This is a genomic window from Gordonia polyisoprenivorans NBRC 16320 = JCM 10675, assembly GCF_000241325.1.
GTDB lineage: Bacteria > Actinomycetota > Actinomycetes > Mycobacteriales > Mycobacteriaceae > Gordonia > Gordonia polyisoprenivorans.
On the sequence record NZ_BAEI01000031.1, the window covers coordinates 518,357 to 607,336 of the forward strand.

The 88,980-nt window shown below is 67.8% G+C and carries 71 protein-coding genes and 2 pseudogenes (1 of these 73 running past the window's edge); 37 read left to right on the forward strand and 36 right to left on the reverse strand.

Features of this window, described 5'->3' with window-relative positions; translation table 11 throughout:
- The 7 genes from GOPIP_RS09660 to GOPIP_RS09690 all read right to left on the reverse strand — a co-directional run.
- Positions 1-1,246, reverse strand: partial view of a non-ribosomal peptide synthetase gene (locus GOPIP_RS09660; protein ID WP_006369465.1) — the beginning only. It extends 10,196 nt beyond the left edge of the window; only the first 1,246 of its 11,442 coding nucleotides appear in the window; it begins with the start codon at positions 1,244-1,246; its stop codon lies beyond the left edge, outside the window.
- Between the two features lie 157 nt (positions 1,247-1,403).
- Entirely contained in the window at positions 1,404-2,753 is a 1,350-nt protein-coding gene (locus GOPIP_RS09665) for a lysine N(6)-hydroxylase/L-ornithine N(5)-oxygenase family protein (protein ID WP_006369466.1), read from the reverse strand.
- A 30-nt stretch (positions 2,754-2,783) separates the two neighbouring features.
- Positions 2,784-4,433, reverse strand: coding sequence for an ABC transporter transmembrane domain-containing protein (locus GOPIP_RS09670; protein WP_006369467.1), 1,650 nt, complete (start codon positions 4,431-4,433; stop codon positions 2,784-2,786).
- The gene (locus GOPIP_RS09675) at positions 4,430-6,262 is read right to left on the reverse strand and encodes an ABC transporter ATP-binding protein (RefSeq protein ID WP_006369468.1); all 1,833 of its coding nucleotides are present in this window, start codon (positions 6,260-6,262) and stop codon (positions 4,430-4,432) included. Before GOPIP_RS09675 ends, GOPIP_RS09670 begins: the two co-directional genes overlap by 4 nt.
- A complete protein-coding gene (locus tag GOPIP_RS09680) occupies positions 6,259-7,107 on the reverse strand; it encodes an ABC transporter ATP-binding protein (RefSeq protein WP_006369469.1) in 849 nt (282 codons plus the stop codon). Before GOPIP_RS09680 ends, GOPIP_RS09675 begins: the two co-directional genes overlap by 4 nt.
- Positions 7,104-8,162 carry a FecCD family ABC transporter permease gene (locus GOPIP_RS09685; RefSeq protein ID WP_006369470.1) on the reverse strand — a complete coding sequence of 353 codons (1,059 nt, stop codon included), beginning with the start codon at positions 8,160-8,162 and terminating at the stop codon, positions 7,104-7,106. Before GOPIP_RS09685 ends, GOPIP_RS09680 begins: the two co-directional genes overlap by 4 nt.
- Positions 8,159-9,169: a FecCD family ABC transporter permease gene (locus GOPIP_RS09690; RefSeq protein WP_006369471.1), complete on the reverse strand. Its 1,011-nt coding sequence runs from the start codon at positions 9,167-9,169 to the stop codon at positions 8,159-8,161. Before GOPIP_RS09690 ends, GOPIP_RS09685 begins: the two co-directional genes overlap by 4 nt.
- Before the next feature lie 227 nt (positions 9,170-9,396).
- On the opposite strand from GOPIP_RS09690, the gene fgd reads away from it, so the two are divergent.
- Positions 9,397-10,419 (forward strand): glucose-6-phosphate dehydrogenase (coenzyme-F420), encoded by a 1,023-nt coding sequence (gene fgd, locus GOPIP_RS09695; RefSeq protein ID WP_006369472.1) that lies wholly within the window; start codon positions 9,397-9,399, stop codon positions 10,417-10,419.
- 15 nt (positions 10,420-10,434) lie between these two features.
- On the opposite strand, the gene GOPIP_RS09700 is transcribed toward fgd, so the two are convergent.
- Positions 10,435-11,388: a LysR family transcriptional regulator gene (locus GOPIP_RS09700; protein WP_244421131.1), complete on the reverse strand. Its 954-nt coding sequence runs from the start codon at positions 11,386-11,388 to the stop codon at positions 10,435-10,437.
- A 75-nt stretch (positions 11,389-11,463) separates the two neighbouring features.
- Between GOPIP_RS09700 and GOPIP_RS09705 the strand changes: the two genes are divergently transcribed.
- On the forward strand, positions 11,464-12,459 hold the full coding sequence (locus GOPIP_RS09705) for a DMT family transporter (protein WP_006369474.1): 996 nt from the start codon (positions 11,464-11,466) through the stop codon (positions 12,457-12,459).
- On the opposite strand, the gene GOPIP_RS09710 is transcribed toward GOPIP_RS09705, so the two are convergent.
- Positions 12,397-13,002: a GNAT family N-acetyltransferase gene (locus GOPIP_RS09710; protein ID WP_006369475.1), complete on the reverse strand. Its 606-nt coding sequence runs from the start codon at positions 13,000-13,002 to the stop codon at positions 12,397-12,399. The two genes, GOPIP_RS09705 and GOPIP_RS09710, sit on opposite strands and share 63 nt — an antisense overlap.
- 29 nt (positions 13,003-13,031) lie before the next feature.
- Between GOPIP_RS09710 and GOPIP_RS09715 the strand changes: the two genes are divergently transcribed.
- The 5 genes from GOPIP_RS09715 to GOPIP_RS09735 are packed head-to-tail and all read left to right on the forward strand — an operon-like array spanning position 13,032 to position 19,184.
- Positions 13,032-13,622 carry a TetR/AcrR family transcriptional regulator gene (locus tag GOPIP_RS09715; protein ID WP_014358677.1) on the forward strand — a complete coding sequence of 197 codons (591 nt, stop codon included), beginning with the start codon at positions 13,032-13,034 and terminating at the stop codon, positions 13,620-13,622.
- 29 nt (positions 13,623-13,651) lie between these two features.
- Positions 13,652-15,826 (forward strand): phosphate acetyltransferase, encoded by a 2,175-nt coding sequence (gene pta / locus GOPIP_RS09720; protein ID WP_006369477.1) that lies wholly within the window; start codon positions 13,652-13,654, stop codon positions 15,824-15,826.
- Positions 15,823-17,034, forward strand: coding sequence for an acetate kinase (locus GOPIP_RS09725; RefSeq protein ID WP_006369478.1), 1,212 nt, complete (start codon positions 15,823-15,825; stop codon positions 17,032-17,034). Before pta ends, GOPIP_RS09725 begins: the two co-directional genes overlap by 4 nt.
- A 54-nt stretch (positions 17,035-17,088) precedes the next feature.
- Entirely contained in the window at positions 17,089-17,691 is a 603-nt protein-coding gene (locus GOPIP_RS09730; protein WP_006369479.1) for a TetR/AcrR family transcriptional regulator, read from the forward strand.
- Positions 17,688-19,184, forward strand: a complete 1,497-nt coding sequence (locus tag GOPIP_RS09735) for a flavin-containing monooxygenase (protein WP_006369480.1) — start codon at positions 17,688-17,690, stop codon at positions 19,182-19,184. The genes GOPIP_RS09730 and GOPIP_RS09735 overlap by 4 nt, the downstream gene beginning before the upstream one ends.
- Before the next feature lie 509 nt (positions 19,185-19,693).
- Here GOPIP_RS09735 and GOPIP_RS09740 read toward each other — a convergent pair.
- The 4 genes from GOPIP_RS09740 to GOPIP_RS09755 all read right to left on the reverse strand — a co-directional run bounded on the left by GOPIP_RS09740 (position 19,694) and on the right by GOPIP_RS09755 (position 26,366).
- Positions 19,694-20,983 carry an HNH endonuclease signature motif containing protein gene (locus tag GOPIP_RS09740; RefSeq protein WP_006369481.1) on the reverse strand — a complete coding sequence of 430 codons (1,290 nt, stop codon included), beginning with the start codon at positions 20,981-20,983 and terminating at the stop codon, positions 19,694-19,696.
- A 428-nt stretch (positions 20,984-21,411) separates the two neighbouring features.
- The gene (locus GOPIP_RS09745) at positions 21,412-23,919 is read right to left on the reverse strand and encodes a tetratricopeptide repeat protein (RefSeq protein ID WP_006369482.1); all 2,508 of its coding nucleotides are present in this window, start codon (positions 23,917-23,919) and stop codon (positions 21,412-21,414) included.
- A gap of 6 nt (positions 23,920-23,925) precedes the next feature.
- A complete protein-coding gene (locus tag GOPIP_RS09750) occupies positions 23,926-24,924 on the reverse strand; it encodes a glutamate ABC transporter substrate-binding protein (protein WP_006369483.1) in 999 nt (332 codons plus the stop codon).
- Positions 24,921-26,366, reverse strand: a complete 1,446-nt coding sequence (locus tag GOPIP_RS09755; RefSeq protein ID WP_006369484.1) for a GlnX family signal transduction membrane protein — start codon at positions 26,364-26,366, stop codon at positions 24,921-24,923. The genes GOPIP_RS09750 and GOPIP_RS09755 overlap by 4 nt, the downstream gene beginning before the upstream one ends.
- A gap of 262 nt (positions 26,367-26,628) precedes the next feature.
- On the opposite strand from GOPIP_RS09755, the gene GOPIP_RS09760 reads away from it, so the two are divergent.
- A complete protein-coding gene (locus tag GOPIP_RS09760; protein WP_014358686.1) occupies positions 26,629-27,111 on the forward strand; it encodes an NUDIX hydrolase in 483 nt (160 codons plus the stop codon).
- A 15-nt stretch (positions 27,112-27,126) separates the two neighbouring features.
- Here GOPIP_RS09760 and GOPIP_RS09765 read toward each other — a convergent pair whose 3' ends face one another.
- Positions 27,127-27,495 (reverse strand): hypothetical protein, encoded by a 369-nt coding sequence (locus GOPIP_RS09765; protein WP_006369486.1) that lies wholly within the window; start codon positions 27,493-27,495, stop codon positions 27,127-27,129.
- A gap of 329 nt (positions 27,496-27,824) precedes the next feature.
- Positions 27,825-28,526: a thiamine phosphate synthase gene (gene thiE / locus GOPIP_RS09770; RefSeq protein WP_006369487.1), complete on the reverse strand. Its 702-nt coding sequence runs from the start codon at positions 28,524-28,526 to the stop codon at positions 27,825-27,827.
- Positions 28,527-28,703: 177 nt separating this feature from the next.
- Between thiE and GOPIP_RS09775 the strand changes: the two genes are divergently transcribed.
- The 6 genes from GOPIP_RS09775 (at position 28,704) to GOPIP_RS09800 (ending at position 35,469) form a co-directional block, all read left to right on the forward strand.
- Positions 28,704-29,816, forward strand: a complete 1,113-nt coding sequence (locus GOPIP_RS09775; RefSeq protein WP_006369488.1) for an FAD-dependent oxidoreductase — start codon at positions 28,704-28,706, stop codon at positions 29,814-29,816.
- A complete protein-coding gene (gene thiS, locus GOPIP_RS09780; RefSeq protein WP_006369489.1) occupies positions 29,813-30,010 on the forward strand; it encodes a sulfur carrier protein ThiS in 198 nt (65 codons plus the stop codon). The genes GOPIP_RS09775 and thiS overlap by 4 nt, the downstream gene beginning before the upstream one ends.
- A 10-nt stretch (positions 30,011-30,020) precedes the next feature.
- Complete coding sequence (locus GOPIP_RS09785) at positions 30,021-30,800, forward strand: thiazole synthase (RefSeq protein ID WP_006369490.1); 780 nt, start codon at positions 30,021-30,023, stop codon at positions 30,798-30,800.
- Between the two features lie 93 nt (positions 30,801-30,893).
- Entirely contained in the window at positions 30,894-32,027 is a 1,134-nt protein-coding gene (locus GOPIP_RS09790) for an ABC transporter ATP-binding protein (protein ID WP_035727577.1), read from the forward strand.
- Positions 32,024-32,803, forward strand: coding sequence for a DUF2705 family protein (locus GOPIP_RS09795; RefSeq protein WP_006369492.1), 780 nt, complete (start codon positions 32,024-32,026; stop codon positions 32,801-32,803). The genes GOPIP_RS09790 and GOPIP_RS09795 overlap by 4 nt, the downstream gene beginning before the upstream one ends.
- A 65-nt stretch (positions 32,804-32,868) precedes the next feature.
- On the forward strand, positions 32,869-35,469 hold the full coding sequence (locus tag GOPIP_RS09800) for a helix-turn-helix transcriptional regulator (RefSeq protein WP_006369493.1): 2,601 nt from the start codon (positions 32,869-32,871) through the stop codon (positions 35,467-35,469).
- A gap of 110 nt (positions 35,470-35,579) precedes the next feature.
- Here the strand turns inward: GOPIP_RS09800 and GOPIP_RS09805 are convergent, their stop codons facing one another.
- From GOPIP_RS09805 to GOPIP_RS09820, 4 genes are all read right to left on the reverse strand, one after another.
- Entirely contained in the window at positions 35,580-37,208 is a 1,629-nt protein-coding gene (locus GOPIP_RS09805; RefSeq protein ID WP_006369494.1) for an HNH endonuclease signature motif containing protein, read from the reverse strand.
- A gap of 361 nt (positions 37,209-37,569) precedes the next feature.
- Positions 37,570-38,025 (reverse strand): nuclear transport factor 2 family protein, encoded by a 456-nt coding sequence (locus GOPIP_RS09810; protein WP_006369495.1) that lies wholly within the window; start codon positions 38,023-38,025, stop codon positions 37,570-37,572.
- Positions 38,026-38,079: 54 nt separating this feature from the next.
- On the reverse strand, positions 38,080-38,952 hold the full coding sequence (locus GOPIP_RS09815; RefSeq protein WP_006369496.1) for an SCO6745 family protein: 873 nt from the start codon (positions 38,950-38,952) through the stop codon (positions 38,080-38,082).
- 52 nt (positions 38,953-39,004) lie between these two features.
- Positions 39,005-40,123, reverse strand: coding sequence for a DMT family transporter (locus tag GOPIP_RS09820; protein WP_006369497.1), 1,119 nt, complete (start codon positions 40,121-40,123; stop codon positions 39,005-39,007).
- Positions 40,124-40,377: 254 nt separating this feature from the next.
- Between GOPIP_RS09820 and GOPIP_RS09825 the strand changes: the two genes are divergently transcribed.
- Together GOPIP_RS09825 and GOPIP_RS09830 are read left to right on the forward strand one after the other, a co-directional pair.
- On the forward strand, positions 40,378-41,541 hold the full coding sequence (locus GOPIP_RS09825) for an ATP-grasp domain-containing protein (RefSeq protein WP_035727580.1): 1,164 nt from the start codon (positions 40,378-40,380) through the stop codon (positions 41,539-41,541).
- Positions 41,542-41,611: 70 nt separating this feature from the next.
- Positions 41,612-43,018 carry an amidohydrolase family protein gene (locus tag GOPIP_RS09830; protein WP_006369499.1) on the forward strand — a complete coding sequence of 469 codons (1,407 nt, stop codon included), beginning with the start codon at positions 41,612-41,614 and terminating at the stop codon, positions 43,016-43,018.
- 32 nt (positions 43,019-43,050) lie between these two features.
- Here GOPIP_RS09830 and GOPIP_RS29035 read toward each other — a convergent pair whose 3' ends face one another.
- From GOPIP_RS29035 to GOPIP_RS09840, 3 genes are all read right to left on the reverse strand, one after another.
- On the reverse strand, positions 43,051-43,215 hold the full coding sequence (locus GOPIP_RS29035; protein ID WP_006369500.1) for a hypothetical protein: 165 nt from the start codon (positions 43,213-43,215) through the stop codon (positions 43,051-43,053).
- A 381-nt stretch (positions 43,216-43,596) separates the two neighbouring features.
- Complete coding sequence (gene leuA, locus GOPIP_RS09835) at positions 43,597-45,447, reverse strand: 2-isopropylmalate synthase (RefSeq protein ID WP_026920375.1); 1,851 nt, start codon at positions 45,445-45,447, stop codon at positions 43,597-43,599.
- Positions 45,448-45,643: 196 nt separating this feature from the next.
- Complete coding sequence (locus GOPIP_RS09840; protein WP_006369502.1) at positions 45,644-47,266, reverse strand: FUSC family protein; 1,623 nt, start codon at positions 47,264-47,266, stop codon at positions 45,644-45,646.
- A gap of 158 nt (positions 47,267-47,424) precedes the next feature.
- On the opposite strand from GOPIP_RS09840, the gene GOPIP_RS29040 reads away from it, so the two are divergent.
- Positions 47,425-47,586 (forward strand): hypothetical protein, encoded by a 162-nt coding sequence (locus GOPIP_RS29040; RefSeq protein ID WP_155828416.1) that lies wholly within the window; start codon positions 47,425-47,427, stop codon positions 47,584-47,586.
- 308 nt (positions 47,587-47,894) lie between these two features.
- Positions 47,895-49,169 (forward strand): annotated as a pseudogene (locus GOPIP_RS09845) (HNH endonuclease).
- 425 nt (positions 49,170-49,594) lie between these two features.
- Here the strand turns inward: GOPIP_RS09845 and GOPIP_RS09850 are convergent.
- The 3 genes from GOPIP_RS09850 to GOPIP_RS09860 are packed head-to-tail and all read right to left on the reverse strand — an operon-like array spanning position 49,595 to position 53,732.
- Entirely contained in the window at positions 49,595-50,872 is a 1,278-nt protein-coding gene (locus GOPIP_RS09850; protein ID WP_006369505.1) for a hypothetical protein, read from the reverse strand.
- Positions 50,872-52,269, reverse strand: coding sequence for a condensation domain-containing protein (locus GOPIP_RS09855; RefSeq protein WP_006369506.1), 1,398 nt, complete (start codon positions 52,267-52,269; stop codon positions 50,872-50,874). Before GOPIP_RS09855 ends, GOPIP_RS09850 begins: the two co-directional genes overlap by 1 nt.
- Positions 52,266-53,732: a condensation domain-containing protein gene (locus GOPIP_RS09860; RefSeq protein WP_006369507.1), complete on the reverse strand. Its 1,467-nt coding sequence runs from the start codon at positions 53,730-53,732 to the stop codon at positions 52,266-52,268. Before GOPIP_RS09860 ends, GOPIP_RS09855 begins: the two co-directional genes overlap by 4 nt.
- A 620-nt stretch (positions 53,733-54,352) precedes the next feature.
- Between GOPIP_RS09860 and GOPIP_RS09865 the strand changes: the two genes are divergently transcribed.
- The 3 genes from GOPIP_RS09865 (at position 54,353) to GOPIP_RS09875 (ending at position 58,103) form a co-directional block, all read left to right on the forward strand.
- Entirely contained in the window at positions 54,353-55,324 is a 972-nt protein-coding gene (locus GOPIP_RS09865; RefSeq protein ID WP_006369508.1) for a glycosyltransferase family 2 protein, read from the forward strand.
- Positions 55,325-55,398: 74 nt separating this feature from the next.
- Positions 55,399-56,706 (forward strand): hypothetical protein, encoded by a 1,308-nt coding sequence (locus GOPIP_RS09870; RefSeq protein ID WP_240524093.1) that lies wholly within the window; start codon positions 55,399-55,401, stop codon positions 56,704-56,706.
- Between the two features lie 23 nt (positions 56,707-56,729).
- The gene (locus GOPIP_RS09875) at positions 56,730-58,103 is read left to right on the forward strand and encodes a glycosyltransferase (RefSeq protein WP_006369510.1); all 1,374 of its coding nucleotides are present in this window, start codon (positions 56,730-56,732) and stop codon (positions 58,101-58,103) included.
- Between the two features lie 17 nt (positions 58,104-58,120).
- On the opposite strand, the gene GOPIP_RS09880 is transcribed toward GOPIP_RS09875, so the two are convergent.
- From GOPIP_RS09880 to GOPIP_RS09905, 6 genes are all read right to left on the reverse strand, one after another.
- A complete protein-coding gene (locus GOPIP_RS09880; RefSeq protein WP_006369511.1) occupies positions 58,121-59,440 on the reverse strand; it encodes a hypothetical protein in 1,320 nt (439 codons plus the stop codon).
- A 1-nt stretch (position 59,441) separates the two neighbouring features.
- On the reverse strand, positions 59,442-60,290 hold the full coding sequence (locus tag GOPIP_RS09885; protein WP_006369512.1) for an ABC transporter permease: 849 nt from the start codon (positions 60,288-60,290) through the stop codon (positions 59,442-59,444).
- Complete coding sequence (locus GOPIP_RS09890) at positions 60,287-61,270, reverse strand: ATP-binding cassette domain-containing protein (RefSeq protein ID WP_050955247.1); 984 nt, start codon at positions 61,268-61,270, stop codon at positions 60,287-60,289. Before GOPIP_RS09890 ends, GOPIP_RS09885 begins: the two co-directional genes overlap by 4 nt.
- A 48-nt stretch (positions 61,271-61,318) precedes the next feature.
- Entirely contained in the window at positions 61,319-64,378 is a 3,060-nt protein-coding gene (locus GOPIP_RS09895; protein ID WP_006369514.1) for an AfsR/SARP family transcriptional regulator, read from the reverse strand.
- A 15-nt stretch (positions 64,379-64,393) separates the two neighbouring features.
- On the reverse strand, positions 64,394-64,966 hold the full coding sequence (locus tag GOPIP_RS09900; RefSeq protein WP_006369515.1) for a nitroreductase family protein: 573 nt from the start codon (positions 64,964-64,966) through the stop codon (positions 64,394-64,396).
- A 151-nt stretch (positions 64,967-65,117) separates the two neighbouring features.
- The gene (locus tag GOPIP_RS09905; RefSeq protein ID WP_006369516.1) at positions 65,118-65,879 is read right to left on the reverse strand and encodes a PaaX family transcriptional regulator C-terminal domain-containing protein; all 762 of its coding nucleotides are present in this window, start codon (positions 65,877-65,879) and stop codon (positions 65,118-65,120) included.
- 94 nt (positions 65,880-65,973) lie between these two features.
- On the opposite strand from GOPIP_RS09905, the gene GOPIP_RS09910 reads away from it, so the two are divergent.
- Positions 65,974-67,629: an acyl-CoA dehydrogenase family protein gene (locus GOPIP_RS09910; RefSeq protein ID WP_006369517.1), complete on the forward strand. Its 1,656-nt coding sequence runs from the start codon at positions 65,974-65,976 to the stop codon at positions 67,627-67,629.
- Here the strand turns inward: GOPIP_RS09910 and GOPIP_RS09915 are convergent.
- On the reverse strand, positions 67,616-69,136 hold the full coding sequence (locus GOPIP_RS09915; RefSeq protein WP_006369518.1) for an MFS transporter: 1,521 nt from the start codon (positions 69,134-69,136) through the stop codon (positions 67,616-67,618). The two genes, GOPIP_RS09910 and GOPIP_RS09915, sit on opposite strands and share 14 nt — an antisense overlap.
- A gap of 129 nt (positions 69,137-69,265) precedes the next feature.
- Here GOPIP_RS09915 and GOPIP_RS09920 point away from each other — a divergent pair, with 129 nt between their 5' ends.
- On the forward strand, positions 69,266-70,024 hold the full coding sequence (locus GOPIP_RS09920; protein WP_006369519.1) for a TetR/AcrR family transcriptional regulator: 759 nt from the start codon (positions 69,266-69,268) through the stop codon (positions 70,022-70,024).
- 11 nt (positions 70,025-70,035) lie between these two features.
- Here GOPIP_RS09920 and GOPIP_RS09925 read toward each other — a convergent pair whose 3' ends face one another.
- Positions 70,036-71,328, reverse strand: a complete 1,293-nt coding sequence (locus GOPIP_RS09925; protein ID WP_006369520.1) for a putative hexosyltransferase — start codon at positions 71,326-71,328, stop codon at positions 70,036-70,038.
- Positions 71,329-71,484: 156 nt separating this feature from the next.
- On the opposite strand from GOPIP_RS09925, the gene GOPIP_RS09930 reads away from it, so the two are divergent.
- The 3 genes from GOPIP_RS09930 to GOPIP_RS09940 are packed head-to-tail and all read left to right on the forward strand — an operon-like array spanning position 71,485 to position 74,892.
- Positions 71,485-72,750: an aspartate kinase gene (locus GOPIP_RS09930; RefSeq protein WP_006369521.1), complete on the forward strand. Its 1,266-nt coding sequence runs from the start codon at positions 71,485-71,487 to the stop codon at positions 72,748-72,750.
- A gap of 36 nt (positions 72,751-72,786) precedes the next feature.
- Positions 72,787-73,815, forward strand: coding sequence for an aspartate-semialdehyde dehydrogenase (locus GOPIP_RS09935; RefSeq protein ID WP_006369522.1), 1,029 nt, complete (start codon positions 72,787-72,789; stop codon positions 73,813-73,815).
- A 48-nt stretch (positions 73,816-73,863) separates the two neighbouring features.
- Entirely contained in the window at positions 73,864-74,892 is a 1,029-nt protein-coding gene (locus tag GOPIP_RS09940; protein WP_006369523.1) for a fused (3R)-hydroxyacyl-ACP dehydratase subunits HadA/HadB, read from the forward strand.
- A gap of 73 nt (positions 74,893-74,965) precedes the next feature.
- Here GOPIP_RS09940 and GOPIP_RS09945 read toward each other — a convergent pair whose 3' ends face one another.
- A complete protein-coding gene (locus GOPIP_RS09945; RefSeq protein WP_006369524.1) occupies positions 74,966-75,673 on the reverse strand; it encodes a FadR/GntR family transcriptional regulator in 708 nt (235 codons plus the stop codon).
- A 154-nt stretch (positions 75,674-75,827) separates the two neighbouring features.
- Between GOPIP_RS09945 and GOPIP_RS09950 the strand changes: the two genes are divergently transcribed.
- The 5 genes from GOPIP_RS09950 (at position 75,828) to GOPIP_RS09970 (ending at position 81,322) form a co-directional block, all read left to right on the forward strand.
- The gene (locus GOPIP_RS09950) at positions 75,828-76,343 is read left to right on the forward strand and encodes a gluconokinase (protein ID WP_006369525.1); all 516 of its coding nucleotides are present in this window, start codon (positions 75,828-75,830) and stop codon (positions 76,341-76,343) included.
- Positions 76,340-77,794 carry a GntP family permease gene (locus GOPIP_RS09955; RefSeq protein WP_006369526.1) on the forward strand — a complete coding sequence of 485 codons (1,455 nt, stop codon included), beginning with the start codon at positions 76,340-76,342 and terminating at the stop codon, positions 77,792-77,794. Before GOPIP_RS09950 ends, GOPIP_RS09955 begins: the two co-directional genes overlap by 4 nt.
- Positions 77,795-77,845: 51 nt before the next feature.
- Positions 77,846-79,129, forward strand: coding sequence for a lipase family protein (locus tag GOPIP_RS09960; protein WP_170320187.1), 1,284 nt, complete (start codon positions 77,846-77,848; stop codon positions 79,127-79,129).
- Position 79,130: 1 nt separating this feature from the next.
- The gene (locus GOPIP_RS09965; RefSeq protein ID WP_006369528.1) at positions 79,131-80,567 is read left to right on the forward strand and encodes a hypothetical protein; all 1,437 of its coding nucleotides are present in this window, start codon (positions 79,131-79,133) and stop codon (positions 80,565-80,567) included.
- A gap of 98 nt (positions 80,568-80,665) precedes the next feature.
- Positions 80,666-81,322, forward strand: coding sequence for a hypothetical protein (locus GOPIP_RS09970; protein ID WP_006369529.1), 657 nt, complete (start codon positions 80,666-80,668; stop codon positions 81,320-81,322).
- A gap of 27 nt (positions 81,323-81,349) precedes the next feature.
- Here GOPIP_RS09970 and GOPIP_RS09975 read toward each other — a convergent pair whose 3' ends face one another.
- Both GOPIP_RS09975 and GOPIP_RS09980 read right to left on the reverse strand, forming a co-directional pair.
- Positions 81,350-82,678 carry an amidohydrolase family protein gene (locus GOPIP_RS09975; protein WP_006369530.1) on the reverse strand — a complete coding sequence of 443 codons (1,329 nt, stop codon included), beginning with the start codon at positions 82,676-82,678 and terminating at the stop codon, positions 81,350-81,352.
- Positions 82,675-83,736 carry an isopenicillin N synthase family dioxygenase gene (locus GOPIP_RS09980; protein WP_006369531.1) on the reverse strand — a complete coding sequence of 354 codons (1,062 nt, stop codon included), beginning with the start codon at positions 83,734-83,736 and terminating at the stop codon, positions 82,675-82,677. The genes GOPIP_RS09975 and GOPIP_RS09980 overlap by 4 nt, the downstream gene beginning before the upstream one ends.
- A 254-nt stretch (positions 83,737-83,990) precedes the next feature.
- Here GOPIP_RS09980 and GOPIP_RS09985 point away from each other — a divergent pair, with 254 nt between their 5' ends.
- The 6 genes and pseudogenes from GOPIP_RS09985 to GOPIP_RS10010 all read left to right on the forward strand — a co-directional run bounded on the left by GOPIP_RS09985 (position 83,991) and on the right by GOPIP_RS10010 (position 88,874).
- Positions 83,991-84,458, forward strand: coding sequence for a Fur family transcriptional regulator (locus GOPIP_RS09985; RefSeq protein WP_006369532.1), 468 nt, complete (start codon positions 83,991-83,993; stop codon positions 84,456-84,458).
- A 155-nt stretch (positions 84,459-84,613) separates the two neighbouring features.
- Positions 84,614-85,045: an organic hydroperoxide resistance protein gene (locus GOPIP_RS09990; RefSeq protein WP_006369533.1), complete on the forward strand. Its 432-nt coding sequence runs from the start codon at positions 84,614-84,616 to the stop codon at positions 85,043-85,045.
- Between the two features lie 75 nt (positions 85,046-85,120).
- Complete coding sequence (locus tag GOPIP_RS09995; RefSeq protein WP_006369534.1) at positions 85,121-85,603, forward strand: Dps family protein; 483 nt, start codon at positions 85,121-85,123, stop codon at positions 85,601-85,603.
- Positions 85,604-85,787: 184 nt separating this feature from the next.
- A complete protein-coding gene (locus tag GOPIP_RS10000) occupies positions 85,788-86,366 on the forward strand; it encodes a histidine kinase (protein WP_244421132.1) in 579 nt (192 codons plus the stop codon).
- A 1,040-nt stretch (positions 86,367-87,406) separates the two neighbouring features.
- Positions 87,407-87,745: pseudogene (locus tag GOPIP_RS29870) on the forward strand (helix-turn-helix domain-containing protein); the annotation flags it as partial.
- 160 nt (positions 87,746-87,905) lie between these two features.
- Positions 87,906-88,874 (forward strand): helix-turn-helix domain-containing protein, encoded by a 969-nt coding sequence (locus tag GOPIP_RS10010; RefSeq protein ID WP_006369537.1) that lies wholly within the window; start codon positions 87,906-87,908, stop codon positions 88,872-88,874.
- Positions 88,875-88,980 lie beyond the last annotated feature (106 nt).

The following is an 88,980-nucleotide window of genomic DNA, read 5'->3' on the forward strand; positions in this document are numbered from 1 at the left end:
CGAGCAGATACTGTGGATCGCGTTCACCACCGGCGTGGGCGACCACCACCCGGCCACCGCTGATCAACGGCAGCAGGATCTCGTTGATGGAGATGTCGAAAGCCAACGGCGCCTTGAACAATGCGGCATCGGTCGGGCCGAACCCGAGGATCTCATCGCGTTGCCAGAGCAGTCGTTCGACGATGGCCTCACGCCGGATCATGGCGCCCTTGGGTTTTCCGGTCGATCCCGAGGTGAACACGACATAGGCGAGCCCGGCTCCGCGCATCGGTCGCGTGGCGGGATCGACCTCCTGATCGGGTAGTTCTGCGTCGCAGTCGAATTCGATGATCGCCGGGTCATCCGCGCCGTCGTGGGGCGAGTCCGCGCCGCGACGGGTGACGAGCACCCGTACCTGCGCGCGCCCGATGACGTCGCGCCGGCGGGCATCGGGCCACTCGGGGTCGACCGGCACGAACGCACCACCGGTCATCAGCGCGGCCACGATGGCCACCACCATGTCGGCCCCACGATCCATCGCGATCCCGACGAGCGCCTCGTCACCGATACCGCGGTCCTCGAGTTCATCGGCCAGAGAGGCTGCGCGGAGCCATAGTTCGCGATACGACAATCGATGCCGGTCGTCGATCACGGCAAGCGCATCCGGTGTGGCCCGCACGTGGTCGGCGATCAGTTCCACCACATCCGGTCGCCGCCGCGGGGCATCGGTGTCATTCCATCGACGCTGGCGCCGCAGACGCTGCTCGGCGGTGTCGGGCCGGACGGAGTCCAGGCGACGATCGGGGTGGGTGACGAGATCGCCGACGAGGTCGGTGAGGTCGTCGGGTGAGACCGGCGCGTCGGTGCTCACGCCGAGCCCGTCGCCGTCGAGGCGGGTGCTGACCCGCACCGACCCCACCTCGGCGACGACGGCGGTGTCCTCGGACTTCTCCGTGCGGTTTCGCAGCGCAGCAACAGTATCCAGCCCGCCGGCCACGTCGACCAGGCCGACCTCGCCGGGGGAGCTCGATCCGAATAGTGGTGTCGTGCTGATCTCGGTGGTCGTGCGGCCACCGTCGACGACGCGCAGCGATACGGCCGGGGCCGGTGAACCGTCGACGGCGCTGCTGCGCGCGGCCCACCAGGCGGTGGCCAGTGCGATGGTGGCCGCGGTGGACCCCACTCCCACGTCACCGAGGCGCGAGCGCATTTCCTGTAGAGCTGTCGGGGCGATGGTGGTGAGGACATTCGAACCGAGCGAACTCATCGTCAACCTCTCTGTGGAGCCGGCGGCATGCGAGTGACACGTTCATGCGCTGCCGGCTGATCGGCCCGTGGTGGTGACGGACACAGTGGTATCGGACCCTGTGGAATCGGACCCTGTGATGTCGGGGGTGATAGCGAGTCGGGGTGGTGGGGTGAGGTCACATGCCCGAGTGGGAGCGATGCGGCCCACTCCGTCCCGACGCCGCCAACTCCGCTTCGGCCGGTTCCGGCTGGGCCAGTTCGGAAATGATGGCCGAGCGCAGTTCGCCGGCCCGGATGGCGATGTTGGAGAGCAGGGTGGCCCCGAGGCCGTGGGTGCCCTGGGTGGCCCCCTGGACGAAGAGTCCGGCGATGCGGGTGCCGTCGACCACCGCCTGATGGTCGCGGCCGACGACGCACGTGTCACCGATGGCACTGATGCCGTCGACCCCGGGTGAGGTGAATCCGGTGGCGCAGACGACGGCGTCGACGGTGACGGTGTCGCGGGTGCGATGAATGCGGTCGAACAACTCCACCTGCACGCGTCCCTGATCGGTGAGCGCGGCCCCGGTCACCGCGGTCGATCGTCGCAGGCGCAGACGGCTCTGGCCGGTCACCGATTCGCGGTAGTGGTGATCATGCAGGGTGGTGAGCAATTGCGGCTCGACACACGAGTAATTGGTGTAGCGGTGCCGGTTGAGCAGGTCGGCGCGGACATCCTCGGACGCGGCGTAGAAATCGTCCACCGCGGAGGGATCGAACACCTGGTTGGCGAAGGGGCTGTCGTCGGCGGGGGCGAAGCCGTAACCGTGGAATGTGGAGGTGACGCCTGCGCCTCGGGTGTAGAGAAAGTCGATGGCCTCGGCGGCCGATTGCCCACCGCCGACGACCAGGAACTCCGATCCGGCGATGTCGCTCGGCAGCGCGTCGAGATGGTCGAGGAAGCGGTGGTTGTGGAACACCCGGCCGCTCTCGGTCAGCTCGGGGCGATCAGCCCACTCCGGCAACCGTTCTCGTAGACCGAGTGCGACGACGACGGTACGCGTGAAGTACGTCTCGACCGATCCGTCGTCCAGCGTCGTCACCACGCGAAAGCGTGCTCCCGCCGAGGCGTCGTCGTCATGCGGATCGATCTGCTCGATCCCGATCACGTTGCGGCCGTAGCGGACATCGGCGGCGACGTTGTCGGCGGCCCAGGACAGGTAGTCGGCGAATTCGATCCTCTCGGGGGTGAAGGTCTGCCGGTTGATGAAGCCGGTCAGCCTGTCCTTCTCCACCAGATAGTTGACGAAGGTGAATCGGCTGCGTGGATTGCGTTGGGTGACAAGGTCCTTGAGGAAGGAGATCTGCATGTTGGTCCCGGGTAGGAGCATGCCGGGGTGCCAGCCGAACGTGTGGCGACGTTCGAGGAACACCGTGTCGAGCGGTGGAGAGTTCTGGTCTGCGTCGTCGTATTCGCTCATGGCGATCGCGAGCCCGAGGTTTCCCGGGCCGAACCCCACGCCCACCACGTCGCGAGTTGTGGTCATCGGCTTCACTATCACACACCTCTGATTTGGTTAGCCTAGCCTTTGTTTGTCCCCCAAAGATACGACATTGTCGGCCAACCGGAGAAACGCGGGACTCGCGGCGAGGACGAGAGTGGTCTTTCCCCGCCGGCGTCGGCGGACCGTGTCGGCGGTGATTGCCGAGGTCACCGCGTCGACCGCGGAGGTCGGGTCCACCAGCACCAGGATGTCCGGATTCGCATGCAGCGCACGGGCCAGTGCCACCCGCTGGCGTTGTCCGCCGGAGAGGTTGCCCCCGCGGTCGGCGACCGGATGATCGAGGAGCGCGGCGGCGTCGTCGACCAACTCGTCGAGACCCAACTCGGTGAGGATGTCCGCCGGCTCCGAACCGGGCTCGTAGTGCGTCCCGTCGGGGTGGACGACCGCGCCCAGGCGCCCGCCGAAGATCGCCGGGTGCCGCGCATCGGCGAGCACCACCCGCCGGAGGCCGGCCGCGTCGAGATCACCGATCTCGGTGCCGCGCACCGAGATCGACGGTGCCTCGGGGGGCGCGTCGGGACCCGCGGCAAGAGCGGTGGCCACCCGTGCTGCTTGGTCGGTGGTGCAGTCGACCGCCACCAGGGCGCCTGCGGTCACGGCGATCTCGGTGGTGTCCACCTGCACGAGGAGGTCGGGATGCGTACTCCGGTGGACCGTGCCCGACGGCGCCGGGGTGGTCACCGGGGCACCGCCTTCGCCGGTGCGCCCGGATCCCAGCAGTACCACCCGGCGGGCCGAACCCCGTGCCAGCGCGGCGAATCGAGGCATCCGGCTGAGCTGGCCGAGGGGTTCGGCGATGAATTGGCTGAGTCCGACCACCGCGACCAGATCGCCGATGGAGATGTCACCGGAGAATGCGCGGACGCCGGCCAGCGTGCCGACCACGCCGACGAGAAGGGCTGCGGCGCCGGCGGAGATGCCCTCGTACACGCCGGAGATCCGGGCCAGGCGTTCGGCATGGCTGCGCGTGGTGGCCGACAGTGTGCGGTAGCGGTCGTATGCCGGGCCGCGTCCGGCGAAGCCGCTCAGCGGCCGCAGTCCGCGCAACAGATCGGCCACCGCGCCGGTCGCCCGGGCGATGAGCTCCTGTTGCTCCTCGGTACGGTGGGTGACCTTGCGCGACAACAGGTTCAGTGCGGCCAGCAACAACACCGTACTGACCAGGGCGACGCTGCCCAGCAGCGGATCGATCACCGTCAGCACCACGGCACCGGCCAGCACGCCGACCGCCGAGGAGATGGTCACCGGGATCACCTCGATGATGTCGGAGGCCTGCGCGGTGTCCTCGGCGATCACCGTGACGTACTCGTCTCGCGACAATGGCGAATCGTTGTCGCGCGCGGTGATCACCTTGGCGGACAACATCGCCCGCAGGTGGCGCACGTGTCCGGCATTGGCCCGCTGCAGCCCGCGATAGGCGGTGCGCCACGACACCGACACACACGTGATGACCGCGCCGAGAGCCGCGATCGAGATCACCGGTGCCCACCAGCTACCCGAGGTCATCGCTCGATCGATGATGACGCCGAGGAGCACCGGCACCGCCGCCTCGGCGGCCTGGTACACGCACAGCAGTACCGAGCCCACCGCCACCGCGCCGCGATTGCGTCGGACGGCGTCGCGCAGCAGGGCCGCCGCGGCACGGTCGGGTGTCCGGCTCATCGGGCGCCGTCCTCTCGAGTCCCGTCGTGCTCGGTGGCGCTCGACCACACGCGCCACAGCGCGGCGTACCGGCCGTCGGCGTCGAGGAGTTCTCGGTGGGTGCCGTATTCCACCACCCGGCCGCCGTCGATGACGGCGACGGCATCGGCCGCCGCCGACTGGCTGAGGCGGTGGGCGACGATCAACGCGGTACGTCCGCGGGTGACGGCCGCCGCCGCGGCCTCGAGCCGCGCCGCGCCGCGCGAACCGGCCTCTGCGGTCGACTCGTCGAGAACCACCACCGGCGTGTCCCGCAACAGCAGCCGTGCCAGCGCGATCTGCTGGGCGCGCATCGGGTCGAGCGCGAGGCCGCCGGAGCCGATACGGGTGTCGAGGGCCTCGTCGAGTTCGCGGACCCAGTGATCGGCGCCCACCTCGGCCAGCGCCGACCACAACTGCTCGTCGTCGGCGTCCGGGCGTGCCAGACGCAGATCGTCGGCGAGGGTCCCGGCGAACACATGGGTCTCCTGCGTCGCCACGCTCGTGAACGCGCGGATCCGGTCCTCGCCGAGACCGGAGATCGGTACATCGTTGTAGCGGATCGCATCCGGTGGCGCGCCGATCGGGGTGAGCACCCCGGCGGTCAGCGAGGCGATGGTCGTCTTGCCGGCACCGGAGGCGCCGACCAGCGCGAGACTCGTGCCGGCCGGGATCGTCAGATCGACGTCGTCGACCGCCGGGGCGCCGCTTGCGTGATAGTGGTGGCGCAGCCCGCGCACCACGATCTCCACCGGCCCCGGCTCGGCGGGCGGCAGATGCGGCCGGGTTCCCGGAGCGAGGGTGTCGATCACCCCGACGACCCGGGTCATCGCCGCCCCCGACCGTTGAGCCTCGTCGAAGAAGGTCAGGATGGCGCCGATCGGATTGAAGAGCCGATGAAAGAGCAGGGTGGCCGCGGCCACCTGGCCGAGGCTGACGTCACCGGCGCGCAGCAGCAGCCATCCGACGACGATGATCAGTGAGAGACCGACGAATTCGGCACGGTTCTCGCGCGAGACGAACCGTTCGAGTACCCCGAACACCGAGACGGAGATGTCGCGTACCGAGCGGGCCGAGGAGTCGATCCGGTCGCGGGTGGCGGTCTCGAGACCATAGGCACGGACCGTCGTCAGCCCGTCGATACCTCCGACGAGGCGGTCGATGTGATCGGCCTCGGCGGTGCGGAGCTGGCGATACTTCGGTGAGGACCGGGGCAGATACCAGCGCATGGCCGCGACATAGGCCGGTGCGGCGCCCAGACCGGCCAGCGCCAACCGCCAGTCGAGGGAGAACAAGCCCGCCACCGAGACGACGATGAGCACCGACGAGCTGAAGATCGCGGGGATCGCGGTGCGCGAGCCCGCGACGAGAACCGCGATGTCGGCGCCGACCCGCGACAGCGCATCCCCGTGTCCGGCCCGTTCGATCCGGGTGACCGGCAGGCACAGCACCGCGGCCACCACCCGCTCGCGCATGGTGGCCAGCAGGCGTGCGATCAGGGTGGCGAGCAACGTTTCCGACAGTGCGGTGAACACGGCGGTCACCACCGCGGCGATCACCACCGCGATCGCGACGCCGACGAGGATTCCGCGGTCGTTGCCCGCCCGGACCGCGTCGACGATCGAGCCGAGCGCGAGCACCGCGACCAGCGAGGCACCTGCTCCGATGACCGAGGTGAGCACCACCCCGATACTCAGCGGCAGATGCCGACGCAGCTCGGCGCCGAGGTAGGCGAGCACCTCACGCGGCGTCGCGATCGGCAGCAGCGTGGATGCGTCGGGCTCGTGGTGCTCCGGCGACGGCTGCGTCATACGGCGCGGCCCCGTGATTCTGTGCGGCCTCCCGGCACGACGTCGGTACACCGCTCGCCGACGGGCACCACCAGCGGCCGCGACGACACCGGATCGGCGATGACGCGGCTACGCAGACCGAACACCTCCCAGAGCATTTCTTCGGTGATCACGTCCTGCGGTGCGCCCTGGGTGATCACCGCGCCGTCGCGCATCACCACCAACTCGTCGCTGTAGCGGCAGGCCAGCGCCAGATCGTGCAGCACCATCACCACCGTCCGCCGCTGTTCGGTGTGCAGGACGTCGATGAGGTCGAGGACCTCGAGGCTGCGGGACAGATCCAGGAAGGTGGTCGGCTCGTCGAGGAGCAGTGTGTCGGTCTGTTGCGCGAGCACCATTGCGATCCACACCCGCTGCCGCTGTCCGCCGGAGAGCGAATCGACGGTGCGGTCGGCGAGATCGGCCACGCCGGTCTGGGCGAGAGCCGCATGCACCACATCGCCGTCGCCCGCCGACCACTGGCGCAGCCAACTCTGGTGGGGATGGCGGCCGAGGGCGACGAGGTCGGCCACCAGGATTCCCTCCGGCGCGATCGGACTCTGCGGCAGCACCGCCATCGCGGTGGCGAGTTCCCGCGTGGACAGATCGCCGAGCGCCCGCCCGTTGATCTCCACCCGTCCCGACGAGATGGGGATCAGCCTCGAAAGTGCTTTGAGCAGTGTCGATTTGCCGCAGCCGTTGGGGCCGATGATGCAGGTCAGCCGTCCACGGGGGATGGTCAGGTCCAGGTCGGTGATCACCGGCGTGCCGCGGTAGCCGACGCTGATGCCGCGGGCGGCCAGTGCCTCGGTGGGGGGCGCACTCATACGGTCACCTTTCGATTCACGCGGATGAGGAGGACGAGCAGGAACGGCGCACCGAGAGCGGAGGTCACGATGCCGACCGGAGCCGATCCCAGGGCGTAACGCGCGAGGAGATCGGCGTAGAGAACGAGCGCGGCCGCGACCAGTGCGCTGCCGATCACCGGCGGGGTGGGGCTGCGGTAGAGGAGCCGGGCCAGTTGCGGTGCGGCCAGCGCGACGAAGGTGATGGGGCCGGCCGCGGCGACCGTCGCCGCGGTCATCACCACAGCCGGGATCCACAGCAACAACAGGGTGGTGCGGATCGGTACACCGAGCGCGCGGGAGACGGCGTCGCCGAGATGGGTGACCCGAAAATCGAACGCCGCCAACGCGATCAACGACATCCCGACACCGATGGTGATCCACAGCGGGACGACCTGTCCCCAGGTACGGGCCTCCAGTGAGCCGGTCAGCCACGACACGACGTCGGCGGCCTGCGCCAGACGCGACTGCACCAGCATCAGCGAGATGACGGCGGTGGCCAGGGCATTGACCCCCACCCCGATGAGCACCAACCGCATCGATTCCAGGCCGCCCCGGTAGGCCAGCGCGGTGATGACGACGGACACCAGGATGCCGCCGAGGAACGCGGCCCCGAGTGTTCCGATGGTGACCCCGCCGATCACCAGGCCCGCGGGCAGTAGCACGAGCATGGTGACGGCGGCCGCCGAGGCGCCCATCGAGACGCCCAGCAAATCGGGGCTGGCCAACGGATTCCGGGCCAGTGACTGGGTGATCGCACCAGCCGCACCGAGCGCCACACCCACGCCGAGGCCGACCAGCACCCGCGGCATGCGCCAGTCGAGCACGGTCACCCGGTCGATGCGGTCGCCGCCGCCGACCACGACCTGCGCCACGTCGGCCAGCGGGATGAAATAGGGGCCCGACGCCAACTCGACGAGGGCGGCGATGACCACGATCGCCGCCAGCAGCAGCGTCAGCAGCACGCCTCGACGCTTGATACGCATGCGCGGTACCGGCCAGACGAGTTCGTCGGGGCGGGGGAGGGTGGCCGTCATGTCTGCACCATCCGGCGGCGACGCACCAGATAGATGTAGACCGGCACGCCGATGAACGCGAGGATCACCCCGACCTGGACCTCGGCGGGACGCATGACCACCCGGCCGATGACGTCGGCGACGAGCATCAACGCGGCGCCCGCGGGCATACACGCCACGAGTAGCCAGCGATGGTCGGGGCCGGTGAAATGCCGCACGATATGCGGGACCACCAGCCCGAGGAAGGCGATCGGTCCGGCTGCCGCGGTGCCCGCGGCGGCCAGCAGGGTCAGGGCGAGAAAGCATGCGCCGCGGATCATCCCGACCCGGACGCCGAGCGCGGTGGCCAGTTCCGGACCTGCGGCGAGCACGTTGAGCGACGGGCCGCATGCCAGGGCCACCACCACGCCGACGATCATCAGTGGCGCGACACCGGCGAGGATGCCGAGGTCGCGTTCCACCAGCGAGCCGGCACTCCAGAAGCGGTACTGGTTGAGGCTGGCCTGATCGTGCAGGATCACCGCTGTCGTCCCGGCGATGAAGAACGCCGAGCACGCCGCACCGGCGAGGATCAGTGACAGCGGGTTGGCGCCCCCGCCGCCGAGCGAGGCCACCCCGAAGACCAGTGCAGCGGCGATGATCGCGCCGGCGACGGCGAACCACACGTAGGCCGACACGCTCTGCAGGCCGAAGAGGAAGACCGCGAGCACGGAGAAGAATGCGGCGCCGCCGGAGATGCCGAGGACACCCGGGTCGCCGAGCGGATTGCCGGTCAGGCCCTGCACGAGCGCCCCGGACAGGGCTATCGCCGCACCGACCGCGATGGCCATCAGGGTGCGGGGAATTCGCTGATCCCACACGATGATCCCGATGTCGCCGCCATGGCCCCGACCCGCGGTCAGGGCGTCGATCACCTGGGCCGGATCGGTCCAGCGCGTGCCGATCCACAACGACAGCACCGCACCCACCAGCATCAGCACGACCGCGACCGACACGGTGAGCACGCGGCGTCGGGTTGCGGTCGTCATCGACGGGGATACTGTCGCCGTTGCCGTCATCGTCACCACCTCTCCCCGGATGCACCAGGTGCCGCGTTCGTCCGATCCGCAGCGAGTCTATATGGAGCCTTACCTAAGTCCCTGGCCGCCGGTGGCGGAGGCTGCACTGACAGACGATCGATTCCATGAGTAGGTTGGAGCCCGGAGTGATCGTTCGGTTCGGTAGCCGCCGATGTGGCCGGCAGTGAGGTGGAGGCATGGCACAGGAACTCAAGCTCGGTCTGAAGGCGTCGGCGGAGCAGTTCGATCCCCGCGAGTTGGTGGAGATCGCGGTCGCCGCCGAGGAACACGGGATGGATTCGGTCGCGGTGAGCGACCACTTCCAGCCGTGGCGCCACAACGGCGGGCACGCGCCGTTCTCGCTGGCGTGGATGGCCGCGGTCGGCGAACGCACCAAGCGGGTGCAGATCGGTACCTCGGTGATGACGCCGACGTTCCGTTACAACCCGGCGGTGATCGCCCAGGCGTTCGCGTCGATGGGGTGTATGTACCCGGGCCGCATCATGCTCGGCGTGGGCACCGGTGAGGCGCTCAACGAGTACGCGACGGGTTTCCAGGGGGAGTGGCCGGAGTTCAAGGAACGCTTCGCTCGACTGCGCGAGGCCATCGCCCTGATGCGTCAACTGTGGACCGGTGACCAGGTCGACTTCGACGGCGACTATTACCACACCCAGGGCGCGTACATGTATGACGTTCCCGAACAACCGATTCCGGTGTACGTGGCGGCCGGCGGCCCAGTCGTCGCGCGGTATGCCGGTCGGGCCGGCGACGGGTTCATCTGCACCTCCGGCAAGGGTGCCGAACTCTATACCGAGAAACTGATCCCGGCGGTCAAGGAGGGCGCGGAGAAGGCCGACCGCGACTTCACCACGATCGACCGGATGATCGAGATCAAGATCTCCTACGATCCCGATCCGCAACTGGCGCTGGAGAACTGCCGATTCTGGGCCCCGCTGTCGCTGACCGCGGAACAGAAGCACAGCGTCAACTCGTCGACGGAGATGGAGCGGTTGGCCGACGAACTGCCGATCGAGCAGGTAGCCAAGCGCTGGATCGTCGCCTCCGACCCCGACGAGGCCGTCGAGAAGGTCAAGTTCTACACCGACGCCGGCCTCAACCACCTGGTGTTCCACGCGCCCGGCCACGATCAGCGGCGGTTCCTGGCGAACTTCGAGAAGGATCTCGCGCCGCGATTGCGCAAACTGACTGTCGTGGACTAGGTTTCGTCGTCCGCGTCAGACTTCGGTGGGCGCCAATGACGACGGCTCCACCATCCCGTGCGTGCGCCGCACCTGCTCGTAGAGCAGGTTGATGACGCGCTGGGCCACCGGATTCTGCCGAGCCCGGTGATGGCGGCGCAACGCCAGTGCTCGCCGCGGGGTGGGTTCGGCGATCGCGACGGTGCGCACGCCCGCAGGAAGGTCGATCACCGCCAGTGCCGGCACCACGGTCAGCCCGACACCGGCGGCGACGAAGCGCATGGCGGTGCCGTAGTCGTGGGTCTCGACACGGAAGTTCGGGGTGAAACCTGCTGCGGTACAAGCTCTCAGCAAGCCCTCGCGACACGGTCCGCGTGCCACGTCGTTGTCGATCCAGGCGTCGTCGGCGAGTTCGCGCAGCGTCACCTGGTCGCGACCGGCGTACGCCGAGCCTTCGCCGACGACCACCAAATAGTCCTCGGTCACCAGAGGTACGGAGTCGAAGCCGGGAACCGGGGTGACGATCGGTGCTCGGCTCAGGGCGCTCTCCGGGCTCTCCACATAGATCTCGATGTCGGGTGCGCTCGCCTCGGGATCGGCCAGCTCGATCAGCCGCAGATCGAGTCGGGTGTCCGGGAACTCGCGGCCGATGGTGGCGATGATCTCCGGCATCCATGCCGCGCCCGCGGAGGCGAAGTAGGCCACGCGCAGGGTGCCGGCGTTGCCGTGTCGCAGATCGGCGACCAGGCCGTCGAGGCGCGAGAGGCCGTCGAAGACCACCGAGGACTCGGCGGCCAGCGTCGTGCCGGCATCGGTCGGGACGATTCCGCGCCCCACCCGCTCGATCAGCGCGAGTCCGGTCTCGCGCTGCAGCCCGGCGATGTGCTGACTGACCGCGGACGGGGTGTAACCGAGCGCCGCGGCGGCGCCGCCGATCGACCCCTCGGCGACCACGGCGCGGAAGATGCGGAGGCGGTGGGGATCGATCATGATCACGACCATACAGTCACACTGATGGGTCAGTGTAGAAATATGAAATTGTGCTGAAGTCTCCGATGGTCGACCATGGAGAACATGACCTTCGGATCGCGCACTCTGAATCTCCCGGCACTGGCCGCGCTGACCACGGTCACGCTGTGGGCGCTGTCGTTCATCGCGATCCGTTCGGCCGGGCACGCCTTCTCGCCCGGCGTGCTCGCGGTGGGACGCCTGGCCGTCGCGGTGGTCGCCCTCGCGGTGATCGTTGCCATCGCCGGCATGAAGGCGCGACGAGGGGTTCGCCGCTCGGCGTTCCGACCGCCGCGCGGTCGGGCGCTCGTGCTCGTGCTGGCCTACGGGGTGGCCTGGTTCGGCGTCTACAGTGTGGTGCTCAACTGGGCCGAACGCCACATCGACGCCGGAACCGCCTCGTTGCTGGTCAACTTCGCCCCGATCCTCGTCGCGGTCTTCGCGGGACTCTTTCTCGGCGAAGGGTTCTCGACCCAACTGAGCGTCGGGATCGCGATCGCCTTCGCCGGCGTCGTGCTCATCACGTTCGGCGGCGGGGGAGCGCACGCCGACTGGCTCGGCGTCGGGCTGGGTCTGCTCGCCGCGGTCCTCTACGCCACCGGCGTGCTGTTGCAGAAGGTCGCGCTGGCCACCGTCGACGCCCTGACCGCAACCTTCTGGGGCGCGGTCGCCGGCCTTGTCGTCACCCTGCCGTTCGTGCCCGCCGCGATCGGTGAGGTCGCCTCGGCCTCGGCCGCCGACCTCGCCTGGATGGTGTTCCTCGGCGTCGGGCCCACCGCGATCGCCTTCACCACCTGGGCGTACGCCCTCTCGCGCACCGACGCCGGCGCGATGGCCGCGACCACCCTCGTCGTTCCGGCCCTGGTCATCGTCCTGTCGTGGCTGCTGCTCTCGGAGATCCCGACACCACTGCGCATCGTCGGCGGGGTGCTGTGCCTGCTCGGGGTGGCGCTGACCCGCGGCCTCATCAAGATCCCCGGCGGTCGGCGATCAGTCGTCGGTGGGCGCCCGATCGTCGAGCGTGAGCTGGAGGAATGCGAGGTCAAGCCATGACCCGAACTTCGTCCCGACCTCGGTGAGCAACCCCACCCGGGAGAAACCGAGCCGCTCGTGCAGCCGGATCGATCCGGTGTTGGCGGCGTCGATACCCGCGACGATCACATGCACCCGATTCTCGCGGGCCCGGGTGATCAGTGCATCCATCAGCAGGCTGCCGATTCCGCGCCCCTGCTGTCCCTCGCGGACGTAGACCGAGTGCTCCACGGTGTGGCGGTAGCCGTCGTGCGGGCGGTACGGACCGTAGGTCGCGTAGCCCAGGACATGTGCTGCCGGATCATCGGCGGAGTCCGCGACATCATCCTCCACTGCGACCAGCACGGGGAAACCGGCGGCCTGCCGCCCGGCGAGCCACTCGCGGCGGTTGTCGGCGTCGACGAGCTGATCGTTCCAGATCGCGGTGGTGTGCTCGACGGCGTGGTTGTAGATGACGGTGATGCCGTCGACGTCGCCGGATTCGGCGTCGCGGATGTGCATGGCAGCCCCCGATGGTCGGTAGGTGTGGACGAGCCGATTCTCACCGACGCGGGCGCTCCACATCGACGCGGGGTCTTCGATAAGTTCTTCAGGTGGACCGCGATCGGATGGTGGAGGTGGGAGTCGGGCTCGTGTCGCGTTTCGGCGCGAAGACACTGAGTCTGACCTCGGTGGCCCGGCACGCCGGGGTGGCGCGGGCGACCGCCTACCGCATGTTCGGTGGCCGTGACGCGCTGGTCGCCGCGATCGTCGACCGAGAGGTCGCCCAGCTGCGCGTGCAGTTGCGCGAGTGGGCGGCGACCGAACCCGATGCCGCCGGCAAGGTGCGCGCCCAGATCCGACACGTGCTGCCCTACATCCGCGAGCACGAGGCCTTGCAGTACGTGCTGCGCCACGAACCCGAGGAGATCGTGCGGGCGTTGATCAGCACCACCGACTCCGAGGGGCCTTCCCTGGTCGCACGGATCGTCGACGAGGCCCTACCCGACATGGCGCCGGAGATCGGTCAGCACCTGGTGCCCGACGCCCGTGGGGCAGCCGAATTCCTGGTGCGCATGATCTATTCGGTGATGCTCGTGCCCGACAGTTCGTTGTCCGACGAGCAGATCGCCGACCTGGTGGTGCGCGCGATCGTCAGTGATGCGCCCGACGATGCGCGGCCCACCGATCGGCCGGCCGACTGAGGCCGAGCAGAACCATTAGGGTTACGGCCATGGGTGCAGAGACGACCACCGCCACCGACGAGGATGGATCGAACGACCGGCCGGTGGTGTCGAGCCCGGAGGTGTCCACCCCGGCGGTGTCCACCAAGGTCTACATCGCCTCGGCCGAGGGCGACACCGGGAAGTCGACCGTCGCGCTCGGTGTGCTGTCGCTGCTGAGTGCGACCGGCGGCCGGGTGGGGGTGTTTCGGCCGATCTCGCGGGCCGGCGCGGGTGAACGCGACTACCTCGTCGAGATGCTCATCGAGCACGCCTCGGCCGACATCGACTATGACGACTGCATCGGCGTCACCTACGACCAGGTACACGCCGCACCCGACGGCGCGATCGCCGAGATCGTGGCCCGGTTCCACGCGGTGGAGGCGCGCTGCGATGCGGTGGTGATCATCGGCTCGGACTACACCGACGTCGGCAACCCGTCCGAACTCGCCTACAATGCGCGCGTCGCCGCCAATCTTGCGGCGCCGATCATCTTGGCGCTCAATGCTTCCGGGCGCACCCCGGTGGAAGTGCGGGAGACCGCCGAGCACCTGCTCGCCGATATCGCCGCCATCCACGCCACCACGGCCGCCGTGATCGCGAATCGGTGTGACCCCGAACAGATGTCGGCGGTGGCGGCCGAGCTGTCGAGGATCTCGGTGCCCACGTGGTGTCTGCCGGAGGAGCCGGTGCTGTTCGCCCCGACGATGGCCGAACTCAAGGACTCGCTGCGGGCGAGTCTGTACAGCGGCGACCCGGAGCTCCTCGATCGGGAGGCGCTCAAGGTCATGGTCGGCGGGATGACCGTCGAGCACATCCTGGAACGGCTGTCCGAGGGCACCGTGGTCATTGCCCCCGCCGACCGCTCGGACGTCCTGCTCGCTCTTGTCAATGCGAATGCGGCACAAGGATTTCCGCGGCTGTCGGGCATCATCCTCAACGGCGGGATGCGACCGCACCCGATGATCGACGCGCTCGTCGACGGTCTGCAGTCGACGCTGCCGATCATCATGTGCGAGCAGGGGACCTACGAGACCGCCCGCACCGCGGCCAATACCCGCGGCCGCGTCGCGGTCGGGTCGGCGCGCAAGATCGAGGCGGCACTGGGATTGATGGAGACCCACATCGATCCCGAGGCGATGATGAAGGTACTCAAGGTGCCGACCCCGGAGATCATGACGCCGCAGATGTTCGAGTACGGGCTGATCGTGCGGGCCCGCGCCGACCGTCGGTGCATCGTGCTGCCCGAGGGTGACGACGACCGAATCCTGCGCGCGGCAGGGCGATTGCTTCGTCGTGGGGTGGTGTCGCTGATCATCCTCGGCGACGAGGCGGCCGTACCGCGCCGCGCCCACGAACTCGGGGTGGATCTCGACGGTGTGCAGGTCATCGACCCCGCGACCTCACCGCTCACCGACGAGTTCGCGCACATCTACGCCGAGCTGCGCAAGAACAAGGGTGTCGACTTCGAGCAGGCGCAGGAACGAATGCGCGACGTGTCGTACTTCGGCACGATGCTGGTCTACACCGGGCGTGCCGACGGTATGGTCTCCGGCGCCGCCCACACCACCGCGCACACCATCCGGCCTGCATTCGAGGTGATCAAGACGACGCCGGGGGTCTCGACGGTCTCGAGCGTGTTCTTCATGTGTCTGGCCGACAAGGTGCTCGCCTATGGTGACTGCGCGATCGTACCCGACCCCACCGCCGAGCAGCTCGCCGATATCGCGATCTCCTCGGCGGCAACGGCTTCCGGGTTCGGCATCGAGCCGCGGGTGGCCATGCTCTCGTATTCGACGGGTAGTTCGGGAACCGGTGCCGATGTCGACAAGGTGCGCGTGGCCACCGATCTGGTCCGCGAACGCGCCCCACAGTTGTTGGTGGAAGGCCCGATTCAGTACGACGCCGCCGTCGAGCCGTCCGTGGCGGCGACGAAGATGCCGGACTCTTCGGTGGCCGGACGCGCGACGGTGCTCATCTTCCCCGATCTGAACACCGGTAACAACACCTACAAGGCCGTTCAGCGTAGCGCCGGGGCGGTCGCCATCGGGCCCGTGCTGCAAGGTATTCGGCGGCCGATCAACGATCTGTCCCGGGGTGCGCTGGTCGACGACATCGTCAACACCGTGGCGATCACCGCGATCCAGGCGCAGAACATGGCGGCAACGAGGCGGCGCGAGGCATGAGCGACCATGTCGCCGGGGCGGTCCTGGTCCTCAATGCGGGCTCGTCATCGCTGAAATACCAACTGGTACATCCCGATACCGAGGTCGTGGTGGCCGAGGGGATCGCCGAACGGATCGGCGACCACGACGGTTCGATCACCCACGAGCAGGACGGCGAGAAGACCACCGAGACCCTCGAACTCCCGGATCACCTCACCGCCATCCGGCGGGTGCGAGAGCTGTTCGCCTCGGGCGGTATCGATCTCGCGAGTGCGGGGCTCTCGGCGGTGGGACACCGGGTGGTACACGGCGGACGAACCTTCTACCACCCGACCCTCATCGACGACCACGTCATCGGCGAGATCCGCCGCATCTCCTCGCTGGCACCCCTGCACAATCCGGCGAATCTGACCGGGATCGAGGCGGCACGCGAAATGCTGCCCGACGTGCCGTCGGTCGCGGTCTTCGACACCGCCTTCTTCCACGGACTCCCCGAGGCGGCGGCGACCTACGCCATCGACCGCGGGGTGGCCAAGCTGCATGCCATCCGCCGCTACGGATTTCACGGGACCAGCCATCAGTACGTGTCCGAGCAGGTGCCGCCGCTTCTCGGCAAGGAACCGTCCGAGGTGCATCAGATCGTGCTACATCTCGGCAACGGTGCGTCGGCGTCGGCGATACGAGGAGGTGACCCCATCGACACCAGCATGGGGATGACGCCGCTCGAAGGGCTCGTGATGGGTACCCGCAGCGGCGACATCGATCCCGGCGTGGTGCTCCATCTGCATCGGGTCGTCAAACTCGACGCCGACCAGATCGATGCCCTCCTCAACAAGAACTCCGGTCTCAAGGGGCTCTGCGGCGAGAACGACTTCCGGTCGGTCACCGAGCGCATCGAACGCGGCGACGAGGCCGCGAAACTCGCCTACGACGTCTACATCCACCGGCTCCGCCGCTACATCGGTGCGTACATGCTCGATCTGGGTCGGGTCGACGCGATCACCTTCACCGCGGGTGTCGGGGAGAACGCTGCGGGTGTCCGCGCCGATGCGCTTGCCGGATTGGAGAACTACGGCATCGTCGTCGATCCCGACCGCAATGCGGAGCGGAGCAGGACAGCGCGACGGATCTCCACCGACGACAGTGCGGTCGCGGTGCTGGTGGTACCGACGAATGAGGAACTCGCGATCGCCCGGCAGGCGGCCGAGGTGGTCGGGGAACGCGCCTGAGTAAACTTACAAGCACTCTGGACTGTTTTTGATTTTGCGGCTACGATCGCCGCTATGGCTGATACCGAAGCCGCCTTCACAGGTGTCGATGCGCCCGCAACCATGCCGCGTACGCAGGCGCAACGGTCGGCGGCGACGCGGGAGAAGGTGCTCGACGCGACCGTCGCCTCGCTGATCGAGCGGGGATACGGGGCGACGACCACCCAGGAGGTCAACCGCCGAGCCGGGGTGTCGCGTGGGGCGCTGCTGCATCAGTTCCCCACGCGGGAGGCCCTTGTGGTCGCTGCGATCGGCCATCTCGTCGATCGACGCAAGGCCGAGATCATCGAACGCGCCGGCGGGGGTGCGGCGGATCTGACGCTGCTCCTCGAGGTGTTCGACGGGCCGCTCTTCTATGCCGCATTGGAATTGTGGGTGGCCGCCCGCACCGACCCGGTCCTGCGGGAAGCGCTGATCCCGGTGGAGGAGCGGATCGCCGGCGAACTCGTCACCACCGGCGTCGCGGTATTCGGCGGCCGGTATTCGACCGAACAGATCGAGCTGGCCGCCGAACTGGCACGCGGCCTGGCGATCTCACGTCTGTTGCGCGAGCCCGACGCCGACCGCGAGTTCGCGCGTCGGATGATCACCATGCTGATGGAGGCATTGAACCGATGAGCACGAACCCTGTGACGGAACCCGATGTTCTGATCGTCGGCGTCGGATTCGGTGGACTTGCCGCGCTGCATCGTCTGCGGACCGACCATCCGGATCTGGCGGTGCTGGCGGTCGAACGCGCCGAGAGCCCCGGTGGCGTGTGGCGCGACAACAGCTATCCGGGTGCCGCCTGCGACGTGCCCACCTCGTTGTACTCGTTGTCGTTCGCCGACAACCCGGACTGGTCTCACACCTACGGACGTGGATGGGAGATCAAGAACTACGCCGAGTCCGTCGCCGCCGAGTTCGTTGATCAGATCCGGTACGGATGCGAAGTGCTCTCTGCCACATGGGACTCCGACGAGCAGCGTTGGTGCGTCGAGACCTCCGAGGGTCCGATACGTTCCCGCTTTGTCATCGCGGCACCCGGTGCGTTGTCGGCGCCGACGATACCTGCGGTCCAGGGGCTCGACGCCTACGAAGGCACCGTCTTCCACACGGCTGCATGGAATCACGCACACGACCTGACGGGTAGGCGGGTTGCGGTGATCGGTAGCGGGGCGTCGGCGATCCAGGTGGTCCCCGAGATCGTCGACAAGGTAGCCGAACTCGTGGTGTTCCAGCGCACGCCCTCGTGGGTCATCCCGCGTCTGGACCGCACCATCGGACCGATGGAACGAGCTGTCTATCAACGATTCCCGAACGCGCACCGGGCCGCCCGGAAGTTCACGTGGCTCACCCACGAGTTCCATGTGTTCGCGATGGCGCACCACCAACGAGTCCTCCGCGCGTTTCGCGCGATCTCGCTCGCGCACCTGCGTCGGCAGGTCACCGATCCGGGGTTGCGCCGGCGACTCACGCCGGACTTCAGCATCGGTTGCAAGCGAATCCTGATCAGCAACAAGTGGTATCCGGCGCTGGCACATCCGCGCACCAGGGTGACCGGTGCTCTCTCCTCGCTGACGCCGACCGGTGCGGTGAGCGCCGACGGTACCGAATTCGACGTCGACACGGTGATCTTCGCAACGGGTTTCACCCCGACGAGTCCGCCGTTGGCCAAGGTCATCGTCGGGCGCGATGGTCGACGACTCGACGAGGTGTGGCACGGTTCGCCGAGTGCCTACCGCGGCGTCGAGGTCCCCGATTTCCCGAATCTCTTTCTGCTGTACGGACCCAACACCAACCTCGGTCACTCGTCGATCATCCTGATGCTCGAGGCCCAGGCCTACTACATCGGGCAAGCCCTGGCGCACCTGAAAGCCGTCGACGCCCCGACCGTCGAGGTCACCGAATCGGCATGTGACACCTACGTCGCCGATATCGACGCCCAGCTGAGTGGCACCGTCTGGAATTCCGGTGGTTGTGGCAGCTGGTATATCGACTCGACCGGCCGCAACTCGGTGATGTGGCCGACCTATACCGGCACCTACCGCCGCATGATGTCGCACTTCGATCCGGCCGATCACATCATCGGGGTGCCTGCCCCGGTCCGCGAACCTGTGGTTCGCTCCTGACGTCCTGTGGCCCGATTCCAGCACCGTAGCAGCCGGTCTCGAGGCTCGCCGCACGCGGCTCGCACCTCGACCATCGGGGAGAACCGTTCACCCTGGTGGCCGTTCCTCCCCGCGCGGGAATGCTCCAGCCCTTCCCATCCGGTGGTCGAGGTGCCGAGGAGCGCCAGCGACGAGCCTCGAGACCCGTTGCGCCGAAGGGCATCCGGGCCGTCGTGGTCCGATTCCAGCACCGTAGCAGTCGGTCTCGAGGCTCGCCGCACGCGGCTCACACCTCGACCATCGATCTGTGATGCTCCGCCCTTCCTGCCGATGGCCGTCCTGCCCCGATGGTCGAGGTGCCGAGGAGCGCCAGCGACGAGCCTCGAGACCCCTTGTGCCGAAAGGACTCCGGGCCACAGTCGGCACAACACCTCGACCATCGGGAAGGGACTTCTCTATGGAGTTCTCAAACAACAGATGCGGTCCCGGCCGGGCCGGGTGCGGGGAATCAGGTTGTGGGGCAGCGTAGGTCAGGCTGCGGTGTCGTCGAGCCGCATGGTCCGTCGGTGATACGACGGCACGGGTCGTCGTTTCGGATCGATGCTGGCGGGTGGGATCAACCAGGGGTGTCGGTCGAATCCCATGATGATGTCCCATCCGTGGTGGTGCACATCATCATGACAACTGCTGCAGAGTAGACAACCGTTGTCGAGGTCGGTGGGCCCACCATCGGCCCAATGCTCGAGGTGGTGTCCTTGGCAGCGTCCGGCGTGTGCACCGCATTTGATGCACCCGCGATCCCGCACCAGCAACGCTTTGCGTTGGCCGGGGGTGAAGAAGCGTTTCGCCTCGCCCACACTGAGCGGTACCCCGTTGGAATCGAGCATGATTTTCGTGATGGTGGTGTCACACGACAGCAGTTTGGCGGTGGCTTCGGTGATGGCACCCATGTTCTGCAAGTCGCCGCCGAGCGCGGGGTTGTCGGCTGACCAGGTCCACAACAGGCCGTTGGTGGGTTTCGCCGAGAACGTGGTGTCGGCCAAGCCTTGTGCCGCCAACTCCACGATCGTCTCGAACGCGGCAGCACAGATCTGTTCGGGCGTCCGCGGATCCGGGGAGCCATCCGGCTGAGGCTTAGGCGCCGCCAAGGTTTCCATCAAAGTCCTGGTTTTCTCGCCCGCGATGATGTCGAGGTTCGCCGAGATCTCCAACCGGCCGTCGTCGGTGATGCGGTCGGTGTAGGAGTTGATCGACTTGTCCTCCGCGGCCGGTAACCCACCGGGTGTTTCGGCCGCCAACTCGTTCCCCAACTGTCGCGCGTAGGTGATGATCTCGGCGGGAGTGAATCCGGCGAAGTAGTGCGACAACAGTTTCCGCAGGTATTCACAGCGTTGCACGGTGTCCATAGGTTCGGGGCAACGCGTGTCGATGTGCGCCAACCCGCGCACGATCGCATCCACATGTTCGGACGAGATGGACCCGTCCGCCGCGTGCGCCAACAACAGATCCACATCGGTGGTGGCCGAGATCCGCACATACCGACCTGCGACGGCCGGTGCGAAACCCATGCTGATCAACAACTCCCGCAAACGGGTGGTCTTGTGGTCGGCGACACCCAGCCGGTCCATCTCTCCGGTGAGGGTGGTGGCGTGATGATCGACCAGATTGCGGAGCAGCAGGACTTGTTTCATCGCACCGAAAGCCTGGGGCCCGGTCATGTCCGGATTCCATTGCAGGTCGCTGAGTTGGGTGACGATGTTGGCGAAGATCGCTTCGGCGTCAACGGTTTCCGCGTCGAGGACTGTAGTGGTGTCGATCATGGGCCCCTCCCCAGTGGCTGATCGGTGTGATGGCTCCAGTGTACATCGCCAGGGTGTTCGACGCAAGGGGCGGTTTGATCAATTCTGCTTGTGGACAACGTGTTTCGCCGTCAATTTTCTGTCGGTAGGGTGTGATAAGGGTGCGGTTTTCGTTTGCCACGCTTTCGATGTGGTTGGGAGGCTGGTTGTCTCGCCGGGTCTCGAGGCTCGCCGCACGCGGCTCGCACCTCGACCATCGGGGAAGAGGGATTCGCGACGGTCGGGTGGGGCGGGTTACTCGACCATCGGGGAGGAGGGTCTCGAGGCCCGGCGCCTGGGGCGCCGTGCACCTCGACCATCGGGGATGAAGGTCTCGAGGCCCGGCGCTTGGGGGCGCCGTGCACCTTGACCATCGAGAGGGAAGGAGTCGACCTTCTCGGGCGACGAGATCAGAAAAGGCTATCGGGCCGAACGTAATTGGCGAGATCGACGAGGAGGAAACGGTTGTCGCGGTTGTTGCGCATCTGCCGGGCGAGGGTGCGCAGTGAGCGCTCGGTACCGGCACGGAGTCCGCGCTCGGTGAAGGGAACGCCGAGCAGGGTGGCGGGATCACCGGCTTCGTCCTCGTGCTCCATGATCCACCCCATCGCGGTACCGAGAACGATCAATTGCAGGCGCGATTTCCGTGGCTCGGAGTCCGGCATCGCCTCCAGTCGTCGTGCCGCCTCCACGAGTTGACGCTTCTGTACGAGTTCGGGGGCGCGTCCGTGGACGAGGGCGAGGACGGCGGTGGCGCGAGCGGTGTTGTAGTGCCGACTGGTCGGCGGGACCTCGTCGAGCGGTTCGATGGCGGCGTCGAAATCGCCTCGGGCGACAGCCAGGCGTGCGAGACCGAAAGCGGCGGTGACGATGCTGTGGTCGGTCAACCACAGGTCGTGATAGAGCCGGTCGGCCACGTCGTACATCTCGGCGATGCGCGCATCCGGGGACTCCTCGGGCTCCTCTTCGCTCGGATGCTTCTCGTCGGTCAGCCAGCGACCGATGATCTCGGCGGTTCCCGCGGCGGCGAGTTTCGGGGCCACCTCACCTGGCATCGCCTGTAGCACCTCGGTGAATCGTTCGTGGGCGAGCTCGGGTTCGTCGTTCATGAGGGCGCAGATCCCCATGTACCAGTCCACTCGCCAGGACTCACCGTGCTGCGCGGTCACGTTCTGCAGCACCGACAGTGCGGTGTCGACGTCGTCGAGTTCGAGGTGTGCGCGGGCCTCGGCCAGATCGATCTCCAGCGACGGGTGCGCGTTGTTCGATCGTCGACCCAGTAGCGACGAGAATCCCTCGGCCCGTGCCGCATTGATGGAATCAAGGGTCTGTCGGGGATCGGACAACGCTGCCGAGTTGAGAAGTCCCGCAGCCGGGTCGGTGGGATTGACCAACGGCACGGGCAGGGCATGGGCGATGTCGACGGGGTCGTAGAACGCCGCGAGATCGGGATCGAAGAAGCCGTCCACCGGCGCCAGCATGAGATCGGTGCCGAAGGTGGAGCGCTGCGGGGTGAACACAGTCGACAGTGAGGGCCGCGGCACCCCGGTGTGTACCGCGACGGTCTCGCGGAGCACGTTGAGCATCTGGGTGGTCATCTCCTCGGCCGAGGAGAATCGCTCTGCCGGATCGGTGGCCGTGGCACGTTGCAGCAGAAGATAATACGACGGATTCTCGGCGAGGACCGGGGTGGTCTCCGGGTCGGGCAGCCCGTCGAGATATCGCCCCTTCTCCATCGGCATGTCGAGGGTGAGCACCGCCAGCGTGCGGCCGATGCTGTAGATGTCGGTGACCACCTGCGGCCCGGTCTGCACGATCTCCGGAGCCTGGAAACCCGGTGTGCCGTAGAGGTGCCCGTATCCGTTGATCGCCGACACCGCACCCAGATCGATGAGCTTGACCTCGTCGCTGGAGACCATCACGTTCTCCGGTTTGACGTCGTTGTACACCAGTCCCACCGAATGCAGATACCCGATCGCCGGTAGCACCTCGAGGATGTAGGCCATCGCCTGCTCGATCGGCATCACCCCATGCGTACCGCCGGAATCGGCTCCGGCGGAAGTGATCTGCTTGAGGGTCTGGCCACCGATGTACTCCATCACGATGTAACCGAAACGCTCGTCGTCGGCGGTGACGTGCTCGACGAAGTTGTAGATCTTGACGATGCCGGGATGATTCACCGATGCCAGGAACTGCCGCTCGGCCAAGGCGACCTGTTGCGCCTCCGAATCCGAGGAATTGAGAAGACCTTTGAGGACGACGGGTCGGTCGGACACGTTGCGGTCGATTGCCAGATAGATCCATCCCAGTCCGCCGTGTGCGATGGCGCCGGCGATCTCGTACTGGCCGGCGACCACGGTCCCCGGCGCCAGTCCGGGTACGAACGAATAGCGGGCACCACAGTGGGGGCAGGTGCCGGCGAGATCTCCGGCGCCCTCGCCGTCGTTGCGACCCACCGGACGCCCACATCGCCAGCAGGTGCGCTTGCCCTCGGGGATGACCGGAAAGTCCAGAACGGCGTCGGCGGGCTCGATGTCGACGACCTTCGGCAGTTCGACCAGCCCGGTACCGAGCCGCCGATCATGGACCTGCGGACGGCGTTTGGGTACCAGGCGCCGGGTGTGGCCCACCGAGGCCAGCGCCTCGGTGGGGATGACCGGCCCCGACCGCACGACGGGATCGGTGGAGCCCGTCACCGGGGAGGTGGTGGTGCGGCCACCCGACGAGGTCATGCCCGTGTCGACGAGCGCGGCGAGATCTGCCCGCTGGGTGCCGGGATCGAGATCGGTCGGATCGGCTCGCTGCGTACCCACGTCGAGGTCACCGAGATCAGCTCGCTGCGTACCGATATCGAGGTCGGCCGGGTCCACCCGTTGCGTGCCGACCTCGGCGTCGGTGCGGTCGTCGTGTTCGGTCATCGTCGCTCAGTCCCGATAAATCGCTTGTGGTGGACCGTAACCGGGGCCGATGTTGCTCAGCCACCGGTTGTAGATGGCGTACCAGCGACCGTCGGCCACGGCCTGCGCGAGCACGCCGTTGACGAAACGCACCATGTCGTCGTGCCCCTGGGGGAGCCCGATGCCGTAGTACTCCGAACCGAACCCCGGGCCCACCATCTGCACCCATGGATCCTGTGCGGCGAGGCCGGCGAGGATCGCGTCGTCGGTGGTGACGGCGTCGACCTGACCTTGCTGCAACATCACCAGACAGTCGGCCCAGGTGACGGTCGTGATCATCTTGGCACGTGGCTGCTCGGCCTGCATCCGTCCGATCGAGGTGGCCCCGCGGGCCGAACACACCCGCTTGTCGGCCAGCCCGTCGACATCGGTGATGCCGGAGTTGCGCAGCACCAGTATGCGTTGCGAGGCAATGTAATACGGGGTCGAGAAGCTGACCGACGCCAACCGGTCACAGGTGATCGACATGGTCTTGACCACCATGTCCACCGACCCGCTGCGCAGCGCGTCGATGCGATCGTTGGAGCTGAGCACCCGGAACTCGATGCGGTTGGGGTCGCCGAAGATCGCCTGCGACACCTCGCGCGCGAGGTCGACGTCGAAACCCTGCAGGTCGCCGCTGATCGGGTCACGGAAGCTGAACGGGTTGGAGCCGATGTCGGTGCCGACGATGAGTCGCCCGCGCGCCGCGATCGCCGCCATGGTGCTGCCCGGCGGCATCTGCTTGGGCTCCGGCATCGGATCGGGCGGTCGCAGGCTGGCCGTCGCGTTGCACGCGTCGGCGTCGGGGACCGGTTCGGTGGTCGTATCGGTTTCCGCGCCCGGCGGGGTCGGGGTGATGGCCTGCGCCGCGGGCGGTGGCGAGTCGGGTGCGGTGAAGGTGACGCAAGCGGTGGTGAGCAGGCCGCACGCGAGCAGCGCGGCCGCGACGACGCCACCGCGGCCGTGGACTACCCGGCGCCTCATCGGTACTCCCGAACCCGCGGCACCAGGCCGAGAGCCAATGCCACGGCGGCGAACACGGTCAACACCAGAATCCCCGACCCGGTGTATCCGATGACCCGCTGAGCGGTGTTGATGTCGTCGCGGAACGACGTCCGGGTGGTGGTGATGGCGTCGGTGAGCGATGAATCGACCGCGGCGTAACTGCTCGCGGTGCTCTGCGGGTCCGCGCCGATGGTGAGCGTTCGGGCCTGCGCGAAGTCGCCGCGCTCGATGGCCGCGCGCGTCTGCTGATCGGACTCGCGCCACTGATCGAGGGCGGTCGTGATGGACCGAACCTGGGTGGTGGTCAACGCGCCGGCGTCAGAACTCGTCTGACCACCGAGGTCGGCGAGGATCGTGCTGATACCGGCGGTGGCGCCGGAGAAGGTCTGATCGAGATCGGACTGATCGGTGCGCTGCACCAGCGACAAGGTCTCGGCCGAACGCGCCTGCTGGGTGAGGATGCGGGCCTCGGTCAGTTGCCGCAGCGGGTCGGCGCCGTCGGTCTTCGCCGAATTGGTGGCGGCCACCGACGCCAGCCCCGACACCAACAGCCAGACCAGTCCGCCGAGAATCGCGGTCAACGCGGCGACCACCCCGATGTTGAAGCGACGGCGGGTGCGTTTGGTGAGGAACCGCGAGGTACCGATCAGCGCGAGCGCGAGGACCAGCAACCCGAAATACACCCCGTAGGGCGGGATGGTCAGGGTGCGTTGGGGATCGGCGATGGCGTCGGATCGGCGCTCGTAGAGGCGCTGCGCCGCGGGCAGGATCTGATCGTGCATCACCGCCGACGCCTGCCCGAGATAGGCGCTGCCCACCGGGTTGCCGAGCCGGTTGTTGGTGCGCGCGGTCTCGATGAGTCCGCTGTAGACGGGGATCGTCGTCGCCAGGGTCTGCAGGTCGGCGTTGACCGCGCGATCGTCGTCGTCGGTGTCCTCGCCGGGCGCCCCCGAGGTGCCTGCGGCCTTCATCAATGACGCCGACGCGGTGGCCAGCGCATTCGAATAACGGCTACGCAGATCGGGGGACTCCAGGCCACCGGAGATGAACGCCGAGTTGGCCGAGGCGTCGGCGATCGACAGCGAACTGTAGAGCACCTGTGAGGCCTCGGCGAGCGGCTCGCCCTGGTCGATCATGTTCTTCAGCGCGTTGGTGCGATCCTGCAGCACGGTCGATCCGTACCAGCCCACGCCCAGGATGGCGAGTACGAGCACCACCCCGATCATCACCAGCTTCCCGGGGGTGGTGCCCGCGTAGTGGCGCATCGTGGCCAACGGTGATTGGGTTCGGTTGCGGCCCAGCGACATCAGCTCGCGGCGGTCGGCGAGAACCTGACGGATGGGTGGCGACGACGCGTTGGGCCGGATGGTCTTGCCCGCACGGGTGAGCACCGTCCGCACGGGAGATGCCTGGCCGGTCACCACACGATCCCTTCTGGCTCGTCGGTCGTTCGTGTCGTTGTCCTCGCCCCGGCATCCCCGTCCGAAGCGACGACGTGGCCCCCTCGGGTCTATCGCCTCTTCGGTGCCGGTCTGTTTCCACCCTAACCGCGCGCACGTGACCTCGGCCTCACCACGCGGTGGTGTTTCGGCGAACCTGGCCCTGGTGGCCCCACTCACATACGGTGGAGGTCGGCGGCGAATCCCGGAGAGCCCGGATCGTCGGTCGGCGTCAGGAGTCGCGGTGCGTGGAGACGGGGACGGCTGGGTCATCGACACCGATGGGTCACGGTATTGGGGTGTCAACGGGGCGGCCGGATTACTGCTGCGCACCCTGCAACCCGACGGCCGCACACTGATATTGCTGCAACATCGCGCGGTGTGGTCGCACCAGGGCGGCACGTGGGGACTGCCCGGTGGTGCGCGCGACTCGCACGAGAGTGCCATCGACACCGCGCTGCGCGAAGCGCAGGAAGAAGCAGGTCTCGACCCCGCCGACGTCGAGGTGGTCGCCGCGCTGGTCACCCACCGCGCCAAGGGCGGCTGGACTTATACGACCGTCATCGCCGACATCGACGAACCCGTGCGGACCATCGCGAACGGCGAATCGGCGGAACTGCGCTGGGTCGACGAGGCCGACGTCGACGAGTTGCCGCTGCATCCCGCGTTCGGTGAGGCCTGGCCCGGACTGCGGGACCGGATCGCCGCGCTCGATCCGCAGAACTGAACGGCGCCCGGTCGTCTACCGGGGTAGCAGCCGGTTGGCGCCGGCGATGAGGGCGTTGACGTTGGCTTCGTCGCCGGTCGCGCCGTCGCCGTAGGCCCAGCACTGCCGGTCGTCGCGCTCGCACAACAGGAATGCCGCGAACCCGCGATCGGTCGGGCGCTGGTGCAGCGAGACGATCGACACCGGGGCGCCGAGGTCGTGCAGGATCGAGGTCATCGCGCCGACCGGTCCGGTCGCGGTGGCCGACATCGACATGATGCGGTCGGCGTAGGCCATCGTCGCGCGGCATTCGATCATGTCGGCCGGTGCGGGGGTGATCGAGAGCGAGCCGAGCCGGATCGTGCCGGTATCGGCGTACATCTCGGTGAATTCCTGCCAGGTCATGCCGTCTGCCTCCTCACGGATACCTCGGGGGAGTCGCGTCGTGAGCGGGCCGCGGGAACGCGGATTCGCGCTGCCGGGCGACTCGGTACAGGAACAGGGTGCGGGAGAAAGGTGACGGCTGTGCATCGTGGATCATCGTTTCGGTCGAAGAGAAGATGACCGACGAGAACGCGCAACGACCCCGCAGCGGGGGGTCGGTCAGATCAGACCCCGCTGCGGCGGGTTACGAGCGCGATTCGTGTGCACATGATCGGGCCACTCTAACGCCGCAGCACACCCGCGGGCAAGGGAGATCCGGGTGTCCGCGGGCCCGACGCTGCCGAAGTGATCTACGCCAGACCGGCGCGCAACTGCGCGGCCGCGGCCGCGGGGTCGTCGGCGGCGGTGATCGCGCGCACCACCACCGCGCGACGGGCACCGGCGTCGCGGACCTCGGGCAGCCGCGCGGAGTCGATGCCGCCGATGGCGAACCACGGCTTGGATACACCTGCGACCTCGCGCACCAGACCGAGCCCGGGGGCTGCGCGCCCGGGTTTGGTCGGGGTCGGCCAGCACGGACCGACGCAGAAATAGTCGACGGCGTCGTCGGCGATCGCCGCGTGGGCCTGGTCGGGATCGTGGGTGGAGACCCCGACGATCACGTCGTCGCCGACGATCCGCCGCGCCTGCTCAGGCCGCAGATCACCCTGACCGAGATGCAGGACGTCGGCGCCGGCGAGCAGCGCGATGTCGGCGCGATCGTTGACCGACAGCAACGCCCCGTGTGCGTCGACGACGCCGCGCATCTCCGCCAGGATCGCCAACTCCTCACCGGCCTCGAGAGCCCCGAACTCCCGCTCACCGGGAGATCCCTTGTCGCGCAACTGGATGAGGTCGACACCACCGGCCAGGGCGGCGTCGACGAACTCCAGTAGATCTCCGCGTTCGCGTCGGGCGTCGGTGCACAGGTAGAGCCGCGCGGCACGCAGACGTGCCCGCCGTGGATCGTCGGTGGGGTCGCCGTCGCGCGCAATCCGGTTCTCTCGGGGCATGTCTCACAGGCTAGGGCACGGGCGTACCCGCACCCATCGCCGCGCTGTTAGGGTGGAGGACACGACACGGGAGTCCGGGGTACGCCGGGCTGAGAGTGCGGGACGCCCCCGCTGACCGTCACACCTGATCCGGATCATGCCGGCGAAGGAAGGACTGCAGAGCATGAGCACCCGAGCATGACCCCCGCCGACCGCACGGACACCGCGGGCGGCGCACGCCGCACCCTCGCCGTTGTCGGCGGCGGAATCATCGGGTTGACCTGCGCACTTGCCGCCGCCGATGCGGGCTGGCAGGTCACCGTCGTCGACGCCGGCCGAAACCGGCGCGCGGCGTGGGTGGCCGGCGGGATGCTGGGCTCCCTCGGCGAGGGCCACCCCGGTGAGGATGCGTTGCTCGCGATCTCCGAGCGGTCGGTCCGCCGATGGCCGGCGTTCATCGAGCGACTCGGCGACCCGCGGATCGCCACCGCCGCCGACTCGCTGTTCGTCGCGACGACCACCGCCGACGCGGCCTACCTGACCCAACTCGCCAACTTCGTGTGGTCGACCCGCCCGCACGCCGTGGATCGGCTCAGCCGCATCGACGCCGCCGGGGTCCGGGCACGGGAACGGGCGATCGGCGCGCGGGTGCGCGGCGGCTATCTCGCGACAGGCGAAGGGGCCGTGGACAATCGGCGACTCCTCGCCGCCCTCGAGTCCGCGTTGGTCGCCGCCGGTGGCCGCATCGGCACGGGCCGGGTGACCGATCTCGCCGACCTCGACGACGCCGATCAGATCCTGCTCGCGGCGGGCGCCGGGCTGGCCGATCTGTGGCCCGCAGCGCCGATCCATCTCGCCAAGGGTGAGGTGCTGCGGCTGCGCGCCGACCGCATGACGGTGCCACCTCCACGTCATGTGATCCGGGCGCGGGTCGACGGGCGCATGGTGTATCTGGTGCCCCGTCACGACGGAATCGTGGTTGGCGCAACCCAATACGAGGGTGACATCGAGGAGTGGCGCTCGGGCGAGCCGCTGCCGCAGGCCGTCGGCGTCGCCGAGTTGCTCGCCGACGCGATCGAGGTCTTCCCCGGTGCCCGCGATTATGCGCTCGTCGAGGCGACAGCGGGATTTCGGCCGTGTTCACCCGACGGATTGCCGATCATCGAGCGGCTCGACGAGCGGACCGTCGTCGCCGGCGGCCATGGGCGCAACGGAATCGTGTTGGCGCCGTACACCTCCGAGGTGTTCCTGGAGTTACTCGCCGACGACGGGGCGCTCGTCGGCGTGCGCGAGGAGAGGAGTACGACATGACGATCACGGTCAACGGTGCCGACAGCCCGCTTCGTCCGGGTGGTTCGGTGCGCGACCTGTTGACATCGATGGGTTTGCCGGACAAGGGGATCGCGGTGGCCGTCGACGGCACGGTGGTCCCGCGCAGCCGATGGGACACGGTCCTCGATGACGGTGCCACGGTGGAGGTCGTGACGGCGGTGCAAGGTGGTTAGTACCACGAAGGTGGCGCCGACCGACGGTTCACCGGACACCGATGTCCTGCGGATCGCCGACCGCGAGTTCACGTCCCGACTGATCATGGGTACGGGCGGGGCGAGCACCCTCGACGTGTTGTCACGTGCACTGGTGGCCTCCGGTACCGAGCTGACGACCGTCGCGATGCGGCGGGTCGACGCCGGTAGCACGACCGGCGTCCTGGATGTGTTGCGGCGCCTGGGGATCGCGCCCCTGCCGAACACCGCGGGCAGCCGCACCGCGGCCGAGGCGGTCCTGACCGCGCAACTGGCCCGAGAGGCGTTGGAGACGTCATGGGTGAAGCTCGAGGTGGTCGCCGACGACCGCACGCTGCTCCCCGACCCCGTCGAACTGCTCGACGGCGCAGCGCAGTTGGTCGACGACGGCTTCACGGCGCTCGCCTACACCAACGACGATCCGGTGCTCGCGGCGCGACTCGAGGATCTCGGGGTCGCCGCGGTGATGCCGCTGGGTTCGCCCATCGGCACCGGGCTGGGAATCCGCAATCCGCACAACATCGAGATGATCGTGTCGGCCGCCGGGGTACCGGTGGTCCTCGACGCGGGCATCGGTACGGCCAGTGACGCCGCGTTGGCAATGGAACTCGGTTGCGACGCAGTTCTTCTGGCGTCCGCGGTGACGCGAGCCGACGATCCCGAGCGGATGGCGGCGGCGATGCGGCACGCGGTCACGGCCGGGCGATTGGCCGCCACCGCGGGCCGGATTCCCCGTCGGCGATGGGCGCTGGCCTCCTCACCGGAGCTCTGACTTGCGCCGTTCGTCGGACGGGCCACTCGTCCGACGGTGCGGGGTCATTCGATGGCAGGCCTGTGGTAACGCACGGTGTGTAGTGTCGTCGGCATGCTGAGTGTCGAGAACCTCACCAAGGACTTCGGCAACGTCCGTGCCGTCGACAACCTGTCGTTCGAGGTCCGCCCCGGGGTCGTCACCGGCTTCCTCGGCCCGAACGGCGCCGGGAAGTCCACCACGATGCGGATGATGCTGGGACTGGACCGGCCGACGTCGGGCCGCGCCACCATCAACGGCAAGCCCTACCGCGAGCTCGACCATCCGCTGCGTCAGGTCGGCGCGCTGTTGGACGCGAAATGGGTGCACCCCAACCGAAGTGCGCGCTCGCACCTGCGGTGGCTGGCCGCGAGCAACGGGATCCCCGCAACGCGGGCCGACGAGGTGCTCGAGACCGTCGGCCTGACACAGGTGGCCCGCAAACGCGCCGGTGGCTTCTCGTTGGGTATGTCGCAGCGGCTCGGGCTGGCCGGCGCGCTGCTCGGTGATCCGCACACCCTGCTGTTCGACGAGCCGGTCAACGGGCTCGACCCGGAGGGCATCGTCTGGATTCGCAACTTCATGAAATCCCTGGCCGCCGAGGGTCGTACGGTCCTCGTGTCGAGTCACCTGCTCACCGAGATGGCACTGACCGCCGAGCGGTTGGTGGTGATCGGTCAGGGGAGATTGATCGCCGACAGCTCGGTGTCGGATTTCACCGCGTCGGCGCGCACGGTCGTGCGCGTCCGTACCCCGCAACCCGAACAGCTTCACTCCGCATTGGTCTCGGCCGGACTGTCGCCGCGCCCCGAGCAGGACCCGCAGGGGCGGCCGGTGCTCGCCCTCGACGACATCACCACCGACCAGGTCGGCGACGTCGCCGCGGCCGCGGGCGTCACCGTGCACGAACTCGTCGCGCAGACCGCCTCGCTGGAGGAGGCGTTCATGGCGATGACCGCCCACGCCGTGGAGTACCACGGCGGTAACGAGCATCCGGGCGCCGCCGTGCCGCCGCCTGCACCTGCGCCGGGTTTCGGTCCGGGCCCCGGCCAGGCGCCGGGTCAGCCGGGCCAGTGGGGGCCACCCGCACAATTCCCGCCCGGCCAGTACCCACCCGACCAGTACCCACCCGACCAGTACCCACCCGGGCAGTACCTACCGCCTGGTGGTCACCAGCAGCACGGTCCTCAGAACGGGGGACACCGATGATCGAGTTGTTGCGCGCCGAGCAGATCAAGCTCACCTCCATCCGCTCGCCCTACTGGTGCATGGGCCTTGTGGTGATCCTCAGCCTCGGCGTCACCGGACTGTTCGCGGGTCTGGCCAGCAATGTCAACGAGACCGCCGGGCCCGGCGCCGCCACATCGACCTCGGCCGGTGTCGACGGCTCCGCGCTGACCGTCGCCCTTCTCGGGCTCAACCAGTTCGCCGTCATCGTCCTGATGATCATGGCCGTCCTCGGGATCACCAGCGAATATCGGTTCTCGACAATCCGCGCGACATTTCTCGCGGTGCCCAAGCGGACCTCGGCGTTGCTGGCGAAGGCCACGGTGTACGTGTCGTTGACCTTCGTCACGATGCTGGTCCTCACCGTCATCTGTGTGGGCATCCTGGTCGCGGGCATCGGTGGCTTCGGCTTCGGCGACGCCACCGTCGTCCGGCAGATCTGGGGCGTCCCCGTCTACGCGGCGCTGTGTGTGCTGCTGTCGATGGGGGTCGGCGCGCTGGTGCGGCAGACGGCCGGCGCGATCTCGATCGTGCTGGTGTGGATGCTCGTCGTGGAGACCATCCTCGGCGCGGTGCCCAAGGTGAAGGACTGGATCGGGCCGTTCCTGCCGTTCGCCAACGGGTCCCGCTTCCTCTCCGGGGCCACCGCAGGCGATGACTATCACTGGAATTCCGGGGTCTCGCTGGTGTACTTCGCGGTGTGGGCGGTTGTGGTCTTCGTTGCCGGGGTGTGGTTGGCGAACCAGCGCGACGCGTGAGCCGCCCCCGTCGAACAGCTGAACCAGAGCTGCGTTTTAGCTGATAAAAGGACTAAAATACCCACATGGCGAACTGGCCTCTGGTCCAACGCGAGAAAGAATACCGAGCCATCTCCGCCGCCCTGCGGGACGAGACCGCGGTCTGCGGTGTGGTGTTGACCGGTGATTCCGGCGTCGGCAAGACAACGCTCGCGCGGCACGTCACGGCCGGGATCGGTGCGGGTGTGCGATGGGTTGCCGGGACCGAATCGGCCCGCTCGATCCCGCTCGGTGTCTTCGCCCACCTCGTCGGCCCGGCGACGTCGAGCGATCCGGTCACCTATCTCGCGGCGGCCCGTGAGTCGTTGCTCGCCGGCGGTAATGCGGTCATCGGCGTCGACGACGCGCATCTGCTCGACGAGCTCTCGGCCACGCTGCTCCATCAGCTCGCCATCGACCGCGCCGTGCACATCGTGGCGACCGTTCGCAGCGGCGAGTCCGTCCCGGACGCGGTGACGTCGCTGTGGAAGGACAACCACCTCCTGCGGATCACCTTGTCGCCGTTCACCAAAGAGCAGAGCGTGGAGTTGGTGGAGTCGGTTCTCGGTGGCCAGCTCGAGGAGCACTCGGCCGATCGTATGTGGGCGGCGTCGGGAGGCAACGCGCTGTTCCTGCGGCATCTCGTCGACGGCGCGCGCCAGGCGAACACCCTGCGTCAGGTCAACGGCGTGTGGCAGTTGCGCGGGCGCGCCGCGATCACCTCCGAACTCGCCTCACTGCTCGACGGGCGCATCGAACAGCTCGACGAGGCGGTGCTGACCGCGCTGAAGTATCTCAGCCTGTGCGAACCGTTGAACCTCGACGTGCTGGCCGAGGTCGCCGGCGAGGAGGCGGTCGAGCAGGCCGAGATCGACGGGCTCGTGCGCATCGAGCGGGAGGGCCGCGAACTCAATGTCGGCTTCCACCACCCACTGTTCGGCGAGGTGATCCGGCGCAGGCTCGGTTTCGCGTCGTCGCGGCGGTTGCGCGGGAATCTGGTGCGGGCGTTGCGTGAACGTCCGCTCGCGACCCCGTTGGACCGCATCCGGCTGGCCGAACTGGCACTGGAGAGCGACACCTCGGCGGTTGATCTGGGCCTGTTGTCGGCGGCCGCCGACGACGCGCTCAACCTCGCGCAGACACCGATGGGAGAACGTTTCGCGCGCGCGGCGATCGAGGAGGGCGGCGGCCCGGCCGAGGCCGAATTGCTCTCCCGGGCACTCATGTGGCAGGGCCATCCGCACGAGGCCGAGGACATTCTCGCCCACATCGACACCACCGGACTCGACGCGCCGCTGCGACTGCGGATCGGGCTGCAGCGCGTCGGCAACATGTTCTGGGTGATGAATCAGGCCGAGCGTGCCGAGGAGATCCTCGAGAAGGTGCGTGCCGAGGTCGACGACGAGAATCTGCTGCGCATCGTCGACGGCATCGCGTCGGCGTGCGCGCTGTTCGAGAACCGGATCGCCGACGCGATCGCACTGTCCGACGTTGCGCTGGAGTCCCCGGACGCCCTGCCGTGGGCGGTCGAGTGGGGAGTCTTCGGCGGGATGTTGTCGCGGGCATTGTCCGGTCGCGGTGATGAACTCGATCCGCTGGCCCGTCGCGCACGTGAGGCCGAACGCTACACCGACGGGCTGCTCCGGTATCCCGCAGGCATCGGTGAGATCCTCGGGCTGATCCTGTCCGGGCGACTCGACGCGGCCGGCGACGCGGTGCAGCGCTACGTCGCATTCGCCAACACCGCACAGTATTTGAGCTGGGCGATGTCGGGAATCCTGGTGTCGGCGGTCGAGTTGGCGCGCGGTGACTGTGCGTCGGTGGTGCGGCGTATCGAGCAGACCCTGGCGACCCTCGACGGCGACGAGTATTCGGCGTCGTGGAACTTCCCCGCGTATGTCTTTCTCGCCCAGGCGCTCAGTGCGTTGGGCGAGGCGACCCGCGCCGAGGAGGTGCTGGGTCGGGCACGCGCTCGGGACGGGTTGCACGTCGCGGTGTTCCGGCCGATGCTGTGGATCGCCGAGGCGTGGCAGGCCGCGGCCGCCGGCACCGTGTCCATCGGCATCGAACGTGCCTGGGCGGCAGCAGAATTGGCGGCCAAGACCGGGCAGCTCGCCGTGGAGGCGGAGGCGCTGCACACCGCGGTGCGTTTCGGGGATGCCAGCGCCGGCCCCCGCCTGGCCGAACTGGCCGAGCAGATCGACGGCCCGCTCGCGGGCCTCTACGCCCGCCACGCTGCGGCGTATGCTGCCGGCGACGGCATCGAACTCGATGTCTGCGCAGCCGATCTCGAGAAACTCGGCCGTCGGCTGTCGGCGGCCGATGTGGCCGCACAGGCCAGCGCCGTCCACGATCGTTCGGGTCGACGGTCGGCGACGGTGGCATCCTCGTCCATGGCCAACCGGCTGGCCGCCGCCTGCGGCGGACTGCGCACCCCGGCGCTCGTCGAGGCCGCCCAGCCGTTGCCGCTGACCACCCGCGAACGTGAGATCGCCAACCTCGTCGCCTCCGGCCTCTCCAACAAGCAGATCGCCGCACGGCTGACCGTCTCGGTACGCACCGTCGAGGGTCACATCTACCGAGCCTGCACCAAACTCGACGTCACCGATCGCGACGGCATCGCCGATCTCATCCTGCGCGAACGCTGACCATCGGGGGTGTACCGGACGTTGCTCGGTGGTCGAGGTGCGAGGCGCGTGCGCCGAGCCTCGAGACCCGGTGAGTCACAGCTGGTTCCATCCCACAGACAAAGAAGTCGTCACCGCGGGTAGGTGACAATCACCTGCCCACTCCGTCGGCTCCGCCACTCCACCCGCCGATCCAGAAAGAGCGTCGGCACCCACTCGGCGAGATGTTTGCGTTGATGATCGGCCCGACACAGCGGGATCAGATCACCGAGCACCGTCCACCCTCCGGCCTCGGGGTCGGTGTGGTTGAACGGCCGCCAATGATCGAGGTCGCACAGGTGTGAGGGCATACCGCAGTAGGGGTATCGGCACCAGGAGTCGTTGGCCAGCACCTCAGCGCGCAAGGTGGCGCTGGGTGCATAGGTCAATGCCCCAGGTGGTGGCACGGTGTGACCGCCGTGTCCAGTCGGATCCGCCGGCGGTGCCTGTGCGCGGTCGGAGATCTGCGGGATCAACGGTCCAGCCGTGCGCACGGATTCGGGATAATGGATGGTCTTCGCGACCTCGGACAGGGTGGCCGCGTAGTCGGGGTCGATCGGCCCGTACCCCTGCAACCGGGGCACGAGAATCCCGTCAGGGTCCTTCAACACCGTCAACACAGGTGCGCCGGGCACCACCAAAGCCCGCCCGAACGCCACCGGAACCTCATCCGGCCTCGGCTCATCCATGGGGTCGGGGATCTCGGGTTCGACGACCAGCTCCACCACATCGACAGGTTCCTGCGCCCGCGCATTGGAAGGGGCCGGCGCACTGGAAGGTTCGACATCCTCGACTTCAGGCGCATCCGCGTCAGCGGGTTCGGGCATCAGGTCGTCCCACTCTGCCGCGTCCTCGGCGTCAGAGGGTGTTTCGGCAGACCCGTTGCTGTCGGTGCCGCCACCTCGTTTCGGGCAATCATCTTGTCCGCATTCACAGTCGAGGTGCGCCCCCGGGACGCCGGTGATCTCACCAAGTGCGATCACCCGCAGCGACCCCACTCGACGCGGGTCCATGCGGCAGGTCCGTTCATCGATGAGCGCGTTGATCTGCGTTGTGAGAAACACCCCATAATGCGCGGGAACAACCGCACCCAGAGCGGAGTGCCCGGCAACGTCTGGGGTGATGGTCACGTTCCCCACCAGATCGGTGAGGGTGTCACGGTCCTCGATGACACTGTCGGGGTTCATCGAAATCAGTGCGGCGTCGAGTTGTTGCGACAGCACTGGGTCGGTGGTGGCGCGGGATCCGTAGTCCAGGACGATCTCTTCGAACGACATCTCCGATTCGTTACCGGACTCATCACCGGTGTCGGTGTCCGCGCCACGTTGGGCGGCGCGCGCCATGATCGAGGCCCGGTTGGTGGAGAGTTCCCCGTTCAGATAGGCGGCGCGGATGAGCGGGACCTTCTCCAACAGATCCGCCAGAGCAATCCAGTTGCCGGCCTTACTGCGAGAGATCTTGAACTGCAGAGACACTTCGGCGCGTGCGAGTTTGTCGGCGTGCTCGATCACCGAGCCCCACACCTCGACCTCGGACTGGCCCGCCAAACGCTCGCGATACACCCGCTCCGCCAGCGCGGCGGCAGCAAGCACCGTCCGGGCTTCGTATTTGCGGGACTCGCGTAGCAGGTCCGGGCCGGTCTCGGTGAGCTCATCGCGCGACATGGCTGTGATCGCGGCAGCGTCGGCATCCGGGTCGGTGAACGTCAACGTCGTCGACACCCGAAACCTCCCCTCCCACGATCGGACTTGATGAGAACAAGTGTACGAAGGGGTACCGACAAAACCGGTCCGACGATCGCCACACCGGAGAAATCTGTGGACAAGAATTTTCGCGCGCGTCGACTGGGGATCAATGTGGTTGCGATACTTGTCATCTCGCCGGGTCTCGAGGCTCGGCGCTAGCGCGCCGAGCACCTCGACCATCGGGGGAAGGGTCGACCATCGGTCAGGAAGCGGCCGTCGCCCGTTCCGATGGTCGAGGCCTCGGGACCCCTCTCGCCGGTGAGTATCCGGGCCACAGTGATCCGAAATCGGCAGCGGCAACAACGCTGCCCACTGTTACGTCGGAAAGACGCTGAGCTCACTCGCCGGTCCGGATTGCCGGCCCCACCTTCAGGGTGAAGCCGGGGATCGCGGCGAGTGGGACGTGGGCCTCATAGGTGCGGTCGTATCCGGTCGCGCAGATCCGCCAACCGTCTGCCGTGCGGCGGTAGGTGTCGTCGTAGAACGCGGCGCCGATGAGCATGAACTCGAAGTCGGGCACGATCACCCGATCCGACAGGTACCAGCGCCCATGCGCGATATCGCCGGACACCTCGATCTCCGGATGCGAGACGCGATGCTCGGTGATCACCCCGGGCCCCACCGACGTCCGCATGAAACCGACCAGTTCATCCCGAGCGGTGAAGCTCAGGGAGTCGCCGTACTCGCCGGTGACGTCGTCGGTCAGCGTGTCGGCGAAGGTGTCCCAGTCCTTGGTGTCGAGGGCACGGAGGTATCGGTACTTGAGCGCTTCGATGGCGGCGACGTCGTTCACCCTTCGAGGACTACCGCACCGTCATGGCCGACGACCCCGGAATCGCCGAGTTGATCAGCTTTTCCGGGCCGTCCCCGGCAGCACGCCGGCGTCGATGACCGCCTTGACGTACGGCCGGATCGCCTGCAGCGCGTCGTCGAGTTCGGGTCGGGCCCAGAACTGCTCACCGAGAGCATCGGTGGTGGCCTCGACGTCGTCGTAGAGCGCGGCACCTGCGGCGGTCAGTCGATGGCCGTCATCGGTGCGTTCGGCCAGACCACGTTCGACGAGCCGATCCACCGACGCCTCCCAGTCCTGCCCCGACCACCCGCGGGTGAGCAGCGTCATCTCCCGGCCCATCGACCGCCGGCGCACCGTCGGATCAGGAAGTGTGGCCTCATGGAAGACCGCGGCGTCGATGCCGTTGAGACCACTCACGACCAGTGCGGCAATGTGGTTGTCGCCGCGCCATTCTCGCAGTATCGCGACCGCGTGCCAGAGTCGGAGGTGCGCAGCGTTGGGAGCCGGCGACTCCGCCCACGCCGCGGCCAACGGACGACCTGTGTAGGGCAGCGTACGCCCGGCGTCGGCGAAGACATCGGCCAGACGAGCGATCTCCGGGTCGTCGGCGCGTTCGCCGAGGATGGTCCGCAATTGCTCGTCGAGCATCGTCCATCGCGCCTGCGACACCCGCTCGAGGCCGCACGCCACCGCCTTGGGCCAGCTCTTCGCGATCGAGGTGGGAGCAAAGTTGAAGAAGGCCGAGGTGACCACCGTCGGCGCGCACTCGCCGAGTGGTGCCCCGCGAGCACCGACATAGAACGCGTGCGGATTCAGGCCCGTGGCCTCCTGTGCGGCACCGAGACCGGGGTTGAAGTAGGCGAGGATGTGAAAGGGCTCGAGCGTCTCGTACGCGCGGCGCGCGTGCGAGATCTGGTCAGACGACATGCCTCACACGTTTGCCGCTGACCGGTCCGGGTGTCAAGACGAGGCCGCGAGTTCACTGCGCCCGATCGCGCCCGTTGCGGGTCGCCGGGCGATGTTCGTCGTCGCGCGGTATGCCGAGGTCGGCCTCGAGGTCTTCTTCGACGAGGGTGAAGTCGGCGTCGCAGAATTCGTTCTCGTTCGGGGACATCTCCAGACGCGCCTCGTCGTCGAACTCTTCTGCGCCGTAGTCCTCCTCGTCGAAATCCTCACGGCCGCGGCGCCATCCGCCCTTCATCGGTGGTGCCTCGCCGAAGTGGTCGGGATCACCGGATCCGTACCAGGCGACGAGAACGGCACCGACGACGGCGCCGATGAAGCCGACGACGGCCAGCCACCCCAGGCCGGGCTTGGCGGTGTCGCCGAGGAACAGCACTCCGACGAGACTCGGTCCCGCGGTCTCGCCGACCACGAGCACCGCGGTCACCCCGTTGACCGCCCCGAGCTGCAGGGCGACGGTTTGCACGAAGAACCCGCAGGCGCCGGCGACAGCGATGGTCCACGCGGCCGGGTCGAGCAGCAGAACCTTCAGGTCGAACGGGTGCACGCCGTCGAGGATGCGGACGGCGATCGCGATCACACCGAAGAGCAGACCGGCCATCGCGCCACCGACGATCGCGCCGTGGCGTCCGAGCCGGTACACACCGAGCAGTGCCAGAGCCGACAACAGGATCGTCGCCCCGAACAGACCCCAGTGGATGGTGTCGGCCTGGCCCTCGCCGGTGGTGTGTGAGGAGGAGAAGCCGAGCAGGCACAGCGAGAACACGACCAGCCAGATGGCGATCCAGTCGCGGGTGTGCAACGCGATGTTGAGCATGATCGTGCCGAGCAACGCCGTCACGACGAGATTCGCCGAGACGATGGTCTGCGACAGGAACAGCGGGAGGAACCGCGCGGCGACCGCACCGCCGGCGAATCCGACGATAACCATGACGGTGCCGAGGATGAAGGAGGGGTCGACGAGGGTCGACATGGTCGACTGCAGTGACGGGCCGCCCGCGGCATTGGTGCCGACGACGCCGTCCTCGCGTTCGGTCTGCGCGACCCGGCGCGCTCCGAGCGCTCGGAGCACCGTCGACATGCCGTAGGCAACGGCGGCCAGCGATGCCGAGATGACGCCGATCACGAACAGCATCGCCGCACCCCTTCCGCCCGACCGAACGTAGCCAACCTAACAATCCAGAGAATCCCAACGATGACCGCGGGTCCGCTATTCCATGTAATCCGCCTCCGCCCGCTCAATGCAATCGATTTGTACCCTTTGCCCGACTGTCGTCCCCTGGATCGGCGGCGTAGCGGTGTGAGGTGAGTATGCGGCAGGGGTCCGACAAACCACGGCGGCCCGGCAGCCGTCGCAGACGCCGGGGCGAGCACGCCTACACTCGCCCCGTGGCCTTCTCCGGTAAGCACATCCTGATGACCTTCGGCCGGTCCTTTCTCAGCCTGAACCTGGCGCGCCTGCTCGCGGCGGCCGGGCATCGGGTCACCACCGTCGACTCGATCCCGGTGGCGCTGACCCGGGTCTCGAAGGCCGTCGACTCGTTCCACCTTGTCCCGCCGCCCAAGTTCAAGCCGCAGGAATACTGCCGTGAACTGGCCAGGATCGTCGTCGACGAACACATCGACATGGTGATCCCGATCCACGAAGAGACCGACATCCTGTCGATGATGCGGGGACTGTTCCCACCTGACTGCGAGCTCTTCCTGTCCGATTTCGAACTCGAGAATCGGTTGCACAACAAGTACGACTTCCAGGAGATGCTCGTCGAGCACGGCATCGACACCCTGAAGTTCGCGCGGCTCGACGGTCCGGAGGACATCGACAAGCTCGATTTCACCGGCCCCTTCGCGGTCAAGAAGTGCTACTCGCGCGGCTCGCAGAAGGTGCACAAGGTGTATCCGGGCGATCGGATGGAGTGGCTCGATCACGATCCGAGCAATCCGTGGCTCGCGCAGGAGTGGCTGACCGGCGATCGCTACTGCACGTACTCGGTGGTGCGGGAGGGCAAGATCTTCGCGCACGCGACCTACCCCGTCGAGTACGCGATCGGTGGCAGCTCGTGCCTGTCCTTCGTCTCGGCGCAGCACCAGACGATCTTCGACTGGGTCGAGAAGTTCCTCGCCGACACCGATTTCACCGGGCAGGTCGGCTTCGACTTCATCGACCACCCGGAAAAGGGGCTGTACTGCATCGAATGCAATCCGCGTGCCACCAGCGGGATCATGATGTTCCGGCCGCACAATCGCGTCGATGAGGCGTTCTTCGGTGAGAACGACGAATTGATCGTCCCCGATGACGACGTGCACACCATGATCAAGGTCGGCATGACGATCTTCGGGTGGCGTGAGGATGCGCGGCAGGGACGAACCATGCGGCAGTACTTCCGGGACCTGCGCGGATTCGACGACGTCATCGGTGTGCGCGGAGACCGGCTGCCGGGTTACGCGCTTCCCGTCGCCTACCTCGGAATCGTGCGCAGCTGCCTGAAGTACCGGGTCGGCCTCGCGGAGGGCTTCATGCACGACCACGAGTGGGACGGGCACGTCATCTGAGGTCCGGCGGTATCCGACACCCGGCGGTGCTCGGCGCGCCGAATCGGCGGCGCTGTGTTTTTGTGTTCCGGTGACCATCCATCTCGGCCATCTGATCCACATCACCGGTGCCCCGACGCTGCAGGAGGCCCCCGCGGCGTTGGTCGACATCGCCGACGGCGCACTGGTGATCGACGACGCGACCGGCATCATCGTCTACAGCGGTCCGCGCGCCGGCCTGTCCGAGGACGCCGACGGCGTCACCGTCGACCATGGTGACGCCTACCTGATCCCGGGATTCGTCGACGCCCACATCCACTTCCCGCAGACCTATTCGCTCGACGCCTACGGGGGTGGGCAATTACTGGAGTGGTTGAGCACCTGCATCTTTCCCGCCGAGGCCCGGCTCGCCGACCCGAAGTTCGCACAGCGGATCGCCCGTGACTTCACCGCACGACGGATCGCCACCGGCACAACCGCGGCCATGGTGTTCGGGTCGGCGTTCGGCCACGCCCAGGACGCGTTGTTCACCGAGACCGCCCGGGTGGGGCTGCGACTGGTCAGTGGACGTGGAATCCAAACGGTCGGACCGGATTCCGCCGAGCCGCTGCTCACCTCCGAGGCCGACGCCATCGCCCTGACCCGCGCGGAGATCGAACGCTGGCATGGTGCCGATACCGGCGACCCGTCAACGTCGTTGTTGCACACCGCGATCGTGCCACGGTTCACGTTGTCGGTGACCACCCAGACGTTGCGGGCACTGGGCGAGTTGTATGCGGAGGTGGCCGATACCGGGGTGTATGTCCACACCCACCTCAACGAGAACAATCGGCCGGGCACCGGTGAGATCGATTCGGTGAAACAGCTTTTCGAGGTCGACACCTACCTCGACACCTACGACGGGAAGTTCCTGCCGGGCTCGGCGCACGGGGGAGAGAGTCTGCTGGGGCGTCGCACGATCCTGGCGCACGCCGTGCACTGCACCGACGCCGAACTGGATCGGATGGCGCAGACCGGGACGTCGATCGCGCACTGCCCGACCTCGCAGCTGTTCCTCGGATCGGGCACGATGCCGTGGCGCAGAACTGTCGGTTCCGGGGTGACCGTGGCGGCCGGAAGTGATTGCGGTGCAGGCGATGAGTGGCTGATCTCCCGCGTGCTCTCCGATGCGTTCAAGGTGCACATCTCCGAGCCGGGAGACGCGGGTGTGTCGATCCATCCGGCGCAGTTGTTGTTCACCGGAACGCTGGCCGGCGCGCGAGCTCTCGACGCCGAGGATCGGTTCGGCAACCTCGACGTCGGCAAGGAGGCCGACTTCCTGGTCATCGAGCCGTGGCGATGGCCGCCGCTGGAAGTGGTCCTTGCGAACGGGATTCGGGCCGACGACGCCGATCTGGCCCGCGAACAGGAGTTGTTCGCGTTGTTGATGGCGCTGCGTGAACCGGCGATCGCCGAGGTCTACGTCCGCGGCCAGCGGGTGAGCCCGGACGAGGGGTGAGCCCGGATAAGGGACCCCCGGCCGGTCGTGAATCAGCGGGCGGGAAGGGTGTCCGCGGGGACGGCGTCGTCGGAGTGCCCTGCAGATGGGGCGGTAACCCCGGACTGGGCGATGATGCCGACGAGTGCACCGATCCCCGCGGCGCAGGCCACGAGTACGAGCACTGCGGCGAGTGCGAGAAATTCCATGTTGGTCATGTGTTCCCATTGTCCGTGGCGAGGCCGTCACGTCCACTCACCAGCGCATAAGGTGTCCACACTCACCTGTCCGCCGCGGGTGTGATCTGGCGCGGATCGGCCCGTTTCGCTTCTCGGTATTCCAAGCTGAATGCGGCCGATCATGCCGAGTTCGTCGCCGCGATCGAGCGCGGGACGGTCTCGGCGATTGCCGAGTACTGAACTCGCACAGCGGCTCTCGTGAAGTATCTCCGCTGAGACACCGCACGGGCCGGACACGATTCGAGGGTCACTCGAGGTGTGTCCGGCCCGTGCGTTCACACGATGCGGCAGGGTTCACCCGCGCATCGGGCTGACTGTGATGCTCCGGCTGCAATACTCCGGCTCGGGTGTGCGCCGGTGTTACGGAGCCCAGGTCCGCGGTGCGGCGTCGGCGGTGTCGTCGGCAGGAGCGGTGACCCGATGGGCCCGGTTCACCGCGGACACCACGGCGCGCAACGAGGCGGTGGTGATGGACGAGGCGACGCCCACACCCCACACGGTCTCACCGTTGACCTGCGCCTCCACGTACGACGCGGCGTTGGCGTCGCCGCCGGCGGTCATCGCGTGCTCGCTGTAGTCGAGAACCCGGACGTCGAATCCGACCGTCGCCAGGGCGTCGACGAAGGCCGCGAGCGGACCGTTACCGGTTCCGCTGATCTCCTTCTCGACGCCGTCGACCTTCACGACTGCGGTGATGGTGTCGTCGCCGCCGTCGACCTCGGAGGCGTCCACACGCTGGCGCATCCGCTCGAGCGGACGCACCGGGTGCAGGTATTCGTCGGCGAAGACGTCCCACATCTCCTTCGGCGACACTTCTCCGCCCTCACCGTCGGTGAGTTTCTGGATCTCCCGGCTGAACTCGATCTGCAGGCGCCGCGGCAGGCTCATGCCGTGATCGGTCTTCATGATGTAGGCCACGCCGCCCTTGCCGGACTGGCTGTTCACGCGGATGACGGCCTCGTAGCTGCGTCCGACATCCTTGGGATCGATCGGCAGATACGGTACCGCCCAGGTGATGTCGTCGACGTCGGAGTCGTCGGCATCGGCGTCGACCTTCATCTGGTCGAGGCCCTTGTTGATCGCGTCCTGGTGGCTGCCGGAGAACGCGGTGTAGACCAGGTCGCCGCCGTACGGGTGACGTTCGGGGACATTGAGCTGGTTGCAGTATTCGACGGTGCGCCGGATCTCGTCGATGTCGGAGAAGCTGATCTGCGGATCGACGCCACGGCTGAACATATTCATGCCCAGCGTCACCAGGCAGACGTTGCCGGTGCGCTCACCGTTGCCGAACAAGCAGCCCTCGATACGGTCGGCGCCCGCCTGATAGCCCAATTCCGCTGCGGCGACCGCGGTTCCGCGGTCATTGTGCGGGTGCAGACTCAGGATGATCGAGTCGCGACGAGCCAGGTTGCGGCTCATCCACTCGATCGAGTCCGCATACACGTTGGGGGTGGCCATCTCCACGGTCGCCGGCAGGTTGATGATCATCGGCTTGTCCGGGGTGGGGGCGATGATCTCGGTGACCGCGTCGCACACCTCTTTGGCGTAACTCAGCTCGGTGCCGGTGTAGGACTCGGGGGAGTACTCGTAGCGCCAGTTGGTGTCGGGGTACTTCTTCTCCTCCTCGAGGACCCGGCGTGCGGCGTTGGTGGCGATCTCGGTGATCTTGCCCTTGTCGGCGCGGAACACCACGCGACGCTGCAGGACCGAGGTGGAGTTGTAGAAGTGGACGATCACGTTCGCCGCGCCGCGACACGCTTCGAAGGTCCGCTCGATCAGTTCGTCACGGCACTGGGTGAGGACCTGGATGGTGACGTCGTCGGGGATGGCGCCGTCCTCGATGATCTCGCGGACGAAGTCGAAGTCGGTCTGGCTCGCCGAGGGGAATCCGACCTCGATCTCCTTGTATCCCATCCGGACCAGCAGGTCGAACATGCGACGTTTGCGGGCGGGACTCATCGGGTCGATCAGCGCCTGGTTGCCGTCGCGCAGGTCCACCGCACACCACAGGGGTGCGCGGTCGATGACCTTGTCGGGCCAGGTGCGGTCGGGAACCGATACCGCCTCGACCTCGTCGGCGAAGGAGCGGTAACGGTGCACGGGCATCGCCGAACTGCGCTGCTTGTTCCAGACCGGCTGATCGGCGGGAATGGGTCCCGTGGGCTCGACGATACGACTCGCGCCCGAGGTGAAGGTGTCTGCTGCTGCCATCATTGGTCAATCTCCGAAAGTCAAAGAGGGAAGATGACCGGCGCATAAGAAGGCCCGCGACGGAGGGCCGGTCGATTCAGACCCCGCCGCGGCAACCGAGAAGGAGCGCGCGCTGCATGCGCTCGACAGTACTCCTGGTGGTCGCGACGGATCAACCACGGGGTGGCTCGCCCCTCGGTCGCCACCCGGCCGGGGCTTACGGTGCCGGGGGACCCAGGAGCAACCGGCGCTCGGTCAGCATCCCGACGAGCGTCGGGTCGAGCGATCGGCTCTGATCTGCACGCCAGCACCATGACAGTGTCTCGTATCCGACCTGACACACCGCCACGTGGTGGGCCCAGTGCTCGCGCGCCCATGGTGGTTCGTCGCCGGCCGCATCGGTCGCGGCCATCTCCGACTCGAGCAGGGTCCACTGCAGGTCTCGGCGGGCGATCAGCGATTCCGGTGCTCCGACGGGCACCATCGTGACCGTCTCCAACACGTGGTCGACGTCGACGAGTACGGCGTCATCGGCGCGGATGGCGCTGCGCCGATGCAGGTGGGCACCGACCAGCCACATCGAGGCGATCGCCAGAACCACGCCCACCAGGGTCTCCAGGAAACGATCGCGGACCGGGACGGTGATGTCGGCCGACGGGGTGCCCATGAGCATCGCCAGCGGCGTGATGAAGGTGACCGCCACCGCGTAGTTGCCGACGATCGTCAGCTCGATCAGCACATTGAGCACGGCGATGACGACGATGAGCGCGGGAACGCCGAGATCGAGCAGATGGAGGGCTGCGAAGACCGCAAGTCCGACGACGGTGCCGGCCAGCCGGTGAGCGCCGCGGATGACCCCGCGAATCCGATCGGGTCCCAACTGCAGGACGAGTACCGCGCCGAGGATCGCCCAGTCCGGCCGGGTGAGGCCGACGACGACCGAGATCGCGCCTGCACAGAACGCCGAGACGATCACCCGGCCGGTGGTGATCTGGGCGTGGCTGAACGGGGCCGTCGCCATGCGCAGGCGGTGAGCGACCGTCGGCCGACCCAGCGGCGGGGAGATCGCCAGCGGGTCGCGAGCGCCGTGCAGTCGATGCATCGACTGCCAGAGCTGTTGTGCCAAAGCGGTATTCGTCGCCGCTGCGTCGTGCAGCACGGTCCACGCATGCAGCGTCGACAGGGCGACGCCGTGCCGTCGGGCGCGATCGGCGCCACGATTGCCGTCCAGGTAGTCCTCCACCGCCGCCATCGCGGCAAGGGTCGCCGAGGTCTCCGGGCCGTGGGGACGCCACAGGCCGGGCGCCATCGCCACGATCAGGGAGCCGACGCCACCGGCGGTGGTGGCGACGACGAGCGGACCGAGATCGACGCCGTGGCGCGTCACCACGGACGCGACCGCCGCGGTGAGTATGAAGAAGAACGGACCGGGTGGTCCGAGGCGCAGCGCATTGACCCCGAAGGTGACCAGCGCTGCACCGCAGACCAGTAGTGCGACGATCACCAGATCCTCGGATGTTGATGCATCGGGTCCGGCCCACGCACCGAGCGCGCCGTATCCCGCGGACGCCGCCACCAGCAGGACTGCCGCGGTGAGCACCGCCCGCCACCGAACCCGGTAGGGGCGCTTTTCGCCGTACAGAGCCGCGAACCCGCCGAGGGCCGCGAGAAGTGCATCCCGCTCGAAACCCACGAGATACAGCGCCGCGGCGGGTATCGCGAATGCCAACCCGGCCCGCAGCGCCGCAGCCCATCGCCCGCGGATGTCGGGGACGGCGAAGAACGCGCGTCTGATCGACGGACGCGGGGGTGGCGCGGGGCGGGGGTCGGCGTGGGGCATCGCCGACTCACTCTAGAGCGCACGATCGCTGCGGTCACCGGCGATCAGCAGCACGAGGACAGCCGCCTCCCAACATCGGCTCATACGGTTGGCTCCAGTCGATCGCCGCTTCGAGTCGATCGCCGATGACATCAATCCCGAAGGAGTCGAGAGTCCCCATGCGTAAACACATCCGCCGCCCGGTGTTCCGTCGACTGTCCATAGGTGTGGTCGGTGTCGGCATCGTCACCGCCGCCGCATCCGGTGGCGTGGCCACGGCCGCGCCACCGGCCCCTGCTCCTGTCACCGCGCCGATCACTGCGCCTGTCGTTCAGAAGTAGAGCGCGGGTCGCGAGGCCTCTTCCGGTGGTCGAGCTACCCGCCCTACCCGATGGTCGTGACCCTTCCGATGGTCGAGGTGCACGGCGCCCCCAGGCGCCGGGCCTCGAGACCCGGTGAGACAACAAGCGTCCCAACCACATCGAGAGCACGACAGACGAAACCGCACCCCTTACCACATCCCACCGACAGAAAAGTCGAGCCGAAACACGTTGTCCACAAGCAGAATTGATCAAGAATACCCCTTGCATCGAACATGCTTTCGTGTAGACTGGAGCCATCACACCGATCAGCCACTGGGGAGGGGCTCATGATCGAATCCGCCGAAGCTCTTGACGCCGAGGCGATCTTCGCCGACATCGTCAGCCAACTCAGCGACCTGCAATGGAATCCGGACATGACCGGGCCACAGGCTTTCGGTGCGATGAAGCAAGTCCTGCTGCTCCGCAATCTGGTTGATCACCACGCCACCACCCTCACCGGTGAGATGGACCGGCTGGGCGTGGCCGATCACAAGACCACCCGACTGCGGGAGTTGTTGATCAGCATGGGTTTCGCACCGGCCGTCGCAGGTCGGTATGTGCGGATCTCGGCCACCACCGATGTGGATCTGTTGTTGGCGCACGCGGCGGATGGGTCCATCTCGTCCGAACACGTCGATGCCATCGTCCGCGGATTGGCGCACATCGACACCCGCTCCCCAGAACCCCTCGACACCGTGCAACGGTGTGAGTTCCTGCGGAAACTGCTGTCGCACTACTTCGCCGGTTTCACCCCCGCCGAGATCAATACCTACACGCGGCAGTTGGGCAACGAACTGGCGGCCGAAACGCCTGGCGGGTTGCCAGCTGCGGAGGACAAGACGATCAACTCCTACACCGACCGCATCACCGACGACGGCCGGTTGGAAATCTCGGCGAACCTCGACATCGTCGCCGGCGAGAAAACCAGAACTCTGATGGAAACCTTGTCGGCGCCCAAGCCCCAGCCCGACGGATCCCCGGATCCGCGAACACCCGAACAGATCTGTGCGGCCGCGTTCGAAACGATCGTGGAGTTGGCGGCACAAGGTTTGGCCGACACCACCTTCTCGGCGAAACCCACCAACGGACTGTTATGGACGTGGTCGGCGGACAACCCCGCGCTCGGCGGCGATTTACAGAACATGGGTGCCATCACCGAAGCCACCGCCAAGTAGTTGTCGTGTGACACCACCATCACCAAAATCATGCTCGACCCCAACGGGGTACCCCTCAGCGTCGGGGAAGCAAAACGCTTCTTCACCCCCGGACAACGGAAAGCCCTACTCGTGCGGGATCGCGGGTGCATCAAATGCGGAGCCCACGCCGGACGCTGCCAAGGACACCACCTCACCCACTGGAGCAAAGGCGGTCCCACCGACCTCGACAACGGCTGCCTACTCTGCACCAGCTGCCACGACGACGTCCACCACCACGGATGGGACATCATCATGGGATTCGACCGACACCCCTGGCTGATCCCACCCGCCAGCATCGACCCGAAACGACGACCGGTGCCGTCCTACCACCGCAGAACCATGCGACTCGACGACGCAGCAGCCTGACCCGAAGCGCCTCTACTACAGCCTGATTCCCCGCACCCGGCCCGGCCGGGACCGCATCTGTTGTTTGAGAACTCCATAGAGAATTCCCCACCCCCGATGGTCGAGGTGTCGTGCCCGTGGCCCGGAATCCCGTCGGCACAAGAGGTCTCGAGGCCCGGCGCCAGGGGCGCCGTGCACCTCGACCATCGGATGGGAACGGCCCGAGCATCATTGATCGACGGTCGAGGCGTGAGGCCCGTCGCTGGCGCTCCTCGGCACCTCGACCAACCTCGATCAGCGGGTGGGGAGGGCCATCGGGTGGGGAGGGTCTGAGTACCCGATCATCGGGCGGGAAAGCGTCAGCATCCTTCGACGGCGAGTTGTCTTCCCCCCGATGGTCGAGGTGCGAGCCGCGTGCGGCGAGCCTCGAGACCACCTGCGTTCGATCAGGGTGCGGGCAGGGCGACCGGTCGCGGCTCCCGCAGTCGGCCGTGAAGAGCGGTCAGCAGACGGGCGATGACGTCGTCGGCGACTGGGCGAGCTGGGTGGCGCACGCGCAATTCGAGACCGCTGTCGGAACGGGTGAACCAGAACTGTGCCGTGTCGGTCGACGTCACTGCCGAGATGTGTTGTGCGCCGGGAAGCGCAGGCCCGAACTTGCGATAGTCCAGGTACGACACCATGAAGATGTCCTCGGTGGGCAGATGCGGACGACACTGCGTCAGAACGTGATCGAGAGGTAGGCCGGCCAACTCCGAGGCGTGACGTAACCACGTGGTGGCACTGTTCGGGTCGCCGGCATTCACGACGACCGGGGCGTTGGACACCAGCCACCCGGCCGTGGAATGCCACCCGGATGTCCGAGGTCCCCGGGTGTGTATCGGTATCAGCGTCGCCAGGCGCTCCGGACCACCCACGTCGGCGACCGCGGCGGCCAGTGCCGACAGGATCGTCGCAAACGACGAATCCGGCAGCAAATCAGTGCATTCGGAGTCATCGAGCAACGGAACGACGACAGTTCGTTGTGGTGCGCGGCCGGCACCGAGGCACAGAGGAAACGCCGGAACGGCACCCTCGGTGAGAGCGAAGAAGTCGTGCCACACCTGCATGAGCCGCGTTGAGTCCGCGTCGTCGCAGCGGTTCGGTGACGACGCTGCGGCAGCGTCGGTCAGACAGCGATCGGCATAGCTGAGTGTCGGACGCCGCGGCGTCGTCGGGTCGATGTAGTACTCGCACAAGCGGCGGAGGACCAGGTCGATGGTGATCGCGTCGGCGTGCGCATGGTCGAACGCGCAGATCACCGTGTCGTCGAGGATTCCGAAGAAGACGCCGGGAACATCGCCGGCACGGCAACGCTGCGTGAGCAAGGACTCCACGAAACCGTGCCACACCCGCCCGACCACCCTGGGGCGGACCTGCAATTGCGTTGCGTCGAAAACGTCTTGCGTCGGGACCACCGATACGGTGAAAGACGCTCGGAGGGCATCATGTTCGCCGAGTAGGCGGGCCACCGCACCCGCGACCCTCGACGGATCGGGATGCGCGTCGGGGAGGGTGACCGTCCCGGCCAGCCATGCCCCGCGACCACTGCGCTGCGCCCGCAGATGATTGCCTTGATTGAAGCCGACGGGAAGCCCGCGGCGAGCGGGCGCGCCGACCCAGGTCACCGACAACTCGGTGAGGGTGCCGGTCAACTCGACCTGATCGATGGCGGTGACCCGCATCAGCCGACCTCCACGGTATCGGCCGCCACGGCGGCGGCGAGAATGTCTCGGAGCGTGCGAAACCAGCGGCTCACCGAGTCGGCGGCCACCGGGTTGTCGGGGCGCTGGGTGGTGATCCGGAGCCCGTCGTCATCGCGGGTGATCCACAACGACGCATTGCCGGTCCGGCCCTCGCCGGTGAAGACGAGGAGATCGGAGGTGGCCGGCGGTGCCGGAAACCACCGGAGATCCAGATAGGTCACCATCTGCGGGCTCGCCACGACGGCAGGGTCGATGGCACCTTCGGCGAGGAGAACACCCAACGCGGCATGGACCGGATCGTCGGCGGCCGTACGAGATCGGGCAAGTGCAGCGGCCGCGTCGTCGAGAACGTCCGCAAGCGTGTCGCCGGTCACCTCGAAGCCGAACGGTGTGAAATTGCAGAACCATCCCTGGGAGCCGGCGTACTCGTCGGCCCGCCTGGTGCTGACAACGGTTGCGGTTGCATACCATTCGGCGCCGGTCACTGCGCGCTGCGCGAGTCCGAGTGCCGCGTAGATCACCGCTGTCATCGAGGTGTGGTGCGCGGTCGCCAGCGCGGCGAGCCGGGCCGTCGTCTCACCGTCGGCGAGGTCATCGCCGTGGATGTACACGGGTTGCGGAATCACACCACAGGCGTCGGAGTCGAGGCCCAGAGGTAGTGGGAAGGCGGGGATCGTTCCGCCCGACCGTCCAAGAACCCGCCGCCATTCGGTCACACCCGGTGATAGCGGCGAGATCTGTGCTGCGCGAGCCGCTTCGGCGGCGACGTAGTCGAGAAAGCTGTCATGGGCATCGGTGACCAGCGGATTGTCGAGCGAACCACGGTAACGGGCGAGGATTTCGGCGATACCGAGAATCTGCGACGCACCATCACCGTAGGCGTGATCGATGCCGTAGTACAGATCGAACGATCCCGGACGCGCCACCGCACCGAACGCGCAGCCCGGCCACGAATCGAACACAGCCGCGTACGGAAGATGTTGTGCCAGAAGCTGATGCGGATCGATCTCGCCGAGTACTGACGCCGTGAACTCCACGTCCGCGACGTCGACGACGTAACGCGTGACCGCTGAGCCGTCGAGACGGAACGATGATCGCAGACCCTCGTGGGCACGGACGAACTCCGTCAGCGCCGTGGTCATTCGTTCGGTGTCGAGATCGTCGTGCACGGTGACGACGCTGCAGGTGAAACCGCGGTGCTCGCGACCGGCCTCGCGGTGCCGGAGCGTCGCGGAGATGTGGTCCTGCTGAAGGAAAGACGGACCCACCGGATGTGGCGGAGCGGCGGCCGCTGCAGCGAGCGACCTCTCCGACGGCGCCCAGCACACGACGTGACCGGCGGCGGGTGTCCACTCCCGAGCCGCGCCCAGTCTCATCGCCGCTCCGCTGAGCGCGTCGTCGACATGGTGCGCTCCGTCGGCGCGCCGGTGTCCAGCGCCAGTTCTCCGCGATCGGCGACCTCGAGCAGAACCGCCCGGAACTCGGCGAGCAAAGCGTGGATCGATGTCGTGGCGATCTCGTTGTTGGGGAAGCGAAGGGAGATGTTGATCCCTTCATGTGTGCGATTGATCCAGAGGTAGACCTCGTCGAGGTTGTGAATCCGGCTGCGTAGCGCTCGATCCCGATCACCCCAGGAGTCGGCACCGGGCACATGTCGGCCGTCGACGTAGGAGACCGCGAAGCGTGGCGCCTCGGTGATGCCGAGCAGTGACGCGATACGCGGATGCGGCGTGTGTGCGAGCGCTGCATGCCTACGCACCCCGCTGCTCACCGAAGTCAGGGCAGCACTGAAGGTTTCGGCGCCTTCGAGTGACAAATCGACCGGGACCAGACCGACGTACCAGCCGGCGGCGGCCAACGACTGCGGTTCGGTGCGCGTGTGCATCGGCATCACGAACCGGAACGACGAGTCGCCGGTGAGCCGTTGAATCGCGACCGCGAGTGCGGTGAACGCACCGCCGGACATCGACGCACCGTGATTCTTACAGGCCGCGGCGAAGCCCCTGGTCTCCTGCGCGGTCAGAAGCCACCGGGAAATGCTCGACTGCCATCCCGCGCCGTCGGCCACCGCCCCGGTGGGTTGCGTCGGCAACGGCAGGCGGGGCATCTGCAGCCGGCCATCGTCAGTGGTGAGGAAGCATCGCCACGCCTGCACGGCAGGGTGATCGGCGGTCATGGTTTCCGCGGCTTGGAATTCGCGCGCGCAGTGGTCGACGTACGAACCGCACGACGGCAGCGCCGGTGCCCGACCCTCGACGAGCGCCCGATGGATTTCACGGAACTCCGCGATGAGCAGCAGCTGGGTGTAGGCGTCCATCACCGAGTGATCGGCGGCGACGATGACGGTGACTCCTTTCGCCGCCTCGATCGGGCTGTCGGGCTCGATGGTGACAGCCACGACGTGCGGCCACCGCACGGCGCTCACCTCACGGGCGAAGAAGCGCTCGAGATGCCGGTCGACACCGACACCGGGCGGCGGGGCCTGCTGTACCCGCGCGGAGATCGTCACCGATTCGGCCACCGCAACCACCCGGGCGTGGGTGTCGCCGCGCCGGGTGACGGTGGTTCGGAACGCGTCGTGCCGAACGATCCATGCGCGCAGCACCGCGGCGAACACCGAGTGGTCGAAGTCGCCGGGTAACCGGAATGCGGTGCCGATCCACGATCCCAGACCGAGGTCGCCGGAGTCCGGCGCCGACTCCGAATTATAGAGGTGCGCAGTGTGATTGGGCGACAGCGGTCGATCGTCGGATTGCCAGCGGTCGGGTTCGACCGTCGGGATCCACTCGGTAATCCGGCCCGCAGGGACCGGATAGTCGGCGAGCTCTGTGTACTCCATGACATCCCCCGGGGTGACTAGACGGACGGACGGAAACGGCGTGCGCGCGGTCCCCGTTCCGTGCGTCAACGCCGTTGGGGAGAAAGGCTTCACATCTTCTGCAGCGGTGAACACGCGTCGACAGCACCCGTCCTCGGGCCGTCGGTGGCATGTGCCGACCGCCATCCCCAACCGCTGACGGTGACACAGGTATGACAGTAGGGCCGCCGCCGCGGGGTGACCAGTGGGGAGAGTGAGACATAGGTGACGTTTCGCCGGGCTTGCCGAATCCGTGGTTAGTGATGCAAAATAGCGGGCTTTCTCGTGATTCCTCACGGCGTACGGAATCCGGTGTGTCGTTGCTCCCCGATATCGACGCGACGGTCAACCGTGGTCGTTTCCATGCGAATTCGCTGATGTGACCCAGAACCCTCTGTATTGCCATGCTTCCGAACCTGACCTAAGCTCCGCTGGGAAGGACATCACGGGGGTCATGTTCGACGACGGTGGCGATGCTTGTGCTCGCCGATCAACGCTTTCCGGTGTGTTCTCCCGACGTTCATGCGATCCGGCACCGATGCCGGTGGTTCTGCCTCGCCGGCCGGCCATGACGCCGATCGGCTACAACACAAGGGATTACGGTGATCTCAGAGACGACCACCCGCGCGGTTCACGACGGCGCGCACGCCGACCATGCCCTGCCGACGCCGCGCGGTGACGGGCGGATTCTCTTGTCGGTGGTGATCCCGGTGTTCAACGAGGCGGACACCATCGGGACGTGTCTGGACCTGCTCATCGAGCAGATCGACGACATCGCCGAAATCGTTGTGGTCGACAATAATTCGACGGACGCCACGCGTGGGATCGTCGAGGAGCGAATGCTGCGGAGCCGTCGGATCCGGATTGTCGAGGAATCCACACAAGGTCTTGTGCACGCACGAAATGCCGGCATGGACAGCGCGACCGGTGACGTCATCGCCCGCATCGACGCCGACACCCGGATTCCGTCGGGGTGGGCTCAGACCATCGTGGAATTCTTCGAAGCGGATTCGCAGGGCCACTGGTCGGCGTTGTGCGGCCGGGGCGCCGCCTACGGGTTGCCGTTCGAGGGTTCGATGAGCCGGATCGTCCGGCTGCTCGGGCCCGCGGTACGGCGCCTGCGTCGCGACCGGACGACCGTGCCGGAATCATCCGAACCCCGGGAGATACCCGTCCTCTACGGATCGAACATGGTGGTCCGGCGCGAGGTGTGGCAGGTGATCCGTACCCGCGTGAGCATGCGCCGCGACATCTTCGAAGACGTCGACATGGGTCTGTGTGTGCAGGACATCAATGGGCGCAACGCATTTCTGGCATCGCTGACGGTGGGGGTGTCACCGCGGCGGATGGAAACCGGTGTGTCGGCCTTCGCCGAGTACATGAGTTTCCTGCCGCGGACGCTGCTCCTGCATCGCCGCTACGGGCTGGCTGCCGGTGCGGCGTTCGGCTATCTGCCGCCGGTCATCGTCGTCCATGCCGCGCGTCTGGTTCTGATCCGTGCCTATGACGCCGACGCCGGCACGTTCTCGGTACGCAACCTCCTGCGCACGACGACCGAGCGCGGCCTGCCATGACGGCGCCGGCCGCGACAACTCCCATTGCGACCGCGCCCACCATGTCGGGTCCTGCGGTGACACCGGTTCCGCGGGTGAGCGGGCCGGACGAGGCGTTCCTGCTCGCCGAGGAGAAACTCGGCTATGGCACATCCATCCAATACTGCTGGGTCCTCGACGACGACCCCGGAATCGGTGCCGTCGAACGGTTCGCCGAGCAGCTCAGTCATGGACTGCTCCATCGCAGTGTGGGGCCTCGCCGGGTGCCGGGAGCGCAACGTCGGTGGTTGCGGTCACCATCTGCGCCACAGGTGATTTCCGGCGCCCGTATCGATGATGCGGCCATCGGGGCGTGGGCCGACGAGGTCCTGCGGGCCGCCGATCTCCGGCCGTCTCGCGGACCGGCGTGGCGCCTGCACACCACCACCACGACGCGAGAGCGCCGCGTCGTGGTGCTCCTGGTCTCGCACCTCGTCGCCGACGGCGAGGCCATCATGCGCGCGATCGTGGCAGCCGCGGACGGCGAGGTCGCCGAGTTGCCGGCACCGCGCAGCGCCCGAGGGGCCCGGGCCATGCGCGCCGACCTGCGCGACAGCGCACGCCAGGTGCGGGCAGCAGGGCGGTCGGCCCGGGCGGCGGTGCGTTCGGCGCGGCAGAAACGTCGGTCGGCGGTCCCCGCGCCGACAGCGGGAAACAACTCGGCTGCACCGACCTACGATCCCTACCGCGCGAGCCTGGTCACCGTCGACATCGATCGTGACCGATGGCATAGGTGCGCGAAGGCTCACGGCGGGACCGGCAACACCTTGTACACCGCGGTCACCTGCGGCGTGGTGCACAGGTCGGGAGTCCCTGTCGGAGAACAGCTCCGCGTGAGCGTCGCGGTGAGCAAGCGTGGCGGGCCCGAGGACCAGCGCGCGAATGCCTCGGGCGGGGTGTGGCTCCGGATCGACCCTCGGCACCGTTGGCCCGGCGACCTGGGATACCTTCGGGCACTGAGTCGAGAAGCGTTCGCCGCCTATGCGACGTCGGGTACCGACGTTCCCGACGACCTGCAGGCGCTGGTCCGGGTGATGCCACGCCGTGTTCTGGGTGCCGCGCTGCGCAGTGTTCCGGCACCTGACGTCAGTGTGTCCAACCTCGGGGTGCTCGACGAGAAGGTCCGCGCGATCGGCGGTGTGCCGGCATCGTCGTTCCTGCTGCGGATGCTCGTGCGCGACCGCGCGGGCCGTGATCTGGTGGTACCGGGCCCGGGTCTGTCGACGTGGATCGTCGAGTACGGCGACCGCATCACCATGACGGTCGCCGGTTTCGTGCCCGAATACCACGGCGACAGTGCACAACTCGCGGCAGTGGTCGGTGACGAGTTGTCCGCCTGGGGTCTCCCGCACAGGTTCTGGTGACATCAGCGGTGATCCACACAACGATGCGTACCGGCGCGCCCGACGCCGCGCACCTGGTCTTCCTGCTCTACGGCAGCCGAGGCGACGTCCAACCGGGCCTGTGTCTCGCTCTGGAATCGGCACGCCGCGGACACCGTGTCACCGTGGCGGTTCCGCCCAATCTGGTGCCGTTGGCCACCGCGGCCGGGGTCGGGGAGGTGGTGCCGATCGGCGCCGACACCGATCGGCAATGGACCTCGGACGAGGCACTCGACGCCCAGCGATCGGCACATCCGTTGCGTCAGGCGAAGTTCGCGATCGACACCGCACGCGCGGGCATCGCGGCGTTCGACGACGCGATGATGACGACATTTCTGGGCGACGATCCCACGATCACCGGCGTCGACGCCCTCATCGCCGCACCGCTGTGTCAGGCCCGAGGGCTGGCCGTGGCCGAGCGACTCGGTGTGCCGCTGACGGTGCTGCGGTATGCGCCGATGTCGGAGAACGCCCTGATCGGGCCGATTCCCGGGGTCACCGACGGGTGGACTCCGCAGTGGACGCGCCGGGCGTGGCGAATTCACGATGGCGCGGTGTGGTCGGTGATGAGGCACGGCGAGAACCGCTTTCGACAACGAGCAGGACTACGCCCCGTTCGCACGTCGTGTGCGCAGCGCCTGAATCTCGCGCAGATCCCCCAGATCCAGGCCTACGATCCGGGCATCGTGCCCGGCCTCGCCGAACAATGGCGGACGGGACCGTCGATCAAACCGGTGGTCGGGTTCCTCGATCTGCCCTCCCATGCGCGTGCGACGCTCGACGAAACCTCCGGAGCCGATGCCGATCTGGTGCGGTGGCTCGACGCCGGGGAGCCGCCGTTGTTCGTGGGCTTCGGGTCGATGCCGATCGCCGATCCGGCGGCGACGCGCGCGATGATCGCCGCGGCCGCCCGGCGCCACGGCATGAGATGCGTATTCGCCGTTGGTGGTCGGTCGGGGGCGCAGGGTGTTTCCTCGGATTCCGGGGTGTCATCCGGCGCCGACGAATCGTCCGATAGCTACGACGTGGCCGCGGTGAATCATTCATGGCTGCTGCCGCGGTGTTCTGCAGTGGTGCATCACGGGGGCGCCGGAACCACCGCAGCCGGTCTGCGTGCCGGCATCCCGGCGATCGTGTACTCGTTCACCGCCGAACAGCCGTTCTGGGCCGGCCGGATCGCCGACCTCGGGCTGGGCACCGGGCGGCGCTTCACCCGGCTCACCGCCGAGACGATGTTCGACGACCTGACGGTTGCGCGCAGCGAGTCCGTCCGCACCGCCGCAGCCGCATTCGCGGCGACGATGATCATTTCGGATCGTGCGGTGCGCACCGCTGCCGACATCGTCGACGCGCGCCTGCTGCAGGGAGTTGCCGGATAACCGCGGTCTGCGGGCGGTCAGGCACCCCAGAGGGTGGCAGGCAACCGCCACCGCTCGAGTTCCTCGGCGACGAGACCGCTCAGTGTCGGCTCGTCGGGTACCCGTACGGGATCGAGAGCGGTCAGACACAGGGTGACCACACCGGCACTGCGCGACGACCAACCACTGATACCACCGTCCATGCGGCGCAACGCTTCCGTGGTGGCGCCCAGCGTCATCGATCGCATGGCGACGGGACCGGGTCGGCCGAAGCCGAGGCCGGCGAAGGCGCCGCCCAGTGTTCCGAGATTCGACGCGAGGCACAGCGGCGCCCGGGCATCGGTGGCCAGACGCCGAACTATGGTGTCGCCGAGCGGTTGCGCGATCCGCCCGAGGAGTTCGAGCGCACCCGGCGCGTCGGAGACCGCGGCGAACGCGGCCTTGCTCGCCGCACGGAGTGGGCGCAGATCGCGGCGTCGTGCGGCGCTCACCCGATAGAGTGCGGTGGCGCCGGTGGTGGCGTTCGCCCGACGATCACCGGGCGTTCGCGTCGAGACCGGTAGCCCGATCGGGATCTCGTCGCCGTCGGCAACTCGGCCGGTGGCTTCGAGGACGCCGATCACCAGCGCGGTGAACAGCGTGTTGGCGGTCCCGCCGACAGCGGTTGCAGCAGAGTCGAACTCGGACTCGTCGACGGTGACCACCACCGAAGGGCTCGGCGACGGAACACCCGGCTGTCCGATCGCGGGCACCGGCTCGACCGGCGGTGCCGGCGGACGGGTGAGGGTCGCGGGCCGCGACATCAAAAGCCTTCGGGCGGCGTCGGCGGCACACAGCAGGGTCCGGGCGCCCTCCCGAACCGTGTCACCGACGCCGGCCCGGGCGTCGGTCACGTCGAAGGTCTCACCGGCCACGGCCTCCTCGACGCCGGTGATCACCGCACCGCCGTCGGCGATGACGTGTGAATTCACCCACGACACCGCGGTTTCGCCGGTGTCGTCGACGTACACGGCGGTCAGCCGCCATGCCGGGCCCACCACGGCATCCACACCGACCTCGGCCTGCCGCCGGGCCCACGCCGGTATCTCGTGCGCCGCGATCGCCTTCTCGCAGAACCTGTGGGCACCGGCGGCTCGGGTGTGAATCCACCTGTCGCGCTGCGGAAACGGTGTCCGATCCACCAGTCGGGCCAGGCGCCCGCAGCTCAGCGTCCGGCCGAGCGCCGCGAACTCACCGGGGTCGATGCGGCCCGGCAGGCGCCAGATGGCCTGGTTGACAACGGGTACGCCGAGGGCATGTTCCATGCGGAGGAACAGGTCGTCGTCGACGGTGAGGCGTTCGGGTCGGTCCGGTGACACATCACGCCTGACGGAGATAGGCGCGCACGGTGATCGGTGCGACGACGACGATGATGGCGACCGCACCGATGAGTGTCCAGCCCACGTGCGCGGTGACCTGCCCGTCGTTGATCAGCGAGCGGAGCGAGGACACGAGATGTGAGATCGGATTGACGTCGGCGAGCGTGCGCATCCAGCTGGGCATCGTGGTCACCGGCACGAAGATGTTGGAGGTGAACGTGAGCGGCATGAGTACCAGCATCGACACCCCCTGTACTGCAGAGGCTTTCGACATGAGCACTCCCATCAGCGCGAAGATCCAGCTGATCGCGAAGGCCGCGAAGAGGGTCAGGATGATGCCGGCGATGGTGCCGAGCACACTCGACGGCCGGTACCCGAGGATCATGCCGACGCCGATCGACATGACCGCGGCGATGAGGTAGCGCACGACGTCGGCGATCAATGAGCCGGCGAGCGGGGCGATACGCGCGATGGGCAGGGAGATGAAGCGGTCGAAGACCCCGCGGTCCATGTCCTCACGCAGTTGCACGCCGGTGACCACCGACGCGGTGATCGCCACCGAGACCAGCACGCCCGGCACCAGCTGGGGCAGATAGGCATCCACGCTGCCGGCGATGGCGCCCCCGAAGATGTTGGCGAACATCACGGTGAAGACGATCGGGATGACGATCACGTCGAACAGTTGTTGCGGAGTGTGCTTGAGCCGCAACAGGCCTCGGCGCGCCATGGTGATGGTGTCCCGAATGGCCTTGCCGATACCGATGTGGTCGACGGGGGTGCCCAGGTGCAGTCCTGGGGTGGGGATTTCGGTGGCGGCGCTCAATTGGCCACCTCCGGTGGCGGCGCTCATGCGGCCACCTCCCTGGACGGTCCGGCGGTGAGGGAGAAGAACACGTCGTCGAGGCTGGGTCGTCGCACCGAGACCTCCCCGACACCGATGCCCGCGCCGTCGAGCGCAACGACCGCACGAGCCGCGGCAGACGGATCGGTGATCGCGGCGATGAGCTGTCCGTTCTCGGGGGTGGTGGTCACCGCCGTGTCGAGAGCGGTGCGCAGCACCTCGCGCGCCTCAGAGAGGTGTACCGGGTCGACGGTGATCTCCAAGGAGCGGTCGCCGACCCGATCCTTGAGGGTGTCGGCGTCTCCGGAGGCGATGACGCGGCCCTTGTCGATGACGACCAGGGAATCCGAGAGCTGGTCGGCCTCATCGAGATACTGCGTGGTGAGCAGGACGGTACTACCCTGCGCGACCAGGTCGCGGACACTGGACCAGACCTGGGTGCGGGTGGTCGGGTCGAGTCCGGTGGTCGGCTCGTCGAGGAACAGCAGTGCCGGGGTACGGATCATCGATGCCGCGAGATCGATCCGGCGCCGCATACCGCCGGAGAATCCGCTGACGGGACGCCGCGCGGCGGCACTGAGCCCGAACCGGTCGATGAGATCGGTGGCGCGCGTGCGTGCGGCCCGGCCGCTGTATCCCAGCAACCGCGCGAACAACTCGAGGTTCTCCGCGGCGGTGAGATCCTCGTCGACCGAGGCGTATTGGCCGGTGAGTGAGATGAGCGACCGCACCGCGGTGGCGTCGGCGGCCACATCCCGGCCGAAGATCGTCGCGCGTCCGGCGTCGGGGTGGATCAGGGTCGCGAGCATGCGCACGGTGGTCGTCTTGCCTGCGCCGTTGGGGCCCAGGACGCCCAGGATGGTTCCGCGGGGCACGGTGAACGACACGTCGTCGACCGCGACAACGCCACCGAAGGTCTTGCGCAGGTGGTCGGCGTGGATCGCGGTGTCGGGAAGCGTGTCGGCGTGGTGGGTGCTGTCGGCGAGCATGGTGTCGACCCTGCCCGACGCCGCTTTCATTTCGCTTTCACGCACCCCTCAGCGCAGGACGGTGAGCAGCGCGGTGCGCCGTGAGCGTGGGCCGTCGCCGAGATCGATGACGGAGAAGTCGCGCCGGTAGCGGGCGCCCCGAGCGGCAGCGGCGAGGGCATCGGAGGACACCCGGTCGGTGACGAGGGCCACCGCGGCCGCCGCGGCGCCCAAGGCCGGCAGATTGGTGGCCGGCGCTGCGGCCAAGTGCGACAACGAGACCCGCAGCGACTCGGCGGCCAGGCGTGCGGCGACGACCTCGCCGGTCCGCTGCAGGATCACCGCGCGCACACCGTGCAGATAGGCACAGTGGGCATCGGTGGGCGGCCCGACGATCTCGATGGCGCGTTCGGCGGATCGGCGGGCTCCCGACGGGTCGTCGGCGACCAGCAGATCGGCGAGCGCGGCGTGGGCGGTCGCGACGAACGCTTTCGGCGAGTCACCGGAATCGCGCAGACAGGTCTCGAGCAACTCGACCGCGACATCCGGTGCGGAGACCGACAAGGCGATCGCCTGATGAACCCGGGTGCGGGAACTCTCCTCCTGAAAGCCCAGGGCGGCATGGTCATCCGCGGCGCGAGCGAACAGCGTTGCGGCACCCGCACGGTCGCCGAGGAGCAGGTGGCCGCGGCCGAGACGGTGCCGTGCCGCGGCGGTCAACCACGGATGCCCGGCGCGTTCGGCGGCGACGACCGCCCGCAGCGCCGACCGCCGGGACATCGACGGCGCAGCAGCGAACTCGGCGACGTCGGAACGCGCGATCTCCGCGACGGCGGCCACCACCGGGTTCGGAGACCGCGATGCCCGCGCGAGGACGTGCGCGAGCCGTCGGGGCGAGCCGCTGACGGCCTCGACCAGCGGGGCGAGATGCTCGGGGGGCGCGTGCCGCCGAGCCGTCCGGCGCAATGCGGCACGGGCCCGGCCGGCTGCCCGATACCTGCCGAGGGCAATGAGATAGCCGGTGGCGCAGAGGAGTCCGGGAATCTCGGCCGAGTTGCCGCAGTCGGGGTTGCCGCAGTCGGGGTTGCCGCAGTCGGGGTTGCCGCAGCCGGGGTCGCCGCAGTCGGGGTCGCCGCAGCCCGCGACGGCTGCCTCGGCGAGGTCGCCGAGGTTCGGGTGTCCGCCGGTGCGCACCACCCGCCACAGGGTGATCGGCAGCAGCCGGGCGGGCGCCCCGGGGTCCGCCGGGTCGGGGTCGCCGACGGCGGAGTCGAGGATCGCGAGCACCGCGTCGGTGGTCTCGTCGAGCCGCGCGAAGGCCTTGATGATGTCGGTGCCCAACAGTGCTCCCGCGACGTCGGTCACGAGTCTGCTCGCCCAGTCGACCTTCTCGCGACGCAGTGCGGCCTCGCGCGCCGGATCGGCAGCGGTGCGGGCTCGCGCGAATTCCCGGACCGTCTCGGTGAGTCGATACCGGGTCGCCCCGTCGGGATGGTCGACCACGACGGCGAGCGAATGATTGCAGACCTCGGCCAGTGATCGCTCGGTCACCTCGGTGAACATCAGGGCGTCGTCGCGGCGGACATCACCGGGAAGCGAGGCGAGTACCTCCAGCGTGCGCTGTGCACTGTCGGGCAACAATTCCCAACTCGTCGAGACGATCTCGGACAAGGAGCGTCGGTGTCCGCCGCCGGTCGGGGTGAGGAGTTCGAAACGGGAATCGACACGATCGAGGAGGTCGCGCGGCGACAGGTGCCGCAACTGTGCGGCCGCGAGTTCGATGGCCAGCGGTGAACCGTCCAGGCGTGTGCACAGCTCGCCGAACACCGCGACGTCGGTCGGTATCCCCGGTCGTAGTGCGCGAATCCGCCGCTCGAACAGTGTGGCGCCACGCTCGGGTGTCAACGGCGATACCGTGAGGACCCTCTCATCGACCAGGCCGAGTCCGATGCGGCTGGTGGCCACGATGGTGAGATCGTTACGTCGGGAACGGATGTCGGTGATCAGATCGACAACGAAGTCAACCAGATGCTCGCAGCCGTCGAGCACGATCACCGCGCCGGCGGCGGCCAGGTGTGCCAGGGCGGCGCCGGCAATGCCGGCCGCGGACACCGAAGTAGCGGTTGGTGCAGCAGCGGTGGCCTGCTCGGGCAGCGCACCGCGGCCGAGCGCCGCCGCCACCGCCGCACGCACGTCATCGGGGGCACGCGCGGCGGACAGATCCACGAAGACATTCATCGGGGCATGGACGGCGATGTACTCAGTGATCAAACGCGTCTTGCCGATCCCGCCGGGACCCAGCACCGTCACCACCGACGACTCACGCAGCGCCACAGCCAACTGCGTCATCATCTCGGCATCGGCGAGGTACTCGTCGGAGGGGGGTGGGGGAGTCCGTGGCAGCGGTGCGTAGGTGAGCGCGGCGCTGTGGGCCGCCGCCAGTTCGGGTCCGGGGTCGGCGCCGAGCGATTCGGCGAGCCCGGCGACGATCCGGGCGTGGATCTGCAAGGCGGCGTTGGGGTCTCCGGCGGCAAGGAGGGCCCGCATGTGTACCGCGGCGAGATGCTCGTCGAGTGGTCGGCGCTCGCGCGCAGTCGCCAACTCGGTGGCCACGATCTGCGGTTCGGTGCGCAACCGGTGGCGCCAGTCGGCCTCCTGCAGTGCACGATATGCGCGTTCGGTGCGCGCGGCGAGCCGTTCGCGCAGTTCGCCGTCCGGGAGGTCGGTGCCCGGCTCGCCACGCCAATTCTGCAGCTCGGCAGCGTAGCCGGTGTCGGATGACTGTGTTGACCGTGAGAGAGCCTCGGCGAGGGTGAGATCGGACACCGGTCCGTCGACGACGAGGCGATATCCCGCCGCCGACCCGGCAATCGTCCCGGCGCCGAGAATCCCACGGAGACGCGAAATCTGGGTCTGGACCGCCCCGTTCGGGTTCTGGGGAGGCCGGTCCGGCCAGGCGTCGGCGACGAGCGCGTCGATGCCGACGGGTCGCGGGTGAGACAGGACGAGTGACACCAGCAGGCTGCGCGCCCGCCCCGAGGTGACCGGCGTCGGCTCGCCCGCGGTGGTGAACACGCAGACCGGCCCCAGGACACCGATCCGCGGGTGGGTCCGGGGTGCCTCGGTCACGATGTCAGGCCGGGGTCACTTGGCGGCGGTGAACGGCTCGCCCCACCTGCCGGCGAACGCGATCTCGCTCAGCGGCAACCGTTCTCGGGGTTGGCTGTCGCGGTCGGCGACGTCGGGGTCGAGTAGCGTGGGGTCGTCGGCGAGGCGGCCGAGCGCGAGTATCACCATCGGCCGCTTGTCGGCCGGGACGTCGAATGCCGCGCGTGCGGCGCTCGCGTCGAAGCCGGCCATGGGATGGGGGTTGATCCCCATCGAGACCGCCTGGATGCTCATCTGGGCCACCGCGAGACCCAGGTCGACGGCGCCGTAGTCGTGCAGCTTGGCGTCGTCGGCGGCGTCGCTGGTGCACAGCAGGATCAGGGCGCCGGCCGATGGCGCCCACCCCTTGTTGCCGCGATTGAGGGCGGCGGCCAGCTGCCCGAACGTTTCGTCGCCGCGGAGACCGACGACGAAGCGCACCGGCTGGATTCGCCCCCACGTCGGCGCCCACCGCCCGGCCTCGAGGATGTCGGTGATCTCTTCGGTGCTGATCGTGGCGTCGGGGTCGTATCCCCGCGCGCTCCAGCGTTCTTCGATGAGTTCGTGCACGCCGTCGAGACTACGTCGTCGTCTCGTGGCCGGCCGGCCGGCGAGCGCAGCGTGGCTGTCCTGCGCGGCGCACGAACTGGGCACTGTGGCCGAGGCCATCTCGGGCGAGCGCTGTGACCCGACCCGCCGGGGCTTTGCTCCGCGACACCGCTCAGCGCGGTTCGGTATCGGCGACCTGGTCCTCGCGGAGGTTCTCGCGCATGGTCGCGAGCCATGCGCGGTATTCGGCGTACACCGTGGTCAGCGCCTCGGCGGGCCAGCCTTCCGGGAGCAGCTCGTCGGGCAGCAGTGGGTCGGTCTGCAGGTGATGTACGGCGGCGACCATGATCCGGAACCGCCTCGGCTCGTCGGCCGCACCCCGGTCGGCGACATCGTCGAGAGCGTCGAGGAACGCGTGGCCCCGGCGCGACCAGGCGTCGAGATCCCACAACCGGTGGGTGAGTTCGGCGGAGCCCGACAGTGGGCGGGCCTCGAAGCAGGTCGACACCTCGAGGAGACGGGCCGAGAACGGTCGGTCCAGATTGGCGGGCCGGGTCCAGACGCCCTCGCGCAGTTGCGCAACCCGTTGGCGTGCCATTTCCGAGCGCAGGGCGACCCGGTCGGCGGCGTCGCGTCCGGTGGTGGTGACGACTGCCATCTCCCACAATCCGGTCCACGGCCGGCGTTCGGGGGGTTCGACGTCACGCTGGCGCTGTACGAGGCGCTCGGACAAGGTGTGGCCGGCATCGTCGCGGATGAGGTCACCGCCGGCCACCATGCGCGTCAGCGCCACCCGTGTCGTGGACTCCGCGATGCCGAAAAGCCGCATGGCGCCGACGATCTCGCGCACCGTCAGCGTCGGTGGGTGAGCACCGAGGAGCAGGCTCAGGATCGCCGAGCGCGCCGGAACGGGAGGCGCGAGCGGATCGGTCATCGCATCCGGACGTTACACCGCGCATCGCCTGCGCCGATGAATCGGCGCCATTACATCATTGCTTCAGTTGATCCATGTGTGTAATGCTCGGTGGATGGCCACCCACGAAGTGACGAATCAGGTTCCTCCGCTGCGCGATGCGAATCCGGCCCGGTCCCCGGTCGTCGCCGACGCCATGCGGTATCTCGGCCTGAGCGCCGACGACATCGGTGCAGTCGAAGCGCTCGGCGCACTGGCGGGCCGCGCGGAGACCCTCGCGCTCGGGGATCTGGCCGAACAGCATCCGCCCGTGTTGCAGGTGTTCGACCGCTACGGCCACCGGATCGACGAGGTCTCCTACGACCCCGCCTATCACCAACTCATGGACCACGCGATAGGTCATGGGCTGCACGCGGCGCCGTGGGCCGATCCGTCCCCGCACGCCCATCTGCGTCGAGCCGCGCAACTCAGCGCCTGGGGACAGGTCGACGCCGGGCACCTGTGTCCGGTCTCGATGACCTATGCCGTCGTCCCGGCGTTGCGGGCCGCACCCGAACTGGCCGCAACCTATGAACCACTGCTGAGTTCGCGCGTCTACGACCCAGGCCTGCGACCTCCGCGCGGCAAGCGTGGACTGATCGCGGGGATGTCGATGACCGAGAAGCAGGGCGGCTCCGACGTTCGGGCGAACACCACGACCGCGGTGCGCCACCGCGACGGTACCTATCGGATCACCGGACACAAGTGGTTCACCTCCGCGCCGATGTCGGATCTGTTCCTCGTGCTCGCGCAGGCCCCGGACGGACTGACCTGTTTTCTCGTCCCGCGGGTACTGCCCGACGGCACCCGCAATCCCTTTCTGCTGCAACGGCTCAAGGACAAGCTCGGCAATCACTCCAATGCCAGCAGCGAGGTGGAATACGACGACACCGTGGGCTGGCGGGTCGGGGATGAGGGTGCCGGGGTCAAGGTCATCGTCGAGATGGTCAACCTCACCCGCCTCGATTGTGTGCTGGGGACCGCGACGGCAATGCGCACGGGCGTCACACAGGCGGCCCACCATGCCGCACACCGCCGCGCATTCGGCACGACATTGGCCGATGCGCCCCTGATGCGCAACGTGCTGAGCGACCTCGCCGTCGAGGCCGAGGCGGCGACGACGGTGGCGTTGTGGCTGGCCGATCTGACCGATGTCGCGACCCGTGGTGATGAGCGCGCCGGCCTGCTCCGGCGAATCGCGTTGGCGGTCAGCAAGTATCACGTCTGCAAGCGCGGGCCCGTCCACGCCGCGGAGTCGTTGGAATGCCTGGGTGGCAACGGGTATGTGGAGGACTCGCGCATGCCCAGGTTGTTCCGGGAGTCGCCACTCCTGTCGATCTGGGAGGGCTCGGGCAACGTCGCCGCACTGGACGTGTTGCGGGCCATCGCCAGACAGCCGGAGACGCTCGGGGTGTTCCTCGACGAGGTGAAGCGGGCGGGTGGGGCCGACCGGCATCTGGACCGGGCCGTCGCCGATCTCGAATCGACCTTCGGCGCCCTCGATCCCGCCGACACCGATGCCCTGCAGTACCGTGCCCGTCGCATCGTCGGGGACATGGCGATGGTGCTGCAGGGTTCGCTGCTGGTGCGCTTCGGTCACCCGGCCGTTGCCGACGCCTTCACCGCGAGCCGACTCGGCGGTGAGCGGGGAGACGTCTTCGGCACACTCGCCGCAGGCGTCGACACCCGGTCGATCATCGAGCGGGCCACACCGAAGATCAGCTCCCGCTGATCGCGTCCTTCGGGTTCCGCATCACGACAGCGAGGACGACCGCGAGCACGGTGAGTGTGATCACTGCGGCAAGCGAGGCGGCGTGGACCCCGTCGACGAAGGCCGCGCGGGCGGCGTCGGCGAGGTCGGTGCCGTCGGCACCCATGCCGGTCGCCCGATGCAGGGTCTCGCCGAGGGTGTCGCCGAACCCGGCTCCCGAGCTGTGCTCGCGGAACACCAGCGTCGCCAGCGAGCCGAGCAGCGCAAGACCGAGCGCGGTGCCCAGCTCGAAGCTCGTCTCGGAGATGCCGGACGCCGCACCCGACCGTTCGGGCGGAACCGAACCGACGACGACGTCGGAGACCAGGCTGAATTGCACGCCGTAACCGATACCGGCGATCGACGTCGACACCAGATAGATCCACAGCGGGCTGTCGGTGGACAGCCACAGCAACCCGAGGTTGCCCAGCGCGGCGAGCACCACCGACCCGATGAACGCGGTGCGGGTACCCACCCACGCCGAGACCCGGCTGGCACCGATCGAGAAGACGGCGACGGCGATCGCCATCGGCAGACCGGCCAATGCCGCGGCCAGGACGTCATGACCCATCACCGATTGCAGGTACACGCCCGTCAGATACGACATGCCGCCCAACGCCATCATGCCCACGAGCGCGCAGGCGACCGCGGCACTGAAGGCGACGTTGCCGAACAGCTTGAGGTCGAGCAACGGGGCACGGGTACGACGTTGCTGCAGGAGGAACGCCGCGAACATGATCACGCCAAAGACACCGATCACCGCGACGACCGGGGTGACACCGTCGGCGGCCATGGTCTTGATCGAGTACACGATCGGCAGGATCGCCAGCAGTGACAACGCCACGCCGAGGAAGTCGAAGGGGTCGGTCGACGGCGCGCGGTACTCGGGAACCAGGCGCGGGGCGAGCACGAACAGCACGGCCAGTACCGGCACGTTGATGAGGAATACGACGCCCCACCAGAAGTGGTGCAGCAGAACGCCGCCCACCACCGGACCGATGGCCGAACCGCCCGCGAAGGCGGCCGTCCAGACGCCGATCGCGCGAGCGCGATCGCGGGCATTCGGGAACATGTTGGCGATCAACGAGAGACTCGACGGCATCAGGGTCGCACCGCCGATGCCCATCAGTGCGCGGGCGGCGATGAGGACGCCGGCGCTCGGCGCGAAGGCGGCGATGACCGAGGCGATGCCGAACATCGCGGCACCGGCGAGCAGGATCCGTCGCCGACCGAGCCGGTCGCCGACATTTCCCATCGTGATCAGCAGACCGGCGATGAGGAAGCCGTAGATGTCGAGAATCCAGAGTTGCTGGGCGGCGCTGGGGTCGAGCGCATCGGTGATCGACGGGATCGCCAGATAGAGCACCGAGAAGTCCATCGACACCAGCAGCACGGGCAGCGTCAACACGGCCAGCCCGAGCCAGGTACGGCGATCGGCGACCGAGGTGTCCCGGTGGCGCTGATCGGTCGTGCGGCATTCGGTGGTCATGAGGAGGGCTCCGTATCTGATGTCTGGGTGTTGGTGTCTGGGTATCTGGTGTCCGGATTCTGCATCCGGGGGTTCGCGTCGTCGCGGGTCGGCGCCCGCGTACGACGTACGCTCATAGACGGTACGGATATGGGTACGCTGTACGCAAGTGGAAAATTCCCGGTGCGGGGTGAGGGGAGCGTGGTGGTGGCCCAGTCGGTCCAGAAGCTGACGTCGTCGGCGATCGTCGAGGCAGCCATCGTCGTCGCCGACCGTGACGGGCTCGACGCGCTGTCGATGCGCCGGATCGCCGACGAACTCGGCGTCGGCGCGATGTCGCTGTACCGGCACATCGCCGACAAGGACGCGTTGCTCCACGCCATGGCCGAGGAGATCGGCACCCGGTTTCCCTATCCGGTGCAAGATTGCTCACCCACGTGGCGCGAGCGCATCGAGATCGCCGTCGACGTCGACTGGGCGCTCTACCAACGCCATCCATGGGTGGTGCTCGCGTATGCGACGCCGCGCTACGCCTTCGGGACCGAGTCGCTGGCCGGACTCGATTGGCTGATCGCCGGATTCGTCGACGTCGGTGTCGGGCACGTGCGGGCCGCGGAGATGGCCCTGGCGTTCTGGTCGTTCGTGAACGGCGTCGCGCTGGCCGCCGTCGGCGAACAGCTTCTCAGTGAGCAACTCCGGCGCCCGGGTGCCGAGGCGTCGCCGTCGCCGGCCGGCGGTCTGGCCGACCTGATCGCCGGGCGGCTCGCCGTCGACCCGACGACCCTGCCGCAGCTGGCCGCCCTCGCCGGCAACCCGGACGCGACCCGACTCTCGGACCCACGAGCGGTGCTCGACGCCGGGCTTCGCGTGCTGTGTGCGGGTTTCGCCGCCGAAGTGTCGGGTGGCTGAGAGTCTCGGACCTACATGGCGTGCGGGTACACCGTCAGCATGTGGGCCCCGAACCATGAACTGGCCAACACGATCGGCACCATCACGGCCACCCCGATCGCCGGGCGGGCCCGGGCGAGGACGATGGCCAGCGGCAGGAGCAGCACGAACGCGGGCAACAGCAGCCGGGGCCGACTCATCATGAGACCACTCGACGCCACGATCGACGCGGTGACCAGAACGCCGTAGGTCAGGACCGGCCACGGCAGCCGAGCCCACAGCGCCACCACCACCATCACCAGCGTCGCGACGATGATCCACGACGTCGCGACCGGTGCCACCTCGCCGGAGTTCACCAGTTGATCGTTGACGAAGGTGAATGCCGCCACGCCCCAATCGAAGCGGGTGTCCCAGCCCTGGGTCTGGATCGTGAACCACCCTGTCGGCGAGCCGGTCTGGGCCCACACCACGGCCAGGTAACCGAGGTAGCCGAGCGGGCTGAGGACCACCGCGAACCAGGCGCGGGCGGGCGCCCACCCCGACCCTGACCGCCCCGACTGGCCGAACAGGTCCATCAGCGCGGCCAGCATCACCACCCCGATGACGACCACCGCGGTCGGACGGACCGTCCCGACCAGACACGCGCAGAGCCCGGCAAGCACCCACCGCCGCTGCAACACACCCACCAGCGCCCAGATGCTCAGCGCACAGAACAGCGTCTCGGTGTAGGCCATGTTGAGGACCACCGACATCGGGGTCGCCGCGAAGATCGCGACGAGATACAGCCCGACCCGCCGGGCATACGAGTTACCCGCGTCGGTGTGGTCGAGAGCAGCGAGCATCGGTGTCCGCCCGGCCATGCGCTCCACGCACAGCACGCCCAACCGCGCCGTCCCCACCGCGGCCACACAGCCGAGCACCAGATTCAGCAGTACGGCGGCGCCGAACGGACTCAGGAACGGAAGGTGGGCCAGCGTTCCCACGGCGTACGGATAGCCGGGAAAGAAGGCGAAGGCGGTGTCGGCGGTGTGGTAGCCGCGGGCGTCGGTGAGCTCGACGGGCACACCGTCGTATCCGTGTTCGGCGATCGCGAGCATCCATTTGCCGTCCCACGCCGACAACGACTCCCGCAGCGACGAGCCGCGCAGCGCGTCGAATCGGGCCAGCACGAGAATCCCGACGGCACGAATCAGCAGGAAGATGCCGATCGGCGCGAGCCATGACCGCCACTCGGGGGTGGGCAGCGCGCTCGCCGCCGACGCGTGCGTCGGTTCGCCGGGGTCGGGTGTGCGCGCGTCGCGGCCGACGGCACTCGTGGTGGACACGCAGAGATGGTAGGTCAGCGACCTGTGGAAAGCGCGACCTGTGGAAAGTGTGATCTGGGCGGGGCGCCGAGCGGCGGCTGCGAGGTGCACGAGGGCCGCCGGTAAGGTTGTCCCGGCAAACAACGCATCGACACACCTTGCAGGAGGGCAGCCGACGTGGCACTCGTGGTGCAGAAATATGGCGGATCCTCGGTCGCCTCGGCCGAGCGGATTCGTCGTGTCGCCGAGCGCATCGTCGAAACCAAGAAGCAGGGCAACGACGTCGTCGTGGTCGTCTCGGCGATGGGTGACACGACCGATGAGCTGCTCGATCTGGCCCAGCAGGTCAATCCGGCGCCTCCGGCCCGCGAGATGGACATGTTGCTGACCTCCGGTGAGCGCATCTCCAACGCGCTGGTGGCGATGGCGATCAGTTCGCTCGGCGCGCAGGCGCAGTCGTTCACCGGCTCGCAGGCCGGGGTGATCACCACCAGCAGCCACGGATCGGCCAAGATCATCGACGTCACGCCGGGGCGCGTCCGCGCGGCGCTCGACGAGGGCAAGATCGTGCTGGTCGCCGGCTTCCAGGGCGTCTCGCAGGACACCAAGGACATCACCACGCTGGGCCGCGGCGGCTCGGACACCACCGCCGTCGCGCTCGCCGCGGCGTTGGAGGCCGACGTCTGTGAGATCTACACCGACGTCGACGGCGTCTACACCGCCGATCCGCGCATCGTGCCCGATGCCCGGCGGCTCGAGACCGTCTCCTTCGAGGAGATGCTGGAGATGGCCGCGTGCGGCGCCAAGGTCCTGATGCTGCGGTGCGTGGAATACGCCCGCCGATACAACGTTCCCGTTCACGTGCGCTCGTCGTACTCGACCAAACCCGGCACGATGGTGGCCGGATCGATGGAGGACATCCCCGTGGAAGAAGCGATTCTCACCGGCGTCGCGCACGATCGCAGCGAGGCCAAGATCACCGTCGTCGGACTCGAGGACCGGCCGGGCTACGCCGCCAAGGTGTTCCGCGCGGTCGCCGACGCCGAGATCAACATCGACATGGTGCTGCAGAACATCTCCAAGGTCGACACCGGCAAGACCGACATTACCTTCACCCTGCCGCGTGAGCTCGGGCCGCTCGGCGTGGAGAAGTTGACCAAGCTGCAGCAGGAGATCGGGTTCACCGAGGTCCTCTACGACGATCACATCGGCAAGGTGTCGCTGGTCGGCGCGGGCATGAAGAGCCATCCCGGCGTCACCGCCACCTTCTGTGAGGCGTTGAGCGAGGCCGGCATCAACATCGAACTCATCTCCACCTCCGAGATCCGGATCTCGGTGCTGTGCCGCGACACCGAACTCGACGACGCGGTGCGCGCGCTGCACGCCGCGTTCGATCTCGGTGGCGACGAGGAAGCCGTCGTCTACGCGGGAACGGGGCGGTAAGAGAATCATGGGCGAGCGAAGCGACGGGAGATTGTGATGGGGCTTTCCATCGGAGTCGTCGGGGCCACCGGTCAGGTCGGCGGCGTCATGCGAACCCTGTTGGCGGAGCGCAAGTTCCCCGCCGATTCGGTGCGGTTCTTCGCGTCGTCGCGCTCGGCGGGCAAGAAGCTGCCGTGGGGTGACGGCGCGATCGTCGTGGAGGATGCCGCGACCGCGGATCCGTCGGGGCTCGACATCGCGCTCTTCTCCGCGGGGGCGACGATGTCGCGCGAGCAGGCGCCGCGCTTTGCCGCCGCGGGGGTGACCGTCATCGACAACAGCTCCGCCTGGCGCAAGGATCCCGATGTGCCGCTGGTGGTTTCGGAGGTCAACGGCGAACTCGCCAAGAACCCGCCCAAGGGCATCATCGCCAACCCCAACTGCACCACCATGGCTGCGATGCCGGTGCTCAAACCGCTGCACGATGCTGCGGGTCTGCAACGGCTGATCGTCTCGTCGTATCAGGCGGTGTCGGGTAGCGGCCTGGCCGGCGTCGAGGAACTGGCGTCGCAGTCGCGCGCGGTGATCGACGACGTCGAAAAGCTGGTCTACGACGGATCGTCCGTCGACTTCCCGGCACCCGACAAGTACGTCGCGCCGATCGCCTTCGACGTGATTGCGTTGGCCGGGGCGTTGGTGGACGACGGGTCGGGGGAGACCGACGAGGATCAGAAGCTGCGCAACGAATCCCGCAAGATCCTCGGACTGCCCGAATTGCTGGTGAGTGGTACGTGCGTGCGAGTGCCGGTGTTCACCGGGCACTCGCTGTCGATCAATGCCGAGTTCGCCGAGCCGCTCTCGCCGCAGCGCGCGAGTGAGATCCTCGCCGGTGCAGCGGGAGTCGAGGTCGTCGACGTTCCGACGCCGCTGGCCGCCGCCGGCCGCGACAACTCGTTGGTCGGTCGCATCCGTGCGGATCCGGGTGTCCCGGACGGGCGGGGTCTGGCATTGTTCGTCTCGGGCGACAACCTCCGTAAGGGCGCGGCGCTCAACACGATCCAGATCGCCGAACTTCTCGTCCCGTAGCGGGCGCACGATCATTCCCTCACCCCTTCGACCGTAAGGCGTTGCGCCATGTCCGCACCCGACTCCCCGTCCCTCGACTCGCGGCTGGGGCATTACTACGTGATCGACGAGCCGTACCTGGTCGGTCGCGAGAAGGTGCGCGAGTACGCGCGTGCGGTGCAGGATTATCACCCCGCGCACCGTGACGAGAAAGCCGCTGCGCAACTGGGATATTCGGGTGTGGTGACGCCGCTGACCTTCACCTCGATCCCGGCGATGGCCGCCAACCGCGACCTGTTCGAGTCGGTCGTCGTCGGCTACGAGACCTATGTGCAGACCGAGCAGGTCTTCGAGCAGCACCGGCCGATCGTCGCCGGTGACGAACTGACCACCGACGTCGAGTTGTCCTCGGTCCGGCGGGTGGCCGGCCGTGACCTCATCACCGTCACCAACACCTTCACCGACGCCCACGGCGAGGTGGTGCACACCATGCACACCACCGTGGTCGGGGTGACCGCCGACGAGGTCGACCCGGGGATCTCCGACGCGGTGCGCAGCATCATGGTGCACGACGTCAACATGCTCTCCGCCGAACAGTCGGATGCGGAGTATCGCAAGACGGTGCGACCCGAAGGGGAACAACGCATTTCCACCGGCGGTGCCGATCGCGATCCGGGATCGTTACGGTTCGAGGACCTCTCCGTCGGCGACGAACTGCCGACGCGTCACGCCCGGCTGTCACGCGGCGATCTGGTGAATTACGCGGGGGTGTCCGGTGACGGCAACCCGATTCACTGGGACGAGTCGATCGCGAAGCTGGCCGGGCTGCCCGACGTCATCGCGCACGGCATGCTGACCATGGGTCTCGGCGCGGGTTTTGTCTCCGCCTGGTCGGGCGATCCCGGTGCGGTGACCCGCTATTCGGTGCGCCTGTCGCAGGTGGCGGTGGTCTCGGCCGCCGAGGGTGGCGACATCGAATTCAGTGGGCGGATCAAGTCTCTCGACGCCGAGACCCGCAGCGGCGTGGTCATCATCGTCGCGAAGTCCGGCGGCCGCAAGATCTTCGGGCTGGCGACGATGAACGTGCGCTTCGCCTGACGCCTGGAATTCCTGACGGCCGGAATTCCTGACGCCCGAAAGGGCGACGCGCCCAACATATGTGGCGGGCTGATCAGCTGCGCTCGTCGGCGACCGCTTGTGCCGCCTCGTCGATGATCGCGCGCATGGCGTTCTCGGCGGTGTCGGGTTCGCCGAGCCGGATTGCGCGGGCGACGTCGTCGTGCAGCGCGATGGCCGCGGGATTGGGCCGCGCCGGCATCATGCCGTGATGGGTACGGCCGGCGAGGACCTCGCCGACCACCCCGGTCAGTGCCCGGAACATCTCGTTGCCGCTGGCCTCGAGGAGGCCGCGGTGAAAGATCTTGTCGGCCAACAGGTAGGCGTCGAGGTCTCCGGTCCGCCCGTGCACGGCCATGTCGGAGGCCGCGGCGGCGAGTACGCGGCACTGGTGTTCGTCGGCGCGCTGGGCGGCCAGCGCGGCCGCGGCGGGCTCGATACCCCGGCGTAGTTCGGACAGCGTCAGCAGGAAGGCGGCGCGATCGGCGCCGTCGAGGCGCCACCGGATCAGTCGCGGGTCGAACACGCTCCAGCGGGTTCGGGGCTGCACGGTGATCCCCACGCGTCGCCGGGACGCGACGAGTCCCATCGACTCGAGCACGCGGATCACCTCGCGAGCCAGGGTGCGGGAGACCGCGAACTCGGTTCCGATCCCGTCGAGGGTCACCACGGCACCCTCGGACAGAACGCCGGAGGCGATGCGCACCCCGAGTTCGGTGAGCACCTGTTCGTGCCGATCGGTGGGGGCAGTGGTCTCGGTCACCCAATCATCTTCTCATTTACGTAGAGGAGCTGCGCAGCTCCGCTGTTTATCGCTCCGCGACCAGTAAAGGCCGATGATTCACGGCGTTCACTTGCAATAGTCATACCTTTGAGGCAGTCTATGTGACCAGTAGCACAGCAGCAGAGGAGCGGGCATGGGGTCACCGGTGGTGGTCATGGGAGTTTCCGGATCGGGGAAGTCGACGGTCGGCGCCGCGTTGGCGCAGCGCCTGCGGGTGCCGTTCGCGGACGCCGACGACTTTCATCCGCAGTCGAACATCGACAAGATGACGGCCGGTCACGCCCTGACCGACGTCGACCGGCAGCCGTGGCTCGACCTCATCGGGGACTGGCTCGGTGAGCACGGCGACGGCGGGGTGATGAGCTGTTCGGCGCTCAAGCGTGCCTACCGCGACCGCTTGCGCAGCCACCGCCCGGACACCGTCTTCGTCCACCTCGACGGGCCGCTCGAGGTGATCGCGCGGCGGCAGGCGTCTCGACCCGGGCACTTCATGCCGGCATCGCTGCTGCACTCCCAGTTCGACATCCTGGAGCCGCTCGGGTCCGACGAGCGTGGAGTGATCGTCGATGTCGACCAGCCCATCGACGTCATCATCGACCGCATCGTCGCCGCGCCACTGATCACCGATGCCACCGGAGGCACCCGATGAACACGCTCACCGTCCTCGCCGCCGACACAAAACTGCCCGACCCGGTCGGCTCCGGCTGGCATCTCGTCGTCGCCGCACTCGCGGGCATCGCCGTCATCGTCGCCCTCATCACGTGGGCCAAGGTTCATCCCTTCCTCGCGCTGATCGCCGGTGCTGCCACCGTGGGAATCGTTGCCGGCGAATCGGTTCCGAAGGTCATCGACTCGTTCACCTCGGGCTTCGGATCCACCGCGGCCGGGGTGGGCATCCTCATCGTGCTCGGAGCGATGTTCGCCAAACTGCTCGCCGACTCCGGTGGTGCCGACGAGATCGTCGACACCATCGTCGGCCACGCCGGGCCGCGGATGCTGCCATGGGCGATGGCCCTCGTGGGTGCGGTCATCGGTCTGCCGATGTTCTTCGAGATCGGCCTGGTGTTGTTGATGCCGGTCATCTACCTCGTCGCCCGGCGCTCGGGCCTCGGCCTGATCCCGATCGGTATCCCGGCGCTCGCCGGACTCTCGGCCATGCACGGCTTCGTCCCGCCGCATCCCGGGCCGCTCGTCGCCATCGACGCGCTGCACGCCGACCTCGGTCTGACCTTGGCTCTCGGTGTGGCCGTGGCGATCCCGACCATCATCGTCGCCGGTCCGCTGTTCGGCACGCTGGCCGGGCGGTGGGTCGTCATCGACGCACCCCGTACCTTCGATGCCGACCCGGGAACCGTCGGCGCCCACCCCGAGGGTTCTCCGGCAGTAGCTGAATCAGATTCCACCGCAACACCTTCGGTGCGGTCGCCGAAGGGCCCGGGATTCGGCATCACCCTGGCGACGGTCCTGTTGCCGGTGGTGCTGATGCTCGGCAAGGCCATCGCCGAGATCATCGTCGACGACGACGGTCAATGGCTCCGCAAGATTCTCGACGTGCTCGGTACGCCATTGGTCGCACTGCTGATCGCCGTCGTCGTCGCGATGTTCACCCTCGGGCGGCGCTCGGGCATGACCCGCGACACCCTGTCGTCCTGTGTGGGATCGTCGCTGCCGCCGATCGCGGGCATCCTGTTGATCGTCTCGGCCGGTGGCGGATTCAAACAGGTCCTTGTCGACACCGGCATCGGCACCCTGCTCGCCGACTGGGCGTCGGCCGCGAACATCTCGGTCATCCTGCTCGGCTGGGTGCTCGCCGCGCTCATCCGCGTCGCCACCGGATCGGCCACCGTCGCCACCATCACCGCGTCGTCGTTGATGCTCGGACTCGTCGACGGGCTGAGTTCGGGTCAGGTGTCGCTGGTGGTTCTGGCGATCGGCGCCGGCTCGGTCTTTCTCTCACACGTCAACGACGCGGGATTCTGGCTGGTCAAGGAGTATTTCGGGATGAGCGTCGGGCAGACCTTCAAGACCTGGTCGGCAATGGAGACGATCCTGTCGGTGACCGGACTGATCGTGGTGTCGGTGCTCGGCCTCGTGGTCTGAGGGTGACCGGGCTCTACCCCGCGAGGTTACTGTGCGGTAGCTTACCTAGCCATGAGACGAATTCGGGGATTGAACTCATCACGACGAACCTGGGGGATTCGGGGTGCGGCGGTGCTCACCGCCGGCGCGCTGGCCGCCACCGGAGCGAGCTTGGCAGCACCGTCGGCCCAGGCCGCCGACTTCTACACACCGCCCGCGCACTTCGCGAGCGCACCGGGATCGATCATCCGCAGCGAACTGTCACCGCTGCTGCTGCAGATCCCCGGCATCCCGAACCAGTGGCCGGGTACCGCCAAGCGCGTCATGTACACCTCGGAATACCAGGACGGCTCGCCGGCCGCGGTGACCGGAACCGTCGTCGAACCGACCGCACCGTGGCGCGGCAAGGGGCCACGACCGACCGTCGTGCTCGGCCCCGGCACCGTCGGGCAGGGTGATCAGTGCGCCGGGTCGAAGCTCATGTCGTTCCCGTTGGCGATCGATCCGAGCAAGCCGTCGATCGCGGTGAACTACTCGGGTCTGGAGATGAACCTCCTGCTCATCAACGGTGTGCGCGTGGCGATCACCGACTACATCGGGATGGGCACACCCGGCATCCACACCTACGTCAATCGCCTCGAATCCGGCCACGCCATGCTCGACGCCGCGCGCGCTGCGCTGAAGATCGCCGGGGCACCGGCGAATTCACCGGTCGCGTTCTCCGGCTACTCGCAGGGCGGTGGTGCGGCGGCATCGGCGGCCGAACTCGCCTCGACCTACGCACCCGACCTCAACGTCAAGGCCACCTATGCCGGCGCCCCGCCCGCAGACCTGTCGAAGGTGATCGACCGCATCGACGGCACCGCGATCTCCGGTGCCATCGGCTACGCGATCAACGGCCTCGAAGCCCGGTACCCGGCGCTCAAGACCGTCGTCGACCGGCAGACCAACGCGGCCGGACACACTGCGCTGCAACGGTTGTCGACGCAATGCATCGGTGACACGATCCTGTCCTACGGATTCCAGCGAACCAACTCCTGGACCCGCAGCGGGCAACCCTTGTCGGCGATCGTCAACGCCGATCCGCAGGTCCGCAAGATCGTCGGTGACCAGCTGATCGGCAAGCTCAAGCCCAACGCCCCGGTGTTGCTCGAGGGCGGGATCAACGACGACGTCATCCCGTACGACCAGGTCGCCCAGCTGTATCGGGACTGGAAAGCCCAGGGCGCCACCGTGTCCATGGTCACCAACACCATCCCGCCGATCTTCCCGGGACTGGTGGTGAACCACGCACTGCCGATGCTCACCACACTGTTGCCGGCGACGAATTTCCTCCTCACCGAACTCATCAGGTGACATGACGGGCCGACGGATTGCGGCGGCGGCGGTCGTTGCGCTGGTCGCCGGCATGGTGTTCGCCGGCGCGGGTCGCGCGGCGGCGGACCCGCCGCCCGATCCGGGGCTGCCGATCCTCGGTCCCGTCGGCACATCGTTGATGCACGGGGACCTCGAGTCCACCGACTCCACGCCTCACCCCGGACCCGGCCGCGACGCCCGACTGCTCGCGTCGTCGGTACCGGGTGCCGCGTGCGCGGCGACCTTCATCGGCAGCGATGGCATGCCGGTCTCGTTGTGCACCAGATACATCGGTGTGCCTGGAGACGGGTCTGCCGGCGGGTTCGCCGTTCCGTCGGTGACGTTGTTCGATCCGGCATCCGCCACACCGCTGGCGTCGGTTCAACTGGCCAAGGGCGGATTGCTCGGCGGGGTGTACGGCTACCTCGACGGCCGTGACCGGGTGGTCGTCGCCGACGGCTCGAACGCGATCCTCTTCGTCGCCCACCGGCACACCGCCCGCGGGTGGCAGGTGTACGTCGACGACCGGATCGACGTGTCCGGGCATATCCCCGCCGGTGACTCGATCACCGGCCTGGCGCCGGATGGGTTGGGCCGCATCTGGTTTGCGACCACCCACGGTGTGATCGGGACCGTCGACATCGACCGTCGGGTGCACTCGGTGCACCTGCCGTCCGGCGAGGACCTCGGCAACGGACTCAGCGTCCGCCCCGGTGGCGTCTCGGTGCTCACCACGCACGCGCTGTACGAGATGTGGGCGACCCCGGGTGCTGCGCCGCACACGATCTGGCGACAGGCCTACGACCGCGGCCCGGCACGCAAACCCGGCCAGCTCACGTGGGGATCGGGCACGACGCCAACGTATTTCGGTCCTGGCGGACACGGCTGGGTGGCCATCGTGGACAATGCCGCGCACCGCCCGTCGCTGATCGTGCGAGACAGCGACACCGGTCGGCTCGTGTGCACGATGCCGGCCTTCGGCACATCCGGTCAGGGCACCGAGAACTCGCCGATGGCCTGGGGCGACTCACTGGTCATCCCCAGCACCTACGGCTACCAGTACCCGCCGATGGCGGTGTCGGGCCCGTCGATCCCTTCGAGTGCGGGCTTCATCGGCGGGTCGACGCGCATCGACGTGACGGCGCACGGATGTCATCGGGTCTGGGAGAACAACGACCGCCTCGCGTCGTTGCCGAAGCTCTCCCGCGCCGACGGCCTCATCCACGGCCTCGGATACGGGCCGTATGTGCCGGGGGCGATCCAACAGAGCGGGCCGGTCGACTACATCGCCAGCGACTTCGCCACCGGCCGGCGGGTGGTCACCCGGCAGGTCGGCATCGCGCCGATCGACGAGCCGCTGGAACTGACGGGCACCATCGCCGCCGACGGCACGTTGTGGCAGGCGACGGTCGGTCACATGCTCAAGATCGGCCGCTGAGGTCCGGTGCTCGTCGGCCGGCCTCGCGGTACCACCCTCCCCGTGTCTCCTGACCAGGTGCGCCGTCGCGTCGACGCGACGAGTGTCACAATGCGACCATGATCGATCCCACCTCCGAGGACCCCGACCGCAGGCCGTCGCAGGCCGAGCTCGACGCGCAGGACCTCGCGGAACTGCAGCGGACCTCGGCCGACCGGGACCGGGCCAACCTATACCCGAAGCCGCCCACCGCGCCCGGACCCGCCCCCGCCGCGTTGGCACTCCACGCCCGGGTGGCCTTCTGGGGAGCGGCCGCGGCCGGGCTGGTGTGCGTCGTGTACGGGGCGATCAACCTCGGAGCGATCAGAGATCTTCTCCGTGATCGGATGCTCGCCGACGCCGTGGCCACGCCGAAGGGGCAACCCAACGCCGGTCAGATCGACACCTTCGCGTCGGTGCTGCCGGTCGCCGGGTTGATCATCACTGTGCTGTTCCTTCTCGGCGCATATCTGTTCCTCCGGGCCGCGGTCACCCATCACAGCCGCAACTGCCGCAACTTCTTCCTCACGATCGTCGTCCTGAACCTGATGTGCATCCCGGTGGGACTCGATCTGTTCTTCCGCTATCCGAGCCTGTGGTCGGGGACCGTGGTTCTCGGATGGATTCAGTTCGCGTTGCTGTTGGTGTCGGCGGTCATGACCCTGCGCCGTGTCGTCGACCGCTGGTTGCCCGAGTCGACCCGGATGCGCCCGACGCGAATGCTGCGGGCCCGGTAGGGAACTCACCGCGCCCGCAGCCACCGGTCAACCGGCGGTCGCGGCGATCAGCTCCTTGGTGAACTCGGCCTCGTCGACGCGCGTGCTGCGGCCGTCGGCGACGACGATCTCGCCGTCGACCATCACCGTGTCCACCAGACGCGGGGAGCCGGTGGTCAGAAGCGAGGCGCCCGGATCGCGGACGGGGAGTGTGGCGTAATCCCGGTCGAACCGCAGGAGCGTCAGATCGGCGGGGGCGCCGACGGCGACGCCGCCGATCGATTCGGGGAGTCCGAGCGCGACATTGGCACCGCCGCAGGCGATGTCGAGCATCGTGGCGTTGTCCATCAGATCCGCACGCCGATGCACCGCCCGCTGCACATAGGCGCCGATGCGCAGCGTCTCGAGCATGTCCTGGGTGTCGTTGCTGGCCGCGCCGTCGACACCGAGCCCCACGGCGAGGCCGCGATCGAGCATCGCAGGCACCGGCGCGACGCCACTGCCGAGCCGCATGTTGGACAACGGGTTGTGCGAGATCGCCACACCGCGGTCGGCGAGCAGCGCCTGCCCGTACTCGTCGAGTTCCACACAGTGCACCGCGAGCACCCGGTCCCAGAGGAAACCCCCGCGATCGAGGTAGTCGACGGCGCCGACACCGGCGTGCTCACGGCACATCACATCGTCGGTGGGTGTCTCCAGCAGATGGATGGAGACCGACAGGTCACGCTCCTGGGCGAACTCACGCAGCGTCGTCATGCCCGGCTCGGTGAGCGATCGCGGATTCGGGACCGCGAGGGCGATCGAGATCGACGATCCGTCGACCTGTGCCCGTAGGTGATCGATGTGGTCGAGGATCTCGTCGAGGGGTTGCATGAGCCGCGGCTCGAAGCCCCACTTGCGGGTGGCGTCAGCCCGATCGGCCACCCCACGTCCGAGCAGTGCGCGAATCCCGGTGTCGCGCAACGCCGCGATGACCGCGCCGTGGACCTCATCGGACGGATGGGGCCACATGTGCTCGACGACGGTCGTCGTGCCCGACCGGAGACTCTCCAAGCAGGCGGCCACCGCCGCGAGATACGCCCGCTGCGGTGTGATGGCCACCGACTGCTCGCCGATGGCCAGCAGCCACTCCAGAAGTGGTGTGCATTCGGCGATTCCGCGCATCAGCGACTGCTGCAGGTGGGTGTGGGTGTTGACGAAGCCGGGGATGAGTACCGCGGGCGGTCCGGTGTCGGGGGAGGCGGTGGTGTCGGTGATCGCACTGACGACCCCGGCGGCCACGTACACGTCCTGGTGGGCGACCCACGTGCCGCCCACGCGGACGGTGACGTCGGTGAACGCCCGGTCGCCGTCAGGCGATCCGTTCGGGGTGATCATCGACGACCCTTCGTGGCGTCGAAGTTGGCCGAAAGACGTTGGGCGATATAGTCGGCGGCGGTGATCGGCGGATACTTGCCCGCGGCGCTCTCGATCAAGACGTCGGTGTTGGCCTGCGCGAAGTAGGCGATGGTGTAGCGCGGGCCCTGGTACTCCCCGCGTCGCGGTGCGCGCACCCGATGGAAGTTCGACGGCAGGGCGTCGTCGGACCATCGCATCAGCATGTCACCGATGTTGCAGGTGATGGCCTCGTCCGAGGGTTCGACGGGAGTCCATGCCTGGCTGTCGGTTTCGGCTCCCGGTAGCACCTGCAGACCGCCCTGCCCCGATCGCTGGAACAGCAGGGTCAGCACGTCGAAGTCGGTGTGCGCGCCGGCCCGCCAGATATTGGGCTCGTCGAGCAGCTCGTCGGGGAAGGGGTAGTAGTGCAACAGCCGCAGGGTGCTCTGATAGGTGTCGACGGCCGGATCGTGTGCGCGGGTGAAGAACTCGCGATCGAAGCCGAGCTTGTCGGCGAAGCAGCCGAGCAGATCCATTGCGATCTGCCGGCACCGCGACTCGAAATCGTCGAGGGTACTGCGGAATCCGGCGAGCTCGTCCTCGTTGGGCCACAACCTGTCCATGCGCGGGCGGGTGAACTGATAGGACTCCTTCTGATCCGGGGTGCCGACCGACGGCCGGACCTGGGTCATGAACTCCCAGCCCGCGTTCTGCCCCTTCTTGAGCGGATAGCGCTCCTTGACCTCTCGCGGCAGTGCGAAGAACCGTTCGGACATGGCGAACGCATGATTCACCACGGACATGTCGATGCCGTGGTCGACGATCTGAAAGAAGCCGATATCGGTTGCGGCCGACCAGAGTTGCTCGGTGATCTCGGCGCGGCGGGCGGCGAAGTCGGCGAGGGAGATCTGGCGGACCTCGCGGTCGGCGGTCTCGGTGCCGGCACCACCCATCCGTGACTCCCGGGTGAGTTCGGCCATCGGGGTGGCCGGCATGTGGGTGGGATCGGTGTGGGTGGCAGTTGAGTGGATGTCGACGGTGGTCGTCGTGTCGCTCATGGTGTGACTCTCTCGGTGGTGATGAGACGGTGTGCGCTTTTCGACGCCGGCCGCGTGAGAGAGGAGTGGCCGACGGACGCGAACAATCGGCTCCTTGCCGGTTGCTACACACGATCTCGTGCAGAAGACGATACGACACCTTCGGCGGCCCCGCCATCCGGGCGGTTCGTGATCGGGAAGGTTAGCCATGCCTGCATTATTTTAGAGTTGATCCAATAGTTGGATCTACTCCAGAAAAGGGCTACACTGGCGTCATGCCCGAAATCGACGACGTCACCCCCGCGCAGCTGCACCAGCAGTTACGCGGAGCGGGGATGCGCGTCACCGCACCGCGGGTCGCGGTGCTGCAGTTCGTCCACGGGCATCCGCATTCGACCGCCGACGCCGTGGCTTCCCATGTGCGGGAGCACCTCGGCGGCGTATCGACCCAGACGGTGTACGACGTGCTGCGCACGTGCGCCGACAAGGGGCTGCTGAGACGGATCGAGCCCGCGGGTTCGGCCGTCCGCTACGAGACCCGGACCGGCGACAACCATCACCACCTGGTGTGCCGGGTCTGCGGGGACATCACCGACGTCGACTGCGTCGTCGGTGCGGCCCCATGCCTGAACCCCGACCACGATCACGGCTATCTCGTCGAGGAAGCCGAGATCACCTTCTGGGGACTGTGTCCGCGATGCCGGGGCGCAGCGCCGGCGTCCGCCGAACCCGAGGGGCCGTGACCCGACGCCGGGAATTCTCGGCGAATTCACCCCTTCGGGAACGAAGAGTCGTCGAGAATGGTTGCAGAGCAAGGTAGTTCGACAACAACCGGCAATCCGCTCGATCCAGTACGTCCAACAGCCGTCCATGGGCGGCCGACAACCGAGGAGACATCATGGCTATCGAACCCGCATACAGCATCTCGTCCAAGGCCAGTGGCGGCGGCCGCGACGGAGAAGTGGTCTCCGCGAGTGGTCAGATCGACCTCGAACTGCGTCCGCCGAAGGAACTCGGTGGCAGCGGCGACGGCAGCAACCCGGAGGAGCTGTTCTCCGCCGGCTACGCCGCCTGCTTCCTCGGTGCCCTGCGCGCCACCTCCAAGCAGGCCGGCACGCCGGCCCCCGACGACGCCACCGTCACCGTGACCGTCGGCATCGGCAAGGACGAGTCCGACGGCGGCTTCGGGCTCGTCGTCGGCATCGAGACCTACCTGCCGGGCCTCGAGGAGGCGCAGGCCAAGGAACTTGCGGAGAAGGCCCACGCCTTCTGCCCGTACTCCAAGGCCACCAAGGGCAACATCGATCACAATCTGACGGTCCGCGTCTGAGGACGCCGCGACCACCGCACCACCGCGTGCCCCCGGCCACAGCCGGGCAACCGCACCACAGGAAGGAGTCACACCATGACTGCACCATCCACCCCCATCACCAGCACCCTGAGTGATGAGCAGAAGGAGATCACCGGCAAGGCCCTCCAGGAGACCCTCGTCGACCTGATCGATCTGTCACTGATCGCCAAACAGGCCCACTGGAACGTCGTCGGCGCCCAGTTCCGGTCGGTGCACCTCGAACTCGACGAACTCGTCAGCGTCGCTCGCGAATTCACCGACGCGGCCGCCGAGCGTGCCACGGCCATCGGCGTCAGCCCGGACGGGCGCGCCGAGACCGTCGCCAAGACCGCCGCTACCAAGGGCTTCGGCGAGGGCTGGACCAAGGACGCCGACGTCGTGGTCTCGATCGTCGAGAACCTCAAGGCCGTCATCGCCGGTCTGCGCGAGCGCATCGACGTCACCGAGGATGCCGACCCGGTCACCCAGGACCTGCTCATCGGCTTCGCCTCGAAGCTCGAGCAATTGCACTGGATGTGGCAGGCGCAGGTGGCCTGAGGGCCCCGATACCCGGTGGAGGCGAGGGCGACAGCCTGGTCCTCGGCTCCACCGATCACGACGACGGACCCCGCCCATGTGGCGGGGTCCGTCGTCGCATCCGGGTAGGGGCATCTCCGCGGACAGCACCCGACCGCTGTGACCTGACGCACGTCGCCGAGTGCGGCGGCGGTAGCGTGTGGGCGTGGAGTACTGGGGAGTCATGGCGGGGATCGGACTGCTGGCCGTGGTCGTCGCGGGCGTTGCCTTCGTCCGCTACCGCGATCGGGAAACAGAACAGCTTCGGCGCGGCGCGTCATTGGCCGGTGAGCTGCGCGCCCTGGCCGCCGGTGATGCGGTGCGACTGGCCGCGGTCGAGGAATACGAGACCTCGCTCTATCAGCGACTGTTCTACGTCTCGACGGTGTCGCCGCGGGTGCGCAGCGCCGTGTGGTGTCTGCTCGCGGCGGTCCTCTCGGCCGCCGGTGCCCTGGCGACACGCGGTGACGGTCTGGCGCTGACGATCGTGCACTGGGCAGCGTTGTTCCTCGCGGTCGTCTTCGTCCTCGCGACCCTGTTCTTCGCGGGTCTGGCCGCATTCCACGCGGCCACCACCCCGCGCGTGTCCTTCGCCGAGTCCTATGCGAGCGACAGTGCTGCTGGTTCCGACGCCGCAGATTCCGGTGCAGCAGGCCCTGATACCGTCGTCTCGGACGCTGACACACCGGCGGACGCCGACGCGCCGGCTACCGAAAAGGCGACCGCCGAAAAGACGACCACCTAAAAGGCCTCCCCCACCCTCATGACTTGTCGAATTCCGTGAATTCGTGCATCAGTCCGGGACAATAATCGGACAATTCGTGCCATGTTGTGGCACTTTCGCTGCGCCGTCGGTCCGATGTCGTGGTCGGTTGACAAGATGGCGCGCACCGTCATCCGTTCGGGGGAAGCCTGCCGGATTCCGTACTTCTCACCTGCGCTTTCGGCGCTTCGCGCCTGTGCTGCGCCCCGGTCCGAGACGGGCTGTGAGGGGTATGTGAGAGTTCCCTTTCCACGGTTCCACGCTGGTGGAGAAAGCTCGTGGTGGTGCGGTTGGATTGGTGGTGCGGTTGGATATCGCCATGACGCTCCGTGTGCCGAGGCCGGCCAAGAGCCACGGCAAGGACCGCCCGCGCACCCCTGGGCTGCGCTGTGGGATGCAGCGACGGGAGAAAGGCGGGAACGGTGACGACGCGCGAAGGGTCGGCTGAGCCCGAGTCCGCGGGGCTGACACCGGTCGCGGTTCAGACGTGGCTGGCGCGGATCGGCGCCGACGACCTCCTCGGTGCCAGCCCGACGCGCTACATCCGGCGCAGCGGCGCCGAGGGAATCGCCAACTACATCCCGGCACTGCATATCACCACCGACGATCCGGGCGCGTTCGACGAGATCGTCTTCTGGCGACCCCTGCCCGGGATGTTGGTCTACGCGCTGATCCGGACCCCGTCCACCATGGCGCGCACCCCGGAGATCATCGCCGAGTACCCATCGCCCTATGTCGTGGTCGGCACACAGTCGATGCCCGGCGGGGGCACCTTCACCCAGGCCGGCAGCAGCCACCCCTATCGGGCGCCCGCGCACATCGTGATCTTCGACAACAACGAGCCGTACCAGCAGACCTCCGAGGAGGTCGCCGATCTCGCAGGTGTCTGGATTCCCGTCGAATCACTGGGCAGAGACTCGTCGGCGTCCCGATCGCCCCCGTGGTCACCGGGACGCCGTTGGCCTGTGCGGCTGCGGCGTTCATTCGCAACTTCGCGGTCGACGTCGCCGCACGCGGTGCCGATGTGGACCTCGACACGGGAACTGGCCGTGATCGACCTCGTCCGGGCGATACTCGCCCGCAGGCAGGCCGATCAGTCGCCCGACCGCGTCTGCACCGACCCGGTGTACGTGCGCGAGGCCACGCGGGCATTGATCGATCATCATTTCCGAGATCCGGAGTTCAGCGCGGAGACGATCGCGAAGACCCTGCACATGAGTCGGCGACATCCGTATCGCTACTTCGGCGACACCGATGACTCGCCGGCCACGATGATCGCGACGCGCCGCCTGGAACGCGCGCGCGAACTGCTGGCCTACCGCGAGGGTGCGGGCCTGGATTCGATCGCCGCCGCATCTGGCTTCCATCAGCGGCGACCTTGCGCAATCGATTCCGTGCGGCATTCGCCGTCGCTCCGAACGAATACCGTCGCTCGCTCGCCGACAGCCGACGTGCGAGCACTGATGGTGCGGGGCGTGGTGACCCGAGGTCGGTCTCGGGGTCGACGACGCGGGCGATGCGGTGCGCCTGCGTGGGCAGGCCGGCGCGTCGAATCTCGTGTGCGCGCGAGTCGTCGGCGACGCGCTGGCCTTCGATCTCGTTCTCGCGGCGCGGCCCTTGCGTCACCTGCATGCGTACTGTGCGCTCGTCGCGCCGGGTGTGTTCGAACAGGATGGACGACACCGAGATCACCGACGCACGGTCGACTCCGAACCCGGTGTTGCCGTTCTGGTCACCCGTTTCTCCGGGTCGATCACCATCCGTCGCGGCGAGGAACAGACCACGTACGGTCCCGGACAACTCGTCGTGTACCCCCTTGTGGAGCCGGCGGTGATCGAGGTCACGGGTCCGGCGGACCCGGCCGGGGTGGTGGTCCCCGTCGAGAGTCTGGGCGAGGAGTTCGGGCGGCGAACCGTCCGCGTCCAGACCCTGCTGAGCCGGGCCACCGCGCAGTTCGTGCGCGAACTGGCCCTCTCGTCGCTGACACGGGCGCCGTCGTTTGATCCCGACGGCGAACTGGCGGCGATCGATCTCGTGCGCGCCGTTCTCGACAACGAGCGCACAGATCTGTTTCGGGTCCGCGACAATTCGCTGGTGATGCGGGCGGCGGTCGACGACCTCATCGCACGCCGCCACACCGACCCCACCTTCGGTGTCGCCGACATCGCCCGGGAACTCAACATCAGCCGGCGTCATCTGTACCGGCATTTCACCGACTCGTCGAAGTCGTTGTCGGACTTGATCTCCGAGAGGAGAATCGCCCGTGCGCAGGGTCTGTTGGTGGTGCCGCAACGACACACGTTCGCCGAAATCGCCGCCGCCAGCGGATTCGGCTCGGCCGCCACCCTGCGCAGCAGATTCCGGTCCGAACTCGATCTGACCCCGGCAGAGTATCGACGACAGATGACCGTCGTCGCCGACTCCACGCCGCCGACGCGGAGGCCTGGGACGGCCGATCCTCGATCCCGCCGAGGACTCCTCGCTGGTTGACTGAGCCCTCGTCGCGCGCAGGCGATCGTGCAGTCCTTCGCCGAGTCCTCTGTGAGCTAGCCTCGATGTTTCGCGGGGTGACGCCCGCCGCGTGAGTTGGTCCGGT

Coding starts and splice junctions, on each gene's coding strand:
- GOPIP_RS09665 (WP_006369466.1), bottom strand. CDS start 2,753: ATGACCACAACTCGCGACGTGGTGGGCGTGGGGTTCGGCCCGGGAAAC.
- GOPIP_RS09670 (WP_006369467.1), bottom strand. CDS start 4,433: ATGAGCCGGACACCCGACCGTGCCGCGGCGGCCCTGCTGCGCGACGCC.
- GOPIP_RS09675 (WP_006369468.1), bottom strand. CDS start 6,262: ATGACGCAGCCGTCGCCGGAGCACCACGAGCCCGACGCATCCACGCTG.
- GOPIP_RS09680 (WP_006369469.1), bottom strand. CDS start 7,107: ATGAGTGCGCCCCCCACCGAGGCACTGGCCGCCCGCGGCATCAGCGTC.
- GOPIP_RS09685 (WP_006369470.1), bottom strand. CDS start 8,162: ATGACGGCCACCCTCCCCCGCCCCGACGAACTCGTCTGGCCGGTACCG.
- GOPIP_RS09690 (WP_006369471.1), bottom strand. CDS start 9,169: ATGACGACCGCAACCCGACGCCGCGTGCTCACCGTGTCGGTCGCGGTC.
- fgd (WP_006369472.1), top strand. CDS start 9,397: ATGGCACAGGAACTCAAGCTCGGTCTGAAGGCGTCGGCGGAGCAGTTC.
- GOPIP_RS09700 (WP_244421131.1), bottom strand. CDS start 11,388: ATGATCGATCCCCACCGCCTCCGCATCTTCCGCGCCGTGGTCGCCGAG.
- GOPIP_RS09705 (WP_006369474.1), top strand. CDS start 11,464: ATGGAGAACATGACCTTCGGATCGCGCACTCTGAATCTCCCGGCACTG.
- GOPIP_RS09710 (WP_006369475.1), bottom strand. CDS start 13,002: ATGTGGAGCGCCCGCGTCGGTGAGAATCGGCTCGTCCACACCTACCGA.
- pta (WP_006369477.1), top strand. CDS start 13,652: ATGGGTGCAGAGACGACCACCGCCACCGACGAGGATGGATCGAACGAC.
- GOPIP_RS09725 (WP_006369478.1), top strand. CDS start 15,823: ATGAGCGACCATGTCGCCGGGGCGGTCCTGGTCCTCAATGCGGGCTCG.
- GOPIP_RS09730 (WP_006369479.1), top strand. CDS start 17,089: ATGGCTGATACCGAAGCCGCCTTCACAGGTGTCGATGCGCCCGCAACC.
- GOPIP_RS09735 (WP_006369480.1), top strand. CDS start 17,688: ATGAGCACGAACCCTGTGACGGAACCCGATGTTCTGATCGTCGGCGTC.
- GOPIP_RS09740 (WP_006369481.1), bottom strand. CDS start 20,983: ATGATCGACACCACTACAGTCCTCGACGCGGAAACCGTTGACGCCGAA.
- GOPIP_RS09745 (WP_006369482.1), bottom strand. CDS start 23,919: ATGACCGAACACGACGACCGCACCGACGCCGAGGTCGGCACGCAACGG.
- GOPIP_RS09750 (WP_006369483.1), bottom strand. CDS start 24,924: ATGAGGCGCCGGGTAGTCCACGGCCGCGGTGGCGTCGTCGCGGCCGCG.
- GOPIP_RS09765 (WP_006369486.1), bottom strand. CDS start 27,495: ATGACCTGGCAGGAATTCACCGAGATGTACGCCGATACCGGCACGATC.
- thiE (WP_006369487.1), bottom strand. CDS start 28,526: ATGCCCCGAGAGAACCGGATTGCGCGCGACGGCGACCCCACCGACGAT.
- GOPIP_RS09775 (WP_006369488.1), top strand. CDS start 28,704: ATGACCCCCGCCGACCGCACGGACACCGCGGGCGGCGCACGCCGCACC.
- thiS (WP_006369489.1), top strand. CDS start 29,813: ATGACGATCACGGTCAACGGTGCCGACAGCCCGCTTCGTCCGGGTGGT.
- GOPIP_RS09790 (WP_035727577.1), top strand. CDS start 30,894: ATGCTGAGTGTCGAGAACCTCACCAAGGACTTCGGCAACGTCCGTGCC.
- GOPIP_RS09795 (WP_006369492.1), top strand. CDS start 32,024: ATGATCGAGTTGTTGCGCGCCGAGCAGATCAAGCTCACCTCCATCCGC.
- GOPIP_RS09800 (WP_006369493.1), top strand. CDS start 32,869: ATGGCGAACTGGCCTCTGGTCCAACGCGAGAAAGAATACCGAGCCATC.
- GOPIP_RS09815 (WP_006369496.1), bottom strand. CDS start 38,952: ATGTCGTCTGACCAGATCTCGCACGCGCGCCGCGCGTACGAGACGCTC.
- GOPIP_RS09820 (WP_006369497.1), bottom strand. CDS start 40,123: ATGCTGTTCGTGATCGGCGTCATCTCGGCATCGCTGGCCGCCGTTGCC.
- GOPIP_RS29035 (WP_006369500.1), bottom strand. CDS start 43,215: ATGACCAACATGGAATTTCTCGCACTCGCCGCAGTGCTCGTACTCGTG.
- leuA (WP_026920375.1), bottom strand. CDS start 45,447: ATGGCAGCAGCAGACACCTTCACCTCGGGCGCGAGTCGTATCGTCGAG.
- GOPIP_RS09840 (WP_006369502.1), bottom strand. CDS start 47,266: ATGCCCCACGCCGACCCCCGCCCCGCGCCACCCCCGCGTCCGTCGATC.
- GOPIP_RS29040 (WP_155828416.1), top strand. CDS start 47,425: ATGCGTAAACACATCCGCCGCCCGGTGTTCCGTCGACTGTCCATAGGT.
- GOPIP_RS09850 (WP_006369505.1), bottom strand. CDS start 50,872: ATGCGGGTCACCGCCATCGATCAGGTCGAGTTGACCGGCACCCTCACC.
- GOPIP_RS09855 (WP_006369506.1), bottom strand. CDS start 52,269: ATGAGACTGGGCGCGGCTCGGGAGTGGACACCCGCCGCCGGTCACGTC.
- GOPIP_RS09860 (WP_006369507.1), bottom strand. CDS start 53,732: ATGGAGTACACAGAGCTCGCCGACTATCCGGTCCCTGCGGGCCGGATT.
- GOPIP_RS09875 (WP_006369510.1), top strand. CDS start 56,730: ATGCGTACCGGCGCGCCCGACGCCGCGCACCTGGTCTTCCTGCTCTAC.
- GOPIP_RS09885 (WP_006369512.1), bottom strand. CDS start 60,290: ATGAGCGCCGCCACCGGAGGTGGCCAATTGAGCGCCGCCACCGAAATC.
- GOPIP_RS09890 (WP_050955247.1), bottom strand. CDS start 61,270: ATGCTCGCCGACAGCACCCACCACGCCGACACGCTTCCCGACACCGCG.
- GOPIP_RS09905 (WP_006369516.1), bottom strand. CDS start 65,879: ATGACCGATCCGCTCGCGCCTCCCGTTCCGGCGCGCTCGGCGATCCTG.
- GOPIP_RS09910 (WP_006369517.1), top strand. CDS start 65,974: ATGGCCACCCACGAAGTGACGAATCAGGTTCCTCCGCTGCGCGATGCG.
- GOPIP_RS09915 (WP_006369518.1), bottom strand. CDS start 69,136: ATGACCACCGAATGCCGCACGACCGATCAGCGCCACCGGGACACCTCG.
- GOPIP_RS09920 (WP_006369519.1), top strand. CDS start 69,266: ATGGGTACGCTGTACGCAAGTGGAAAATTCCCGGTGCGGGGTGAGGGG.
- GOPIP_RS09935 (WP_006369522.1), top strand. CDS start 72,787: ATGGGGCTTTCCATCGGAGTCGTCGGGGCCACCGGTCAGGTCGGCGGC.
- GOPIP_RS09940 (WP_006369523.1), top strand. CDS start 73,864: ATGTCCGCACCCGACTCCCCGTCCCTCGACTCGCGGCTGGGGCATTAC.
- GOPIP_RS09950 (WP_006369525.1), top strand. CDS start 75,828: ATGGGGTCACCGGTGGTGGTCATGGGAGTTTCCGGATCGGGGAAGTCG.
- GOPIP_RS09955 (WP_006369526.1), top strand. CDS start 76,340: ATGAACACGCTCACCGTCCTCGCCGCCGACACAAAACTGCCCGACCCG.
- GOPIP_RS09960 (WP_170320187.1), top strand. CDS start 77,846: ATGAGACGAATTCGGGGATTGAACTCATCACGACGAACCTGGGGGATT.
- GOPIP_RS09965 (WP_006369528.1), top strand. CDS start 79,131: ATGACGGGCCGACGGATTGCGGCGGCGGCGGTCGTTGCGCTGGTCGCC.
- GOPIP_RS09970 (WP_006369529.1), top strand. CDS start 80,666: ATGATCGATCCCACCTCCGAGGACCCCGACCGCAGGCCGTCGCAGGCC.
- GOPIP_RS09975 (WP_006369530.1), bottom strand. CDS start 82,678: ATGATCACCCCGAACGGATCGCCTGACGGCGACCGGGCGTTCACCGAC.
- GOPIP_RS09980 (WP_006369531.1), bottom strand. CDS start 83,736: ATGAGCGACACGACGACCACCGTCGACATCCACTCAACTGCCACCCAC.
- GOPIP_RS09985 (WP_006369532.1), top strand. CDS start 83,991: ATGCCCGAAATCGACGACGTCACCCCCGCGCAGCTGCACCAGCAGTTA.
- GOPIP_RS09990 (WP_006369533.1), top strand. CDS start 84,614: ATGGCTATCGAACCCGCATACAGCATCTCGTCCAAGGCCAGTGGCGGC.
- GOPIP_RS09995 (WP_006369534.1), top strand. CDS start 85,121: ATGACTGCACCATCCACCCCCATCACCAGCACCCTGAGTGATGAGCAG.